Annotated in this window: 90 protein-coding genes, 2 tRNA genes and 1 pseudogene; 44 read left to right on the top strand and 49 right to left on the bottom strand. The window is 57.5% G+C overall.

The window, feature by feature from the left end:
* Positions 1-161: 161 nt before the first annotated feature.
* The 9 genes from rho to NLU14_RS19430 all read left to right on the top strand — a co-directional run bounded on the left by rho (position 162) and on the right by NLU14_RS19430 (position 6164).
* Positions 162-1265 (top strand): transcription termination factor Rho, encoded by a 1104-nt coding sequence (rho, locus tag NLU14_RS19390; RefSeq protein ID WP_275709681.1) that lies wholly within the window; start codon positions 162-164, stop codon positions 1263-1265.
* Between the two features lie 147 nt (positions 1266-1412).
* Entirely contained in the window at positions 1413-1922 is a 510-nt protein-coding gene (locus tag NLU14_RS19395) for an MgtC/SapB family protein (RefSeq protein WP_275709682.1), read from the top strand.
* Positions 1923-2075: 153 nt separating this feature from the next.
* Positions 2076-2765, top strand: a complete 690-nt coding sequence (locus NLU14_RS19400; RefSeq protein WP_275709683.1) for a glutathione S-transferase — start codon at positions 2076-2078, stop codon at positions 2763-2765.
* Positions 2766-3045: 280 nt separating this feature from the next.
* Entirely contained in the window at positions 3046-3387 is a 342-nt protein-coding gene (locus NLU14_RS19405) for a hypothetical protein (RefSeq protein WP_275709684.1), read from the top strand.
* A gap of 265 nt (positions 3388-3652) precedes the next feature.
* Positions 3653-4507, top strand: coding sequence for a sensor domain-containing diguanylate cyclase (locus NLU14_RS19410; RefSeq protein ID WP_275709685.1), 855 nt, complete (start codon positions 3653-3655; stop codon positions 4505-4507).
* A 114-nt stretch (positions 4508-4621) separates the two neighbouring features.
* Positions 4622-5161, top strand: a complete 540-nt coding sequence (locus NLU14_RS19415) for a CPBP family glutamic-type intramembrane protease (protein WP_275709686.1) — start codon at positions 4622-4624, stop codon at positions 5159-5161.
* Between the two features lie 71 nt (positions 5162-5232).
* A complete protein-coding gene (locus tag NLU14_RS19420; RefSeq protein ID WP_275709687.1) occupies positions 5233-5523 on the top strand; it encodes a DUF1330 domain-containing protein in 291 nt (96 codons plus the stop codon).
* Positions 5524-5565: 42 nt separating this feature from the next.
* Positions 5566-6018, top strand: coding sequence for a GNAT family N-acetyltransferase (locus tag NLU14_RS19425; RefSeq protein ID WP_275709688.1), 453 nt, complete (start codon positions 5566-5568; stop codon positions 6016-6018).
* Entirely contained in the window at positions 6015-6164 is a 150-nt protein-coding gene (locus NLU14_RS19430) for a hypothetical protein (RefSeq protein WP_275709689.1), read from the top strand. Before NLU14_RS19425 ends, NLU14_RS19430 begins: the two co-directional genes overlap by 4 nt.
* Here NLU14_RS19430 and NLU14_RS19435 read toward each other — a convergent pair.
* Both NLU14_RS19435 and NLU14_RS19440 read right to left on the bottom strand, forming a co-directional pair.
* Complete coding sequence (locus tag NLU14_RS19435; protein WP_275709690.1) at positions 6161-6847, bottom strand: cupin domain-containing protein; 687 nt, start codon at positions 6845-6847, stop codon at positions 6161-6163. The genes NLU14_RS19430 and NLU14_RS19435 overlap by 4 nt on opposite strands.
* A 40-nt stretch (positions 6848-6887) precedes the next feature.
* Positions 6888-7325, bottom strand: coding sequence for a GFA family protein (locus NLU14_RS19440; RefSeq protein ID WP_275709691.1), 438 nt, complete (start codon positions 7323-7325; stop codon positions 6888-6890).
* 209 nt (positions 7326-7534) lie between these two features.
* Between NLU14_RS19440 and NLU14_RS19445 the strand changes: the two genes are divergently transcribed.
* The 3 genes from NLU14_RS19445 to NLU14_RS19455 all read left to right on the top strand — a co-directional run bounded on the left by NLU14_RS19445 (position 7535) and on the right by NLU14_RS19455 (position 9740).
* Positions 7535-8383: a GNAT family N-acetyltransferase gene (locus NLU14_RS19445; protein WP_275709693.1), complete on the top strand. Its 849-nt coding sequence runs from the start codon at positions 7535-7537 to the stop codon at positions 8381-8383.
* Between the two features lie 228 nt (positions 8384-8611).
* Complete coding sequence (locus tag NLU14_RS19450) at positions 8612-9424, top strand: PEP-CTERM/exosortase system-associated acyltransferase (protein ID WP_275709696.1); 813 nt, start codon at positions 8612-8614, stop codon at positions 9422-9424.
* Between the two features lie 106 nt (positions 9425-9530).
* Positions 9531-9740, top strand: coding sequence for a DUF1330 domain-containing protein (locus NLU14_RS19455; RefSeq protein ID WP_275709698.1), 210 nt, complete (start codon positions 9531-9533; stop codon positions 9738-9740).
* Here the strand turns inward: NLU14_RS19455 and NLU14_RS19460 are convergent.
* On the bottom strand, positions 9725-11584 hold the full coding sequence (locus NLU14_RS19460) for a diguanylate cyclase (protein WP_275709700.1): 1860 nt from the start codon (positions 11582-11584) through the stop codon (positions 9725-9727). The genes NLU14_RS19455 and NLU14_RS19460 overlap by 16 nt on opposite strands.
* Positions 11585-11829: 245 nt before the next feature.
* Between NLU14_RS19460 and NLU14_RS19465 the strand changes: the two genes are divergently transcribed.
* From NLU14_RS19465 to NLU14_RS19475, 3 genes are all read left to right on the top strand, one after another.
* Positions 11830-12576: an SDR family oxidoreductase gene (locus NLU14_RS19465; RefSeq protein WP_275709702.1), complete on the top strand. Its 747-nt coding sequence runs from the start codon at positions 11830-11832 to the stop codon at positions 12574-12576.
* A gap of 56 nt (positions 12577-12632) precedes the next feature.
* Positions 12633-12866, top strand: coding sequence for a DUF2798 domain-containing protein (locus tag NLU14_RS19470; protein WP_275709704.1), 234 nt, complete (start codon positions 12633-12635; stop codon positions 12864-12866).
* A gap of 87 nt (positions 12867-12953) precedes the next feature.
* Positions 12954-13220: a DksA/TraR family C4-type zinc finger protein gene (locus NLU14_RS19475; RefSeq protein WP_275709706.1), complete on the top strand. Its 267-nt coding sequence runs from the start codon at positions 12954-12956 to the stop codon at positions 13218-13220.
* Position 13221: 1 nt separating this feature from the next.
* Here the strand turns inward: NLU14_RS19475 and NLU14_RS19480 are convergent, their stop codons facing one another.
* Entirely contained in the window at positions 13222-13449 is a 228-nt protein-coding gene (locus tag NLU14_RS19480; RefSeq protein ID WP_275709708.1) for a hypothetical protein, read from the bottom strand.
* 117 nt (positions 13450-13566) lie between these two features.
* Here NLU14_RS19480 and NLU14_RS19485 point away from each other — a divergent pair, with 117 nt between their 5' ends.
* The 4 genes from NLU14_RS19485 to NLU14_RS19500 all read left to right on the top strand — a co-directional run bounded on the left by NLU14_RS19485 (position 13567) and on the right by NLU14_RS19500 (position 17386).
* Positions 13567-14526 (top strand): LysR family transcriptional regulator, encoded by a 960-nt coding sequence (locus NLU14_RS19485; protein WP_275709710.1) that lies wholly within the window; start codon positions 13567-13569, stop codon positions 14524-14526.
* 131 nt (positions 14527-14657) lie between these two features.
* On the top strand, positions 14658-15482 hold the full coding sequence (locus tag NLU14_RS19490; protein WP_275709712.1) for an HAD family hydrolase: 825 nt from the start codon (positions 14658-14660) through the stop codon (positions 15480-15482).
* Positions 15483-15538: 56 nt separating this feature from the next.
* Complete coding sequence (locus tag NLU14_RS19495) at positions 15539-16390, top strand: phytanoyl-CoA dioxygenase family protein (RefSeq protein WP_275709714.1); 852 nt, start codon at positions 15539-15541, stop codon at positions 16388-16390.
* Between the two features lie 126 nt (positions 16391-16516).
* Entirely contained in the window at positions 16517-17386 is an 870-nt protein-coding gene (locus NLU14_RS19500; protein ID WP_275709716.1) for an AraC family transcriptional regulator, read from the top strand.
* On the opposite strand, the gene NLU14_RS19505 is transcribed toward NLU14_RS19500, so the two are convergent.
* The 4 genes from NLU14_RS19505 to NLU14_RS19520 all read right to left on the bottom strand — a co-directional run bounded on the left by NLU14_RS19505 (position 17345) and on the right by NLU14_RS19520 (position 21332).
* Entirely contained in the window at positions 17345-17938 is a 594-nt protein-coding gene (locus NLU14_RS19505; RefSeq protein ID WP_275709718.1) for a LysE family translocator, read from the bottom strand. The two genes, NLU14_RS19500 and NLU14_RS19505, sit on opposite strands and share 42 nt — an antisense overlap.
* Positions 17939-18087: 149 nt before the next feature.
* Positions 18088-19161, bottom strand: a complete 1074-nt coding sequence (locus NLU14_RS19510) for a class I SAM-dependent methyltransferase (protein WP_275709720.1) — start codon at positions 19159-19161, stop codon at positions 18088-18090.
* Positions 19162-19272: 111 nt separating this feature from the next.
* A complete protein-coding gene (locus NLU14_RS19515) occupies positions 19273-20304 on the bottom strand; it encodes an AraC family transcriptional regulator (RefSeq protein ID WP_275709721.1) in 1032 nt (343 codons plus the stop codon).
* A 116-nt stretch (positions 20305-20420) separates the two neighbouring features.
* Positions 20421-21332 (bottom strand): pirin family protein, encoded by a 912-nt coding sequence (locus NLU14_RS19520; protein ID WP_275709723.1) that lies wholly within the window; start codon positions 21330-21332, stop codon positions 20421-20423.
* 218 nt (positions 21333-21550) lie between these two features.
* Here NLU14_RS19520 and NLU14_RS19525 point away from each other — a divergent pair, with 218 nt between their 5' ends.
* Positions 21551-21874: a hypothetical protein gene (locus tag NLU14_RS19525; protein ID WP_275709725.1), complete on the top strand. Its 324-nt coding sequence runs from the start codon at positions 21551-21553 to the stop codon at positions 21872-21874.
* Between the two features lie 118 nt (positions 21875-21992).
* Here the strand turns inward: NLU14_RS19525 and NLU14_RS19530 are convergent, their stop codons facing one another.
* Genes NLU14_RS19530 through NLU14_RS19540 form a run of 3 tightly spaced genes read right to left on the bottom strand, consistent with a single transcriptional unit; the run spans position 21993 to position 27737 of the window.
* A complete protein-coding gene (locus tag NLU14_RS19530; protein ID WP_275709727.1) occupies positions 21993-25109 on the bottom strand; it encodes an efflux RND transporter permease subunit in 3117 nt (1038 codons plus the stop codon).
* The gene (locus tag NLU14_RS19535; protein ID WP_275709729.1) at positions 25102-26349 is read right to left on the bottom strand and encodes an efflux RND transporter periplasmic adaptor subunit; all 1248 of its coding nucleotides are present in this window, start codon (positions 26347-26349) and stop codon (positions 25102-25104) included. Before NLU14_RS19535 ends, NLU14_RS19530 begins: the two co-directional genes overlap by 8 nt.
* Positions 26346-27737 (bottom strand): efflux transporter outer membrane subunit, encoded by a 1392-nt coding sequence (locus tag NLU14_RS19540; RefSeq protein ID WP_275709731.1) that lies wholly within the window; start codon positions 27735-27737, stop codon positions 26346-26348. The genes NLU14_RS19535 and NLU14_RS19540 overlap by 4 nt, the downstream gene beginning before the upstream one ends.
* Before the next feature lie 164 nt (positions 27738-27901).
* Here NLU14_RS19540 and NLU14_RS19545 point away from each other — a divergent pair, with 164 nt between their 5' ends.
* Positions 27902-28597 (top strand): aspartate/glutamate racemase family protein, encoded by a 696-nt coding sequence (locus tag NLU14_RS19545; protein ID WP_275709733.1) that lies wholly within the window; start codon positions 27902-27904, stop codon positions 28595-28597.
* Positions 28598-28650: 53 nt separating this feature from the next.
* On the opposite strand, the gene NLU14_RS19550 is transcribed toward NLU14_RS19545, so the two are convergent.
* Positions 28651-29787: an arylamine N-acetyltransferase family protein gene (locus tag NLU14_RS19550; RefSeq protein ID WP_275709735.1), complete on the bottom strand. Its 1137-nt coding sequence runs from the start codon at positions 29785-29787 to the stop codon at positions 28651-28653.
* A gap of 219 nt (positions 29788-30006) precedes the next feature.
* Here NLU14_RS19550 and NLU14_RS19555 point away from each other — a divergent pair, with 219 nt between their 5' ends.
* The 3 genes from NLU14_RS19555 (at position 30007) to NLU14_RS19565 (ending at position 33121) form a co-directional block, all read left to right on the top strand.
* Positions 30007-31080, top strand: a complete 1074-nt coding sequence (locus NLU14_RS19555; protein ID WP_275709737.1) for a class I SAM-dependent methyltransferase — start codon at positions 30007-30009, stop codon at positions 31078-31080.
* 181 nt (positions 31081-31261) lie between these two features.
* Positions 31262-31783 carry a DUF4399 domain-containing protein gene (locus NLU14_RS19560; RefSeq protein ID WP_275709739.1) on the top strand — a complete coding sequence of 174 codons (522 nt, stop codon included), beginning with the start codon at positions 31262-31264 and terminating at the stop codon, positions 31781-31783.
* 45 nt (positions 31784-31828) lie between these two features.
* A complete protein-coding gene (locus NLU14_RS19565; RefSeq protein WP_275709741.1) occupies positions 31829-33121 on the top strand; it encodes a cation:proton antiporter in 1293 nt (430 codons plus the stop codon).
* On the opposite strand, the gene NLU14_RS19570 is transcribed toward NLU14_RS19565, so the two are convergent.
* On the bottom strand, positions 33110-34012 hold the full coding sequence (locus tag NLU14_RS19570; protein ID WP_275709743.1) for an alpha/beta hydrolase family protein: 903 nt from the start codon (positions 34010-34012) through the stop codon (positions 33110-33112). The two genes, NLU14_RS19565 and NLU14_RS19570, sit on opposite strands and share 12 nt — an antisense overlap.
* Positions 34013-34030: 18 nt before the next feature.
* Complete coding sequence (locus NLU14_RS19575) at positions 34031-34444, bottom strand: MarR family winged helix-turn-helix transcriptional regulator (protein WP_275709745.1); 414 nt, start codon at positions 34442-34444, stop codon at positions 34031-34033.
* A gap of 143 nt (positions 34445-34587) precedes the next feature.
* On the opposite strand from NLU14_RS19575, the gene NLU14_RS19580 reads away from it, so the two are divergent.
* The 3 genes from NLU14_RS19580 (at position 34588) to NLU14_RS19590 (ending at position 38290) form a co-directional block, all read left to right on the top strand.
* Positions 34588-35553 carry a zinc-binding metallopeptidase family protein gene (locus NLU14_RS19580; RefSeq protein WP_275709747.1) on the top strand — a complete coding sequence of 322 codons (966 nt, stop codon included), beginning with the start codon at positions 34588-34590 and terminating at the stop codon, positions 35551-35553.
* A gap of 62 nt (positions 35554-35615) precedes the next feature.
* The gene (locus NLU14_RS19585; RefSeq protein ID WP_275709749.1) at positions 35616-37184 is read left to right on the top strand and encodes a glutamate synthase-related protein; all 1569 of its coding nucleotides are present in this window, start codon (positions 35616-35618) and stop codon (positions 37182-37184) included.
* Between the two features lie 89 nt (positions 37185-37273).
* Positions 37274-38290 carry a class I fructose-bisphosphate aldolase gene (locus NLU14_RS19590; protein WP_275709751.1) on the top strand — a complete coding sequence of 339 codons (1017 nt, stop codon included), beginning with the start codon at positions 37274-37276 and terminating at the stop codon, positions 38288-38290.
* Between the two features lie 22 nt (positions 38291-38312).
* Here the strand turns inward: NLU14_RS19590 and NLU14_RS19595 are convergent, their stop codons facing one another.
* The 8 genes from NLU14_RS19595 to NLU14_RS19630 all read right to left on the bottom strand — a co-directional run bounded on the left by NLU14_RS19595 (position 38313) and on the right by NLU14_RS19630 (position 47317).
* Entirely contained in the window at positions 38313-39302 is a 990-nt protein-coding gene (locus NLU14_RS19595; protein ID WP_275709753.1) for an MBL fold metallo-hydrolase, read from the bottom strand.
* 109 nt (positions 39303-39411) lie between these two features.
* Positions 39412-40383 (bottom strand): tRNA dihydrouridine synthase, encoded by a 972-nt coding sequence (locus NLU14_RS19600; RefSeq protein WP_275709755.1) that lies wholly within the window; start codon positions 40381-40383, stop codon positions 39412-39414.
* Between the two features lie 145 nt (positions 40384-40528).
* Positions 40529-42703, bottom strand: a complete 2175-nt coding sequence (gene katG, locus NLU14_RS19605) for a catalase/peroxidase HPI (protein WP_275709757.1) — start codon at positions 42701-42703, stop codon at positions 40529-40531.
* 278 nt (positions 42704-42981) lie between these two features.
* Entirely contained in the window at positions 42982-43200 is a 219-nt protein-coding gene (locus tag NLU14_RS19610; protein ID WP_275709759.1) for a DUF2835 domain-containing protein, read from the bottom strand.
* Between the two features lie 179 nt (positions 43201-43379).
* On the bottom strand, positions 43380-45272 hold the full coding sequence (gene htpG, locus NLU14_RS19615; RefSeq protein ID WP_275709761.1) for a molecular chaperone HtpG: 1893 nt from the start codon (positions 45270-45272) through the stop codon (positions 43380-43382).
* A gap of 375 nt (positions 45273-45647) precedes the next feature.
* The gene (locus NLU14_RS19620) at positions 45648-46082 is read right to left on the bottom strand and encodes a PaaI family thioesterase (RefSeq protein WP_275709763.1); all 435 of its coding nucleotides are present in this window, start codon (positions 46080-46082) and stop codon (positions 45648-45650) included.
* Positions 46079-46549, bottom strand: coding sequence for a PaaI family thioesterase (locus tag NLU14_RS19625; RefSeq protein WP_275709765.1), 471 nt, complete (start codon positions 46547-46549; stop codon positions 46079-46081). The genes NLU14_RS19620 and NLU14_RS19625 overlap by 4 nt, the downstream gene beginning before the upstream one ends.
* A gap of 18 nt (positions 46550-46567) precedes the next feature.
* Positions 46568-47317 (bottom strand): DUF599 domain-containing protein, encoded by a 750-nt coding sequence (locus NLU14_RS19630; RefSeq protein WP_275709767.1) that lies wholly within the window; start codon positions 47315-47317, stop codon positions 46568-46570.
* Between the two features lie 179 nt (positions 47318-47496).
* Here NLU14_RS19630 and NLU14_RS19635 point away from each other — a divergent pair, with 179 nt between their 5' ends.
* The 4 genes from NLU14_RS19635 (at position 47497) to NLU14_RS19650 (ending at position 51595) form a co-directional block, all read left to right on the top strand.
* Positions 47497-48801, top strand: coding sequence for a M48 family metalloprotease (locus tag NLU14_RS19635; RefSeq protein ID WP_275709769.1), 1305 nt, complete (start codon positions 47497-47499; stop codon positions 48799-48801).
* Between the two features lie 75 nt (positions 48802-48876).
* Complete coding sequence (locus tag NLU14_RS19640) at positions 48877-49422, top strand: hypothetical protein (RefSeq protein WP_275709771.1); 546 nt, start codon at positions 48877-48879, stop codon at positions 49420-49422.
* Positions 49422-50609, top strand: a complete 1188-nt coding sequence (locus NLU14_RS19645) for an iron-containing alcohol dehydrogenase (protein ID WP_275709773.1) — start codon at positions 49422-49424, stop codon at positions 50607-50609. The genes NLU14_RS19640 and NLU14_RS19645 overlap by 1 nt, the downstream gene beginning before the upstream one ends.
* A gap of 170 nt (positions 50610-50779) precedes the next feature.
* On the top strand, positions 50780-51595 hold the full coding sequence (locus NLU14_RS19650; protein WP_275709775.1) for a substrate-binding periplasmic protein: 816 nt from the start codon (positions 50780-50782) through the stop codon (positions 51593-51595).
* A gap of 19 nt (positions 51596-51614) precedes the next feature.
* Here NLU14_RS19650 and NLU14_RS19655 read toward each other — a convergent pair whose 3' ends face one another.
* Both NLU14_RS19655 and NLU14_RS19660 read right to left on the bottom strand, forming a co-directional pair.
* Positions 51615-54101 carry an ABC transporter permease gene (locus NLU14_RS19655; RefSeq protein ID WP_275709777.1) on the bottom strand — a complete coding sequence of 829 codons (2487 nt, stop codon included), beginning with the start codon at positions 54099-54101 and terminating at the stop codon, positions 51615-51617.
* Positions 54101-54793, bottom strand: coding sequence for an ABC transporter ATP-binding protein (locus tag NLU14_RS19660; protein ID WP_275709845.1), 693 nt, complete (start codon positions 54791-54793; stop codon positions 54101-54103). Before NLU14_RS19660 ends, NLU14_RS19655 begins: the two co-directional genes overlap by 1 nt.
* A gap of 94 nt (positions 54794-54887) precedes the next feature.
* Here NLU14_RS19660 and NLU14_RS19665 point away from each other — a divergent pair, with 94 nt between their 5' ends.
* Entirely contained in the window at positions 54888-55520 is a 633-nt protein-coding gene (locus NLU14_RS19665; protein ID WP_275709779.1) for an arylesterase, read from the top strand.
* Positions 55521-55528: 8 nt separating this feature from the next.
* Here the strand turns inward: NLU14_RS19665 and NLU14_RS19670 are convergent, their stop codons facing one another.
* Positions 55529-56494: a YheT family hydrolase gene (locus NLU14_RS19670; protein ID WP_275709781.1), complete on the bottom strand. Its 966-nt coding sequence runs from the start codon at positions 56492-56494 to the stop codon at positions 55529-55531.
* A gap of 73 nt (positions 56495-56567) precedes the next feature.
* On the opposite strand from NLU14_RS19670, the gene NLU14_RS19675 reads away from it, so the two are divergent.
* Positions 56568-56643 (top strand) — tRNA-Asn (locus NLU14_RS19675).
* A gap of 1 nt (position 56644) precedes the next feature.
* Here NLU14_RS19675 and NLU14_RS19680 read toward each other — a convergent pair.
* Positions 56645-57937: a M18 family aminopeptidase gene (locus NLU14_RS19680; protein WP_275709847.1), complete on the bottom strand. Its 1293-nt coding sequence runs from the start codon at positions 57935-57937 to the stop codon at positions 56645-56647.
* A 112-nt stretch (positions 57938-58049) separates the two neighbouring features.
* On the opposite strand from NLU14_RS19680, the gene NLU14_RS19685 reads away from it, so the two are divergent.
* Positions 58050-58535, top strand: coding sequence for a hypothetical protein (locus tag NLU14_RS19685; RefSeq protein ID WP_275709783.1), 486 nt, complete (start codon positions 58050-58052; stop codon positions 58533-58535).
* 108 nt (positions 58536-58643) lie between these two features.
* Positions 58644-59270, top strand: a complete 627-nt coding sequence (locus tag NLU14_RS19690) for an outer membrane beta-barrel protein (protein ID WP_275709785.1) — start codon at positions 58644-58646, stop codon at positions 59268-59270.
* Between the two features lie 21 nt (positions 59271-59291).
* Here NLU14_RS19690 and rlmKL read toward each other — a convergent pair whose 3' ends face one another.
* Positions 59292-61475, bottom strand: a complete 2184-nt coding sequence (rlmKL, locus tag NLU14_RS19695; RefSeq protein ID WP_420845081.1) for a bifunctional 23S rRNA (guanine(2069)-N(7))-methyltransferase RlmK/23S rRNA (guanine(2445)-N(2))-methyltransferase RlmL — start codon at positions 61473-61475, stop codon at positions 59292-59294.
* A gap of 322 nt (positions 61476-61797) precedes the next feature.
* On the opposite strand from rlmKL, the gene rmf reads away from it, so the two are divergent.
* Entirely contained in the window at positions 61798-62007 is a 210-nt protein-coding gene (gene rmf / locus NLU14_RS19700; RefSeq protein ID WP_027831734.1) for a ribosome modulation factor, read from the top strand.
* Between the two features lie 189 nt (positions 62008-62196).
* Here the strand turns inward: rmf and NLU14_RS19705 are convergent, their stop codons facing one another.
* A complete protein-coding gene (locus tag NLU14_RS19705) occupies positions 62197-63216 on the bottom strand; it encodes a quinone-dependent dihydroorotate dehydrogenase (protein ID WP_275709789.1) in 1020 nt (339 codons plus the stop codon).
* Between the two features lie 407 nt (positions 63217-63623).
* Here NLU14_RS19705 and NLU14_RS19710 point away from each other — a divergent pair, with 407 nt between their 5' ends.
* Positions 63624-64802 carry a cation diffusion facilitator family transporter gene (locus NLU14_RS19710; RefSeq protein WP_275709791.1) on the top strand — a complete coding sequence of 393 codons (1179 nt, stop codon included), beginning with the start codon at positions 63624-63626 and terminating at the stop codon, positions 64800-64802.
* Here the strand turns inward: NLU14_RS19710 and NLU14_RS19715 are convergent.
* Complete coding sequence (locus NLU14_RS19715) at positions 64799-66298, bottom strand: RimK family protein (protein ID WP_275709793.1); 1500 nt, start codon at positions 66296-66298, stop codon at positions 64799-64801. The genes NLU14_RS19710 and NLU14_RS19715 overlap by 4 nt on opposite strands.
* A gap of 242 nt (positions 66299-66540) precedes the next feature.
* Here NLU14_RS19715 and NLU14_RS19720 point away from each other — a divergent pair, with 242 nt between their 5' ends.
* Complete coding sequence (locus tag NLU14_RS19720; RefSeq protein WP_275709795.1) at positions 66541-67671, top strand: GNAT family N-acetyltransferase/peptidase C39 family protein; 1131 nt, start codon at positions 66541-66543, stop codon at positions 67669-67671.
* Between the two features lie 342 nt (positions 67672-68013).
* On the opposite strand, the gene uvrB is transcribed toward NLU14_RS19720, so the two are convergent.
* Positions 68014-70050, bottom strand: coding sequence for an excinuclease ABC subunit UvrB (gene uvrB, locus NLU14_RS19725; protein WP_275709849.1), 2037 nt, complete (start codon positions 70048-70050; stop codon positions 68014-68016).
* A 185-nt stretch (positions 70051-70235) separates the two neighbouring features.
* Between uvrB and NLU14_RS19730 the strand changes: the two genes are divergently transcribed.
* Both NLU14_RS19730 and NLU14_RS19735 read left to right on the top strand, forming a co-directional pair.
* Complete coding sequence (locus NLU14_RS19730; protein ID WP_275709797.1) at positions 70236-71420, top strand: pyridoxal phosphate-dependent aminotransferase; 1185 nt, start codon at positions 70236-70238, stop codon at positions 71418-71420.
* A gap of 69 nt (positions 71421-71489) precedes the next feature.
* A tRNA-Asn gene (locus tag NLU14_RS19735) sits at positions 71490-71565 on the top strand.
* Between the two features lie 371 nt (positions 71566-71936).
* Here NLU14_RS19735 and pyrF read toward each other — a convergent pair.
* From pyrF to purU, 12 genes are all read right to left on the bottom strand, one after another.
* A complete protein-coding gene (gene pyrF / locus NLU14_RS19740) occupies positions 71937-72662 on the bottom strand; it encodes an orotidine-5'-phosphate decarboxylase (protein ID WP_275709799.1) in 726 nt (241 codons plus the stop codon).
* Between the two features lie 33 nt (positions 72663-72695).
* Positions 72696-73865, bottom strand: coding sequence for a lipopolysaccharide assembly protein LapB (gene lapB / locus NLU14_RS19745; protein WP_275709801.1), 1170 nt, complete (start codon positions 73863-73865; stop codon positions 72696-72698).
* Entirely contained in the window at positions 73865-74167 is a 303-nt protein-coding gene (locus NLU14_RS19750; protein ID WP_275709803.1) for a LapA family protein, read from the bottom strand. The genes lapB and NLU14_RS19750 overlap by 1 nt, the downstream gene beginning before the upstream one ends.
* Positions 74168-74238: 71 nt before the next feature.
* Positions 74239-74535: an integration host factor subunit beta gene (locus tag NLU14_RS19755; protein WP_275709805.1), complete on the bottom strand. Its 297-nt coding sequence runs from the start codon at positions 74533-74535 to the stop codon at positions 74239-74241.
* Positions 74536-74667: 132 nt separating this feature from the next.
* Positions 74668-76362, bottom strand: coding sequence for a 30S ribosomal protein S1 (gene rpsA / locus NLU14_RS19760; protein WP_275709807.1), 1695 nt, complete (start codon positions 76360-76362; stop codon positions 74668-74670).
* Positions 76363-76493: 131 nt separating this feature from the next.
* A complete protein-coding gene (gene cmk, locus NLU14_RS19765; RefSeq protein ID WP_275709809.1) occupies positions 76494-77174 on the bottom strand; it encodes a (d)CMP kinase in 681 nt (226 codons plus the stop codon).
* Positions 77174-79402: a bifunctional prephenate dehydrogenase/3-phosphoshikimate 1-carboxyvinyltransferase gene (locus NLU14_RS19770; RefSeq protein WP_275709811.1), complete on the bottom strand. Its 2229-nt coding sequence runs from the start codon at positions 79400-79402 to the stop codon at positions 77174-77176. Before NLU14_RS19770 ends, cmk begins: the two co-directional genes overlap by 1 nt.
* 1 nt (position 79403) lies before the next feature.
* Positions 79404-80543, bottom strand: a complete 1140-nt coding sequence (gene hisC, locus NLU14_RS19775; protein ID WP_275709814.1) for a histidinol-phosphate transaminase — start codon at positions 80541-80543, stop codon at positions 79404-79406.
* Positions 80544-80575: 32 nt separating this feature from the next.
* Positions 80576-81673, bottom strand: a complete 1098-nt coding sequence (gene pheA, locus NLU14_RS19780; protein WP_275709817.1) for a prephenate dehydratase — start codon at positions 81671-81673, stop codon at positions 80576-80578.
* Between the two features lie 2 nt (positions 81674-81675).
* On the bottom strand, positions 81676-82758 hold the full coding sequence (serC, locus tag NLU14_RS19785) for a 3-phosphoserine/phosphohydroxythreonine transaminase (RefSeq protein ID WP_275709851.1): 1083 nt from the start codon (positions 82756-82758) through the stop codon (positions 81676-81678).
* A complete protein-coding gene (gene gyrA, locus NLU14_RS19790; RefSeq protein WP_275709820.1) occupies positions 82742-85324 on the bottom strand; it encodes a DNA gyrase subunit A in 2583 nt (860 codons plus the stop codon). The genes serC and gyrA overlap by 17 nt, the downstream gene beginning before the upstream one ends.
* Before the next feature lie 127 nt (positions 85325-85451).
* Complete coding sequence (purU, locus tag NLU14_RS19795; protein ID WP_275709822.1) at positions 85452-86306, bottom strand: formyltetrahydrofolate deformylase; 855 nt, start codon at positions 86304-86306, stop codon at positions 85452-85454.
* A gap of 108 nt (positions 86307-86414) precedes the next feature.
* Here purU and ggt point away from each other — a divergent pair, with 108 nt between their 5' ends.
* Positions 86415-88178 (top strand): gamma-glutamyltransferase, encoded by a 1764-nt coding sequence (gene ggt, locus NLU14_RS19800; RefSeq protein WP_275709824.1) that lies wholly within the window; start codon positions 86415-86417, stop codon positions 88176-88178.
* Positions 88179-88192: 14 nt separating this feature from the next.
* Positions 88193-88441 (top strand): thiamine-binding protein, encoded by a 249-nt coding sequence (locus NLU14_RS19805; protein ID WP_275709826.1) that lies wholly within the window; start codon positions 88193-88195, stop codon positions 88439-88441.
* 1 nt (position 88442) lies between these two features.
* Here the strand turns inward: NLU14_RS19805 and NLU14_RS19810 are convergent, their stop codons facing one another.
* The 4 genes from NLU14_RS19810 to NLU14_RS19825 all read right to left on the bottom strand — a co-directional run bounded on the left by NLU14_RS19810 (position 88443) and on the right by NLU14_RS19825 (position 93372).
* A complete protein-coding gene (locus NLU14_RS19810; RefSeq protein WP_275709828.1) occupies positions 88443-90023 on the bottom strand; it encodes a PQQ-dependent sugar dehydrogenase in 1581 nt (526 codons plus the stop codon).
* Positions 90023-90901 carry a glutathione-dependent disulfide-bond oxidoreductase gene (yghU, locus tag NLU14_RS19815; RefSeq protein WP_275709830.1) on the bottom strand — a complete coding sequence of 293 codons (879 nt, stop codon included), beginning with the start codon at positions 90899-90901 and terminating at the stop codon, positions 90023-90025. The genes NLU14_RS19810 and yghU overlap by 1 nt, the downstream gene beginning before the upstream one ends.
* Positions 90902-91007: 106 nt before the next feature.
* The gene (locus NLU14_RS19820) at positions 91008-92969 is read right to left on the bottom strand and encodes an aconitate hydratase (RefSeq protein WP_275709832.1); all 1962 of its coding nucleotides are present in this window, start codon (positions 92967-92969) and stop codon (positions 91008-91010) included.
* A 73-nt stretch (positions 92970-93042) separates the two neighbouring features.
* Entirely contained in the window at positions 93043-93372 is a 330-nt protein-coding gene (locus NLU14_RS19825) for a hypothetical protein (RefSeq protein ID WP_275709835.1), read from the bottom strand.
* Between the two features lie 541 nt (positions 93373-93913).
* Here NLU14_RS19825 and NLU14_RS19830 point away from each other — a divergent pair.
* The gene (locus NLU14_RS19830) at positions 93914-94108 is read left to right on the top strand and encodes a type II toxin-antitoxin system VapB family antitoxin (protein ID WP_275709837.1); all 195 of its coding nucleotides are present in this window, start codon (positions 93914-93916) and stop codon (positions 94106-94108) included.
* Positions 94105-94536 (top strand): type II toxin-antitoxin system VapC family toxin, encoded by a 432-nt coding sequence (gene vapC, locus NLU14_RS19835; RefSeq protein WP_275709839.1) that lies wholly within the window; start codon positions 94105-94107, stop codon positions 94534-94536. Before NLU14_RS19830 ends, vapC begins: the two co-directional genes overlap by 4 nt.
* Before the next feature lie 29 nt (positions 94537-94565).
* Here the strand turns inward: vapC and NLU14_RS19840 are convergent, their stop codons facing one another.
* The 3 genes and pseudogenes from NLU14_RS19840 to ltrA all read right to left on the bottom strand — a co-directional run bounded on the left by NLU14_RS19840 (position 94566) and on the right by ltrA (position 97590).
* Positions 94566-94970, bottom strand: coding sequence for a YybH family protein (locus tag NLU14_RS19840; RefSeq protein WP_275709841.1), 405 nt, complete (start codon positions 94968-94970; stop codon positions 94566-94568).
* A 222-nt stretch (positions 94971-95192) separates the two neighbouring features.
* Positions 95193-96209: pseudogene (locus tag NLU14_RS19845) on the bottom strand (transposase); the annotation flags it as partial.
* A gap of 130 nt (positions 96210-96339) precedes the next feature.
* Positions 96340-97590, bottom strand: coding sequence for a group II intron reverse transcriptase/maturase (gene ltrA / locus NLU14_RS19850; protein ID WP_275709843.1), 1251 nt, complete (start codon positions 97588-97590; stop codon positions 96340-96342).
* Positions 97591-98238: the final 648 nt, after the last annotated feature.

Genomic DNA, 98238 nt, shown 5'->3' on the forward strand with positions numbered 1-98238 from the left:
ATTCAACGACGGCATTTCGCCGGTTGCGGCTGAGGAAAACCTTAAAATACTGTCCGGGATTAGTTGACCACTACAACAGGCTTATTTCACGGCCCCAGCGCCTCGAACTAACCAGCCATCTATACTCCCCATTGCGCTTCTTCTTATAAGCAGATTCATTTTTGCACACTGGTTTTAGCCCTTGTGCTGACTTTCTCGAAAATGGTCTTCAGCAATCTATTAAGGCTTCTTTCTTTTTAAGGTTAGCAGCCCATCCCGAAAAACATTTATCAACCAAGAGCTATCAAACACCCATGACAAGAAAGACATTAGGTTTAACCCGGAAACCAATCAAAGACGCCAAACCAGTGGCTGAGGAAGCCGAAGCTATGGTTGAGGTTGAGGCTGATCCGCAAAAACGTTTTTTGAACGGTGTGGCTATCAATCCAGCGCCGGGGATTCGCCTGGAGTCAGGTTCAGAAAAACTCACGGTGCGCGCGATGGATTTGATCACGCCGATCGGAATGGGGCAGCGAGGTTTGATAGTTGCACCGCCGGGGTCGGGAAAATCGACGATCTTAAAAGATATTTGCCAGGCGGTGGGAAAGGCGTATCCCGAGATTAAACTTTATGCGTTATTGATAGATGAGCGACCCGAAGAGGTCACTGATTTCAAGCGTAGCGTCCCGGCTGAGGTACACGCTTCTTCTTCGGATGAAAGCTATGCTCATCACGTTCGCGTTGCCGATGAGCTTCTTGATATCGCTCGCCAACAAGCTGGCGAGGGTCACAACGTCATGATTGTGATTGACTCTCTCACGAGGCTTTCGCGTGTGCATAATGCGGAGCGAAAGAGCAGCGGTCGTACTATGTCTGGCGGGGTTGATGCTAGAGCGATGGAGATCCCGCGGAGGTTGTTTGGCTCTGCACGAAACCTTGAGAATGGCGGCTCGCTGACCATTCTGGCAACCGTTCTGGTTGATACCGGCAGCCGTATGGACCAGGTTATATTTGAGGAATTCAAGGGCACGGGGAACATGGAGCTGGTTCTGTCCAGAGAGGTTGCGAATCAGCGCATCTTCCCTGCCCTGGACATTTCGAAAAGCAGTACACGCCGTGAAGAGCTGCTGTTGGACCCGAAAGATTTAGACAAAATAAGAGCGTTGCGCCGGGCGCTTGGCGGTCTCAAACCGCTAGAGGGCACAAAAAGGCTGGTTGAGCTGCTTGAGAAGTACCCCACAAATGCCGAGCTTCTCCAAAACATCCCCGGGACGCCCATCGTTTGAATCCGCCCTGCGCGGCTCCAAAATCGCCGAAAAAGCTCCGCGTTAAATGACAGACGACTATAAAGCGGATTAAGTTCGCAATGCCTCACGGCTTGGCCTAGTCTGGGTGGTCGGGTCGATTTTTGTCCCGTGCCGAATGAGAAGCCCATGAAAGACGAGATAGCACTGGCTGGCGACACCATCATGAGCGAGTTTGCCAGCTTTAATGACCTTGCCGAGATAGTTGTTGTCGTGATCAGGCTTTTGCTGGCCGGGCTTCTTGGCGGCCTTCTGGGTTTTGAACGGGAACAACGGGGAAAGGCTGCCGGGCTACGTACTCATATGCTGGTTTGCATGGGCGCAGCCTTGTTCATCCTGATTCCACAGACAGCCGGAATATCCGACTCGGAAATGAGCCGTGTTATCCAGGGTGTTATTACAGGGATCGGTTTTCTGTGCGCAGGCACCATCATTAACGGGAACGACGAGCAACGTGCCAGCGGGCTGACCACGGCAGCAGGCATCTGGTTTACCGCGGCGATAGGCGTTGCGGTGGGCCTGGGTCGCGAAGCGACAGCAATAGTATGTACATTGCTGGCTTGGATCGTACTCTACGTGGTGCCGATGATTTCGGGCTCCAGGCGCTCGGATGCAAGCGAAAAGGATAGTGACAGCTAGTATCCCGAAGCGGGAGGAGGCCGGTGCTCATGGACGTAGGAAGGGTCTGCTACATTGCGGCTTCGCCTCCCTTTCGCAGCCACGCATCCCTCTCCTGTGCGCTACACTCCAGGCAGCAGTTCACCCCTCTAATACCATTACGGGAGGACGACTATGCCGGACTACGAACTCTATTATTGGGACCTTCCCTTTCGCCGCAATTTTATCCAGCTTTTGCTGGAGGAGGTTCGGGCGGATTATCGGAAGCTGGATGCCAGCGAGGTCTACCCTGACAGCAACCTGAGCCTCCATTACCCCGGGATGGCACCACCGTATCTTTACGACTGCAGGGCCCAGCTCTGGTTCGCCCAGATGCCGGCAATTCTCATGCATCTGGCGAAGGCGTACCATTTTCTTCCCGATGAAGCTGAGCAACACACCCTGGCCCTGAAGGTGATTCTGGACTGCAACGATGTTCTCATGGAAATCACCAACCACAATGGCATGGTGATGTGGGAGGAGGACACATGGAAGGAGTTCCGGGCCCATCGTCTGGCCGATTGGATGACCATCTTTGAAAAGACAGGTCAGGCGCATTCCCTCAAGCCGGAGACGGGCTATCTGCTGGGCACCAGGCTCACGGTGGCCGATATTGCGACTGCTGCACTGTTCGGTTCCCTGGTCCACAGCTTTCCGGAACTCGCCAGCGATTTGGAACACCACGCCCCCAGGGTGGCGAACCTCTGCCAACGTATGGAAAGCCGCCCCTCTATAGGTGCTTTTCTGGACAATCAGCGGCGGGAATTGGGTAACGCTTACTGTGGTGGTCAGATTGAGCAGTCTTTGCGGGACGTCATACGGTAGTTCCTGCTTGGAGAGCGCGTTGTCGCCAAGGCGGAGCCCCTTTTGCCGCTTTGGTTGTTCACAATGGCAAAGTTATTGGAAAACCGGGACACCCATTAGCCAGCCTGATCCAGTTAGACGTCATGCTCAGCCCTTGCCAGTACCAGTAGTGCATGTAATGGCGAAATATTGATGGATTTGCCGGCAAACCGGTATATCAGCCTGTCTTTCTGTGAGATGCATCTCGACCACTAGCCTGATAGGTTGTGTTTGAGTGGTTCGGGTTTGCCGGTGCCAGCGGATGGATCTTCAGACCGGCCAGCCTCGAACGCACTGGCAATCCTGTTCCGTGACCGAGGAGAAGCACTTGCGCCTTGTTTTGACACTGGTTTTGGTTCTCGCAACCCTCGCGACGGCGGGGTATGCCCACTGGCAGCTATACCGTCAGGTAAAGCCGCTTCCTCAGCGCTTGCTTGGCCACATACTGTTGGTTTTGGTGGCGGCCAGCTTTGCCTGGGTTATCTCAGGCGTCTACATGCGCGCTGAAGAAGGCGGCGGTCTGGCGGCCTTTTTAACGGCCTTTGGGGTGGCCCACGCGCCACCGGCCATCGTGCTGTTCCTGAAACAACTGGAAAAGCGATAAAATTTACCACGTGCTCGAGGTATGAGAAGAATAAGCGGTTGTGTGCGGCAGAATTTCGGTCAGATAGAGAGGCATATACGGCGGCCAAAGCAGATTTTATACGGGAGGTATTGCGGAGGCTCTGGCTGGTCAGGAACTGAAAAGCGGAACAGATCTAATCTACACTGTTGGAGAGAAGGCTCAGCCACACAGGCAGTTTTTCGACAACCTGTTGGACCGGCTGGGCTATACTTGACCGATATGAATCACCAAATCCCCCTGAACTATGCCCGTTGATCTGAAAGCGCTTTACCCCAAACTGACCAATTTGTTGCTGGACGCTGTCTTCGTAGTCGATCAGGATGACCAGATCGTCTTTGTGAGCGATGCGTGTGAGGCACTGCTCGGGTATCGTGCCGATGAGCTGGTGGGCACGCGGATCACCGACTATGTGCATCCCGATGATCTTGCGGACACACGAGCATCCATTGTTCGAGTTATGGAGGGCCAGCCCCACAACGACTTCTGTAACCGTTATATCCACAGAGATGGCACTATTGTCTACATCCTCTGGTCTGCCCGTTTATCCGAAGATGACGGTGTGCGAATCGGTGTAGCGCGGGATGTGACGGCCCTGAGGCAGGCCGAGGAGAAACTGCGTTTCCTCGCCCATCACGACCCATTGACAGGGCTTACCAACCGATCATTGTTCCATGATCGACTCGAGTCGGCCATGCGCGTAGCCCATCGTCACCAGAGCAGTCTGGCTTTGCTGTTTCTGGATCTCAACGACTTCAAGCACATCAATGATACCCATGGACATGCCATGGGTGATCGGGTGCTCTGCGTGATTGCCGGGCGGCTGGAAGGCTGTGTTCGAGACACGGACACGGTGGCCCGGATGGGTGGCGATGAATTCACTGTGTTGTTGACCGACATCCAGTCGGCGGAAACCGTTTCCAAAAAGGTGGAGCAAATCATCGCAGCCGTCACCGCGCCCTTGGGTGCCGAATTCGGCAATATCAAAACGCCGTCCTGCAGTATCGGCGTGGCCTGTTATCCAGCGGACGGGGAGGACGCCGACACCCTGTTGAACCATGCTGATGACAACATGTACCGGCTGAAACGGCGACGTACGTAATCCTGACTGACGAGCTGCACCGGGGTAAGTCCATAGCCTCTGAAGCTGCAAAGAAAGTGCTCGATTATGGTTTTGAGAAACCGGGACAGCTCTATTTTGTGAATCCGCAACCCTATGAGTTCAGCAAACCCTGGAAAGTACCTCAGAAACAACCTCGGCCAGAGTTTTCTGGCCTCCCCTTTCCAGGCCCCGGTGAAGGCCTGGGCACTGGTGCCAGTGTTTGCAATCATAGCGGTGTCCGTTGGTTTCGGTGCCGGTTTGTTTCGATTCGGGTGGCTGGATTCGCCAATCACTCCCGTGCTCCCCATCCTATTGTTTGTGTTCCCGTCGCTGCTCGAAGAGGCTTTCTTCAGGGGTGTACTGATACCGCGAAACATATCGGCGTCTGGGCACGTAAAGGCTGCCTGGAGTGTGGCCATCAGCACACTGGTATTCGTTGTGTGGCATCCACTCAATGCGCTGGCGTTTAACCCCACGGCTATTCCTCTTTTCCTGGATCCGTGGTTTCTGGTTATCGTATGCGCTATGGGGGTTACCTGTGGCTACGCTTATGTGCTTTCCCGGTCTATCTGGGTACCGGTGATCATTCACTGGGCTGCGGTGACGGTTTGGGTGCTTTTTCTTGGCGGCAGAAATCTTGTGCTGGAGTTGTAGCCTTTTGCCCGAGAAAGCGGAACAAATCTACTCTACACTGCTGATTGCCCTGAGCCCCTGAGAGGACAAAAATGACAGCCTACGTAATCGGCCAGATCACCGTTAAAGACCCAGAAAAATGGGCGGAATACCGCAGCCAAGTTCCCGAAACACTGGCGCCTTGGGGTGCCGAACTGGTACTCCGCGGCACGCGGGCAACAGTGCTGAGCGGGCAACACCCTCACACGGATACCGTGGTTATCAAATTCCCGAACATGGAGGCCGTGGTTGAATGGCACAACTCCGCCTCGTATCAGGCACTGGTCCCTCTGCGTATACAGGCAGCAGAGGTCGATTTGGTCAGCTATGAAGCCGATTCTTAGAGGGCAAGAAGCACTGATTCACTCTGGCAGCAGGTCTCTTGAATGAATACGGATATCTCGATCCAGAAAGGAACACCTGAACACCTATCTGCTATACACGACCTCGTCCTGGAATGGGGTTACTCCGCCAACGAGTCTCAGACTGGAGCCTGGCTTGAGGCGCTGCTGGCATCGCCGAACCATCAGGTATTTGTGGCCGTTTCAAATGCCTCAGTGGTTGGGTGGGCCGTCGCAGAAAGGCGTATTTCTCTCGGCGAGCTGTTTACGTCCGAAATCACTGGGCTGGTTGTGAGCACCCGTGCCCGACGGGCCGGTGTCGGGAGGTTGCTCGTTCAGGCTGTTGAGGACTGGTCCCGCACCAAGGGGCTCTCACGGGTTGTGGTGCGATCCAATGTAAGTCGTTCGGAGTCCCATGGGTTTTATCCGTCTATCGGTTTTGAGCTTACCAAGACGGCCCATGTTTATATAAAAGATCTTGAAGGGTCCACGCTATGAAATGGTTCTTCAGCTACCTGGTATCGCTTTACTTTCTCTGGCGGGCCATTGATCTTGAGGCGATGGTGGCGAAGGAATGGGCAGCCCTGGCGTTCGATGCCGCTCTCCGGGCCAGAAAATCAACTGTTAATGGGGCGTTGGTTTAGAGGTTTCCAACGCGATGCAGCACACTGGGCCTCAGATGACGCCGCTTGACCCAAACAGTCGCGGCTCCTGGTCCCACAACCAGTCTCGCGTAATCGTCGGGGGGGAGTCTCAGCCAGGATTGAGGTTCGTAGTCTTCGCCGTCAACGGTGAGTGTCCCATCAACCACCAGCATTTCGAAGCCCCCGGGGTCCCCTATCCTGACCGACGCCCCGGGCGCTATGGTTTCAAGTTGAACTGTCTCCCGCTCATCTTCGAACAAGGGTGAGACGGCAACATCCGGCCTCTCGGGATCGGTTATGCGGCCGATTCTGTTCGTATCGATCCTGACGAACGTGCGATCGGCAGGATCAAACTGGTGCAGTTTCACGAACATCAGGCAGCCTTGCTCAGCCCCGGGGGTATGGCGGGACGTCGGCGGGTTGCGCACGTAGGTTCCCGCCGGATAATCGCCATGCTCGTCCTGGAAAACCCCATGCAGAATCAGAAACTCTTCACCGCCGTCATGGGTGTGGGGTGAGAATGCACTGCCCTTCGCGTAGCGCACCAGGGAGGTGGCTCGCGCCACCTCGTCTCCAATCCGGTCGAGCATCCGCCGGTCGACACCGGCCATGGGGGACGGAATCCAGTCCTGGCGCGCTCCGTGAACCACTGCGCGTTGGTTGAAGTCCGCATTGATCAGCATCGGATGCCGTTTCCCCAACCGGTCGCGAAATCCAGACTATTCACATGGAAGGCGGCCAGACAAAGTCGGGCCGCAGCCCCGCATAAACGGGACGACCATCATCAGGACGAGGCGCGCCCGTGGACTCGTCAAAAAACGCATGGTAAGTCGGGGGCAGGCTCTCCGGATCGTGCCCCATAAGGTTCGGAACAATTGCGCGGATTCGTCTTTGCTTGTCATCCAGCATGATGGGTGTGCCACAGGTTGCGCAGGTACACAGCTCGAGTGGTCCATCCGGATTCTGATCGTTGAAAGGTTGTCGGTCCAGGCCTTCCAGATTGTCCACTGTCAGGTCACGGTGGTTGAAGAAGACGACATGGGTCGACTCTTGCCCGGTGACACGTTTACAAACAGAACAATGGCAGGTGTGGTTGTCTATCGGATCATTACTTGAATGGGTGTGGATATGCCCACAACCCCCGGCATATTTCTTTGACATGGCTCATTCCCCTCTTGTTGAGGTTATACGCCGTGGATCCCCGGAAAGGGATCCTGAAGCTCAAAGTATGGAACCTTGCAGCGTATGCCACAAGGGCCGTTAAGACCGGGATTCAAAAAAACCGGGTTGATAGCGATGACTTTATTCGTTGAGAAAAGAATTGGTTCTATACTCATTGTTCACAACCTACAGTCAATCGGGAGATCGCGATGGCTGAGCAGAGTTCGAGTGATCTTCTGACGACCGGGGTGCATGCTGACATTGAAGCCATTGAGGAAGCGTTTGTCGCCCAATGGACGAATTACGGACATGCGCCCGGCGGGGTGTTCCACGAGGAGGATGACCTGGTATGGACAGAAGCGCCTGTGCCTCAGCTTCCATACAACGCCGTACTCCGCACTCGCCTGGGGAGCGATGCCGCAGAGCGCATCGAGCAGGTGCTGAGCCACTTTCACCAGCGCGCCGTGGAATTTCTGTGGCTGGTCCACCCCACGGCGCAGCCCGCCAACCTGGCGGAACAACTCACCGCACAGGGGTTGTCGCTCGTGGAGAACGCCACCGGCATGGCGCTGGACCTCACGACATGGAGCGCCCCTTCAGGCACGCCGCCGGGGCCCATTGCTTATCGCGAGGTGAAGGATCAAGAGAGCTTGCGAGACTTCGAAGAGCTAATGGCCGCGTACTGGGAACTCCCCTTAAAGAGTCGCCCGTATGCGTTTGAGATGAACCGGTCCGCGTACACGTTGGGCGGTCGCGGGGTCCGGTGGGTCGCTTACCATGATAACCAGCCGGTCGGCAAAGCCTATTTGTCGTACCTTGGCTGCGAAGACACGGCAGCCATCTTTGGGGTTTACGTGCGGCCAAATGCGCGAGGCTATGGGATTGCAAGCACGCTCACCACGTTGGCCATCTCTCGGGCCGTTGCGCTCGGACGGAAGCGCGTAGTCCTCCACTCCTCGGAGATGGCGGTTAAGATCTACCAGCGGCTGGGGTTCATCGGGTGCTGTACTATGCCTATGTACGCAACCACCGCTCTGCACGGCATTCAGCCTATATAGGCGAGACATACTTCGTGCCAATACTGAACACAACTCAACATTGAGGCAAAGGATCGAATGGTGTGTATCACGATGGCCTGATGACAGAATGGCTTAGCCCACAAACTTCAACTAAGCTTTCTTAACTGGGTACCCAATAGCCCGCCCCTGGCTGTCCCGGCGGACTTTCAATCGACATGGCCTCTGCGGGACAACACTTCCCGCAAGGGAGGATTGGAGGACTTGCTCATGCCTGCATACTCTCCATTTCATAACGATGGACAAAATCCAACAGCCTCCGGGGAAACCGAGAACCTCAGCGATATCTTCAAGTCCTTTTTCGAGATTGAGGTCGCCACCACCGAGGAAATGATCAATAAAGTCTTTGAAGTCCGGTACCAGGTTTACTGTATCGACAGACCCTTTGAAGACCCGAGTCAATTTCCCGACAAAAGGGAACATGATGCTTACGATCCGCGCTCGGCTCATGCCTTGATCCGGCACCGGAGAACCGGAGATAGCGTCGCAGTTGTTCGACTCGTCATGGCGGGCGATAACCCGGAGCAGTCACACTTCCCAATGGAAGGGCCTTGTATCCACAGAATGAGCCAGCAAGCCCAGGACACGATTGCGGCGACTCCCCGGCAGCACATGGCCGAGATTTCCAGAATGGCGGTAAGTCGGGAATTTCGCCGGCGCCTCAACGAACAAGAATCACCCACTGGCGTTACCGACCAAACCTGCTACGCCGATGCCGAGGACGGCAGACGCGCCATGCCCTATATCAGTCTGGGCCTGTTCGCCGCTATTCTGCGGATGTCAGTCAAACACAATGTGACGCACTGGATGGCGGTAATGGAGCCGGCCCAATTGCGTCTGTTAAAGCGTTTTGGTGTGGAGTTTGACCACGTCGGACCGGTAATGGAGTTTCACGGCCTCCGCCGGCCCGCCTTCACCGAAGCGGCATCCCTGATCAATGGCATCCTTCGGCGTCGCTCGGATGTCTGGGAGTTGATCACCGAATCAGGTCGTTATTTGCCCCCCATACCCGTCAATCGGTGAGCTTGTTTCAATTCGGGTGGCTGGAATCTTTTGTAACCTTTTGCCCGAAAAGCGGAACAGATCTACTCTACACTGCTGATTGCCCTGAGACCTTGAGAGGGTAAAAATGACAGCTTACGTAATCGGCCAGATCACCGTTAAAGACCCAGCCAAGTGGGAAAAATACCGCAGCAAGGTACCTACCACTCTCGCTCCCTGGGGCGCCGAACTTGTACTCCGTGGCGGGCGTGGTGGCTTTCCGGCGTGCCAGAACCACGGTAGACCCTCGCACGCCCGAGGCTCAGAGGGAAGTTCACAAACTCATTCAGCAGCATAACAGCAGACCTGGTTGCGCCCCTGCTCCTTGGCCTTATAGAGGGCCTCATCCGCCAACTGGATAACCCGCTCCGCGTTGCGGGCGTCTTTGGCCTTGGTCTCGGCAACACCCACGCTGATGGTTACCGGCACCACTTCTACCTCTATTTGGAACCGGAGGTTCTCCACCGATTCTCTCAGGCGCTCGGCCACAACCCGGGCGCCTTCTGTGTCGGTATTGCTCAGCAGAACAATAAATTCTTCACCGCCATAGCGGGCCAGGGTATCTCCGGCCCGGGAAATGCACAAATTCAGGGCCCTGGCCACCAGCTTGAGACACTCATCGCCAGCAATATGCCCGTAGGTGTCGTTGAAGTGCTTGAAGTGATCAATGTCCAGCATGATCACACTGAGCGGGGTCTGCTGACGCTGGGCGCGCCGGTATTCCTCGTGGTAGCGCTTGACGAAATAGTGTCGGTTGTACAGCCGGGTAAGCTGATCGGTGTTGGAGACATCCTCAAGGAAGCGGTTGACGGTTTCCAGCTCATTTAATGTGGCTTCCAATTCCCGGGTTCGCTCGGCCACCCGGATTTCCAGTTCCTCGTTGACCGACTTCTGGGTTTCCAGCAGCTCCTCCTGGGCTTTCTGAGCTAGCCTTGAAGATTCCAGTGCGTCTTTCTGGGCCTGAAAGCGCGCGGCCCGCTCCTGGGTAATACGGTCGCCCAGGGCGAAGGAGAGCAGCAGTACCTCGATGACGGCGCCTATCTGAGCGGCGTTGGCGGTAACGGCGTTCCAGGGCAATACACCGAACTTGCTCAGGGCCAGGGCTGAAGTGCCCAGCAGTACGACCACCCAGGCCAGCACAAAATAGCGGGCATGGCGGAAGCCCTTGATCCACATGCGGGAACTGATAAACAGCACCATCCCCATGATCAATATGCCGTGCAGTGAAACCAGCCGGATGGCCGTGTCATAGGGCAGAAACAGCGTCAGCACCGCCAACAGGCAACTGATGGCCAGCATGGCACGAAGCAACAGAAAGGCTCTCCGGCCATGCTGCCGCAATTTCAGGAAGGAGTTGGTAAACAGCAGTGTGGCAACACCGGTGGCAGCGACTAAAAAGGCAACCGAGGTTTCGTTCCAGGCCACCGCCCGGGGCCAGAGAAACTGGTAGGCATCTCCATGGAGCGAGGCCATAAACAGGGTGAAAACCCCAACAAAGCCGATGTAATAGAGGTAGCTGCGATCGCGGACCACGAAAAACAGAAACAGGTTGTAGAAGAACATCACCAGCATGCTGCCGTAGTAGAGGCCGGAGACCAGGGATTCCAGGCGGGCGTGTTCGGTGAATGCCTGCGGGTCCCAGTGCATGGGTGCAAACTGCATGGAACCGTCAGTCTGTACACGGGCAAAAAACTCGGTGGGCTCGCTGTCACTCAGGCGTACCGGGACCACAAACTGGCGGTCTTGCAGGGGACGTTCAGCAAAAGGCAGGTCTGCCCCCATTTCAATGTGCTTGACCAGTTCCCCACCGCGCACGACGTAGAGATCGATGCGATTCAGCAGGGATTCGGGAATATGCAGGTAACGCTTGACCTGGTCCGGGGAAGGAACCGCATCCGCGGTAAACCGGTACCAGTAGGGGGTGCTGGTAAAACCGAAGCTGAGGTTTTCAGTATCGGAACGGGTCCAGTCAAGGTTGCCCTCGGCAGCCTGCAGCTGCTCCAGGGTGTCGAACCGATGTTCCTCATCGCTTAGCCACCAGGTTTCCAGCCCCATCGGAACCCGGTCCGGCAAACCGTTTTCAGCCGCCAGTACCTGCAGTGCCAGGCAGGCCCCGGCAACCAGTGTTATCAATATTTTCATGAGTCCAAACTGAGCCAGTTGTTCCTGAATGAATTCAGGGTACTAAAACGAAACCCGTCGCCAACAGTGTAGCCAATACACTCAGCCCGCCACCCGCAGGTGGTTGATCACGGGATGGCGCTTTCGCGGCTTTGCGTTCTTCGAAAAACTGGGGCAGTTTTATTTTCCATTGAAGTGCCAATTTCAATGACAACCAATCATGCTAATCTGGTCGCAAATAACCTGAACCATCCAAGGCATAACCAATGCGCAAGAACATTCTGATTACCGGTGCCAGCACCGGCCTCGGTGAAGGCATGGCCCGCGAATGGGCTGCCAAGGGCTGCAACCTTGCACTCTGTGCGCGACGGGCGGACAAGCTGGAGGCGTTGCAGCAGGAATTGCAGCAGGCCTACCCCGATATTCGGGTGCTGGTCCGGGGCCTGGATGTGTGTGACTACGATCAGGTGTTCGAGGTTTTCAGGGGGTTCCGGGATGAGCTGGGCAGTCTTGACCGCGTGGTTGTGAATGCGGGCATCGGCAGTTCCCAGCCGATTGGGCGTGGGCACTTCGCCGCCAACCGTCAGACGGCGGAAACCAACTTTATCGCCGCCATTGCCCAAAGCGAGGCGGCCATGGAGATTTTCAGGGAACAGAACAGCGGGCATCTGGTGCTGATGTCTTCGGTCAGCGGCATTCGCGGGTTCCGTGGCCCTATCAATGTGTACGCTGCCACCAAGGCCGCCGTGGCTTCATTGGCTGAGGGCCTGCAATTGGATACCAAGGGTAAACCTATTAACGTCAGCAACATTCTGCCCGGCTACATCCTCACGGATATCAACCGCGACACGAAGAATGCGCCCTTCCGGGTGGACCTGGAAACCGGCGTCAAAGCACTGGTGAAAGCCATCGAATCCGAAAAACGCCGCGCCTATGTGCCCTGGTGGCCCTGGACGCCGCTCAGCTATGTGTTGAAGGCCCTGCCCTTTGGGTTGTTTGCAAGGGCCATGTGAGCGGATTCCGCCTTCCTGATGTGCCCGGCTCTACGAATGTCTTGAAGAGATAAAGAATGATTGACCGCAAATATCACAGAATTGTGTTTTCGTTTTTCATGTCACTGTTGATGTCCTGCATCATGTCGCTGGTGATCAGTGTTTATAACGTGGGTTGGGTCAGCGATATCATTTCAATCTGGCTGAATGCCTGGCTTTTTGCCTTTGCAGTCGCTTTTCCCACTATAATTTTGGTGTCGCCAGTGGTTCATATGTTGGTCAGCCTGATTTTGAAGGAAGAAAGTGATTGAGAGTACGAGCAGTTTTCCGGACTGGCGCACTCCAGGGAAAGGGGCAGGCGAAGCTTTACAATACTTTTGCAGAGATTGGAGAACGCTATGGCAGGTGGTTGGTCCCGGGATGGCGCCGTTCAGGATCAGATTGACGCGAGTATTGAGGACGAAGTGCAACGTGCTCGGAGCCAATTGGCCAGCGGTGAGAGTGCCACCCATTGCGAAGAGTGTGACAGCCCTATTCCAGAAGCGCGCCGCAAAGCGATTCCTGGGGTGCGGCTTTGCATTACGTGCCAGGCCGCGCTGGAGAGGCAGGACACGTCTCCAGGCGGCATTAATCGCCGTGGCAGCAAGGATAGCCAGCTCCGGTAACTCAATGTTTTGCCAGGCGCCGTATCATCGCCCGGACAAACTCCTGCCGGGCCCGGCGCTGGTCCCGCTTTACCTGCTCAATATTGATGCCACCCAGCCCATTCCGATATCTGGGCGGTATGCTTCCTTCGAATGAGTCGTCAGCGCTCCGGTCTGATATCTCATCCTTCTCGCGGAGGGTGAACGGATTGACGCCGTGAAAGTATGTCTTCTCTGTTGAAATTAACATGTCTCTCTCCTCCCTGGCGCTGCAGCTGTAGCGGGGCGCCGTGGTTGTCAAATGAGTTCAGGTACATGCTAATATTGTTCTAAACTGCAAACTATTCCCTAAAACCGAGTACAGACTTTGCAAAAACGAACAGGTAAAAATTCCGGAAAACCCTCGGTTGCTGAACAGCGAACCCGGAGCAATCTGGCGTGGAATGATTTTGAGCTGGTACTCGCCATTGCGAATGCGGGCTCCCTGTCTGGCGCATCACGGGCATTGGGCGTGAGCCATGCCACGGTGTTCCGGCGGCTCGGTGATGTTGAACAGCGCCTGGGCGTGATTCTGTTTGAAAGAGGCCGGACGGGTTACCGGCCAACGCTGGCAGGGGAAGAACTCGCGGACACCGCCAGGGTGATGGATGAGGCCGCTTTGGCCGCCGAACGTAAAGTCGCCGGGCGGGACCTGGAGCCCAGTGGCGAGATCTGGACCACCACCACGGATTCGTTGCTGATGGGGCTGCTGGCACCCCTGTTCACGCAATTCAGGCATAAATACCCTGCCATCGTGCTGGATGTCGCTGTCTCCAACCAGTTGTTCAACCTCACCCGCCGGGAGGCGGACGTTGCCATTCGCCCATCGAACCGCCCACCGGAAAACCTGATCGGCCGGCCACTGACCACCATCGGCCAGGCTGTTTACGGGCACAGAGACCTTGGCCTGACCCCGGGTGCGTCCATAGAGACCCTTGCCAGCCAGCCCTGGATTGGTGCCGGGCCGCGGCTGCAGGATTCAGCGGTGGACCAGTGGATGAGCAATAACGCGCTGAAGCAAGCCTGTGTCTACCGCGTGGATACCCTGGTCAGTATCCTCAGTGCTATTCGCTCAGGCATGGGGCTGGCTGTGCTGCCCTGTTATCTGGGGGACGAAGACAGGGACATCATCCAACTGACGGACCCCATCCCCGAGCTGGAATACGGCCTGTGGTTTCTAATGCATCCGGACCTGCGGGGCGTGGTGAGGATTCATGCCCTGATGGACTTTCTGACTGAGACCGTCCGGGCGCAGAAGCATCGCCTGGCCGGGCAGATTTTAAGCTAGAATGTGGCCTTCCAGGCTCTAACCCCATGCCTGCCCTTCTTCTGAGCTTCATCCTGATGCCCCATTGAGTCAGGCTGCAATAACCTACACTATCAGGGAAACGACTGTTCTCCGCAAAGAAGGCAAACACTATGCAGTGCGCCCTGGTTTATGATTTCGACGGTACCCTCGCCCGCGGTAACTGCGCCGAACATGGCCTGATGCCTGCCCTGGGTTTAAACGAGCATTCCGATTTCTGGCCTGAAGTGAACCGAAAGAACTATGCAAGGGATGGGGATGAAATTCTCACCTACCTCGGCGAACTGGCCAAGCGCGCAAGGGACATGGGCAAGCACAATGAGTTGACGCCTGAAAGTCTCCGGATGCACGGCCAATCCATCCCCCTGTTCCCCGGTGTGGAGGACTGGTTTGACGCCATCAATCGCTTTGCCAGCGACCAGGGTATTGCCCTGAGCCATTACATCGTTTCAAGCGGGCTGGAGGAGATGATTCGCGGAACGCCAGTAGCGAAGCATTTCAAGAAGATCTTCGGGTGCCGCTACCACTACGACGAAGGCACCGGGCATGCCAAATGGCCCGCCGTTGCCATCGACTACACCACCAAAACCCAGTACCTCTTCCGCATCAACAAGGGCATTGAGAACAGCTGGGATAACATAAAAATCAACGAATACACCGAACCCCACGAGCGCCCGTTCCCCTTCGACCACATTATCTATTTTGGTGACGGCGATACGGATATTCCGGCCATGAAGATGGTGAAGACTCAGGGAGGCTGCAGCCTTGCGGTGTTCGACAGCGATAAGTGGGGCGAGCAGAACACCCAGGAGAAGATCGAGAAGCTGATTTCCGAGGAAAGAGCGAATTATGTGGTGCCGGGGAATTACACCACCGGCAGCCAGCTGGATGTGACTGTCCGGGGCATCCTCCGGCTGTATAAGCGAAAACACGGCTAACTCACCACATAATCGGCGCCCGGCTCCATAACATTACCCTGGAAAGGTTTGGGCCGATGACTGCTTTATATGAACTGGCAACCCCCCTACCCGAGGCTGAGCGCAATGCCAGACTCTACAGGGGTGAATTGATCATTTTCCGCGGTTTTGATTCGGTGGCTCAGCTTACCGATCAGTTGCGCGCCCATTGCACAAGTCATCTAGGCAATGACCCAACTTGCGCCCATCAATCGATGTCGTCCACCGAAATTGAGCAGGCCGCCGAGGCTTTGCGCGCTGCCGTCAGAAAGGACAGTGATGCGGCCCTGACCTGGCGGCAGGTGCTTTCCGCCATCAATACGGATCTCGACGAAACCTACGGTGACGGCATTGTCACTCGTGTCCAGCCACCCAGTTCCGGTGTGCAAGGCGGGCGAATCGAACCGCTTCGCGCCCACCGGGATACCTGGGGCTCCAATCTACCGGCACAAATTAATTGGTGGGCGCCAATCTACGACACCACACCAGAAAGAACGCTCGCACTTTTTCCCGGTTTATTTACGCGGATTGTCGAGAACGACAGCGCTGAGTGGAATTTCCAGGACATGGTGCAGGCGCACCGGACGAAAAGCACCCGCAGTTACCCGCTTCTTCCAACAGCAACCAACAGACCAAGTTGGGACGACGCCCTTGTGGTAAGCCTGTTGCCCGGTGATCTTCTTTGCTTTTCAGGTGCCCACCTGCACGCGAGTGTTCCCAACACGACGAGTCTGACGCGGCTCTCTTTTGAGGCGAGGACCGTGAATCGCAGCGATATGGCTGCGGGCTTGGGCGCACCCAACGTTGATGGCTCGGCGCCGTTCATAACCTCTCAGATTTTTCGGCATCTCAAGAATGGGCAGAAGTTGGGGGAGATAGCGAGAAGATAGTTTTTACAGACCCCCATTCTCCCGCTATCTTGACCCTATTCGTTCTGAAAGCCCCTTCATCCAGAAACTGCCTGCTCAATTGGTTTTTCTGGGTTGAGCCAACGGATGAGACCCAGGACAGTTCACATGGAAACCACTACCACTGAAAACAACCCCCTGTTCTGGCGGGACGCCCGCATGTCCCATGTGGAGTTGCGCAAGGTCGCGGATGGTCGCAAGGTCTGCTATGCCCCTCACAGCCACACCCAATGGTCGATCGGCGCCATCACCAGGGGCAAGAGCACGTTTCAGTACCGGACGGATCATTACAGGATTCATGCTGGTGATCTTGTGCTGATGAATCCGGAATGGGTTCACGCCTGCAATCCCATCGACAATCAGCCGTGGGCGTACCTGATGCTGTATGTGGATACCGGGTGGCTGACGGATTTGCGGTTCCGGGCGGGCTTGTTGCCACAGCCTGAGTGGCAGGATATCTCTACGGCCACGATATCGGATCCACTCTGGTATGAACGCTATTGCCGCATGGCGGACTGCCTTCTTGATCCCCATCGAGATCTGCTGGACAAGCAAACGGAGGTGGTGGAGTTCCTGTCAGACCTGATGCATGAGCTGGCAAGGCAGCCGGAGGTGCGGGAACCAAAGGCACCACAGGCTCTGGTGGCGCTGGCCCACTATCTGGATGACCACGCGGCTGAAGACCTCTCGCTGGATACTCTTTGCGAAATCTCGGGTTACAGCGCAGGCCACCTGATTCGCGCGTTCAGGCAATATTTTGGCCTTACGCCCCATGCCTATCTTGTAAACCGGCGCATACAACTCGGGCGCTGTGAATTAAAGAACGGCGTGCCCATTGCTGAAGCGGCCCTGAACGCAGGCTTTGCAGATCAGCCACACTTCCAGCGCGCCTTCAAGCGGCTGATGGCGGCAACCCCGAACCAGTACCGGCGCCCCTCATCCGATCACGAGATACAGGCAACTGGCGGCGAGCAGTAAGGCGAGTGTCCGGTTTACGGTAACCAGCACCACTGGCCGCTGAACATACCGGCGCAGGAAGGCACCGGCGTATACCCAGCAGGCCAGCGACAGCCAGCAGATGGGCAGGTACAGGCTGGCGAATAGCAGAATCTGTTGCAGGTCGTTGGCGCTGGTGTACGCACCGATACCGGAAGCCGAGGCCAGCCAGGCCTTGGGGTTGAGCCACTGCATCAGTGCCCCCGTGCCGAAGCCGGGCGCCTTGTCAGTGCCATTCTCTGGCAAGTGGCCACTGTCCATGGCCAGCTTCACGCTCAGGTAAAGCAGGAAGGCAACGCCGCCCCACCGCAGCAACTCCTCGACCACAGGCACCATCGTCAGCAGCGAGTAAAGCCCTAATCCCACGGCAATGAACAATGCGATGAAGCCAAGCGTCGCCCCGGTGACAAAGATCAGTCCCCGGGAAACCGGATAACGGGTACCGCTGCTCAGGCAGACAAGGTTGACCGGCCCCGGGGATATGGAGGCCGCCAAGGCAAAGGCGGACATGGGCAGAATCAGGGAAAGGCTCATGGGTGGTATTCTCCGTTCAGGCTTAGAAGCGGAGTTTGCCCTGAACGTGGGTATGGGTATTGAACAAAATTGAGGTTACCCCGACCTTCCGTGGCCTGTTCAATACCCCCAGCCGGGAGATCATACTCCCGGGGCCTTCATGGCAGCTATCAGGCGCGTGCTTCCAGAACGATATTGAATGGCGTCTCTGCCGCCCTGCGCACCTTCCGGAAACCTCCCTTCTTGATCACTTCCGTCAACTTGCACTCCCCCGCCTGGGCACCAAGCGCGAGGCCGGTCTTTTGCGCCAGCGCCGTAGGAACACAGATACTGGTTGAGGCAGCGTAGAACAACCGCCCGACCGGGTTGAAGTTATCACTGAGCTCATCGGCGGCCATGGGCTCAACCACCATCCAGGTACCACCCGGCTTGAGCTTTTCAAAGACGTGCGCGGCCGTGCCGACCGGATCACCCATATCATGCAGGGCATCAAAGCAAGTCACCAGATCGAAATCGCCCTCCTCGAAATCGCTTGCGGTTGCCTGTTCAAAGCGTACCCGTTGTGGGTCCAGGCCATGCTCGTCACGATGCGCGTTGGCGTCATCAATGGAGCCCCCGTGGAAGTCATAACCGATAAACGTCGAGTTGGGAAACGCAGTTGCCATCAGCAGCGTGGAGTGGCCATGACCGCAGCCAACATCGGCTACCCTGGCTCCGCGTTGAAGCTTTTCTACCACACCATCCAGCGCTGGTAGCCAGCTCTGGACCAGGTTGTGCACGTAACCGGGGCGGAAGAACTTGGCCACCGCACAGAACATGCAATGTGCCTGGTCACCCCACGCGACGCCCTCACCCGTCCTGAAAGCCGCTCTCACCTTGGGTTCGTTCTCAAAGGTGGTGAAGGCGTTCTCGAAGCCCCCGATCATGTAGACCGGACTGTCTTCATCCGCGAACACCATGGCCTGCTCCGGAGGCAAACGGAAACGTTTGGTGGCCTGATCGTAGGCCAGGTAATTCGAGGCCGCATGGTGGGCCAGCCATTCGCGTAAGTAGCGCTCGGAATAGCCGGTTCGCTCGGCAAGCTCTGAGGAGGTTGCGGGTCCTCCACTCTGCAACTCCCGATACAGGCCGAGCCGATCGCCAATCTTGACCAGCGCCGCGCTGTAAGCGCCACCGAGGTCCCCCAGAACCTGCCCCACAAAGGCATTGAGTTTGTTTTCGTCGAATACTTGAGTCGCTTCCATGATCTTTCTCCCGGATCTTTTAGAGGTATGAGCCTGTCGCGGCAGGCAACTCTATAGTGAGGGGGTTGGCGATCTGGCTGAATGACCAACCGCCCGGCGTGTATGACTGATCTACCGAGTCTGTTGTACCGACCGCTCACGGCGCCAGGTTGCGGGGGGCTGGCCAACGGCACGTTTGAAGGATCGGCTGAAGGCTTCTTCCGATTCGTAGCCCACTTCTTGGGCGATGGTGGCCACTTTGGCATTGCTTTCCACCAGCAGGTTGGAGGCAACCTGCATGCGCCAGCATCTCAGGTACTGCATGGGAGGCTGCCCGACCAGTTCGACAAACCGGTCCTGCAGTACCGAGCGTGAAAGACCGGCATGGCTGGAAAGCTTTTCCAGCGTCCATGGCTTTGCCGGCTGGCTGTGCATCAGGCTGAGGACCCGGCCAACATGCCTATCCCGCAGTGCCGAGAGCCATCCGGTCTCACCTATTGGCAGTGTGCTCAGATGAAGCCGAACGAGATCCACGAACATCATCTCGCTCATCCGTTCCAGGACAACTTCGCCACCGGGTCGCCCCTTGAGGGACTCCGTTTCTGCAAGTCTGGCGAGCTGTCCGGCCCAGCTGTCTTCTGATAACTCGCTGGCACAGGCGTGGATGACCTTTGGGAGTGCCGAAAGCAAGGGATTGAAAGGGCCACGATCGCAGCCCAGAAAGCCGCACAGCAATGTGGCGGTAGGTGGAGACGATTCGGTTTCAGTTCGAGGGGCTACCGGCCGAACACGCTTGTCATCTTCCTGGCGAACCATAAATGGTAAGCCGGAGCGCTGCTTCAGATTTGCAATCAGGAATGGAAGATCCGGTTCTGCTCGCAACCCGGGAACGCTGGACATCACGTGGGCATCACCGTGGGGAAAGAGAACAACATCTCCCGCGTTCATCAGGAACGGTGGTTCTCCTGTTATACCCGCCCAACAGTTACCGCCCAGTACAACGTGGTATTCCATCAGATGTTCAGACCCTGGCATGACAGCACTGGCAATCAATGCGGAAGCAGGCGCCTCGGTAACCCAGGCCCCTACACATTCAACATTGAAAAACAGTGCTCCGCGCAGGCGAACACAGCGAAGCAACCCGGAAAGCACATCCTCGCTCATGGTGGTTGCTCCGGTCATTATCCTGATGCGCGAATCCGCGATGGAATGTCTGATCAGATTCTATTCAAGCACAACCGGCGCAGGAAAGCGCTTTATTAGTAAGGAATATACTCCACCTAGTAAGGAATATACTCCACCTCATCCCCCACCACCTTCGCAAAGCGCCCTGCCCGCCAGTCTTCTCTTGCCTGGTCAATACGTTCCTTTCGTGAGGACACGAAATTCCATTCAATAAATCGCCGCCCCAGCGGTTCGCCGCCTATCAAGGCAATGCGGGTGTCTTCCGTGGCGGTGATGGAAACGCCCGGCTCCGGGGCAAATACCGTCATGCTGTGTGTTGGTAATTCAGAGCCATGTGCGCTCAGGGCACCTTTGGCAACATAAACCGCGCGTTCGGGTGCGTCAGGCAACGCCAGGGTCTGGCCGGGTTTGAGGATGGCTTCCAGGTAGAGGGTTTCACTGAACTGGAGTACCGGGGATGTCACACCGTAGGCGCTTCCGATCATTACACGTACCGGAACATCACCAACGTCAATCGCGGGGATGTCATCGCTTGGGTAGTGGTGGAAAGCGGGTTCGGTTTCTTCGTGTTCTTCCGGCAGGGCCAGCCAAAGCTGAAGGCCATGTAACCGTCGCTCTGTGGCGGTGCTCTCCGGGCGTTCACGTTCGGAGTGCGTGATGCCCCGGCCGGCCACCATCAGATTGATGTCGCCGGGCCGGATCGGCTGAAGGCTGCCGACGGAATCCCGGTGCAGTATCTCGCCGTCAAACAGGTAGGTTACCGTGGCGATGCCGATGTGGGGGTGCGGGCGCACGTTGATGCCCCCGCCTGCGGGAAAATCCGCCGGCCCCATTTCATCAAAGAATATCCAGGGGCCAACCATTTTCCGTTTGGCAGTGGGGAGAAGGCGGCGCACGGAGAAACCGCCCAGGTCCGCCACGCGTGGGCTCAGTATGATCTCAATAGCGCTGCAGGGTGCATCGATGGCATCACAGCGTTGCTCCGCAGATTGCAGTACGTTACTCATGGCTTCGCTCCTTTGCAGGTAAACCACACATTAAATAGTGGCAATTGTGCCCCTGGGGCCTTGAAGGTACTCCCAGCAATCCTAAGACATGGCCTTAGGGGAGGCTTATTCGTTAATCGCCCCCCTGTAGTATATTTTTCTATTTTAAAAATATAGAGAAGGAGCACGTTATGAAAGCTCAATTGACGACACTTCTCGCACTATCTTTAGCCAGTTCCATGTCATTGGCGGGAACCAGCTTTACATTCCAGGACGCCAATGATGACGGTAAAATTTCGAAGGACGAGTACTACAGCACGTTGAGCGATGCTGGTGTTTACTCAGACTGGGATCTCGACAACGATGGTTTCATCAACGAGACCGAGTTTGACGAAGTCGGCTTTGACTACGATTTCGCAACTTGGGACGTTGACGACAATAACTATCTGGACGCTGGCGAGATCTACGATAGTTATTATGACACCTATGACGACGATGAAAGTGGTCATTGGAACGTTGGAGAGTGGGACGACGCAGGTGACGAAGGCTACTTTGATGTTTAAGCTCCTGTAGCCCTTTCCCTCACCACCACGGTGAGTTCACTTCCCGGCTTGGCGGGGGCCGGTTTCATCCGGTTCCGAAGCCGGGGAGCTCTATTTCCCGGAAGCCCCACCCAGAGACCTAACCCGTAGCGTCAAAAACCCTCCGAGGCACCAAACACGCCTTCAGATCCTCCAGCACCAGGTAAAGGCATGGCACCAGGAACAGGATCAGCGCCGTGGCGAACACGATGCCGAAACCCAGGGAGACCGCCATGGGGATCAGGTAGGTGGCCTGCAGGGAAGTTTCAGTAATGATCGGCGTCAGTCCACCGAAGGTGGTGAGCGTGGTCAGGACGATGGGCCGGAAACGGCGCAGGCCCGCCTCGTAGATGGCCTGTGCCGGGCCCAGCCGGTCGCGTTGCCGGTTGGCGTAGGACACCATGATCAGCGAGTCGTTCACCACCACGCCAGAGAGCGCGACAATACCCATGATACTGACCAGCGACAGCTCCATCCCGAGGATCATGTGGCCGATGATGGCACCAACAGCGCCGAATGGAATGGCCAGCATGACCACCAGCGGTTGCAGGTAATTGCCAAAAGCAATCGCCAGCAACGCGAAGATAGCCCCCATGGCCAGACCGAATCCCCCCCAAAGAGCAGCAGTGGAATCGCGCAAATCGGCCTGACTGCCCTGGAAGGTCCAGGTAAGCCCCGGGAAATCCGCCCGCAGCTGCGGCAGTATGTCAGTCTGGATTACGTCAAGGACCTGGCTCGTCGCGGATTTGGGCTGCACGTCGGTGCCCACGGTAATCACCCGCCGGCCATCGCGACGGTCAATAGAACGGAGAGATTCGGACACCTTTACCTCGGCAACATCCATCAGAGGTACTTCCTGGCCGTCGCTCATGCGGATCACGAAGTTATCCAGGTAATACAGATCTTCCCGCTGGTAATCCGGTAGCATCACCCGCACTTCGTTTTCGTTGATACCTCGCAACTGACGCAGGGCAATGCTGCCATAGAAGGCGTCCCGCAGTTGCCGGCCCACCTCGGCACCGGTCAGGCCTAGCGCCCTGCCCTCATCAGTCAGGCTGATATCAAACTGGGGTTTGCCAGTGGTGTAATTGTCATTGACGTTTCGGGTCTGGCCGAGCTGTTTCAGTTCGTCGACAAAACGCCGGCTGGCGCGTGCAAGAATGTCGATATTGGTGTGGCTCAGGTCCACGCTGATGTCATCACGCCAGCCGCCGGGACCCTGTTCCGCCTCAAAGGTAATCTGGTCGACGCCCCTGAAATCACCGAGTTCGGTCCGCCAGAGCTCAATGATCTGATTAACCGTCATGTTGCGCTCGTCTGCCGGGAGGAGCACAAGCTCCACGTCGATGGATTGCTGGCCTCGCACATTGGTTTTAATACCTTCCACATCTCGGGAGAGGTTATGTTCCTCAAACAGCCGCTGGGTATCACGGGTAATGGCCATCGCCAACTCTCCAGCCTGGCGTGAGGTAGTGCCCACCGGCAGCCGTACCGCAGCTTCAATTTCATCGGCTGGTGCCTCAGGCATCATGATCATGCCCATGTGGTCACTGATGGCGTATGCCCCTGACACAACCATGATGGTGAGTGCCGCAGAGAGTGTTATGTAGCGGAATCGCAAAGCCAGATCCAGCAGTGGCCGGTAAACCCGGTTCACCACTGCTTCAAACCCGCCGGAAAACACCCGCTGTATACCGTGCATCCAGTGGCCGTAAATGGTGACACTGCCCCGGCCGCTGTGGGCCAGATGGGCCGGTAGTATGAACAAGGCTTCCACAAGCGAAAGGGCCAATACGAGAATGACCACCATACCCAGCGGCCACCAGAACTTGCCGGTGGTACCCGGGATGAACAACAGGGGCAGGAAGGCAACGATATTGGTGAGTATGCTGAAGGTGACTGGGCCGGCAATGTCCTTTGCACCCTTGATGGCCGCCTCCATGAAGCCCATACCCTCCTCCCGGTACTCGTAGATGTTCTCACCCACCACGATGGCGTCGTCCACCACAATTCCCAACACCATCAGGAAGCCGAACATGGAGATCATGTTGATGCTGACGTCCATCGCCGGCAGAAACAGCACGCTACCAACAAAAGAGATCGTCATGCCCATCATGATCCAGAACGCCAGCCGGTATTCCAGGAACAGGCTGAGGATCACCAGTACGATGACCATGGCCATGATGCCGTTCTCGATCAGCATGTCCATCCTGTTTTCGAAGTGTTCAGCCCGGTTGCTGTCTATGCGCACCTGGACGGCATCCGGCAGCGTCACTTTCAGTTCCGCAATCACCTGTTTGACCGAATCGGCAATGTCCAGGGGCGACTGATCGCCAGTGCGGAAGAGCTCAATCTCTACCGAGGGTTGGCCGTTGAAGCGAGAGTGGAAACCGCCCTCCTCAAAGCCATCCCGAACCGTCGCAATATCACCAAGGGTGACTGAGCCGCCCGAGGCGGCATTGAGGATCACAATATCTTCGAAGGCCTCTGCCCACTGTTTCTGGGCCTTTAGTCTCAGCAGTATGTCGCCGTTTGACGTGGCCATAGAGCCAGCCGGAATGTCTTCACTGGACTGCTCCACCAGGTTTGCCACGTCAGACAGGGTCAGGTTGTACTTGCGCAATGTCTCTTGGGAAATTTTAACGCTGGTCACGTAGGCTGGCACGTCCCCGATAACAGCCTGGGTTATGGCGTCTTCCGATAGCAATCGGTTACGAACCTGTTCTCCTAGCTGGCGTAACGTCCAGATGTCCACATCACCGTAGAGGGTGAGCTCCATGACATCCCGGGTTGGCGTCACCAACGAAATTTCAGGCTCCTCGGCCTGTTCCGGGAAGGTTCGGACGCCATCGACCGCCTGTTCTATGTCCTGCAGGGCCTGCATCCGATTGCTTCCGGGAACCAGTTCGAGCTGGATGGTGCCACTGCCCTCCCGCGCCGTGGAGGTCATTTCCTGAATGCTCTGAATGCCCTGGACGGCCTCTTCCACCGGCAGGAGTATGCCTTGCTCCACTTCCTCAGGCGCGGCCCCCGGATAACTGACCGTGATCTGGACAATATCCAACTGGAACTGAGGGAAGACCTCTTTCTGCACCTGCGTGGCCATCCAGAAACCACCGGCCAGCAGCAGGATCATCATCAGGTTGGCGGCGACGGAATTGCGGGCCATCCATTCAATGGGGCCAACCCAGCCCTGGCGTCTGGGCTCGTCACTCATTGCGATCACCCCGCTCAGACTCGCCTTCCTCTTGATCGCCCTCCAGCCTCAACCGGGCACCGCTAACAACGGACGCCAGATCAGTGGTGATCACTTTGTCTCCACTATCCAGGCCGGTGCGGATGAAGGCGTACTCTTCATTCTGAAAGGCGATTTCCACATCGCGAATTGCTAGTTTGCGGTCCTCCATCACCCATACGGTGTTGCTGCGTCGGAGCAGGTTTCGCTCAAGCCTTACGACATCCACCAGGGCCCGGCCTGCTATCTCAGCCCTCACAAAAGTGCCGAGAATCAGTGGTGGCGCGCCTGCGGCCTCTTCCAGGGCGAGCGGATCCTCTACCGTGATCAGAACCCTGGCCATGCGGGCGTTGGTATCCAGTTCACCGACAAGCTGTGTCAGTTGGCCTTCTCGCGTCTGCCCGGCGGGCCAGACGGTATCGTGAAAAAGAGTAACGGGTGCAGCGGGGCTACCCGGGGCCTCCTTGAAGGTCAGCCAGCGGAGTTTTGATAATGGGACCGTCGCTTCCACCCAGTATTGCCCGATTCCGACCAACCGGCCAAGAGACTGGCCGACACTGACTTGCGACCCCAGGGCGACCTCCCGGCTGAGCACCTGAGCCGGGAATGGTGCGCGGATCCGGGTTCGGGCCAGGGCGAGCTCTGCCTGCTGTACCGCAGCAGCTGCTGCGGAAACCCGGGCCCGTGCCTGCTCCAGCTGTGGCTTTCGGAGGATCAGTGCCTGGTTGGCGGTCTTGATGTCTTCACCCAGCAGCTCGAATTCCTGCCGCGCGACCGCTTGTTGTCCCTGCTCAATCTCAAGCTCGGCACGGGCCTGCTGAAGCTCACTGCGTCTTTGCTGCAAGGTTGCCTGATAGTCAGCCGGTTCGATTCGCAGCAATTCCCCGCCTTTCTCAACGTGGCGGCCCGGTGTAAAGGCATCCGCCTGGTAGATGATCTCGCCACTTACCTGGGAACCGAGTGTGATTTCCCGGGCCGGAACCACCTGCCCCATTACTTCCACAGTGGGTGTGAAGCGCCCGCGGGTTACGGACTGAACATCCACCAGCATGGCCGTTTCCCGGGCAGTGTCAGAGCGGGTGGCAGAGGGCTCCGTCTTGAAGATCAGCCAGATCAGGGCAACGCCCACCAGTACAATCATCAGCGACACGAACACGGTTTTCAGTGGGCCGGCCTTGCCTCGTTCGGGACGGACTGCATTCTCATCGATGGGTTGGCTCATGCCTCGTTATTCTCCGTTGGTTTCGCGGATTCGATACTTCCGGCCAGTGCACGGTAAAGCGCTACGCGGGTGTTGAGCAGTTGCTGTCGGGTGGTCAGGATTGAGCGTTGAAGGTCCTGCTTGTCCTGCAGTGCAGTCAGCACTTCAAGGTAGCTGACGGCACCATTCAGGTACTGGTTACGCAGTTGCCGGTAGGTTGTATCAGCCAGTTCGCTCTGGTTATTCAGGCTCTGAAGACGCTGGCGCTGCTGCCGTTCCCGAACCAGCGCATCTTCAACCTCCCGGATAGCCGTCAGAACGGCCTGCCCGTATTCCTGCACGAGTTCTCCCAGCACGGCCTCGGAACGGCGAACCTCAGCGCGGCGTTCGCCACCATCCACCAGGGGGACCATCAGATTACCGGCCAGGGTAGCCAGCCAGTCATCAAACAGGTTCCCGGCGCTGTTTGCCTGTGAGTTCAGGGAAGCCTCGATCGAAAATCTCGGGAAGCGGTTACTGATGGCGGCGGCCAGGTCCTGGTCAGCTGCCTGGACCAATCGCCACGCCTGCTGAAGATCCGGCCTGCGCTGTACGAGGTCTGCAGGCACTCCGGTGTCCGGCAGGGGTGGCAACTGCGGCAGCGAATCATCTTCGGGCAGGTCCCTGCGGCCCGGCGGCTGGCCCAGAAGCACTGCCAATTGATGCTCCAGTACACCAACTTCCCCTTCAATCTCACTCAGGCGCTCCCGGGAAGCACTGACAAGCTGGCGCTGGCGAAGCACATCCGCACTGTTGTTCTGCCCCATCGCAAACCGGGACTCAATGACGGTCAGTACGTTCCTGTTGGTTTCAAGCTGGGTCTCTGCCAGATCGTACTGCGCACGCTGCTCAATCAACTGGAACCAGGTGGTGGCAATCTCCCCGCTCAGGGAAACGGCAGCAGCCTGGTAATCCGCCAGAGTTGCAGAGGCACGCAATGACTCCGCCTCACTCAGAGACTGCACACGGCCCCACAGGTCCACCTCGTAACTGGCGCCCAGGCCGGCACTGAAGGTGGTGGACTCGGCGGTATCGGATTCCTGCCGCTCCGCCCCGGCAGTGGCATCCAGGGAGGGGAAAAGCGCTGCACTCTGCCTGTCCGCCACGGCCCGCGCCTGGCGCAACCGCTGATAGCCGGCTCGCAGGCTGAGGTTATCGTCCAGGGCCTGGGTAACGAGTTTGTCCAGTTGCTCGTCGCCGAAAGACTCCCACCAGGTGTCGGAAACCGCCGACTGGCCCGTACGGGTGAAAGTGGCTGGAAGTTCCATCGGTGCCTGCGGGGATTCCTCCCGGGTAGCACAGGCAGTAAGAAAGAGAACGGCAACCATCGGGAAGAGCCGCAAGTGCGATTTGGTGATTGCTTCAATCATGGAGAGCCGGATACAGTCATGTGCCTGGAATTACGTCAGGTCTCAACATACCATTTGTTGGCGGCTAAGTTTTACCCTATCCCTGTCAGTTGCCGGGATTTACACTATTTTGACATTATTGTGCCTTCGACTTACTTCGAATATCTGAGAACAAGGACTGTCCTATGAAAACCATTGGCCTGCTTGGCGGCATGAGCTGGGAATCCACCCAGACCTATTACCGGCTGATCAACCAGGGCGTGAAGGCCCGTCTTGGTGGGCTACATTCCGCAAAACTGGTGCTCTACAGCGTGGATTTCGCCGAGATCGAGGCGCTGCAGCACAAGGGTGACTGGCCGGCAACCGCCAGGATTCTGTCGGACGCGGCGCTCTCGTTGCAGAACGCCGGCGCCGATTTCCTGGTGATCGGCACCAACACCATGCACAAGGTAGCGCCGGAGATTGAACAGGCCATTCGCATTCCCCTGCTCCATATTGCCGATGCCATTGCAAGGGTGCTCGCGCAGGACGGCATTACCCGCGTAGGCCTGCTGGGCACGCGGTTTACCATGGAGCAAGCTTTCTATCGCGAGCGCCTGGAGAACGCCGGCATTGAGGTGATCACGCCGGATGAGCCCCAGCGGGACGTGATTCACCGGGTTATCTACGAGGAGTTGTGCAGGGGCGAGATTAATCCCGCATCGCGGGACGCCTATCTGGAGATTGTCGCCTCACTGGCCGAACGTGGCGCTCAGGCCGTTATTCTGGGATGCACTGAAATCGGCCTGCTGATTCAGCAAGCCGATACCACCGTTCCGCTTTATGATACGACGGCGATCCATGCCTCGCAGGTGGTTGAGCAAGCTTTGCCTGATCAGTGACTGTATGCCAACGGAAACAAACAACAACGCCTGGCAGCGCTGTTGATAAAGCCTTATGCGGTAAGCGCGGCAGCACGTTCAATCATTGGCCGCCAGTCCGGTTGCACCGGCAACTGGAAGGTGCTGGACAACACCCGTTCTATACCATCTGCTTCCAGGACCTCCCGGTGGGTACGGCCATCGGAATAACGGACCGTATACCGGCCGTTCATCAGTGTGTAACGGGCTGCCGTGGTGGTGCGGGCCACCATCAGGTTTTTCCGGAAGTGTGAGTCCGGGTGCTCGGCGGTGTACCAGTTGGCAACCATGTAGTCACCCTCCAGGCTGGGTTCCCCGGACAACTCGTAAACGGGTTTCCATTGCTCTTCTATCCAGATCTGCAGCAGCAGGCCCGGCCCGAACGGGATCAACCGGAAGGTCTCGTGAGAGGTGGCCTGGGGTTCTGTCGTGTCCATGCGCAATGGCGTGGTGAGTACACAGCCCCCAAAGCCTACGTCCACCAGCCAGGGTACGTCGTCCACCCATACCCGTAACGCCATGTGGGTATGTGGCTGCGGGGCCGTGCCGGGCGCCGCATTCCAGCGTACGCGGGCCGACAGGCCTTCCACGTGGAAGCCGATGGCCTCGAGTACCCTCTTGAACAGGCCGTTGTGCTCAAAGCAGTAGCCGCCGCGCCCACCACGGACCAACTTGTCTTCCACGGTTTCCGGGGCGATATCCACGCCCCGCTCCAGCAGAACATCAATGGCCTCGAACGGGATGGCGTCCGGATGGCGCTCATGCAGTTCTTTGAGGGTCTCCAGTGTCGGTGCCATGGGCCCTTCATAACCGATGCGTGCCCGGTAGGTTTCCAGGTTCACACTCGGTGGGTACCGGCGCTCCAGAACCGTGACAATCTGGTGGGCTGCAAAGGGGGCGTAGGTATCCAGGAAACGTACATCGGTGTTGCGCTCTCGGAACCGCGCCTTCAGGGTCTTGCCGGCTTCGCCGAGAAGGCCTCGCCCAAGGGCGATGAGATCATAGTCCCGGGCGTCGTAACGTTCCGGTGCTTTCTCGGGCTCTGCCGTGCCCCGGGCATTGATGCCCAGAGCCGTGAGTTCACCCAGCACCGATTCCAGGACCGGCTCGGAACGCCCCAGGACCAGGACGCGTGCTCCGTTGAGGGAAATCGGGTCTTTCTTACTGATCATATTGGTTTCCTCGCTGTGCTGTGGATGCGGTTATGGACGATAAAACCTCAAGCTTGGTTGAGGTCAAGACCCTGATACAGTCGTAAAGCAATTGGCCGACATTCCGCAAAACTGGTGATCGAGAGCGCACGTCCAACTTAGCCAATAACTGCTAGGCTGGGGAGAGGGCTCACTTAGCCCGCATCGTAGATCACGCCCGTGTTTGACGAGGAGGTTCCCATGAGCAATCAAGCACTGGATCATGAAAAAGCAGAGGCCTTCGCCGGCCACATGCTGGATGTTCTCAACCATGCCGCGCTCGCCCAGATGGCCAGTATCGGTCACCAGCTCGGCTTATTCGATGTTATGGCAGATTTACCCCCTGGGACCGACAAACGGATCGCGGAAGTGGCCGGGCTGAACCAACGCTATGTCCGGGAATGGCTTGGCGCGATGGTGACCGGGCATGTAGTTGAGTTTGACCCGGAGAACGCGACTTATTCGTTGCCGCCCGAGCACGCGGTTGCTCTTACCCGAAGCGCCAGGCCCGACAACCTGGCCCAACCCGCGCAATTCCTTCCGCTTCTGGCACAAGTCGAGGAACCCATCATTGGGTGCTTCCGCGAAGGCGGAGGCTTGCCCTACTCTGCCTATCCACGATTTCACCAATTGATGGCGGAAGACAGTGCCGCCATTCATGATGTCGCCCTGGTTGATTCGATGCTGCCACTTGTGCCCGGACTGGTTGAGCGATTGAACAACGGTATCGAGGTGGCTGACATCGGATGCGGAGGTGGACACGCAATCAATCTGATGGCACAAGCGTTCCCCGGGAGCCGGTTTGTCGGCTACGACATTTCCGAGGAAGGGCTTAGTCAGGGACGCAGGGAAGCGCAAGAGCTTGGGCTGACCAATGCGCAATTCGAGCTGCGCGACGCAAGCTCGTTGGACGTCAAAAACCGGTTTGACTTCATCACTGCGTTTGACGCGATTCATGACCAGGCACAACCGGCTCGCGTCTTGAAGGGTATTGCTGACGCGCTACGACCCCAGGGTGTGTTTCTGATGGTCGATTTTGGCGCATCCAGCCAGGTCCACGAGAATATGGAGTTCCCGGCAGGGCCTTTCATGTATACGATTTCCTGCATGCATTGTGTGCCGGTATCAATGGGACTCGACGGCCCAGGCCTGGGCGCAATGTGGGGAGAGCAGACTGCGCGAAAAATGCTGACAGAAGCGGGGCTTACACGGATTGAAGTCGAACAGGTCGAGGGGGATATCTTCAATAACTACTTCATCGCCTCGAAAAACTGAATCATGCCACGGTTGATGAAAATAGGCCCTCCCTATTGACCGAAAACCTGCCGTCGGACTGTGCAGTTTTTCATCGTCAGCTTTTTGTTATTTTGGATTGCGTAGCCGAATCGGGGCCAACTGCCGCCATTTTAGCAGTTGGCTCTTCCCGACACATTTGTGGCACAAGGAGGATTTCGCCATGCATACTCCATCAAAGTTCTCGCTGATCGGCGTTTTGTTTACCACCGGCATTCTGTTGCAGGGCTGTTCCGACAACAGTGGGAGTGAGGAAGAAGAACCCACCGCGCAGAGTCAGGAGGACACGGGTGAAAGAGAAGGAGCAACGGAAACCCCTTCTACTGAACGCACGAGCGCCCCGGCAAGCGCAGATGTGACTATACTGACTCCAAAGGATGGGGCCACTGTCTCCAGCCCGGTGACTGTAGAATTCGATCTGGAAGGTATGGACGTTGCCAAGGCGGGCACCGACGAAGCAAATACAGGCCACCACCATCTATTGGTCGATCTGGATAAGCTGCCACCAATGGATGCGCCGCTGCCGTCCACGGATCAGGTGATTCACTTCGGCGGGGGACAGACCAGCACCGAACTGGAACTGGAGCCCGGCGAGCATACCCTGCAGCTTCTACTGGGTGACTACAAACATGTACCACATCAACCGCCGGTTATGTCGGAGAAGATCACCATCACAGTGGAATAATCCACATCCGGGATCGGCGAGCCGAGCTTCACCAATGAGCCACCTATGACCACTGCTACCTGGTTTATATTGCTTGGCTCGCTGCTGCTGGTGGTCGGTTTTACCGCCTCCTACATCAAAACCGTCCCGGCCACGTCCGCTATTGTGTATCTGCTTATCGGGTTTGTGGTCGGGCCCATGGGCTTTGGCCTGTTTCACTTCAATCCGCTGGAAGAGTCCGCGCTGCTGGAATTGCTGACTGAAATCGCGGTGCTGATTTCCTTGTATTGCGCCGGCGTGAAAATGCCGGCACCGGTTACCTTCAAGCGTTGGCGCAATCCCCTGCAACTGGCGGTGGTCTCCATGACTCTGACCGTCGGCCTGGTGGCGCTCTTCGGATATTACTGGCTGGCCCTTCCTCTCGGGGCCGCCGTTCTGCTCGGCGCCGTGGTGGCGCCTACAGATCCCGTGTTGGCTACCGAGGTACAGGTTCGCCATGCCGATGATCCTGATCGCCTACGGTTCGCCTTGACCTGCGAAGCCGGTATGAACGACGGCAGCGCCTTCCCCTTCGTGATGCTGGGGCTGGGTTTGCTGGGCCTGCACGATCTTGGCGATGCCGGCTGGCGCTGGCTGGTGGTGGACGTAGCCTGGGCCAGCGGCGCGGGGATCGGCATTGGTATTCTGGCCGGCTGCGGCGTTGGTTGGCTGGTACAGAAACTTCGCACAACCTTTACCGGCTCTGAGTTCCTGGAGAGCTTTCTGGGGCTGGGGCTGATTGCATTTGCCTACGGCATCAGCTTGTTGGTGGACGCCTGGGGGTTTCTGGCGGTGTTCAGCGCGGCAGTGGCCTTACGGCATACGGAATTGCAGCTGGCCGGTCTTAAACAACGCTACTCCGACCCGACCACCGGTGAAATGCAGCCGGGCGAAGCGCCCCAGGCCATCGCCCATGTGCACCAGGGCTCCCTGTTATTCAATGAACACCTTGAGCGGTTGGCCGAAATTGTTCTGGTGCTGCTGATCGGTGGTTCGCTGTTCTGGGATTCGTGGAGCTGGCGAGCCGTTGGTTTCGCGGCTTTCCTGTTCTTTGTCGCGCGCCCCATCAGCGTCCATCTCGGCTTGCTCGGGAGCAAAGCGCCCATACGCATGCGCAATCTTGCGGGTTGGTTCGGGGTGCGTGGCATCGGCTCGCTGTACTACCTGATGTACGCCATCCAGCACGGCCTTCCGGAAGATATCGCGCTGGAATTGATCCACCTGACCTTTGTGGTGGTCGCCTTGTCGATCCTGGTTCATGGTATCAGCGTGAAGCCCACAATCGCCCGCTTCTGGCGGTCGCGGAAATCACTCAGCTAAGGACTGACCAGAAGACGTCAACAACGGCAGGAGCACTTTTCGCCACACGGACTCGCGGTATTGCTCCCGGAACCATCCGAGGTGACCAATACGGCTTTCACCAACATCCGCCGGATCAATACGCCGCATGGCCACCGAAGCCTCGCTGTAGAAGCCATGCAGCGACTCGACATTGCGCCGGGACATCATCTCGTCGTCAGTGAAGGCCACCGCAGTGATCGGCACTTTCACGGAACCGAACTGTTCCCGCAACGCCGCACCCTCAGCACCCACGGCGTATTCCGGGTCAAGGCACCAGTACCGCCACTGGCGAATAACATTGGGCGGTAGATCGCCCACGATATTCAGGCGTTCCCCGGGGAAATACCCCAATACCTTCACGCTCACCGGCGCCAGGAAATACCACAACAGCCACGCAATGCGTTTGGTCGGTGGTGAGTTCTCCCGCCAGTAGCCGCTGCCACAAGCGATGGTAACGGCATGATCCAGCAGGTTCACATTAGGCGTCATGCCTAGCAACTGGCCACCAACACTGTGGCCGATCCATTGCAGGCGATGCCCCGGGTAGTGCCGCCGCGCGAAGTCGATCACAGCGTGACAATCCTCGTTGCCCCAGTCTGTCACGCTGGCCGGGCAATCCCGCAGATGCCCCTGCAGGGAGGCACCAGTGCCGAAGTAATCAAACGTGATAACGGTAAAGCCCTCACCACTCAGAAAACGTGCGAATCTCTCATAACAGTGCTGGCCAACCCCCATGGCACTGGCCACTATGACGACCGAACGAGACGACTCTGAAGGAAAAACCCGGAGACTGATACGATGGCCGCCGTCCGTAGTCAGTGGAATATCCTGTCGGGTAACAGCGGGTAATGCGGGCTCTCTGGCACTCATAGTTACTTTCCTCCGGCCTCAGAAATCATTCGCAAGATGGTTGAGAAACTTCAGGATGACCGTCACTTCGTCGTCACTGAAGCCTTCCGTCATGCGGGCGTTTAACTCGGTAATCAGCGGTTTGGCACTCTCGATCTTCTGGTGCCCCAGCTCAGTGAGGTAAAGGCGTGAAGCGCGGCCATCCCTGTCACAGGTACGTCTTTCCACCAGGCCCTTGCTCTCCATGCGTCCCGCCAGGCCAGTCAGTGCAGAACTGTTGAGGTTCAGACTGTGGGCCAGATCTTTCAGCAGGCACCCTTCGTTGCCGGCCACCAGCAACAACGCCCCCACCTGGGTCACGGAAATGCCCAGTGCTTGTTCACTACGCTGGTCGGCGTGTTTGTAAACACGGTGGCGTGCCTTGTTGAGCAGATAGAAAAAACGCTTGTCCATAATTCCGCCAGTTACTTCATATGTGAAGCAAATATACTACGCATGTGAAGTAAATGGCAATCGCAGCCAATACCCTACCTCGTTGGACACTATGCGCAGCTAGTTCCTATACTCGAAGTCCATTCCGCTGGAAGACTTTCTTTATGCGCGTTTTCGCAAACCCTGTCGGTTCCGGCTCCCTCTGGTTTGATAATCTTGCCACCGCGGACGGAACCCCCGTCGCTTACGATCCCCAGGCGCGGGCTTTCCTGCCCATGCCACCCTTCTGTGCCAATCGGGATGTGATTGGCTGTAACTGGATTGCGCCAGAGCAAGGTGCTTTTTGCCGCTCCTGTGCCATGACGGCGCTGGCGCCGGACCCGTCCATCCATAACGCTATTCCCAACTGGGCACAAACCGAGGCGGCCAAACGCTGGGTGATTGACAACCTTGGCCGCTGGCACTGGTTCCGCCCGGAAGATCCGGGTGCGCGACCGGTGTTCCACATGCTCGCCGAAGGCCCCACTCCGGTTCCCATGGGTCATGCACAGGGCGTGGTCACCATCAGCGTGGCCGAGGCCGACCCGGTGCTGCGCACCACTCGCCGTGAGGCTCTGGAAGAGCCCTATAGGACCATGATCGGCCACATGCGCCATGAGATTGCCCACATGCTCTGGTGGCGCCTGAGCCTGCGTGAGGACTTCCTGGACGCTTTTCGGGCAATGTTCGGTGATGAACGCATCAGCTACCCCGGAGCACTGCAGCACCATTACGAGAACGGCCCGCCGCAGGACTGGAAGCTGTATTACCTGACCAGCTATGCCTCCGCACATCCCCATGAAGACTGGGCCGAGACCGCTGCCCACCTGCTGCACCTGACGGACCTGACCGACAGCTTCGTGGCGTCCGGACTGACTTCGCCGCAAGTGCCGGGCCCCAACTGGGACCCGTATTCCGAACCGGACGCCCAGCGGCTGATTCATATTGCGGCTTCAATCGCGGTGGGCGTGAACCACGTCAACCGGTCGATGGGGCTGTCGGATCTGTATCCTTTTGTGCTGTCGGACTTTGCCCGCCACAAGCTTGCCTTTGTGCATGACTGGCTGCGCAGAGGGGCCCAAGGGCTCTAACCAAGCTATAATCCGTTAACGGGCCTCGGCGTCATCTTTGGAACTGAACAAGGAGCCAGCTCATGAGCAACCCTGTAATTGCAGACAACAAGCCAAAGAAAGTGTCGCTGAAAAAGGGCAAGGAGTACCTGTTCTGCGTCTGCGGCCGCTCCAATGACCAGCCTTTCTGTGACGGTTCGCATGCCGATACGGATCTCACTCCCAAAAGCTTTACTCCCGAAGAAGACGAGGAGGCTGTGCTGTGCCAGTGCAAACACACTCACGATGCCCCCTACTGCGACGGCACCCATAACCAGTTCAGCAAAGACCAGGTGGGAAAGGAAGGGCCCGACCAGAAGGGCGAAGCAAGCGAAAAAAGCGGGGTTTCGGATAAGCCCCCGGAGGCAAAGGCAACACAGGATGAACCAACCGTTGCGTTCATTCACCAGCTTGCCCGCGAAGGCCTCAGCGAAATGGGCCCGCATGGCCCCACAACGGCCATGGGCGTTCCCCGCCATACACTGCCCCATTGGGATGACTTGCAGCTCATGGTGGCCCAGTTGGCCACCAAACCGTTAATGGAAGACGCTGAAGTGGCCACTGAACTGGTCATCGGCCCGGAAGCGAAAAAGCCCCTGACCCTGAGTATGCCACTGTTCGTATCCGACATGAGCTTTGGGGCACTTTCCGAAGAGGCCAAGATCGCGCTGGCACGCGGTGCCGAGATGGCGGGCACCGGTATTTGCTCCGGCGAGGGCGGCATGCTGCCTGAGGAACAGCAGGAAAATTCCCGGTATTTCTATGAACTGGCCAGCGCAAAGTTCGGCTATGACGAAAAGCTGCTGGAAAAGATTCAGGCGTTCCACTTCAAGGGTGGTCAGGGCGCAAAAACGGGCACGGGCGGTCACCTGCCCGGCAACAAGAACACCGGCAAGATCTCGGAAGTGCGGGGCATCAAGGAGGGAGAGACGGTAACCTCTCCGCCCACCTTCGAGGATTTACGATCGGTGGAGGATTTCCAGCAATTCGCCAAACGGGTACGGGATATTACCGGTGGTATCCCTGTGGGCTTCAAGCTCAGCGCCAATCATATTGAACGGGATGTGCAGTTTGCCCTGGATGCCGGCGCGGATTACATCATCCTGGATGGCAGGGGTGGCGCCACCGGTGCCGCACCGGAAATTTTCAGGGACCACATCAGTGTGCCCACCATACCGGCCCTCGCCCGGGCGCGACGCTACCTGGATGACCACGGTGCCAGTGGCCGGGTTACCCTGATTGTCACCGGCGGCCTTCGGGTGCCGATTGATTTCGTCAAGGCCATGGCCTTGGGTGCTGACGGCGTTGCCATTGCCAACAGCGCTATTCAATCCATTGGATGTGTTGCCGCCCGGATCTGCAATACCAACAACTGCCCCGCCGGGGTGGCCACCCAGAGGAAAGACCTTAGGCAAAGGCTCAATGTGGATACGTCTTCCAAACAGCTGAAGAACTTCCTTGAGGCCTCGGTTTCGCTGATGCAGGTAATGGCCAGGGCCTGCGGCCACGACAGCCTCAGCCAGTTCAACAAGGAGGACCTGGCGACCTGGCACCGGGAGATGGCGCTGCTGAGCGGCGTTCGCTATGCGGGGCTGATGGACCCTTCCGCCTGAGGGGGAGCCTATAGCCTCAGTCCGCGTCTACAATTAGAATCAGCTGAAACGCCGTTACGATTCACCGGGCACATTTAAAGGAGATCACGATGACCATTCAGGACGAACTCAACGCAACAATTCAGAATCTGGTTCAACCGGGCAGGGGCATTCTGGCAGCGGATGAAAGCAACCCCACCATTGCCAAGCGCTTCAAGGCTGTTGGTGTTGAGTCCACGGAAGAGAACCGACGACAGTACCGTAGCTTGATTCTGGGAGCGCCCGGGCTGGGTGAATTTGTCAGTGGCGTGATCCTGTTTGAGGAAACCCTGGAGCAGCATGCGAACGATGGCACCTCCCTACCCTCACTGGCCGCAAACCAGGGCGTCGTTCCCGGTATTAAGGTGGATAAAGGCAAGGGCCCGATGGTGAATACGCCGGGCGATGAAATTACCGAAGGTCTGGATGGACTGGCTGACCGTCTTGAGCATTACAAAAAACTGGGTGCGCGCTTCGCCAAGTGGCGCAACGTCTATCACATTACTAATGTAAACCCGAGCCGCGCCGCCATTGAGGCAAATGCCGAAGTTCTGGCCCGGTATGCCGCCATTTGCCAGTCCTGCGGAGTGGTGCCTATTGTCGAGCCGGAAGTGCTGATCGACGGCGGCCATACCATCGAACGCAGTGCAGACGTCAACGAGGCCGTTATCAACGAAGTTTTCCAGGCCCTACGTCGTCATCGTGTGGAGCTGGAAACCATGATCCTCAAGCCCAGCATGGTCACTCCAGGCAATGCCATCGGTGAAAAGGCGAGCCCGGAAGAAGTTGCAGAGCACACCCTGCGGGTGTTCCGGCGCGTGGTGCCGGCGGCGGTTCCCGGTATCAATTTCCTTTCCGGCGGCCAGACACCCGAGGAAGCAACCCTGAACCTGAACGCCATGAACAGTGGCACTTCGCTGCCATGGATACTGAGCTTTTCTTACGGTCGGGCACTTCAGGAACCTGCCCAGAAAGCCTGGGCAGGCATATCCTCAAACCGCGATGCTGCGCGGGCCGCTCTCGTAAAACGGGCAAAACTGAATAGCCTTGCAACCCTGGGGCGCTATTCAGCGGATATGGAAGGCTGACCGGAAGAGCCAGCCTTCCGGCTTAACAACCCTCTGTGCAGCTCGCGCTGCCATCGAAGCTCATGGTTTTCCCGCTCAGGGGAACATGGACTGGCACTGAAGAGAGGCTGACGAACTGGCCGGTGCGCGTGTTTTCGCGCACCGCCCCCTTTTCCGTGGCGGCCTCATTGGCATGGGACGCGATGACGGCTTTCGGGCGAATGAGGTCATTGATCACGTAGGCTGCTTCTTTCGGTCCGGTGGTGAAGGTGTCGCCGATATTCATAACCACCAGCTCGGCGCCATAGTGTTCGTTGACCACCAGTTTCTGTTCGGCAGTGATACCGGTGTCCCCCGACAGATACACCACCAGCCCGTTGGAAAAGGTCAGCACATAGCCGGTGGGCGGCCCTACGCTGGCGCCCACCCCCGCCGCTTTAAGGTGTTCAGCCAATGGGCCGGTCAGGAATGAGGGGGAAACGCCGTTACTATGAACCGCAGGGACGGTAGCGATTGCCACACCACCAACCTCCCGCTCGCCACCAAAGCGCACAAGCAGGGAGTTTGCAGGATCACCACCGCCATCCTTCAGTTTGGCGGCAAAAAACGCGGGCATTTCACTGCCGGTGACGACCTTCGCCTTGTGTTTCAACGCGATATCCACGGTATTGGATTGCGGTAGTGTCGACACTCCAGTATCCGGAGACGCACAACTCCCCTGATTGGTCTCACGGATTCTTTGATCACCCACGTGGTCTCCGTGCATATGAGAGACCAGGACCACGTCGATATCGCCGAGCCGGGGATCGTCTGGTCCGGCGACGGTTCTGCCCGCATCGTACAGAATCCGGGTGCCATTCGGATCCTCGAACACCAGCGCCCGGTCACGGCTACAGAACTCGCCATCGTGGCTGCCAAGCGGTGTGACTTTGACGGCCTGCTCATTTGCCTGGGCCGGCATGGCCGCTGCCAGCAAAAGACATGCAGACGTCCCGGCGACCGCCAGGGCGTTACGGAAATAGACTTGTGACATGTTGTTCGTCCTCCCCACTCGTTTATTATTGGTACCCTTACAGATGCGCACGACAGCACCATTGATACCAGTGTAGTCAGCAAGGGGAATCAAAGGTAGGGAGAGGTAGTCAGGCTGCGCGGGATTCTGCAACCGTTGTCGGCTTCTCCAGGCAGGCCATCATGGGCACCACCTGGCGAATCTTGCGGGCTTCCGGCCACAGAGCTTCCGCCTCGGCAAATCCCTGGCGCAGGAAATTGAGCCATTGTTTAATGCGGCCGGTCACGTAACGGTCCTCCAGCCAGCCCTGCAGAACGGTGGCGTATTCACGAACCAGCGCCACGGCTTCCGGCCAGGTCATATCCGCTACTTCTACACCCTGCTGACTTGCCTTTATCTGCCGCGCCAGGTCCGGCCGCGCAATCAGGCCACGGCCGATCATCACATCGTCGCACCCGGACACATCACGGCATCGCCAGTAATCCGCTACGCTCCAGATCTCTCCATTTGCAATAATAGGGGTTTTCACCGCTTCCCGGGCCCGGGCAATTTCCTCCCAGTAGGCGGGCGGCTTGTAGCCATCCACTTTGCTACGAGCGTGAATAACAATCTCTTCTGCGCCGGCAGCTTCCAGTGCCTGCGCACAGGCGACACCCATTGACCGGTCGTCGTAGCCCAGGCGCATTTTTGCGGTAACCGGCACGTTCACGGGCACTGCCTGGCGCACCGCAGCCACTATCTCGTGCATCAGTTCCGGCTCGCGCATCAGCACGCAGCCGCCTTTGTGCTTGTTGACGGTTTTGGCCGGGCAGCCAAAGTTGATATCCACCTGGGTTGCGCCCAGTTCAGCGGCTTTCACACCATGGCGGGCCAACTGGTGAGGATCAGAGCCCAGCAATTGAACCGCCACGGGTGTACCCACCTCGGTCAGTGACTGGTTGTACAGCTCCGGGGCGTACTTGTAGAACACTCGCGGCGGCAGCATACCGTGGGTGACGCGAATGAATTCGGTAACACAGCGATCAATCCCACCGACTTTGGTCAGGGTTTCACGGATAGGTGCATCGACCAGCCCTTCCATCGGGGCGAGGATGATTCGCATGAGTGCTCCAGCAGAGATGAGGTCGTTCAGGTTAGAGCTGATCAAAAATCAGGCGAGGCGGATTGTAAGGAATTTGGCGGGAAGTTGGTAGCCGGGCATCCTGAAATCAGGATACCCGGCCGGGTTTTACGACGTTACTGACAGATTATGCCGGTACGTCAAAGCGGTCGCTGTTCATGACCTTGGCCCAGGCTGAGACGAAGTCCCGGACAAACTTCTCATGGTTGTCGTCTTGGGCATAAACCTCAGCATAGGAGCGCAGGATGGAGTGGGAACCGAACACCAGGTCTACCCGGGTAGCGGTCCACTTTTTCTGATCAGTCTTACGGTCGCGAACCTCGTAGAGATTCTCGCCCACCGACTTCCAGCTGTAGGACATGTCGGTCAGGTTGACGAAGAAATCGTTCGTCAGCTGGCCTTCCCGATCAGTGAACACGCCATGCTTGGTGCCACCGTGGTTGGTGCCCAGTACCCGCATACCACCGATCAGTACGGTCATCTGGGTTGCGGTCAGCCCCATCAGCTGAGCGCGATCCAGCAACAGCTCTTCCGGCTTGACCACGTAGTTCTGCTTCTGCCAGTTGCGGAAGCCATCGGCCACCGGTTCCAGAACATCAAACGACTCAGCGTCGGTCATCTCGTCAGTAGCATCACCACGGCCTTTCAGGAAAGGTACGTGTACCTCGTAGCCGGCGGCTTTCGCGGCTTTCTCGACACCGACACTCCCGCCCAGTACGATCACATCCGCGATGCTGGCACCAGTGTCAGCAGAGATCTGCTCATACACTGTCAATATCCTGGCCAGGCGCTCAGGCTCGTTACCCGCCCAGTCTTTCTGGGGAGCAAGGCGGATGCGGGCGCCGTTGGCACCACCGCGCAAATCCGACCCACGGAAGGTACGGGCGCTGTCCCAAGCGGTGCTGACCATGTCGCTGATGGACAGGCCTGCATCGGCAATCTTCTCTTTGACCACCTCTTCGATATAGTCAGTGGGGCCAGCAGGAATCGGATCCTGCCAGATCAGATCTTCATCCGGCACTTCCGGACCAATGTACCGGGATTTCGGCCCCATATCCCTGTGGGTCAGTTTGAACCAGGCACGAGCAAACGCATCCTGGAACCGCTCCGGATCCTTGCGGAAACCCTCCAGGATCTTGCGGTACGTCGGATCCACCTTCATGCCCATGTCGGCATCGGTCATGATCGGGTTGTGACGAATGGACGGATCGCTGGCGTCCACCGGCTTGTCTTCTTCCTTGATGTCCACCGGCTCCCACTGCGAGGCGCCGGCAGGGCTCTTCTTCTGCTCCCACTCGTGGTCCAGCAGCATGTCGAAGTAGCCCATATCGAACTTGGTCGGCTCGGTTGTCCAGGCACCCTCGATGCCCGAGGTAATGGCGTTGGACGCCCTGCCCTGCATGTTGGGGTTGTCCCAGCCAAGGCCCTGGCCGACGACATCTGACCCTTCCGGTTCGGCACCCAGGGCACCGGCATCGCCGTTGCCGTGACACTTGCCAACGGTGTGACCACCCACGGTCAGTGCCGCAGTCTCTTCATCGTCCATGGCCATCCGGGCGAAGGTTTCACGCACCTGGGCGGCGGTCTTCATGGGGTCGGGCTTACCATTGACACCTTCCGGGTTCACGTAGATCAGACCCATCTGTACGGCGGCCAATGGGTTTTCCATGGTTTCCGGCTTACCGACGTCTTCGTAGCGCTCATCAGAGGGCGCCAACCACTCTTTCTCGGCCCCCCAGTAAATGTCTTTTTCAGGGTGCCAGATATCTTCCCGGCCGAACGAGAAACCGAAGGTCTTGAGCCCCATGGATTCATAGGCAACGTTACCCGCCAGGATCATCAGGTCAGCCCAACTGATCTTGTTGCCATACTTTTTCTTGATTGGCCACAGCAAACGACGAGCCTTGTCCAGGCTCGCGTTGTCTGGCCAGGAAGCGATAGGGGCGAAGCGCTGGTTGCCGGAACCGCCGCCACCGCGGCCGTCGGCCATACGGTAGGTACCGGCAGAGTGCCAGGCCATACGGATCATGAAGCCGCCGTAGTGACCCCAGTCGGCCGGCCACCACTCCTGGCTGTCAGTCATAAGAGCATGCAGGTCCTGCTTGATAGCATCGAAGTCCAGCTTGCGGACTTCTTCCCGATAGTCGAAACCCTCGTCCATCGGGTTGGTTTTGCCATCGTGTTGATGGAGGATGTCGAGGTTGATGGATTCAGGCCACCAGCCGGTCACGCTCTGGCTGCTGGTCGTGTTGGCACCGTGCATGACCGGGCACTTTCCGCCTGAACTGTTGTTCTGGGTCATTTCTCTCTCCTGATTCGGTTTGGCAAAACGACACTACTTTTAAGTAAGCATCACTAACTATAGGACAAAAAATGTGCTCTGCTCTGAGTATTTATTATGTCCCGGATAGTGAATGCCTATCGGCTTTCCCGCAGGCCTCAACGGCCTTTTTCGGACCTATTGAGCGCAAGCAAGATTGCTTTAACGACTCAACGTTAACGCGAGGCAGGACGCTTAATACAATTAATTAAAAATAAAAACCTGAAAGCTTTTGCCAATAACAAGGGCAATGCAAACGCTTAAAGTCTTTCAATGGAGGTGAATTTTCCGGCATCGTCGAAAAAAATCCGGAAACTGCCGCGGATACCATCTTTGAGGTAGAAGCGGGAAAGGATACGGGCCGGGAAGCGGACAGAGCGTCCGTCCCGGGCCGTGGTGTGGACATCGGTGGCGGTGCCTTCGTAAAGCTTTATCCACTCATCAGGGCTGATGTCGACGTCCACAATTATCTGCTGCATTACATCCTGGCACTGGTAGGTCGGATTAGGCGCAGCCGTAATCCGACATGTTTGGTTGATATACTCGGCCTGCTTGTCGGATTACGCTGCGCTAATCCGACCTACCTGACTACGGGGAAGGTCTCGGCCTTTGTAGGTCGGATTAGCCAACGGCGTAATCCGACACCCATTTCCAGGTCTCAGTTCGCCAGTTCCAGCAGCAGGCGGTTCAGGCGGCTGACGTACGCGCCCGGGTCCTGAAGCTGCTCACCGCTGGCCAGGGTGGCCTGGTCCAACAGTACCGCTGACAGTTCCTTGAAGCGATCTTCGCCCTGCTCGTTCTCCAGGCGCTGCACCAGCGGGTGGTCCACGTTGATTTCAAAGATCGGCTTGCTGTCGGGAACTTTCTGGCCGGCCGCTTCCATGATTTTCTTCATCTGCGCGCCCATGTCAAAGTCACCCACCACCAGGCAGGCCGGTGAATCGGTCAGGCGGTTGGTCACACGCACTTCCTGTACCCGGTCGTTCAGGGCGGTCTTGATGCGCTCCAGCAGGTTCTTGTGCTCCTCGGCGGCCTCTTCCTTGTGCTTCTTGTCTTCCTCGGTTTCCACTTCACCAAGATCCAGGTCACCCCGGGCCACGTCCTGGAACTGCTTGCCGTCGTACTCGTTCAGGTAGCCCATCATCCACTCGTCGATCCGGTCAGAGAGGATCAGCACCTCAATGCCCTTCTTGCGGAACACCTCCAGGTGCGGACTACTCTTCGCGGCCATGAAGTTGTCGGCGGTGATGTAGTAAATCTTGCTCTGGCCTTCTTTCATGCGGCCGATATAGTCGTCCAGGGACACCGTCTGCGCCTGCTCACCGGTATGGGTGGAGGCAAAACGCAGCAGGCCACCGATTTTCTCGCGGTTGCTGAAATCTTCCGCCGGGCCTTCCTTCAAAACGGTACCGAACTCGTTCCAGAACTTCTGGTACTGCTCCGGCTCTTTCTTCGCCAGCTTGGAGAGCATGTCCAGAACCCGCTTGGTGACGGCGGTGCGGATGCTTTCAACGGTGCTGTCGTTCTGCAGGATCTCACGCGAGACGTTCAGTGACAGGTCGTTGGAGTCAATAACACCCTTGGTAAAGCGCAGGTACAGCGGAAGGAACTGCTCGGCGTCGTCCATAATGAACACACGCTGTACGTACAGCTTCAGACCACGGGGTGCTTCCCGGTTGTACAGGTCAAACGGTGCACGGCCGGGAATATACAGCAGGCTGGTGTAATCCAGCTTGCCTTCCACTCGGTTGTGGGACCAGGTCAGCGGGTCTTCAAAGTCGTGGGCGATGTGCTTGTAGAACTCCTTGTACTCCTCGTCCTTGATCTCGCTACGGGACAGGGTCCACAGGGCGGTGGCGTCGTTAACCGTTTCGTACTTGTCCTTCTCGCCCTCTTCCTCGGATTCGGACTTCATCACTACCGGGAAGGAAATGTGGTCGGAGTATTTCTTCACCAGGTTGCGCAGGCGGAAACCGTCGGCAAACTCCTTGGCGTCATCCTTCAGGTGCAGGACAATTTTCGTACCACGCTCATTCAGATCGGTGTTCTCGATGGTGAACTGACCGTCGCCCTTGGACTCCCAGTGCACACCTTCTTCAACCGGCGCACCGGCGCGGCGGGTAAACACTTCCACGGAATCAGCCACGATGAATGAGGAGTAGAAGCCCACACCAAACTGACCAATCAGCTTGCTGTCTTTCTTCTCGTCACCTGAAAGCTGCTTGAGAAACTCGGCGGTGCCGGACTTGGCGATGGTGCCCAGGTTCTGGATAACGTCGCCCCGGTTCATACCGATGCCGTTGTCGGTCAGGGTGACGGTGTTTTTCTCTGCGTCGTAATCCAGGCGGATTTTAAGTTCCGGGTCACTCTCAAACAGGCTGTCGTCTTTCAGCGCGGCGAAGCGGAGTTTGTCTTCGGCATCCGAGGCATTGGAAATCAGCTCACGAAGGAAGATTTCTTTGTTGGAATACAGGGAATGGATCATCAGGTTAAGCAGTTGCTTAACTTCGGTCTGAAAACCCAGGGTCTCTTTTTGCGATTCAACCGTCATGGCTTGTTTTGTCTCCTGCTGTTTTTTGCTTCGGTGGAGCGGCATGGGCACGAAGCCCTGTCCAAAACACGCTGTGAATACGTCCGTGTACGCTCGGCTCCGCCATCCATGGCTCCGCACGGTTTTGGACAGGGCTTCGCACCCACGCCACCCGACTGTTGAGTAATATCGATTCCTGCACGGAGCATGGGCGAGCAGTTGGGGATGGGTTTACGAAACCGTGCGGAGCCATGGATGGCGGAGCCCGAGCCGCACAGGGACGTCCCGAGGCGTGTTTCGTAAACCCATCCCCAACTGCTCGCCTGCACCAATGCCTGAGTTGTTAGAACCAGAAATGGGGTTAGACCGGGGCATTTCAACCCCGCACAGATGAATTCAGTCTTCCAGCAGGAAGTGCGCCCGCGCCGTGGCGATGGGCTGGGAGCGGGATTTTTGCCAAGCGGTGATCATCACGTTGGCCACGCGGTTGCCCTGGCGGGTGAGCTGGCACTCGGCGAAGGTTTCGCGGTTGAGGCCCGCGCGCAGGTAATCCAGGGAGAAATCCACGATGCGGGGCATGCGCAGGGTTTCCTGGGACATCATCAGGTAGATAACGGCAGACAGTTCCATGAAGCCACCAATCACCCCACCGTGAATGGCCGGAAGGATCGGGTTGCCGAGGTTCTCTTCCTTACTCGGCAAACGGAAAATCAGGTCGTCGCCGAAGCGGTCGCATTCCAGGCCGATAAATCGCGCGTAGGGAATGCTTTCCAGCATCCGTGAGAAATCACCGGTTTCCTGGGTGTAGCGGAGAATTTCCGGGTTGGTCATTCCTCGCCTCCGGTGATCAGATCGCGATAGGTCTTTGGCGTTGCTTCCTTACCGATCCGCATGAACGTACCCACGCAGTTGGCAATGGTCTCGCCTGGCTCCTGGAAAGCCTCACAGCGGGTGAAGATGATGTTGCGCGTGACTTTGTAGGCTTCGGCACGGGCGTATACCGGCTTGTGGGGCTCGGCCGGGCGCATGTAGTCCACCCGCAGGTCCAGGGTCGGGCATAGCTCGAAATCTTCCAGGGCGCACGTGGTCGCGGAGCCCGATGCTGTGTCCATCAACGTGGTGATGGCGCCACCGTGAATCACCCCCGTATCCGGATTGCCGATAATGCGGTCACTGTATGGCAGGCACAGAGTCAACTGCCCACCTTTAACCGTGGTGACGGTCAGGCCCAGTTCACGGCCCTGGTTAAGGGTATCGATAAAACGGCGAACCCGGTCCATCCTTATGGAATCTTTCATAACGTTTGGCTCGTCAGGTCAGCTTTGGGTTTCTTTATCGGCTTCTTTCCCGGCTTCCGCCTTTGGTAAAGGCTCCTCGAACACCTTGCCGGATCGCAGTGCCAGCAACGCATCAGAACGGAATTCACGGCGGTACAGGATGATCACAACCAGGGTGGAGGCACCGATGAACACCACGGGATGGATAAACCACGAGACCACAGCCAATGCATAATAGTAGGAGCGCAACCCAAGGTTGAAGGCATCCCCCGCCAGGTTGCAAACGTTTCCCGCACTTTTTGCGAACGCTTCCCTTGAAGCCGGGCTGGCCTTGGTGTCGGTGGTCAGCGGCGCACTGCCAATCAGCACTGACACGAAATTGTACATCCTCATGGACCAGGTGAACTTGAAGAAGGCGTAGATGAAAATAACCATCAACACGACCATTCTCATTTCCCAGATTTCCCGGCTGGGCAGGGTTCCGAATGGCATGGTGCTGAACACTTCCATCACCTCCTGAGTATAACCGAGAGCGGTGATGATACCGGCCAGGATCAGCAGACAACTGGAGGCAAAGAAAGCACCATTGCGTTCGAGGTTACCCACCACGGAGGCATCGGATATGCGGTTTTCCCGCCGAAGCATCACACGCATCCAATCTTCACGGTACAGATCCAGCGTATTGGAAAGGCAGGGGCGATCATTGGCCTTGCGCCTGGAATACTCGGAATAGCCCAGCCAGCAAATCAAAAACCAGACCAGCGCGATGAGTTCCAGATAATTGGCCATGAAGTCGTTCCGGATGCAGTAAAAAAACGGGAAAATAAGACCTCAATCATACCGCAAACCCCGCAAAACCTCCACACAACAAGCCCTTACGGGTAGTATCACAGCCACTCTCAAGGATATGGTATAAACATTCCAATGCGCCCAGAAAGGCAAACGCGGAGATTCGCCAGGGTTTGCCCATGGAATCAGACAAGGAGTTTATCGTGAATATTCACATTGGCTTTCGAACCCTTACCGCTCTTGTAGTGGCGGTTATCCTCTCCGGGTGTTCTGTTAACCCGGTCACCGGAGAAAAGCAGCTGTCCCTGATTCCTGAGAGCCAGGAGCTTTCCATTGGCAGCGAGCAATATAAGCCCACCCAGCAGACCCAGGGCGGCCAGTTTTACCTGGACCCGGAACTGAACCTTTATGTCAGCGAGGTGGGCCAGAAGCTGGCGAAAGTAAGTGACCGACCGGATCTGCCCTACGAATTCGTGGTGCTCAACAGCAGTGTTCCCAATGCCTGGGCGCTGCCTGGTGGCAAGATAGCCGTTAACCGCGGACTGTTGATGGAGCTGGAAGATGAGGCCCAACTGGCGTCTGTTCTTGGCCATGAAATTGTTCATGCCGCCGCCCGCCACAGCGTCCAGCGTATGCAGCAGGGAATGCTGATCAGCGCCGGCGTGGCCGGCCTGGGCTTCGCCCTGTCGGACAACGAATGGGCCGGGCTGATCATGGGTGGTGCCGCCATGGGCGCCCAGCTTGCCCTGGCACAGTACAGCCAGGGGGATGAGCTGGAGTCTGACCACTATGGCATCCGCTACATGAAGGAGGCCGGTTACGATCCCCAGGCGGCTGTGGAGCTTCAGAAAACCTTTGTCCGCCTGTCTGAGGGCCGTGAAACCAGCTTCGTCGAAGGCATGTTCGCCACCCATCCACCCTCGCAGAAGCGTGTTCGTGAGAATCAGGAACTGGTCAACAAGATTGGCGCCGGAGGTTATCGCGGCCGCGAGACCTATCAGGAGAAACTGTCGTTCCTGCGCAGCCGCCAGCCCGCCTACAATGCCTACGATGAAGCCATGAAGCTGGCCAGCGATGACAAACTGGACGAAGCCCTGGCCAAGGTCAACGAGGCCATCAGGGTGGAACCGGAGGAAGCCGCGTTCTACTCCCTGCGTGGTCGTATCTACAGGGCAAAGGATAATCTCAAGAAAGCCGAAGCGGACTTCGACAAGGCCACGTCACTCTACCCGGAGATGTTCACCTATCAGCTTCACAGCGGTCTGAATGCCCTGGCGTTGAATAACTACGATAAGGCCCGGGAGCGCCTGAACCAGGCCAACCAGGTGGTTCCGACCTCCATCGCCTATCTGCGGCTTGGAGACGTCGCTGTTCAGCAGGGTCGCCGGCAGGACGCCATTCAGTACTACAGCACTGCGGCGGAAGCCGAAGGCGAGGTTGCCCAGGAAGCAAAACAGAAGCTGGCTCAACTGACGCAGGAATAACGTCATCGTCCACATTGACTTTTAGAGCAATAACTCTAAAAATCGATGTACTTAAACAACAACCGGACGATTGCCATGCTTGCGAAACGTATCCAGCCGATGGTGTTTCAGGCCAGGCGGCTTTATGTGGAGCTGATGTTCCAGGTGATGGGGCGTGCGCTTCAGGCTGTCAGCGAGATTGACTCCGCTGTGCAGAATGAGGCGGATGCCCTGCCCGACGGCTTCCTGTTCGAGATGATGGTAATGCCGAACGGCCCCCGACTTATCGTTGAGCACACCGGCAACGGTCGTTTCCATTATCACGGTGACTCCGCACCCCGCCCGGTGGACCTGTCCATTCAGTTCAAGCATATCGCCCACGCCTTCCTGGTGCTTTCGTTCCAGGAGAAAACCTCCGAGGCTTTCGCCAATGACCGCATGCTGGTGGATGGCGATATCAGCTACGCCATCCGCATGACCCGCGTCCTCAACCGGCTTGAGACCTTCATCCTGCCCAAGCTGGTGGCAAAACGGGCGGTGAAGGAATACCCCTCGAACCTGCACCTGCCAGAGAAACTTCTCAGTGCGGCAAGAATTTACCTCAAGGTTGCAACCAATTTTGTCGAGACGGTGAGAGCATAATGACCAACCAATACTATGAGTTTTTCTGCCCGGTAAAAGTTATTGCCGGCAAAGCGGCCCTGGAACATATTCCTTACGAACTGACCGGGCTTGGTGCCAAGCGCCCGATGATTGTCACGGACAAGGGCGTTCGCGCCGCCGGTTTGCTTGACCCAGTAATCGCTGCCTGCGAGGAAAGCGGGTTGGAGATCGTCAGCATTTATGACGACGTGCCGCCGGATTCATCCACCGATGTGGTCAGGGACATTGCCGGCATCTACCGCAGCGAGAAGTGCGATTCCATCATTGCCGTTGGCGGTGGCTCCGCCATTGATACCGCCAAGGCGGTGAACATACTGGTTTCAGAAGGTGGCGACGACATCGCGGCCTATAGCGGCGCCGGTGTTATCAAGCACCCGCTGAAACCTTTCCTGGTGGTACCGACCACCGCCGGTACCGGCTCGGAAGTGACGTCTGTGGCGGTGATTACTGATACTGCCAAATCCGTGAAGCTGCCGTTTACTTCATCCTTCCTGCTACCCAACGCTGCGGTAATAGACCCGAGGATGACCCTGACACTGCCGCCTCACATCACGGCTGCAACCGCCATGGACGCCATGACCCACGCCACGGAAGCCTTCACCTGCATGGCCAAGAATCCACTCAGCGATGCCTACGCAACGGCGGCGATCAAAAAAATCAGCACGTCTTTGCTGCAAGTGATGGATAACCCGAAAGACAGTAATGGCCGGCTTGAACTGGCGCAAGCCTCCACCATGGCAGGCATTGCCTTTTCCAACTCCATGGTAGGCCTGGTTCACGCCCTGGGGCATGCCACCGGCGCCATCTGCCACCTGCCCCACGGCCTGTGTATGAGCCTGTATCTGCCTTATGTGCTGGAGTACAACCTGGAATCGATTCGCGCGCCGCTGGGCGAGCTTCTGCTCTACCTGGAGGGGCCCGAAGTCTATTCCGCCACACCGGCAAGCCGCCGCGCGGAAGCCAGCATTTCAGCCCTTCGCAAGCTTCGTGACGAGCTACACAAGCGTTGCAAACTGCCCCGCACTCTCAAGGAGACTGCCGGTGTTGAGGAACATCAACTCGACACTATCGCCGAACTGGCCATGGATGATGGCGCCATGATGTTCAACCCGAAAGAGGTCACACTGGAAGATGCCAAGGCAGTTCTGAAACGCGCTTGGGCCTGAGCGTCGAAACCTCTGCACCCGGCCCGGGACCGGGTGTGTGAGGCCTGTTTTGGGCTATGCGCTGATACCCAAAGCTACAAAACATTCCAATCAGATCATTGAAATCGGCATCGTAAAACGTGACAATTCTGTTTTCGCTGGCAGGGATGTAGCCGGGTTGGATTTCCTTCTTGAAACAGAGCCTCGCATCTATGCGCAACGCCTCATCCTGCTGGCAAATGTCATTTGCACTTGCGTCACTGGCGCTCCTGTCTTCTTCTCTTTTCGGATCAACCGCATTCGCCACTGAAGATGCTTCCCCTCAGGATGCTGAGCGCATTTTCCGGTTCAACGTCTCCCCGAATGGCTACCCGCCCTACCTGATCACAAAGGGTGAGGAACAGGCAGGCATTATGTGGGACGTGGTCGTCCTGATTGCGGATCGGTTGAACTACCGTGTTGTCCCCGAGAAGATACCCCGCAAACGTGTCGACCAGATGCTTATCGATGGCTACATTGACGGCACCACACGAGCCCGTGAATGGACGGACAACCCCGAGGATTTCGTCTTTACCGACCCAGTGGTTGACATCGAGGAAGTGCTGTTCATTCCAAAAGACTCTGACCTGGCATTCGAGGTGCCCGAGGACCTGTTTTCACGAACGCTGGTTACCCACCTGGGGTACCACTACCCGGCCCTTGAGCCGTATTTCGAGTCCGGTGACATCAAACGATTCGATGTATCCAGGGACAGGGACATGTTCAGATACGTGCTGCATGGAGACGACCTGGACGCAGCGATCGCGGACCGCCTGGTTGGCAAGTGGATTCTATTGAACGAGGGGCTCCAGAATGAATTCCGGGCCACATCCACGGAGCTGAGTGAATACGGTTTCAGGCTAATGCTGAGAAAGGATTGGGCGCCTTTTGCCAAATCTTTCAACCGGGAACTCAGGAAAATCCGGGAGAACGGAAAGCTGGACGAGATTCTCTCCAGCTACCGCTGACTCCCGAAACCCGGGCTCGTTACTCCAGGCGCCTCAGCAACAGCATCGGCGACACACTCAGCACTGGTTTGAGTTGCCAGCGCCCGAAGAGCGCCAGCACCAGGGCGCTGATCAGCGGAATCGGTAGGATAGCCTGCCAGTGCCAGCGGAACTCCCCTTCAAACATCCGGAACTGCAACGCCCAGACGGCCCCCTCTGCAGCGGCCACCCCGAGTACGCCAGCAAAGAACCCCAACAGGGCAAACTCCAGCATGGTACTTCTCACCAACAGTGACTGCCGGCCACCCAGGGTTCTGAGCAGCGCGCCTTCCCGTTGCCGGTCCTGCATGGTAGCGCTGACCACTGCGGCCATGACCACCAAAGCCGCCGCCAGGATCAACGCCAGGATCGCCTCTATGGCTTGGGTTACCTGCTGGACGATTTCCTGAATGCGCTCTATCACATGGTCGATCTCCAGCACGGAAACCGTGGGGAACCTGCGGGAAAAGTCGTTGAGCTGCCCTTTCATATCCGCAGGCAGGTAAAACGCTGTTATCCAGGTTGCCGGCATGTTCTCCAGCCCACCGCCTGGCGGGAACGCCATATAGAAATTGGGCTTCATGCTGTCCCACTGGACGGTTCGAATGCTGGTGACGGTTTCCGTTACCTTCTCCGAACCAATCGTGAAGCCAAGCTCATCACCCACCTCAACGCCGAGTTTTCCGGCCAGCTCCGACTCAATGGAGACACCGTCGGTCTGGCCTTCAGAGAACCACTCTCCGGCCACAATGCCGTTATCATCGGGCAGCTCCTCCATCCAGGTAAGATTCAGTTCCCGGTTGAGGGCGCCTACCCGTTCTTCCTTGGTCACTGCCTCTTTCACCGGCTGCCCGTTGAGCTCAGTAAGCCGGCCTCGAACCATGGGATACAACTGTTCCAGGGGATGACCGCGCTCCGCCCAGAATTCGTCCACTTCGTCGACTGCCTGGGGGGCGATATTGATCAGGAAGTGATTGGGGGTGTCTTCCGGTAACTGTGCCTGCCAGTCGTCCAGTAATGAAGTCCTGACCAGGATCAGTGTGGCCGCCAGCATCAGCGTCATGGCAAAGACTGCAATCTGCGACAAGCTTGCCCGCCGATGCCGGTAGAGGCCGACGAGTGCCAGCCGCCAGGCATTGCCGCCGCCACTGATCCTGCGCAGTGTGGTCACCATTAGCCAGCCCAGCAGGGCCAGCGTACCCAACAGCAGTGCCAGTCCTCCGAGCAGCGATAGCACCAGGGAAACCTCCCGGGCATAAAGCCATACCAGGCCGAATATCGCCACCACCGCAATCACCAGATCCGGAATGGCTTCCCGGCCGGATTCACCGGGCTGGCTCCGCAATACCCGCATGGCCGGAACGTTCCGCAAGCGGCGGATGGGCGGGTAGGCAAACGCAAACAGGGAGACCAGCGCGGTCAACAGCGCTGGCGCCAGTGCATTCGGATCAAACTGGTAATCAATCTGCCGCCCCAGCACGTCCCCCAACACGCTGGACAACAGCCAATACAGAGGCAGGGCCACCACCAACCCACCGATGGCTCCAACGATACCCCACAGGGCCAGGCGCCGAAGGTACAACCTGCCAATGCCCTGGCTGCTGACCCCGAGGGTTTTCAGCAACGCAACGGTATCCCGTTGTGAAAGCGCGTACTGGCGACTGGCAACCGCCACGGCAACCGCTGCCAACATCACTGCAAGGCTGCCACCCAGCAGCAGGAAACGCTCGGCCCGATCAAGGGACCGGGAGAAAGTCTCCCCATCACGCACCCCCTCCCATTCATGGCTGGGCTCCAGTTGTGGCTGCAGCCAACGGTAATAGTCATTCAATGCGGCTTCTTCACCGGCAAACAGGTATACGTATTCCACCCGGCTGCCTTCCTGAATAACGTCGGTGGCGGCCACATCGTCCACGTGCATCATTACCCTGGGTGCCAGGGAAGACATGCGGAAGCCGCCGTCCGGTTCCCGGACCAGCAGGCCAGAGATGGTTAGCTCATGGTTACCGACTTCAAGGCTATCGCCAATCCCGAGCTCCAGTAATCGCAACAGGCGGGGGTTAAGCCATACCTCTCCCGGCGCGGGCCCATGGGCGACTGTTTGCCTTGGCTCGTCTGTACCCTGCTGGTATTCGACTTCTCCACGCAGTGGGTAATGATCGTTAACCGCTTTGACCGAAACCAACTGGAAGTTGCCAGCACCGTAGACCATGGTGGAGAACTCGACCATACGGGCGGTTCCCAGGCCCCGTTGTTCGGCTTCCTGCATCCAGCTTTCCGGGATTGGCCGGCCGTTCTCCGCCTCCAACTGACGATCCGCCGCCAGGAAGGAACTGGCCGAAGACACCAGCGTGCGCTGCAACTGGCTGGCAAACAGGGCAATGGTGGCCACCGTGGCAACGGCAATGATCAGTGCGGAGAGAACAACACGGACATCCCTTTCCCGCCAGTCACGTTTCACCGACATTAATTTTTTTGACGCTGCCATCAGTTCACCGCTTCCGGCTGTGCGGCCGCCGAGGGTTCCGTCAGAATGCCCGCCTCAATATTGAAGTGACGGCCACAGCGGGCCGCAAGGCGCTCATCATGGGTCACCATGACCAGCGTCGTGCCCTGCTCCCGGTTCAGGGCCATCAACAGATCAGACACATCCGCGCCAGTGCGGTTATCCAGATTGCCCGTGGGTTCGTCGGCAAACAGGATGGCGGGCTCCGACGCAAAGGCGCGGGCAATGGCCACCCGCTGCTGCTCCCCGCCCGAGAGCTGCCTGGGCGTGTGATAGAGTCGTTCCCCGAGACCGACCCGTTCCAGAAGTTCCCGCGCCTTGGCTTTCGGTGAGTCAAAACCACCCAGCTCCAGCGGCAGCATAACGTTCTCCAGCGCGGTCAACGCCGGCAATAACTGGAATGACTGGAACACGAAACCAACCCGGCGTGACCGAAGCTTTGCACGTTCATCTTCACTGAGCTGGCTGATCACCGCGCCATCAAGCTCTACCGTGCCATCTGACGGTGTATCCAGCCCCGCCAGCAACCCGAGCAGCGTGGTTTTGCCAGAGCCGGAGCGCCCGACGATCGCCACGGACTCACCACGGTTGATTTCCAGACTAACCCCCTGCAAGATCGTCAACGTATCTGTCTCCAGGCTGACCCTGTGGGTGAGGTTACTCACTTTCAGCATGGGTCGCTGGCTATCTGGTTTGTGATCACTTAGGTCGCTCACGTGCTCTCCACAACGGTTGTTTTGGAAACGGCTCTATTGGAAACGAGTATCTATGCATACGGTATTTTTACGCCTGAGATCAATAGTTTTCCTTGCTTTAATTTGTGTCGGGGTTCAGGCACACGCCAGCCAGAACACCCTGATGATTGTCGGTGACAGCCTAAGCTCTGCTCACGGCGTACAAACCGAGGACGCCTGGGTGACCCTGCTGAAAGACCGGCTGGAAGAGGAAGGCCTGAACCAGTGGCAAGTGGTAAACGCCAGTATCGGCGGCGAAACAACTGACGGTGGCTTGCGCCGGCTACCCAAACTGCTCGACGAAAACGAACCCGAGGTTGTCATTATCGAGCTCGGCGGCAACGACGGTTTGCGGGGTTTTCCGCCCAATGTAATCCGTCAGAACCTGTCCAGTATGATCGAAAAAGTGAACGAGGCCGGCGCCAAAGCGCTGCTTGTGGGCATGCAGATTCCCCCCAATTACGGCCAGCGCTATACCCGTGCCTTTGCGGACATCTACCCGGAACTGGCTGAGAAACATGAAACCGAGCTGGTACCCTTCTTCCTGGACGGTATCTATGACCAGGAAGGCATGATGCAGGACGATGACATCCACCCGACAGCCGAGGCACAAGGCCAGCTATTGGACAACGTCTGGCCCGTGCTGGAACCCATGCTGCGCAAATAGCCCCCAGCCTAAGCCAATAGCGCCCGGGCGTGAGCCACGGCCCGACGCTCCGACCAGTAATAGCCATCCCGGGCATGTTCAACAAAACCGACGTGTCCGCCCCACCGAGGTGATTCCAGCCGAACATGGGCTCCCAGTTGCGCCCTGGATTCCGGAAAACACTGCCGGGACAGGAACGGATCGTCGGCGGCGTTGACGATCAGCGATGGCACACGAATGTCCTTGAGCTTCCAGAGCGCCGAGCAGCTTGCCCAGTAATCCCGCGCATCCCGGAAACCATGCAATGGCGCGGTATAGCGGTCGTCGAATTCATGGAAACTGCGAATATTCTCGAAACCACTGACATCAATCAGTTCCGGGAACCGCTGCGACTTCTCTTCCATCTTCACCTGCAGGTCCCGCAGGAAACGCTGCATGTAGATGCGTCGACTGGGTAGGGCCAGGGTATCGGCGCTGCCGGCCAGGTCGCAGGGCACGGAAAAGGTAGCCGCACCGCAGATGCGGCTGTCGACCTGCTCTGACTGCTGGCCCAGGTAAAGCAGGGTGAGATTGCCGCCCATACTGAAGCCGGACAGGAAGGCCGTCTTGTAACCCCTGGCAAGCCCGTGCTGAACCACACGGTGTAGATCCTCCGTGGCACCGCTGTGATAGAAGCGCGGCTGGTGGTTCATCACGCCACCACAGGAGCGGAAATTCCACGCCAGCACATCCCAACCATCATGCAACAGCGCCCGTGCCAATCCCTGCATGTAGGGACGCCGGCTGTGCCCTTCCAGACCGTGGGACAACACCGCCAGCCGGTCACTGCCCTGGCGGTACCAGTCCAGGTGCAGTTCGTCACCATCATCGGTGGGCAACACTTCCCGCACCGGCTCGGCGATCGCTACTTTGCGAAACAGTGTGGGCCATACCGACTGGACATGGCCATTGCGTAACCAGAGCGGCGGTTTGTAATCCAGAAAGTGGTAGTACAAATTTTAACCTTTCAATTCATGGGGTTGACGCCAACGGGGAAAGCCCCTAATATGCGCGCCATTCCGACTTTGTTCCCCGATAGCTCAGTTGGTAGAGCAACGGACTGTTAATCCGTTTGTCGCTGGTTCGAGCCCAGCTCGGGGAGCCACTTACAGCAATTCCCCCCGCTGCATGAATTCCCGCAGCACCCTGAACAGTGTTACACCATCCCTGGTTCCAGCCATTTCCCGAATCGAATGCATGCCAAACTGCGGCACGCCGATATCCAGCGTTGTCACGCCCAGGTTGCCGGCTGTCAGCGGGCCAATCGTACTACCGCATCCCATGTCACTGCGCACCACAAAGGTCTGGTACGGCAGGTCCAGTTCATCACTGATATGGCGATACAAGGCAGCGGAACGGCTATTGGTGGCGTAACGCTGATTGTGGTTCACTTTGATCACAGGTCCCTGGTTCAGCAGCGGCCCATGATTTTCGTCATGCCTGTCCATGTAGTTGGGATGTATGCCGTGGGCATTGTCTGCCGAGATCATCATGGAACGGGCGAGGGCACGTGCCCTGCCCTTACCGCACCAGCGGTCCAGGACCGCCGACAGGAACGGCCCCTGGGCGCCTTCCGCCGACATACTGCCGACTTCCTCGTGGTCGTTACACACCAGCAATGCCGGCTCATCCCCCGAGGATTCAATCAGGGCCTGCAGCCCGATGTAGCAGCTTAACAGGTTATCCAGCCTTGCCGAGGCGATAAAGTCCCCGCGCAGCCCCACAATTGACGCCGGCTGGGCATCGTAGAAGCCCAGTTCATAGCCCAGGATCTTGCGCACATGGATGCCTGGCTGCTCTTCGGTAATCTGCTCGGTGAGAAGATCGGCAAAACGGGTTTTGTCGTCTTCCGGCACCTGCATCAGCACCGGCGGCAGGTCCGTTTGCGGATTCACGGTGCGGTTACTGTTGGCTTCGCGGTCCAGGTGAATCGCCAGACTGGGGATGTAAGCCACCGCCTTGCGGAAGTCCACCAGCGTGTCTTTCACGCGGCCGGAATCATCCACGTAGGTTACCCGGCCAGCCAGGGACAGGTCGCGGTCGAACCAGGGATTCAGCAACACGCCGCCATACACTTCCACGCCCAACTGGAAAAACCCCTTGCGGCGCAATTCCGGGTTCGGCTTCACCTTCAGGCAGGGGCTGTCGGTGTGTGCGCCCACCATGCGGATGCCTGCTTCGGCAACGTCGCGGCGGCCAGTGCGAAACGCCACAATCGATGAGCCATTGCGGATGGCGTAGTAGCCCTGGCCCGCGTCCAGGTTCCAGTCCTCTTTTTCGTCCAGGGCCTTGAAGCCGGCCTCGTCCAGACGGCGCTTTATGCTGGCGACGGCATGCCAGGGTGTGGTTGAAGCGTTCAGAAATTCGAGCAGATGGTTGTTAAATTCAGCGTGTTCCATGGTGTCCCTGATAAACTGATAATTGCGGCGCCAGTATGGCATGATGGCGCCCGACGTCATATCCGTACAAAACGGCTGCCAGAGTGCAGCCCGGCTACCCGGAGAGTGTACCTTGCCCGCACCACGTTTTCTCGATATCGAATACTGCCAGACCGACGACGTTCTGTTTCCCGTGGCCATGGCCTGGTCACTGGAAGACGGGCAGATGAAAACCGTCGTTATTGCCCCGGCCGACGAATGGATACCGGAAGACGCCGACCTGGGCGACATCGACCTGCTTTACCTGGAAGAACAGGGCGTGCCGCTGATCGAACTGGCCCAGGAACTCCACCAGGACCTGCCCGACCAGACCGTTTACGTCGACGGCATGGACCCGGACGAAATCCTGGTAGACCTTATCTTCACCGCCGTCAGCATGGATGCGCCTTTTGAAATCGCCGGCATTGAGGAGCTCATCACCACCATGCCACGGGAAGACCTGGACGACCGCCGCCGCCAGTTGCTGTCAGACGAAGGCCTGGAACCCCAACTCCCGGAAAACGGCGTTTACGCTTTACTGTTGATTGCCCGGGAAGAAGGCCTCTTCGACCAAACCTGAATACGACAACTCTGCGAGCAGGGCGAACTGTGACTTGTGTCGACGTAACAAACAGTTACAGAAGGCAGAATCTGTCGGAATCCGACAATGCCAGGAAGCCCTATAACAATGAAAACGCTGTTGCGACACCTATCCAAGGCCGCCCTGATTACGGCTGCCCTGCTGACTACCACAACCGCCAGCGCCCAGGATAAACAACCGCGCGAGGGCAAGACCTACGTCGGGCTGCTGGCCACCGGTCTCAACCACCGCTCGGTGGGCCAGAACACCCTTGAAACGGCCTGGTCCACCACCGGCTCCATGGTGCTCGGCACGCATATCTCCGAGTACTTCCACGTCGAAATCCGCGCAGGCGCCGGCACCACAACCGCCGAGATCGACAACGAACTGGAGCTGGACATCGAATACTTCGCCAGTTGGTACATTGGCGGCCACTATCCGATTACAAACTACGCCAATGCCTACGGGCAGTTCGGGTTTTCCCACGTTCACGGAATTGCCACGCTCACCTCGGTCGGTAAGGCCCGTGAAGCCGACCCCGATGACGGCTCCCCTTACGCTTCGCTTGCCAACGAATACCCCGACAGTTCGTTCGGCGTCAGTTGGTTGCTTGGCCTGGATTTCGAAGTCATCAACAACGGATTCATTGTGCTGGAAGGCGGCCGGCTTTTTGAGGACACCGAAACCGGCGCCAATACCTTCCAGTTCTCAACTGGCTTCAAATACGAGTTCTGAAACAAGCCCGGGCACCGGCTGTCAGAGGTTGTGGCGAATGTGCCAGCACCGGTGAATCCGCGCGTTCCGCTGAAAATCCCGGTCCAGGGTATCGCGGGTTACCTCTTCAACCGCGAACTCTTCCTCCAGGCTTTCATCCAGCTTGAAGCGCCTGAAATTATTCGAGAAAACCAGCAGTCCTTCAGACGTCAACCGTTGCATGGCCTGGCGTACCATCTTGCCGTGGTCCTTCTGGATATCCAGCACCCCGGCCATCCGGGCTGAATTCGAGAAGGTGGGCGGGTCCATGAAAATCAGGTCAAACCGCTGGTCGCTGGATGGCCTGGCCGCCAGCCACGCCAGACAATCCGCCTGCTCCACCCGGTGATGGGACGCATCCGCGCCGTTGAGCGCCAGATTTTCCTGGGCCCAGTTCACGTAGGTTTTCGACATATCCAGGCTCAGTGAACGGGTCGCACCACCGACTGCAGCATGAACCGTGGCTGCACCGGTGTAACAGAACAGGTTCAGGAACCGCTTGCCCGCCGCGTTGCGCTGAATCCAGTGCCGTACCGGCCTGTGGTCCAGGAACAAACCGGTATCCAGGTAATCCTTGAGGTTCACCTTCAGCACACAACCGTGTTCGTGCACATTGAAAAACTCACCACTGGCTGCCTGTTTCTCATACTGGCTGGTGCCTGCCTGACGCTGGCGCTGCTTGCAGACCATCGCCTCCCGGTCAACACCAATGGCTTCGGGAATCACCGCCAGCGCCTCCGCCAGCCGCTCCCGCGCGGAACGCTCATCCACCGTCTTGGGGGCGGCGTACTCCTGAACGTGAACCCGGCCCTCGTAAACATCGATGGCCAACGCAAATTCCGGCATATCCGCATCGTAAAGCCGATAGCAACCAATGCCCTGTTTGCGGGCCCACTGCCCGATGGTCTTGAGGTTCTTTTTCAGGCGGTTGCGCAGCATGGACGCGCGCTCTTCGTTGGCAATGCGGGGCGTCACCTCGCCGGGCACATCCGGCTCTCGTGGCGTCATGGCACTGACATCGTCCACGTTGAACAGCAGCAGCTGTGCCGGCAACTTGCCGTTGTAAAGACGATACTGTTTGTAGCTGCGCAGGCCGATGGATTTACCGTACTCCGGCGCACCGGTGAACACGCCCAGTCGCCAGCCTGGCAACTGGGCTTTCACGGCTTCGCCCAGGCTGCGGTAGAGACTACCGAGCTCCTTTCGTTCGCTCAGGCGCTCACCATAGGGGGGGTTGACTAGCACCAGGCCGGTTTCAGCCAAACCGCCTTCCCGGGCGAACGCATCAATCGCCCGCTGCTCAACCGTCACGATGCTCTCGAGCCCCGCGCGCTGCACGTTATTCCTGGCGGTCTGTATCACGCCCCGGTCCTGGTCAAAGCCAAGGAACAAAGGCACACGGCCGTCAATACCCTGCTTGCCCTCGTAGGCGCGTTTCTCGGCCTCCTGGCGCAGAGCCAGCCACAGATCCGGTTGATGCCCCAGCCAGCGCTCGAAACCGAAACGCTCACGCTTACGACCCGGGGCCAGGTCAAGGGCCATCATTGCGGCTTCGATGGCCAGGGTGCCGGAGCCACACATGGGGTCAATGAAATCGCCTCCTGCTTTCGCAATCTCCGGCCAGCCGCACCGTGTCAGCAACGCCGCTGCCAGGTTTTCCTTCAGTGGCGCGGCACCTTTTTCCGTTCGATAACCCCGTTTATGCAGGCTGTCGCCGCTCAGATCAATACCGACCGACAACGCCCCCCTGTTCAGACGGGCAGACACGGTCACATCGGGGTTTTTCGCATCGACAGAGGGCCGCTGGCCACTGGCACTGCGCAGGCGGTCAACAATGCCGTCTTTCACGCGCTGGGCGCCGTATTGGGTGTTGCGGATGGCCTCATTCTGGCCCACGAAATTGACGCGGAAACTGCCATTCATGGGGATATGCTGCTGCCACTCCAGGTCGGTTACACCGCCGAGCATCTGGTCGCCGGAGGTGGCGTCCACATCCGCCAGGTGAAGGATGACGCGGTTCGCCAGCCTCGACCACAGGCAGGCGCGATAGCCACTTTCAAGGGTGCCGTTGGCCCAGACACCTGCCGGCGCATTACGGACCGGATCCATGCCAAAGGTACGCAATTCGTCCTCCAGCAAATATTCCAGGCCCTTCGGGCAGGTTACGAAAAAGTTAAGGTCTGGCACGTTCGACTCCTGAGTCATTTCTACTTTGGCTAACGTCGTGGGATTAGCGCATTTTCCCCGATTTTCACGGGTTTGTTATGTCACACAACTATAAGAGAAGCTTCATATAGATGAAATAAATAGTGTACAAGGGCGCTGGCTTAGTCTTACCTTGTAGGTGACGCGTCGTTCCGGGGAGCCGAAAAAAGGCTCTCTGTTAACAGGATCCTGACTGCTCTGGCCATACCTGACAATAGTGGGTTACCCCGGAAGGGTTGCCCCAAGTCCCGGCCACTGCAGATGTGTACACGCTTGTTCTGTTAATCCATCAGTGAGGAACGGCATGAAAAGACAGAAAAGAGATATGTACGCTCGTGCATTCAAACGGGGTTATCTGGCCGGTGTGTCCGGTAAAGCAAAAGACAGTTGCCCGTTGGAACAGCCGGAAGTTCGCCAGGAATGGCTCAACGGGTGGCGAGAAGGCCGAACAGATCAATGGGAGGGCATGACCGGCGTATCCGGCATCCACAAACTGGCAAACGTGACGGCATGACGCTGTTTGCCCAAACCCCGAATCTTTAATCTGATCTTTCTACAACACACAATTTGACGCAGTACTCAGAGCAACCCAAACGGGTCCTCCCGACCCGTACCATGCGATGAAGCGCCACGGGGTACGTTCCCCGCACGGGCCCGCTAAGCGGGCCCACTTTATTTCTGCTCCCGGCATTCTCAATAACGCTTATCCCAGCCGACGAATAGCCTCTACCGATTCTCTGATCAATGCCGGCCCGCGATAGATAAAGCCTGTGTATACCTGCACCAGCTTTGCTCCTGCCCGGATCTTTTCAGCAGCGCTGTCACCGTCGGCAATGCCGCCCACCCCGATTATGGGCAACGACTCTCCCAGCTCCGCATGCAAAGCCTGAATGACTCGTGTTGAAGGTGCTCTCACCGGCGCGCCGCTCAGGCCACCTGCTTCTTCCGCATACCGATGCCCGGCAACGGCGTCACGGCTGATGGTTGTATTCGTTGCAATCACCCCGTCCAGCCCTGCCTCTTTCAAAGCCGCAGCCACAAACCGGATACCGTCATCGTCCATATCCGGGGCGATCTTTACCGCCAGGGGCACGTAACGACCGTGTTCTTTTTCACACCGGGCTTGTTCGTCCTTGATGGCGTGCATCAGGCCTTTTAACGAGTCGCCAAACTGGAGATCCCGCAACCCCGGTGTGTTGGGGGATGATACGTTCACGGTGATGTAGTCTGCGCGGGAGTACACCGCGGCAATGCCCTTGCGGTAGTCGGACTCGGACTCCTCATTAGGCGTTGCCTTGTTCTTGCCTACGTTGATACCCAGAACCCCGGAATAACGGCGTTTGTCCACACGGCCCAACAAGTGGTCGAGGCCACGGTTGTTAAAGCCCATCCGGTTGATAATGGCCTGATGCTCAGGGAGCCGGAACATGCGTGGCTTTGGGTTGCCCGGCTGGGCCAGTGGCGTAACCGTGCCGACTTCGATAAAACCGAAGCCCAGCGCACCCAGGGCGTCCAAGTGATCGGCGTTCTTGTCCAGGCCGGCGGCCAGACCCACCGGGTTGGGAAAATCCAGGCCCATCACCCGCACCGGAAGCGGGTCCGGCACGGTGACCAGAGCCTGAAGCAATCCGAGCTTTCCGGCCATATCGAGGCCGGACAATGTCAGGTTATGGGCGGTCTCCGGTGGCAGCCGGAACAGCATCTCGCGCACAATGCCATACATACAAAATCTCCCTGATCGAGAATGACGCGGAGTATACCGGAACTTTTCCACAGCATCGCCCTACACCTTAAATATGACGGCTAAATGTCTGTAGCGTTAAGCTCTTGTGACCTTTTCCACGGAATCTGTGGATAACCCTGTTGAAAATCGCGGGGCAACGCGGCCGAACCCTTGATATCCGCGACAGCCTACAAATTGATCATTTTTTGAACAGTTTATTTATCCATAAATATCAATAAGTTAAAGTTCATTTTTTGGCATGGAAGACTCAAGATATACAGGATGTTACTTGCGACGCCACTTCGGCCAATGTGCATAAATAATACAGCGGCACTGTTTTAAATCCCTTCGTAAACTGCGCCGGGAATATCGTTATACTGGCTTTGTGAGCAGCAGGAGAGCACCCAATGACTGACCGGCAGACCCTAGCCCCCAAAAGCCATGACGACCTTCCTGAAGAAAGGGAGGCGGCCTCACGGGTGACAATAATAGGTATGGCCCTGGATGGGGTCCTTGGCATTATCAAAGTGATCGCAGGGGTGCTGTTCCATTCCCAGGCATTGGTGGTGGACGGTATTCACTCGTTCAGCGATGTTGCGTCAGACTTTGTGGTATTGGGCGTCATGCGTTTTTCCCGCCAGGCACCAGACGACGACCACCCTTACGGCCATCAGCGCATAGAGACCATGGGCACCATGGTACTGGGCAGCATCCTCATTGCCGTGGGCGCCGCCCTGGCCTGGGACAACACCCTGCGGCTGCTGGAGGGCGGTGCTGTGAATATCCCCGAGTGGCCCGTCCTGGTAGCAGCGGCCATCTCCGTCGCCAGCAAGGAGTGGATCTACCGGTACACCCGTAGGGTGGGGATAGCCATCCGCTCCGATCTGATTATCGCCAATGCCTGGCACAGCCGCACTGATGCCTTCTCCTCCGTGGTGGTGCTGTTTTCAACCATGGGCGCCATGCTCGGCTATATCTGGCTGGACATCCTCGCGGCGGTGGTGATCTCCGTCATTATTATCCACATTGGCTGGAGGTTTACCTGGGACAGCGTGAAGGAGTTGGTCGATACCGGCCTGTCGCCCGGGGACACTGAAACTCTGAAGGAAATCGCAAGGAACACAGACGGCGTGCGCAACGTGCACGAACTCCGTAGCCGCAGAATGGGCCACGACATACTGCTGGATGTCCATCTTGTCGTATCACCGGAGATCAGCGTCTCCGAGGGGCATCAAATCGGCATGCAGGTGGTAACGGCCATGCGGGAGGCTTTGGACAACATTCTCGACATCAATTTCCACATCGATGCGGAGAATGATGAGGAGCACATCCAGACCTCCGAGCAATTGCCCGCACGGGCGGAAATTCGTGAGGCGCTGCAAAAGCACGTTGGCAACCTGCCACCCAACAGCCGCCTACGGTTGCACTATCTCCGCAACAAGGTCCATATGGAACTGTTCATGGAGATTCCCAGGTCCGAGGCGCTTCCGGATGCCCACCGGATCAGCCAGGAGATGGGCAATTACCCCTGGTTTGGCAGCCTGCGGATATGGCACGCCCACCCGGAGCGTCAGGCGGAGTCCTAACGGCGCCGCTTTTCTTCCATGCGGGAGAGGAATTCCTGCATGATCAGGGTGTACAGCTCGCCTCCCAGAAAACGGTCTTCCACTCCCCCATCGATGCTGGGGTTGTCGTTCACCTCAATTACCGCCACCCGGTTGCCGGACTGCTTGATATCCACCCCGTAGAGGCCATTGCCGATCAGCCGGGTGGCATTCAGCGCCGCCTGGATCACGTTCCTGGGCACCTCGTAGGTGGGCATGGTGTCGAAACCACCGCTGTCCACTTCCGCACCACCGTGCTGATAGATCTGCCAGTGGCCCTGCACCATGAAATACTTACAGGCATAGATGGCACGGCCGCCCAGCACGCCAATCCGCCAGTCGTAATCGGTATAGAGGTATTCCTGCGCCAGCACCAGGGCAGACTGTTTGAACAGTTCCTTCAGACCAGCGCGCAGGGATTTTTCATCCTCCGCCTTGGTAACGCCCCTTGAGAAGGCACCATCCGGAATCTTGATAACCGCGGGAAAGCCCAGTTCACGAATCACCTGTTCCGCACTGTCCTTCTGGTCCTTGGACAGGATCAGCGTTTTGGGCGTGGGGATCTTGTTGTTCTTCAGCAGATCCGCCAGGTAGACCTTGTTGGTGCAACGCAGGATCGACACCGGATCGTCAATCACCACCATGCCCTCTGCCTCGGCCTTGCGGGCAAAACGGTAGGTGTGATGGTCGATGGCCGTGGTCTCACGAATAAACAGGCCGTCGTATTCCGGCAGCCGCATGTAGTCGCGGCGGCCAATCTTCTCCACATTGATGCCCAGTTTCCTGCCAGCCTTCTCGAATTTTTCCAGGGCTTCCTTGTCGCTGGGGGGCATTTCCTCGTCGTCGTTGACCAGCATCGCCAAGTCAAAGCGATAGCGGCGCCGGGTGCGGGGCTTGCGCCACACCATGCTGCTGAAACGGTCAAAGGCCGCCGCAAAGTCGTCCTGCTCTTTGCCCTTCAGGTCAGCCGGGCAGCCCGGCTTCATGGAAGCAATCTGCCAGGTTTTTCCACGGCGAAAAACCACGTCCAGAACCGGACACGGGAAGCGGTCAAACAAGGCACGAGCGACCGGCTTCAGGTCGGCGTGTTCGGCCTGGCCAAAATAGGTGCGAATGCGCACTTCATGGGTGGCGTTCTTTTCGTCATCTGATGGATCAATTTCCGAACCGGACGCCTCCAGCCAGTTGATAACACTGGCATCCAGTTCATCCAGCTGCAGCGAGAACAGTCCCTTGCGGCTGAGATCGTTCAGGGTCATCACTGATGGCACAACATGGTGACCACGGGCCTCCGCCAGCAAAGAGCAATAGTAGCCACGGCTGAGGTAGCGGGCACTCTGGCACAGGTTGATCACCCGCACCCGGCTGGACGCCGGTGCCGTAAACTGCAAATACTGGTCAAAGGTCAGTACATCTTCGCTGGGGTAATAGGGTGCCCAGTCCTTGGCGCGGTCAACAACAATCAACAAACGTGACATCAGTGGCATTCCTCCATGAAGGCAGTGCCGGATAGCAAAAAGAAACAGGACAACCGCGCATCGGCCGAGCCTGTACAATGTCGCAACAATACGCTGGAAACCTTTAGCCTACAATTAGCAGGAAATGCGTGCTTTTACGCATAATTGCGCGCTTCCGGCAATGTCGGCACTCACTCATAATAGCCGCCAGTGCTGAATCCGGCCAAGCCGTCACTTATTGCGTTATCCAGAGTCCTGACACTATGACATCACTACAATTCCGTCACACCACCGGTGATGACCTGGACGCACTGGTAAAGCTGGAGAACCGCTGTTTTACCGAAGACCGAATTTCCCGGCGCAGCTTCCGCCGCTTCCTGGACATGCCACGGGACCGCCTGATTGTCGCTGTGGCCGGAGAGGAACTGGTGGGCTACTGCCTGGTGCTGATGAGCGCTGCCACCCGGCTGGCGCGGATCTATTCCGTTGCCGTGTCGCCTTCGGAACGCGGCCGTAACATCGGCGAGCAATTGGTGCGCGAAGCGGAAGCCGCGGCAGTGGACGCCGGCCGTATCGTGATGCGACTGGAAGTACGAGAGGACAACACCCCGGCCATCCGCCTGTACCAGCGCCTGGGCTACCGGCAGTTCGGCACCTATCGGGACTACTACGAAGACCACGGCACTGCTCTGCGCTTTGAGCGCCGCATTCTGTTCTACGCGCCGTCACAGGAATTTCCGGCGGTGCCCTATTACCCCCAGACCACAGAATTCTCCTGCGGCCCGGCGGCCCTGATCATGGCCATGGCCACGCTGGACGAAAGCCAGCCGATGACCACCCTGGAAGAACTGAAGCTCTGGCGCGAAGCCACCACCATCTTCATGCTGGCCGGCCACGGCGGCTGCGGCCCACATGGCCTTGCGCTAGCGGCCTGGCACCGGGGATTCCATGCCAGTGCCTATATCAGCACCGAGGGTGCCTTGTTCAAGGATACGGTTCGCAACGACGACAAGAAGCGGGTACTGGAACTGGTGCACGAGGGCTTCCTCCACGACATCGGCCAGACCGGCATCGAACTCCACCACGATCCGCTCACCCTGGACGGCATGCAGGCAGCGCTCCACGATGGCCGTGTTCCGGTGATCCTGATCAGCACCTGGCAACTGAACCGCAGCCGTGTTCCCCACTGGGTGACGGTGTGTGCCATGGATGACCAGTTCGTGTACCTGCACGACCCGGAGATTGACACGGACATCGGCGAAACCGTCGCTGACAAGCAATACCTGCCGGTGGACCGGCGGGTGTTTGGTCGCATGTCCCGGTATGGCAAGAACCAGCCGTTGCAGGCAGCGGTTATTGTTGGGCCCAAGCGGGATTCTATGGCTACGAATTAGCCTGCGGCTTTAGTGGCTGCACATCGGGAATATCGCCGGAGTAGAGATGTGTTTCACGTAGGTCGGATTAGCGAAGCGTAATCCGACAAATCATAGGCGCATTCGATTTTCGCATGGGAACCAAATTGTCGGATTACGGCTTTGCCTAATCCGACCTACGTAAATCAAACCAGGGCGATAACGCCAGCGCTAGAACAAGCACGGCCGATGATCCTTTGCAAAACCGTGGAGCGCCAGGGATGGCGCGACCAAGCCCCACATGGACGTGCTTGTGGGCGTGTTTTGCAAAGGGTCATCGGCCGGGCGACAAACTCCCAAAGCAGCAGGCTACGTAGGCACGAACTAACCAGTCCGCAAAGCAGCCTCTTTCAGCTCAGAAATATCATCTCGCAACCGCGCAGCCGTCTCGAAATCCAGGTCGGCGGCGGCCTTGTACATATCGTCTTCCAGACGGGTGATCTCTTTGAGTATCTCCTCCGGAGAGCGATTGCCCATCTTCGCACGGTACCTCTCGGCTTCCTCCGCAGCCTTTTCACCCGGACGCTCTGCCTTGCGGCGACCGCGTCCACTGCCGCCACCGGCGCCTTCCATGATATCCGCGATCTTTTTGTTCAGGCCCTGGGGTGTAATGCCGTGTTCCTCGTTGTGGGCGGCCTGCTTGGTGCGGCGGCGTTCGGTTTCGTCGATCGCCCGCTGCATTGAGCCAGTAATCCGGTCGCCATAGAGAATCGCCTTGCCGTGGAGGTTCCGCGCCGCGCGGCCGATAGTCTGGATCAGGGAACGCTCTGAACGCAGGAAACCTTCCTTGTCGGCATCGAGGATACAAACCAGTGACACTTCCGGCATATCCAGCCCTTCCCGCAGCAGGTTGATGCCCACCAGCACGTCAAACTCGCCCCGGCGCAGGTCGCGGATGATCTCCACCCGCTCCACCGTGTCGATGTCCGAGTGCAAGTAGCGCACGCGAATGTCGTGCTCCATCAGGAAGTCGGTAAGGTCTTCCGCCATGCGTTTGGTGAGTGTGGTCACCAGTACCCGTTCCTTGACGTTGGTGCGCAGACGGATTTCCGAGAGCAGGTCGTCCACCTGGGTGGAGGCCGGGCGCACCTCGATTTCTGGGTCCAGCAGGCCGGTGGGCCGCACCACCTGTTCAACCACCTGCCCTGCGTGTTCGGCTTCGTAGTTGCCGGGGGTGGCGGAGACAAACAGCATCTGCGGTGCAATCCGCTCCCACTCATCGAAACGCATGGGCCGGTTGTCCAGGGCCGAGGGCAGCCGAAAGCCGTATTCCACCAGGGTTTCCTTACGGGAGCGGTCGCCCTTGTACATGGCGCCGATCTGGGGGATGGTGACGTGGGATTCGTCCACCACCAGCAACGCATTCGGTGGCAGGTAGTCGAAGAGTGTAGGCGGTGCCTCGCCCGACTGGCGGCCAGACAGGTAGCGTGAGTAGTTCTCGATGCCGTTGCAGTAACCCAGCTCCAGCATCATTTCGATGTCGTAGCGGGTACGCTCTTCCAGCCGCTGGGCCTCCACCAGGCGGTTGTTGTCACGCAGTTGCTGCAGGCGCCCATCCAGCTCCACCTTTATATGTTCCACCGCGTCCAGCACTGTCTGTCTTGGTGTTACATAGTGGGACTTGGGATAGATGGTAACCCGGGGCACCCGGCGCAGCACCTCGCCGGTCAGCGGATCGAAGTAACTGAGGTTCTCCACTTCATCATCGAACAGCTCGATGCGGATGGCTTCTTTCTCGGATTCGGCCGGGAACACATCAATCACATCCCCGCGCACCCGGTAGTTGGCGCGGTGGAATTCGATGTCGTTGCGGGTGTACTGCAACTCCGCCAGGCGCCGGAGGACATAACGCTGGTCGATCTGGTCGCCCCGGTCCAGGTGCAGCATCATTTTCAGGTAGGACTGGGGGTCACCCAGCCCGTAAATGGACGACACTGTTGCCACAATGATCGCATCCGGCCGCTCCAACAGGGCCTTGGTGGCCGAGAGGCGCATCTGCTCTATGTGCTCGTTGATGGAGGCGTCTTTCTCGATAAAGGTATCGGAAGACGGCACATAGGCCTCTGGCTGGTAGTAGTCGTAATAGGAAACGAAATACTCCACCGCATTATCCGGAAAGAATTCCCGGAACTCCCCGTACAACTGGGCCGCCAGGGTTTTGTTATGGGCCATGACAATGGTTGGCCGCTGCACCTGCTGGATAACGTTGGCAATGGTAAAGGTCTTGCCCGAACCGGTGACACCCAGCAGTGTCTGGTGTGCCAGACCGGAGTGAATACCATCCACCAGGCCTTCGATTGCTTTGGGCTGATCCCCTGCAGGCTGGAACGGGGAATCGACCTTGAACGCGCCGTCTTTCATGAGCGCGCCGGTTTCTGAAGTGGCCATAGTCTGGAGACATCCTCCGTTCAATCAGGTTTGAGAAACTTATCCTCACGCGGGCTTCATGGTACCATCTGTGGCATCCAGGGCGGCCTCAAGATGGTGAAAACCACTACTTGCCAGCCGCTGGAGCCCTATCAGACGCAGCTTTAAGGAGCGCAAGTTTGGACCTTCAACTTTCCAGCCGAGTACAGGCAATCAAGCCTTCTCCCACCCTCGCAGTCACCAACAAGGCGGCGGAATTGCGCGCTGCTGGCCAGGATATTATCGGCCTTGGCGCCGGCGAGCCGGACTTCGACACGCCAGATCACATCAAACAGGCGGCTATCGAAGCCATCAACAACGGCCAGACCAAATACACCGCCGTGGATGGTACGCCCGCCCTCAAGAAGGCGATCATTGCGAAGTTCAAACGGGACAACGGACTGGAATACGAAGCCAACCAGATCCTGGTAAGCAGCGGTGGCAAACAGAGCTTTTTCAACCTCGCCCTGGCCACCCTGAACAAGGGTGACGAAGCCATTATCCCCGCCCCTTACTGGGTCTCCTATCCGGACATGGTTCTGGTGGCCGAAGGCAAACCGGTGATCATCGAAACCGGCGCGGAAACCCGCTTCAAGATTACCCCGGAACAGCTGGAAAGCGCGATCACCGAGCGTACCCGGCTGTTCGTGATCAACAGCCCGTCCAACCCCAGCGGCATGGCCTACAGCCTGGACGAACTTAAGGCGATTGGCGAAGTGCTGAAGAAGCACCCGCACATCATGATCGCCACCGATGACATGTACGAGCCAATCCTGTGGACCGGCCAGCCATTCTGCAACATCCTGAACGCTACGCCGGAGCTGTACGACCGTACCTTCGTGCTGAACGGTGTTTCCAAGGCCTACTCCATGACCGGCTGGCGCATCGGCTACGCTGCGGGCCCGGCAAAGATCATCGGTGCCATGAAGAAAATCCAGTCCCAGAGCACCTCCAACCCGGCGTCGATCTCCCAGGCGGCTGCCACTGCCGCCCTTGAAGGCCCGCAGGAGTGTGTTCAGGAAATGGTTACCGCATTCAAGGAACGCCACGACTACCTGGTGGAAGCCCTGAACGCCCTGCCCGGCGTTGAGTGCCTGCATGGCGATGGTACGTTTTACGTGTTCCCGAGCTTCCAGGCGGCCATTGATGCGGATTCTGGCGTCAGCAACGATGTCGAGTTTGCAGAGAAATTGCTGAAGGAAGCCGGCGTTGCCCTGGTTCCGGGCTCCGCTTTTGGCGCGCCAGGCCATATGCGCCTGAGCTTCGCCACCAGCCTGGATACCCTGAAGCAGGCCATTGAGCGCCTGAAGAAGGCCCTGGGCTAAAAATACTGGCAAGGGGTTGACGAGGCGTTGGGGTAACCTTAATATACGCGCCTCGTCACACGACGACGTTCCCCGATAGCTCAGTTGGTAGAGCAACGGACTGTTAATCCGTTTGTCGCTGGTTCGAGCCCAGCTCGGGGAGCCATTATTCCGAAAAGCCGCTAGTCCTCTGGATTGGCGGCTTTTTTCGTTTAGACCATACGGCACCCGTAGGTCGGATTAGCAAAGCGTAACCCGACAATACCGCTAGCCTGGTTCCCCAGCCTTCCCATGTAGCGCGACGGCGAGGTAGGACTTCCTTCCCGAAAAACGCTACAAGCACGTTCTTTGTGAGTGGTCCGCCATTTGTCGGATTACGCTTCGCTAATCCGACCTACGTTCCTTTTACGGCGATATCTGAGATGTCAAAACCGGTGCGGTAAGGCCTCCCTCACAAAATGTGCGGAGCCCAAGCGCACATGGATGTGCTTGTAGCGTTTTTTGTGAGGGAGGCCTTACCGCACCGAGGCAACAAACTTACCGGCTAGGGCCGGAGACCGCGATTAACTCCGAGTGAATAGCCTCCAACGCCGCCAGAGGATCAGCAGCCTGGGTAATCGGGCGACCGATGACCAGGTAGTCGGAACCGGCTTTAAGGGCATCGGTGGGAGTCATGATGCGCTGTTGGTCGCCTTTGTCGGCAGACAGCGGGCGGATACCCGGAGTGACCAGTTTGAAGTCGGCGCCCTGCTCCGCTTTCAGCGCCGGCGCCTCCTGCGCGGAGCAGACAACGCCATCCAGGCCGCAGTTGCGGGTCAGGGTTGCCAGACGGGAAACCTGGGCTTCCGGGGAATCGGTGATGCCAATGCCGGCGAGATCTTCGGAGCCCATGCTGGTCAACACCGTCACCGCAATCAGCAACGGGCGGTCCTTGCCGTAACTCTCCAGGCGGTCACGGCAGGCGGTCATCATCTTTTCACCGCCGGAAGCGTGCACATTGACCATCCAGACCCCAAGATCAGCAGCAGCCGCTACCGCAGCCGAGGTGGTGTTGGGAATGTCATGAAATTTCAGGTCCAGGAACACCTCGAACCCGCGGCCGTGAAGGTCGCGGACCAGGCCGGGGCCGGAGCGGGTAAACAGCTCTTTACCTACCTTCAGACGGCACTTGGCCGGGTCCAGTTGGTCAACCAGCGCCAACGCAGGCTGGTCGGACGGAAAATCCAGGGCAACAATGATTCGGGGATTATCAGGGGTTTGCACAGTCAGTTTCCTGCAGAATGTCGTGTCATCGGGTTATTCGGCTTCCACACCCTGTATCGGGCGGACAGTTTCCCATTGTTTGCAACTGGGGCATAACCAGTGCAGCTGCTGGCCGGAAAAACCGCAGTTAACGCACCGGTAAATGGGGCGGTTGGCCAGAATCAGGTGGCCAATGCGGCTGACCAGGCGGCCTTCGTCAGTGGTCATGCCTTTTTCGTAGCCCGCCAGCTCCACCAGGCGCAGCAAGCCCCGGACACTGGGGCGCACCTCGAGTTCCCTGCGCAGCAATTCGATGGCGGCCATGCGACCGGAAGTACGTTCAACGGCCTCCACCAGTGCCAGCAGCAGGCTGGTGCTTGGCCAGGTTTCGTAGAATTTTCCGAGTTTCTTGACCAGGCGCCCGACATCGCCGTGTTCCCGCTCAAGTTTCATTAACCGGTCAACAGCCTCGGAGCCGAATTCCGGGTTCTGGTCGAAGATCTTCAGGCTCTGATTGGCCGCGTCACGATAACTGCCCTGCCGAATGAGCAGTCTCATCATGATAAAGGTGGCCCGCACACAGGAGCGGTCATACTCCAGGGCTTCCTTGGCCAGTTTCTGGGCCATCCAGCGATCATCATGCTTGAGGGCATCTTCTGCCTGCTCACAGGTGATGTAGGCCAGCATCTTGTACATGCGGGCATCGTGCTCACCGGTGGTCAGCGTTCGAGCCACCTGCCCGGCCTTGCCCCACTCCTTTTCCTGCTGATACAGCTCAATCAGCTGCAGCGACGACTTGCGACCGTATTCCCTGTCTCCCATCAATTGATGGAGCAACGCTTCCGCCCGGTCCAGCAGGCCCGCGTTCAGGTAGTCAATGGCCAGTTCATAAGTGACCTGTTGGGAAAAACGGGTGGGCAGTTCAGGGCGTGCCAGCAGGTTCTGGTGAATCAGGATGGCACGGTCCGTCTCACCCTTGTGACGGAAATGGGCGCCAATGGACAGGTGCAACCCCACCGTGTCCTTGTTGACAGCCAAGGATTGAACGAAGTTCTCCACCGCCTGATCGGAATAGTTGGTGAACAGGAATTGCAGGCGGTCTTTGACGGATTCCTCATCCGAGATGGGCGTTTTGGACCGCTCCCTGGTGCTGCCCATACGCCCGACAAACCAACCAGCAGCCACCGCGACAGTCAACAGCAGCCATTGAAGCACTATATCCATTAAAGCGTCCGGTCGTTCTGGGCCCTGGATTTCTCCAATGCCTGCTCGGTACGAGCAAGTCGTTTTTCAAGGTTGCGACGGGAAACCGATGTGCGAACGGTTGCAAGCATGGTAATCAGAACTCCAATCAAAGCGCCGATCACAAAAGACAGGATAATCCAGACAGCAACACCGTGGGGCTGGGTCTCGAAGAGCAGAAAGTTGAGGGATACCGCCATCTGATTGTTGAGGGAAAAAACAAGGGCTACCAGAACCAGAAACAACACCAGCAGAATGAGAAGGACCTTCTGTAAACCGGCCATAGTCGCAATGCTCCACGCGGACCTGATTATTTACATCAGGACCTGGTTAACGTCTTTCCCCACGAGGGTAATCAGAAACCCTTTTTAAGGCTCTCGTTCACCTGTTCCCGCAACTCCTTGCCTGGCTTGAAGTGCGGAACAAATTTAGCCGGTAACTGCACAGCTTCGCCCGTTTTTGGATTACGCCCGGTTCTGGCGGCGCGGTGGTGCAGTGAAAAACTGCCAAAGCCCCGTATCTCAATTCGCTGGCCATCCGCCAGTGACTGGGACATATGTTCAATAATGGTTTTCACAGCCAGTTCCACATCCTTCACTGAAAGCTGCGTCTGTTTGGACGCAATCAGCTCTACCAGTTCAGATTTTGTCATTGGGCTCATCCCTCTTCACATTATTATCGGATAGCCGGTTACCAGCTCCTTGCCTCTAGTTTAGCCAAACCAGAAAAAAACACAAAAAAAACGGGCTCTTAGAGCCCGTTTTTTTCATACCAACCGGAAAACCTATTCCTTGTTGGCGTTTTGCTGCTGCATCTGCTCCTTGATGAGATCACCGATGGTGGTCGCACCAGAGGAAGATTCAGCCGCTTTCGAACGAACACCTTCCAGTGCCTGCTTGTCGTCTTCAACATCTTTCGACTTCACAGACAGGTTGATAACGCGGTTCTTGCGGTCGATGCTGATGATCTTCGCTTCAACTTCGTCGCCTTCGTTCAGCGCGTTGCGTGCGTCTTCAACACGATCACGGCTGATTTCAGAGGCTTTCAGAACAGCTTCAACTTCGTCGTTCAGGGTGATAGTGGCAGCTTTGGCGTCAACCGCGGATACCGTGCCCTTAACGATGGAGCCCTTGTCGTTCAGCTGTACAAACTCGGCGAACGGATCGCTTTCCAGCTGCTTGATACCCAGGGAGATACGCTCACGCTCGGGATCAACAGACAGGATAACGGTTTCGACTTCGTCGCCCTTCTTGTATTCACGGACGGCTTCTTCGCCAGTCTCGTTCCAGCTGATGTCTGACAGGTGAACCAGACCGTCGATGCCACCGTCCAGGCCGATGAAGATACCGAAGTCAGTAATTGACTTGATCTTGCCGGAGATACGGTCGCCCTTGTTGAACCTGCTGGAGAAGTCTTCCCAGGGATTGGCAACACACTGCTTGATGCCCAGGGAGATACGACGACGCTCTTCGTCGATATCCAGGATCATCACGCCCACTTCGTCGCCTACCTGAACGACCTTGGACGGATGAATGTTCTTGTTGGTCCAGTCCATTTCGGAAACGTGGACCAGGCCTTCAACGCCTTCTTCCAGCTCGGCAAAGCAGCCGTAGTCGGTCAGGTTGGTTACACGTGCGGTAACCTTGGTACCTTCCGGATAACGGCCCTTGATATCAACCCAGGGATCTTCACCCAGCTGCTTCAGACCCAGTGATACGCGGTTGCGCTCACGGTCAAACTTCAGAACCTTGACGTTGATCTCGTCGCCGACATTGACGATTTCGCTCGGATGCTTGATGCGCTTCCAGGCCATATCGGTGATGTGCAGCAGGCCGTCAACGCCACCCAGATCCACGAACGCGCCGTAGTCAGTCAGGTTCTTGACGATACCCTTGATTTCCAGACCTTCGGTCAGGGTTTCGAGCAGAGCTTCACGCTCGGCACTGTTTTCAGCTTCCAGAACGGCGCGGCGGGAAACAACCACGTTGTTACGCTTCTGGTCGAGCTTGATAACCTTGAATTCGAGTTCCTTGTTCTCCAGGTGCGCGGTGTCGCGAACCGGACGAACGTCTACCAGAGAGCCCGGCAGGAAGGCGCGGATGCCGGCCAGATCGACGGTGAAACCACCCTTGACCTTGCCATTGATAACACCCTTAACCACTTCTTCAGCTTCGAAGGACTTCTCGAGTACCTTCCAGGCTTCTGCGCGCTTGGCTTTCTCACGGGACAGACGGGTTTCACCGAAGCCGTCTTCCACAGCGTCGAGAGCTACGTCAACAACGTCGCCAATAGCAACTTCCAACTCGCCTTTTTCGTTGAGGAACTGGGAGGCGGGGATAACGCCTTCGGACTTCAGCCCGGCGTTAACGGTGACCCAGTCGCTATCAACATCAACTACGGTTCCCTGGACGATGGAACCCGGTTGCATGTCAATTTCTTTTAGGCTTTCTTCAAAAAGATCCGCAAAGCTCTCGCTCATTATGTGTCCTATGTGATCAACGCAAGTTTACTCCGTGATACCAGCAACACGGTCTGTTAGTTTAAATCCGGATTCAGCCAGTGGCTGGCCGATAACGCTGAATCCGGAATTTCAACGACAAAAAGGTGTAGTCAGGCCTGGCCTGCTGCGGCCATAACCCTGACTAGCACCTCTTCTATACTCAACCCAGTCGAATCAATGACTTGCGCATCATCCGCAGGCTTGAGCGGGGCGGCGGCGCGGTTCATGTCCCGCTCATCGCGCACCCGTATCTCCTCTAAAAGGGCGTCAATATTAACATCGACCCCTGCGTCCTTCAACTGGCCGTAACGTCTTTGCGCACGCTCTTCGGCGCTGGCGGTCAGAAAGATCTTCACGGGTGCGTCCGGAAACACCACCGTGCCCATGTCACGGCCGTCCGCCACCAGCCCCGGGGGCTTGCGGAAGTCGCGCTGGCGCTGCAACAGGGCATCACGTACCGGCTGCATCACGGCTACCCTCGAGGCATTATCGCCACAGGTTTCCGTACGTATATCTGCGGTCACATCCGTGCCGCCCATCAATACTTTTGCCGGCTCGCCCGGTGGTGTTGGCTCGAACGCCACATCCAGATTGGCGGCAACGCTCACCAGCGCCGGTTCGTCATCCAGTGACACCCCCTGCCGCTCTGCTGCAAGCGCAGTAAGACGATACAGTGCGCCGCTATCCAGTAGGTGCCAGCCAAGTTTCCGGGCCAGCATCTGGGTGATGGTACCCTTGCCTGAGCCACCCGGGCCATCCACGGTGATAACGGGCGCCTTGCCTTCAGCCATTATTCAGCCCCCTCGGCTGAGATATTGATGCCGGTTCGCTTCGCCAACTCCACAAAACCCGGGAAAGACGTGGACACATTGGCGCAATCGGTCACCTCAATGCCGCCATCGGCCCGCAAAGAGGCTACTGAGAAGGCCATGGCAATGCGGTGATCGCCGTGACTGTTTACGGTACCGCTGCCCATGGTCTGGCCGCCATCGATAATAATGCCGTCCGGTGTGACCGTGGTCTCCACACCCAGCGCTGTCAGGCCATCGGCCATCACCTGGATGCGGTCACTCTCCTTGACACGAAGCTCTTCCGCGCCACGCAACACCGTTCTGCCCTCGGCACATACGGCGGCAATAAACAGCACAGGGAATTCGTCGATGGCCAGGGGCACCTGGTCTTCGGGAATGTCGATGCCCTTGAGTTCGGCGGAACGGACACGCAGGTCTGCCACCGGCTCGCCGCCGATCACCCGCTCCTCCAGCACCTCGATATTGGCGCCCATCATGCGCAGGATATTGATCACCCCTACCCGCGTCGGGTTCATGCCCACATGGCGGATGGTCAGGTCAGAACCGGGAGCGATACTGGCCGCCACCAGGAAGAACGCTGCCGAGGAAATATCCGCAGGCACATCGATGGCACTGGCCGTCAAGCGCCCGCCCCCAGTGACGCTTGCCGTGGCGGTGTCACGGTGAACGTGGTACCCGAAGCCTTCCAGCATGCGCTCGGTATGATCCCGGGTTGGTGCCGGTTCAGTCACCGAGGTAACACCTTCAGCGTAGAGCCCGGCCAACAACAGGCAGGATTTCACCTGGGCGCTGGCAACCGGCATCTCGTAATGGATGCCGGTCAGGGCGTGGCCGCCCCGGATCTTCAGCGGTGGCCGCCCGCCCTCGGCGGTGTCGATCACCGCACCCATGGCCCGCAAAGGATCCGCCACACGGCCCATGGGCCGCTTGGACAGGCTCTCGTCGCCGGTCAGCTCAGAGTCAAACGGTTGTGCCGCCAGCAACCCTGAAAACAGGCGCATGGCAGTGCCGGAATTACCCAGGTAAAGCGGCCCGCGCGGCGCCTGCAAGCCATTGATACCAACACCGTGAATGCGGACAAAACCCGCATCCGGCCCTTCGATAGTGACACCCATATCGCGGAAGGCCTGAAGGGTAGCGAGGCTGTCCTCCCCTTCCAGGAAGCCTTTCACTTCGGTGATGCCGTCGGCAAGGGCACCCAGCATGATGGAGCGATGGGAGATGGATTTGTCGCCTGGCACACGGATCTCACCGGAAATCCGGCCACCGGGTTGAAGACGGAACGTTACCTGTTTCTGACTGTTGTTTGTCACGTAAGCCTGTCCTGAAAGCATCTTTGAAAAATGTTCTCGCGCCGCCTTGGCGCGACTGAAAACCCGCAGCAGGGTTGCACTGTCCTGATCGGCAATGGCGGTGCGCAACTGGTCCAGATCGTGGGTGAAATGGTCAATCACCCGCAGCACCGCATCGCGGTTGGAGAGAAATATATCGTGCCACATCACCGGGTCGCTGGCCGCAATCCGGGTAAAGTCGCGAAACCCACCCGCCGCATAGCGAAAAATATCAAGATTCTCATCCTCACCGGCCAGCGTATCCACCAGAGAGAAGGCAATCAGGTGTGGCAGGTGGCTGGTGGCAGCCAACACTTCGTCGTGATAAGCCACGGACATGGTGAGCACCGTGGCGCCGCAGCCTTCCCAGAGCGCCTTGAGCTTCTCAAGGTCTGGCTGGCTGACGTTATCCGCCGGGGTCAGAATCACCTTATGATTGGCAAACAGCTCCGGATTGGCCGCCCGGATGCCACTCTTCTCGGAACCGGCAATGGGGTGGCCTGGTATCACTTTCGCCGGCAACTTGCCAAACACCTCGACTACATCCTTCACGAAACTGGTCTTGGTGCTGCCCACATCCGTCAACACGGCGTTGGCGCCCAGATGTGGCTGGATTTCCGCCAGCACGGCTTTCGTTGCCCTCACAGGCACGGCCAGAACCACCAGATCACTACCCGCCACCGCTTCAGCAACCGACCCGGCCGCTTCATCGATAATGCCCAGTTCCTTGCCAAGCGCCAGCTCATCCCCACGCTTGTCAGCACCAACGACGGTTACGGCAAGCCCGTTTTCGCGGATGGCCCTGGCCAGTGAACCACCAATCAGGCCGAGGCCGATGACCGCAACACGCTGGAACAGTGGCTGCCCTCCGGACACGTTACACTCCCCGCCCGGATTCAGTCTCAGGCAATGTTCCGAGTGCGTGGGAGAGGGCTTCAACAAAGCGTGCGTTTTCCTCAGGCAGGCCAATGGACACCCGCAGGTGCCGGGGCATGCCGTAACCGGCAATCGGCCGCACAATCACGCCCTGCTCCAGTAGCGACTGGTTGATTTCCGGCGCCCGCTCACCCACATCCACCGCAATGAAGTTGCCGGCAGACGGGATGTACTCCAGCCCCATTTCGCCGAAAGAAGACTCAAGCTGTTTCATGCCCTGGGCATTCACTTCACAGGAGCGCTGCAGGTATTCCTCATCGCCCAGCACGGCAGTGGCTGCTGCCAGAGCCAGAGTATCCACATTAAAAGGTTGGCGTACACGATTGAGAATATTGGCAATTTCAGGAGAACTTACACTATAACCGGCCCGTAGTGATGCCAGCCCCCAGGCCTTGGAAAACGTTCTCGTGACAATCAGATTCGGGTAGCGCTCAAGCAGGGATAAACCATCCACATACCCTTCACCCTGCAGGTATTCGCAGTAGGCTTCGTCCAGAACCACCAGTACCCGTGCTGGAATCCGGTCAAGAAATGACTCGATGGCCTCCGCACCGTGAACGGTACCCGTGGGGTTGTTCGGGTTAGCGACAAACACCAGTTTTGTGCGATCGGTGATGGCTTCCACCATGGCGTCCAGATCGTGGCCGTAGTCTTTGGCGGGAACCGACACGCCTTTGGCACCAATGGCCTGGGTAACCAGCGGATACACGGCGAACGCGTACTGGGAAAACACCACTTCCGACGACGAGTCGGCAAAACACCGGGTAATCACTTCCAGGACATCGTTGGAACCGTTGCCCAGGGTAATCTGCGAGGGTTTAACGGCAAATCGTGCGGAGAGCGCCTGTTTTAGCTCGAACCCGTTGCCATCGGGATAGCGGCAAAGCTCATCCAACGCTTCCCTGACCGCTGCCAGCGCCTTCGGGCTGGGCCCCAACGGATTTTCGTTGCTTGCCAGCTTGATGATGCCGTCTGGGTTGAGGCCCAGCTCCCGGGCCAACTCGTCAATGGGCTTACCCGGCTGGTAGGGGGATAACGCCTGCACACCCTTGACCGCTAGGCTTTGGTAATCAATCGACATTTCACCCTTCCTCAGCAAATTCGTGTTTCTTTTTACAGCACCCCAATGGGATAGGACCCCAGGCGCTTCAGCTCCACGGCCTCTTCATCAATCTCCGAGAGTACCTTGCTGACCTGCTTGTCCTCTACGTGGCCTTCAAAATCGATATAGAACACGTAGGCCCAGGTACCGCTGGGAGACGGCCGGGTTTCGATGCGGGTCAGGCTCAGGCCGTGCTTGTGGAACGGTTCCAGCAACTGGTATAGCGCACCGGGTTTATTGCGCATGGACACTAGGATGGATGACTTGTCGTTACCACTGGCTGGTACTTCCTCACGCCCGATGATCAGGAACCGGGTGGTGTTGTCCGGACGGTCCTCAATACTGGTGGCCAGCATCTCCAGGCCATAGAGTTCCGCTGCCATATCACCGGCAATGGCTGCCGTACCGGGCTCTTCCGCTGCCCGCCTTGCGGCCTCGGCATTGCTGCTGACGGTGACCCGCTCAACGCCATAGCGGTGGGTATCCAGCCATTGCCGGCACTGGGCAAACGACTGCTGATGGGAATAGATACGAACGATTTCCTGGTCCTTGTTCTGCGGAGATACCATCAGGTGGTGATGGATCCGCAGCTGGACTTCACCGCAGATCTTGAGCGGCGAGGACATGAACATGTCCAGGGTGTGATTGATCATACCCTCGGTGGAATTCTCCACCGGCACCACGCCGTAGTGAGCCGCGCCGGACTCCACCTCGCGGAAAACCGCATCAATGGCGGGCAATGGCACGCTGACCACGGAATGACCAAAGTGCTTGAGCGCGGCCGCCTGGGTAAAGGTACCAATCGGCCCCAAGAAAGCGATGTGCATCGGCTTTTCCAGCGCCAGGCAGGCGGACATGATTTCCCGGAACAGCCGCGCCATTTCCTCGCCGGACAACGGGCCGGGATTGCTGTCCTTGATGCGCCGCAACACCTGGGCTTCCCGCTCCGGGCGGTAGAAGAACACATCTTCCCCCGGATGGGCTTCCATCTTGACCCGGGCCACTTCCTGGGCACACTCGGCCCGCTTGCTGATCAGCTCCATGATCTCCCGGTCCACCCGGTCGATCTCGTCCCTTAACTGCCCGAGACGGGCCTGCTCATCATTCATGATCAGCCCCGCTCCTTCGCAAACACGGTCATGTAATCAATCAGCGCATCAATACCGGCTTCCGGCATGGCGTTGTATATGCTGGCTCGCATGCCACCCACGGAGCGATGTCCCTTGAGGTTCAGCAGGCCACGCTCATTCGCGCCTTTCAGGAAATCGTTGTTGAGCGCGTCGTCCGCCAGGGTGAAAGGTATGTTCATCCAGGAACGGAAACGTGGAGAGATGGGGTTGGCGTAGAAATCATTCTCGTCAATAAAACCATACAGTTTGCTGGCCTTGCGACGGTTGATCTCACCCATGGCCGTAACCCCGCCCTGCTCTTTCAGCCACTTGAACACCAGGCCAGCCAGGTACCAGGAATAGGTGGCCGGGGTGTTGTACATGGAATCGTTATCTGCGATCACCTGATAGTTCATCATCGTTGGCGTTATCTTCAGCGCCTTGCCCAGCAGGTCCTTGCGGATAATGACCACCACCAGGCCGGATGGGCCGATGTTCTTCTGGGCACCGGCATAGATCAGGCCGAATTTCGACACATCCAGCGGGCGCGATAGCATGGCGGACGACATGTCCGCCACCAGCGGCACGGAACCGCTTTCCGGCACGAAGTCGAACTCCAGCCCGCCGATGGTTTCGTTGGGCGTATAGTGCAGGTAGGCCGCATCCGCACGGGTATTCCAGCTGTCCTGGCCGGGAATGCTGGTGAAGCCATCCGCCTCACTGCTGGCCGCCACGTTGACATGGCCGTAACGGCTGGCCTCGGCGATGGCCTTCTTCGACCAGATGCCGGTGTTCACGTAGTCCGCAGAGGTCTTGTCACCCAACAGGTTCAACGGAATGGTCGAGAACTGGCTTGAAGCACCACCCTGCATGAAGAGTACGGCGTAATCGTCTGAAATACCGGCCAAGTCCCTGAGATCTTTTTCAGCCGTTTCCGCGATCTCGACGAACTCGTCACTGCGATGGCTCATTTCCATCACCGACATGCCAGTGCCGCGCCAGTCCAGCATTTCGTCCCGCGCCTGTTTCAGCACGGGCTCCGGCAAGGTTGCCGGGCCTGCACAAAAATTATACGCCCTGCTCATCATCCTCACCATCCGCAACGGTTTCGTCTTCCGCATCGGTTTCAGCAATACGCTCAACGCCCACCAGACGCTCGTCTTCCTGGCTCAGCTTGATCAGGCGAACACCCTGGGTGTTACGGCTCAGAACCGACACTTCGTCGGTACGGGTACGCACCAGCGTGCCCTTGTCCGAGATCAGCATCATTTCATCGCCTTCAAACAGCTGCAACGCAGTGACCAGGTTACCGTTACGCTCGGAACACTGCATGGCAATAACGCCCTGGCTGCCCCGGCTGTAAGTCGGGAACTCATCAAACGTGGTGCGTTTGCCGTAGCCATTCTCACTGGCGGTCAGCAGCACGCCGTTGTCCTGCGGGATGATCAGCGATACCACATGATGCCCTTGCGGCATCTTGATACCACGCACACCACGGGCCGTACGGCTCATCGGGCGTACCGCTTCCTCGTTGAAACGAACAGCCTTGCCAGCCGTGGAGAACAGCATGACTTCCGCATCGCCCTTGGTGATGGCCGCGCCAATCAGGGTGTCGCCCTCATCCAGCGACAGGGCAATCAGGCCATTGCTACGCGGACGGGAGAAGTTCGGCAGCGGGGTTTTCTTGACCACACCGGCGGATGTCGCCATAAGCACGTACTGGTCTTCCGGGTAGTCACGCACCGGCAGGAAGGTGGTAATACGCTCACCCTCATCCAGCGGCAGGATGTTGACCATCGGACGACCCCGTGACGCACGACTGGCACGGGGAATCTCAAACACCCGCAACCAGTACACCTTGCCCCGGTTGGAGAAGCACAGAATGGTGTCGTGGGAGTTGGCAACCAGCAATTTCTCGACAAAATCCTCGTCTTTCATGGAGGTCGCGGCCTTGCCACGGCCACCACGGCGCTGGGCCTGGTAGTCCTCTACCGCCTGGGTCTTGGCGTAACCACCATGGGAGATGGTCACCACCAGGTCTTCCTCATCGATCAGGTCGGCAATGGTCAGGTCACGCTTGGAACTGGTGATTTCGGTAAGACGCTTGTCGCCAAATTCGGTGACAATGGCTTCCAGCTCTTCGCGGATAACCTGCATCAGGCGATCAGGATCTCCCAGGATTTCCAGCAGATCGGCGATCTTCTCGAGGATGTCCTTGTACTCGTTCTGCAGCTTTTCGGTCTCAAGACCGGTCAGGCGGTGCAGGCGCAGATCCAGGATCGCCTGGGCCTGTTCCGGCGACAGGTGATACAGGCCCTTGCGCAGGCCAAAGATTTCCGGCAGATCGTCGGGGCGGCAGGCGTCTTCGCCGGCGCGTTCCAGCATGGCCAGGACGTCACCCGGCGCCCAACCCTGGGCCATCAGTTTCTCTTTTGCCTCGGCCGCACCCGGGGAAGCCTTGATCAGGGCGATAATCTCATCGATGTTCGCCAGCGCAACTGTCAGGCCTTCGAGGATGTGGCCGCGTTCCCGGGCCTTGCGCAGTTCGTAGATGGTCCGACGGGTAACCACTTCCCGGCGGTGGCGAACAAATGCGTCCAGCATCTCCTTGAGATTGAGGATCTTCGGCTCGCCGTTGATCAGCGCAACCATGTTGATGCCGAACACCGTCTGCAACTGGGTATGGGCAAACAGGTTATTGACGATGACGTCCGGGTTTTCACCGCGACGCAACTCAATCACCACCCGGATGCCTTCCTTGTTGGACTCGTCCCGCAACTCGGAGATACCTTCCAGGCGCTTCTCTTTAACCAGTTCCGCAATCTTTTCGATTAACCGCGCCTTGTTCAGCTGGTACGGCAGTTCTGTGATGATGATGGCGTCACGATTGGTTTTCTTGTCGTGTTCGATTTCATGGCGGGCACGAATATAGATACGCCCGCGGCCAGTGCGGTAAGCCTCAACAATGCCGGCGCGACCATTGATAATGCCCTGGGTGGGGAAATCCGGGCCAGGGATATGCTCCATCAGGTCATCGACGGTCATGTCCGGGTTGTCGATCAGCGCCAGACAACCGTTCACGATTTCGGTGAGGTTATGGGGCGGAATATTGGTCGCCATACCCACGGCAATACCGGATGAGCCGTTGACCAGCAGGTTCGGAACCCGTGTGGGCAACACCTCGGGGATCTGCTCGGTGCCGTCGTAGTTGGGAACGAAGTCCACCGTTTCCTTTTCCAGATCCGCCAGCAGGGAGTGGGCAATCTTCTCCATGCGGATTTCGGTGTAACGCATGGCAGCTGCGTTGTCGCCATCGATGGAACCGAAGTTACCCTGACCATCCACCAGCGGATACCGCAGGGAAAACGGCTGGGCCATACGGACAATGGTGTCGTAAACGGCGGAATCGCCATGGGGGTGGTACTTACCGATAACGTCACCCACCACGCGGGCGGATTTCTTGTAAGACTTGTTCCAGTCGTTGTTCAGCTCGGACATGGCGAACAATACGCGGCGATGCACCGGCTTAAGGCCGTCCCGCACGTCTGGAAGCGCCCGCCCCACGATAACGCTCATGGCGTAATCGAGGTAGGACTGTTTCAGCTCGTCTTCAATATTTACCGGCAGGATCTCTTTGGCTAACTCACCCATCGAGAAAGGTTCCTTTGCATTTGCTGGAAGTCGTTTCAGGGCCGTTCAGAGCGCCCCATAGTTATTCTTTAACAAGCGGCCAATACTACCACATTCAACCCCTTAGCGGGGCATATGGCAGTGGCCGTCAGTCAAAAACCACGGTCTTGTTTTCGTAGGTAATCACCCGGTCTTCAATGTGCGCCCGCAGGCCCCGGGACAGGGCATTTTTTTCGACATCCTTACCCAGGCGCACCATGTCTTCGATGGAGTCGCTATGGCTGATGCGGATGACGTCCTGCTCGATAATAGGGCCTTCATCCAGGTCCTGCGTTACGTAATGACAAGTAGCGCCAATCAGCTTCACACCCCGGCTGTATGCCTGATGGTATGGCCGAGCGCCAGCGAAGGACGGCAGGAAGCTGTGGTGGATGTTGATGACCTGGCCCGCATACTTTTCACACAGGCTTGCAGGTAATACCTGCATGTACCGGGCCAGGACCACCACATCGGCCTCGTACCCTTCAATCAGACCATCCACTTCGCCAAAGGCTTCGTCGCGGTTGTTCTGGTTCACCGGAATATAGTGGTAGGGTATCTCGTGCCATTCCACCATGCGCCGAAGGTCTTCATGGTTGGAAATAACAGCCACGATTTCAGCATTGATTTCCCGGCTGTGCCAGCGATGGAGCAGGTCCGCCACACAGTGGGACTCCTTGCTGCACATCAGGATCACTTTCTTGGGCCGGGCCGAGTCGGCAATATGCCAGTTCATGTTGAACTCGCGGGCAATGGGCTCGAAGGCGGCACGGAACTGGTCCAGCCCGAACGGGATTGAACTGGCCTTGATTTCGTGCCGCATGAAAAACCAGCCGGTCTGGGTATCCGAATGGTGGCTCGCCTCAGTAATCCAGCCATTATAGGTCGACAGAAAGTTACTGACCTTGGCAACGATCCCCACCCGGTCCGGGCAGGAAATCACAAGACGATAGGTATGCTCCATGGAAGCCTTTCCTTAATCTGATCCGGGAAAGCGGGTGCACAGGTTCACACCCTTAAAAATGACCGGCTATGATAGCTTATCTGAGCACCAGAAACGAGGCACAGAAACATGGATAGACTCCCCCTACAGGCAGGTACGCGAAAAGCCGCTCCAGGCCGCTCACTGGCCACGAAGCTGATTGTTACCTTTGCACTGCTCTTCCCTCTGCACCCGGTGGCGGCCGACGCCATTCTTGAAGGTGAGCGCCACCACCCGGTCAAGGCCACGAACGGGATGGTAGCCACCAGCCACACGCTTGCAACGGAAGTGGCGCTTGAGGTTCTTGAGAACGGCGGCAACGCCATGGACGCAGCGGTCACGGCCGGTTTCGCCCTGGCTGTGACCCAACCCCGCTCCGGCAACATCGGTGGGGGCGGTTTTATGCTCTACGCCCCGGGCAACGGGGGCAACGTTGAAGCCATCGATTACCGGGAGAAGGCGCCGGCCGCCGCCACGGAAACCATGTTCCAGGATGAAGATGGCAATGTGGTTCAGAACCGCAGCCGTTTCACTCACAAGGCATCCGGCGTACCCGGCACCGTGGCCGGCCTGGCCCTGGCGCTGGAGCGACATGGAACGCTATCCCTGGAACAGGCCCTGGCGCCGGCAATCAAACTGGCACGGGAAGGCTTCATTGTGCCCGACCGCTTCACCGAGGGCCTGGAGCAGGCACGGGAGCGACTGCAGCGCTGGCCCGCCACCCTGGCAACCTTCTATAAGGAGGATGGCTCCGCGTGGCAGCCTGGCGAACGCTTCCGGCAACCGGAACTGGCCGACACCCTCCAGCGCATTGCCGATCGGGGCATCGAGGGCTTCTATGAAGGCAGAACCGCGCAACTCATCGTGGAGGAAATGCAACGCCACGACGGCCTGATCACCCTGGATGACCTGAAAAGCTACCGGCCGCGGATTCGCCAACCGGTTCACGGCACCTACCGGGGCCACGACATCTACTCCATGTCGCCGCCCTCCTCCGGTGGCACGCATATCGTACAGATTCTCAACATTCTCGAGGGCTACCCGCTCGCCGACTACGGCCACAATTCCGCCGCCAGCATTCACCGCATGGCGGAGGCCATGAAACTGGCTTACGCCGATCGTGCCGAGTTCCTGGGGGATACCGATTATGTGGACGTGCCCCTGGAGGGCCTGACCAGCAAGGCGTATGCAGACACGTTGCGTAAAACCATTGCTCCGGACAAGGCCCGTCCCTCATCGGAGATCCGGGCCGGGACCCCGGGCGCCTATGAAAGCCCGGAAACCACTCACTTCTCCATTGTCGACCGCTGGGGCAATGCCGTCTCCAACACCTACACCATCAACTTCAGCTACGGTTCCGGCATTACCGTTACCGGGGCCGGATTCCTGCTGAACAACGAGATGGACGATTTCAGCGCCAAGCCTGGAGAGCCTAACGCCTATGGACTGATCGGCGGTGAAGCCAATAAGGTGGAACCGGGCAAGCGGATGCTGAGTTCTATGTCGCCAACGATTGTCCGGCGCGATGGCCGCAATTACCTGGTTACCGGCAGCCCCGGTGGCTCGCGGATTATCACCACCACCTTGCAGGTGCTGCTCAATGTGATTGACCATAATATGAACATACAGTCTGCAGTCAGTGCCCCGAGGATTCACCACCAGTGGCTGCCGGATGAAATCCGCATTGAACAGGGCATCAGCCCGGATACCGTCCGGCTACTGGAGGAAAAAGGCCACAAAGTGGTGACTGGCAGCGCCATGGGCGCCATTCAGAGCATACTGATTGACAGTGAAGGCACCTTGCACGGCGGTGCGGACCCGCGCCGCAGCACATCGTCAGCCATGGGTTACTGAACCCCGGAGGTTTTATGTATCTTTCAGTGCAATTGAGTTGCTACCCACTCACCGATGACTACAAACCGCCCATCCGCGCCGTTATTGAACGGCTGGAGAAAACGGGCCTGGAAATCCATCCCGGTCGCATGAGCACCGAAATGTTCGGTGAGTATGACGAGGTGATGCGCGTGCTTTCAGACACCATGAAATGGTCGTTCGAGGAGTACGGTAAGGCGGTGTTTGTGGCCAAGATCATGGAAGGTGACCGCCGGCCACGGTAGCTCAGCGGTCGGTGACTTTCAGAACACGCCCATCAGCGCTGTCGGTGAGCAGGTAAATGGCCCCGTCCGGGCCGGTTCGCACATCCCGGATGCGTTCGCCCAGCTCACCAAACAGAACACCGACCTCTTCGGCCTGACCGCCGGCCAGACGGACGCGATGCACCTGCCGGGTAACCAGTGCACCAACCAGCAAGTCACCTTGCCACTGGGGAAACAGGTCGCCGGTATAGAGCGTCATGCCGGAGGGCGCGATGGAGGGTGTCCAGTGCAGCAGCGGTGGCTCAATACCTTCACGTTCCTCGAACGGTGTCACCCGGGCGCCGGTGTAGTCCAGCCCGTGGGTGGTAATGGGCCAACCGTAATTGGCGCCCGCACGGATGATATTGACCTCGTCGCCACCACGGGGCCCGTGCTCATGGGCAATGAGCCGATTCTGCTCAGTGTCGTAGACCAGTCCCTGCACGTTACGGTGACCATAGCTGTATATTTCACCTTCATACCGCTCGCTGCCTGCATACGGATTGTCTTCCGGAACAGTACCATCGGGGTTAAGGCGCACAATGCTACCAATGTGGTTTTCGCGCCGTTGGGCCTGTTCCCGGTAATCAAAACCATCACCCAGCGTTAGTATCAGTGTGTTATCCGGCAACCACGCCAGGCGACCGCCGTAATGGGCAGCACCCTGCTTGGCGGGCTGCGCCCGGAAAATCTCGGTTACGTTGCCCAGGCCCTGTTCATCAAGCTCGCCCCTGGCGAGGCAGGTGTGGTTGGTCTGCAGGGTGCCACAGGCGTAACTCAGGTAGACCTCTCCGCTCTGCTCGAAGTCCCTGGCGGGGAGTACCTCAAACAGGCCGGCCTGGCCAGATACAAACACCTCCGGAACACCGTCCAGCGGTTCGGGCAACAGCTCACCGTCGGCGGTCAGCATTCGCAACCGGCCCGGCCGCTCGGTCACCAGCATCCGCCCGTCGGGCAGAAAGGCCAGTGACCAGGGATGCTCCAGGCCCTCCGCAACCGTTTCGACCTGATAGCCTGGTTCATCGGCAAAAGCCCCGGAATCGGGCAACGCCAGGCCACCGGCCAGCATCAGAATCATGACCGGCGCAGAGGAAAAACCATTACCCTTGCGCCCCGCAGGGGTAACCAGCACGGCAAACAACCCACCTGCAACGGCAGCAGTCACCAACATGGCGACTAGACCGCCAGCTTCGCGGGTGGCTGCAATCAACGTCGGCATTGGTGCCAGCGTATCCACAATCCACAGCGTCACCCAAAGCCCCACGGCTGCGGCAAGCGGGTACAACCATAAACGGCCTGAGTTACCCGCCAACCTGGCCACCCATGCAGCAGCCCCTTGGGAAAACACGAAGCTGACCCCGAACAGAATGGCATACAGCGGTGCAAAGTTGATCAGGTCCTGAATACTGGTTTCCAGCCGGGTTCCCAGGCTGATCTCAACTCCCAGGCCTTCCAGCGCCTGGAGGTTGAACTGGGTCTGCACAAGGCTGCCTAGCACTGAACCCACCACAAGCGCAATGACAAACGCCAAGACCACTTTCCACCAGATGACCGATGCCGCCATTACGCGTCTCCGGCAGGCTCCAGCTTGTCCTGGGTTCGCAGCTCAAAATCGCTGGCGTCGTGCCGCTCATGCAACTGCCTGCGCTCTTCGCCCCAAGTGCGGTTGACCATCAGCCCACGTTTCACCGCCGGGCGCTCTCCTATCTCATCGGCCCAACGCACAACATTCTTGTAGGTGTGCGCCTCAAGGAATTCCGCCGCTTCGTACACCTTGTTCTTCACCAACGCTCCGTACCAGGGCCAGATGGCCATATCCGCGATGGTGTACTCATCGCCCGCGATGTAGCGGTTATCCGCCAACTGGCGGTCCAGCACATCAAGCTGGCGCTTCACTTCCATGGTGTAGCGGTTGATCGGGTACTCGTATTTTTCCGGCGCATAGGCATAGAAGTGACCAAACCCACCACCCAGGAACGGGGCACTGCCCATCTGCCAGAATAGCCAGTTCAGGGTTTCCGTGCGCGCAACGATCTCCCTGGGCAGGAACTCACCAAACCGCTCCGCCAGGTAAAGCAGGATAGACCCGGACTCAAACACACGAACCGCCGGCTTCTGGCTGTGGTCCATCATTGCCGGAATCTTGGAATTCGGATTTGCCTTCACAAACCCGCTACCAAACTGGTCACCCTCGGTAATGCGGATCAGCCAGGCGTCGTATTCCGCTTCCTTGATGCCCCTGGCCAGCAATTCCTCAAACATGATGGTGGCCTTCACGCCATTGGGGGTCGCCAATGAATAAACCTGGAACGGATGCTTGCCCACCGGCAACGCTTTCTCATGGGTGGGCCCGGCAATCGGCCGGTTGATTTTCGAGAAAGCGCCACCGTTCTCGGCGTCCCACTTCCAGACTTTCGGAGGCGTGTAGGTATCGTCGGACATTTATTCATCCTCACTTTTAGGGGGTTCAGGGATCACTAAGCAATCAGCCAGTATGCATCCTACTCTGCTGAGTTATTTCAGGAAATGAATTCGGGAACGTTAGCTTTCAGGCGGCCAGAGCCTGGCGCATCATGTTCAGCAGCCCGCCCTTGATGATCATGCTGACCTGCCGCCCACTCAGCTCATGGGTCAACTCATAACGTTCGCCGCTGCGGGCGTTTTTAGCAACAATTTTGTCACCGGATTCCAGTGCCTTCACCAGCCCATCAAACACCAGTTCGTCTCCCTGCTGGATCCTGTCGAAGGTTTCCGGGGTGACAAAGTTCAGCGGCAGGACACCGAAGCTGCACAGATTCTGCCAGTGTATACGTGAATAACTCTTGGCTATCACCACCCGCAAGCCCAGGTAGCGAGGAGCCAGAGCCGCGTGTTCCCTGCTTGAGCCCTGGCCGTAGTTTTCGCCGCCCACAATCACGGAACCGCTCTCCTGATATTGCCTGGCACGTTCCGGATAGGTAGGGTCGAGCCGGATATAGGTGAACTCGCTGATGGCCGGAATATTGCTGCGAAAAGGCAAGATGCTGGAACCGGCCGGAAGAATATCATCCGTGGAAATATCGTCACCGACCTTGAGAAGGACCGGCGCTTCCAGCGAATCAGGAAGCCCGTCAAACTCTGGCAAGGTACTGATGTTCGGCCCCTTTTCAACCACGCTCAGTTCCGGATGCTTCGCCGGTGGCCGAATATTTCGATCTTCTACATAGAAGGTACTACGGTCATCGAACACAGGATAGGTCATGTCCAGATCACGGGGGTCCGTAATCACGCCCATGAGCGCCGATGCAGTGGCTGTTTCGGGGCTACAGAGGCAGACCTTGTCTTCCCGGGTGCCCGAGCGGCCAGCAAAATTCCGCGGCACCGTGCGTAAGCTGATCTGGTCCGTTGCCGGTGCCTGCCCCATGCCAATACAGCCATTACAGCCAGTCTGATGCAAGCGCGCGCCTGCGCTGAGCAGATTTGTAAGGTGGCCCAGTTCAACCAGGTTTTCCAGCACCTGACGCGAAGTAGGGTTGATGTCAAAAGACACCCGTTCATGAACCTGACGCCCCTTGACCATCATCGCGGGAACCGCAAAATCCCGCAGGCCGGGATTGGCGGAAGAACCGATGTAAGCCTGGTATATGGACTCGCCCGCCACCTCACGCACCGGAAACACCTTCCCCGGGCTGCTGGGGAGCGCAATCAACGGCTCCAGCTTGCTCAGGTCGATCTCTTCATGGATATCGTAGGTGGCACCGTTGTCGGCCTCCAGCCTCTGGAAGTCGTTCTCACGCTGTTGTTGCCTGAGAAAGTCACGTACCGCATCATCCGCCGGAAATACCGTGGCTGTATGGCCCATTTCCTGGCCCATATTGGCGATTACATGGCGATCCATGGCGGAAAGCCCCTTCAGGCCCGGCCCATAGTACTCAAGGATCTTCCCGGCGGCGCCCTTGACGCCATGGCGACGAAGCATCTCCAGAATAACATCCTTGGCGCTCACCCAGTCCGGCAGTTTTCCTGTCAGCTTCACACCCATAACCTTGGGCATATTGAGGTAGAACGGCTCACCACACATTGCCATGGCTACAGCCAGGCCACCCGCCCCCATTGCCAGCATTCCCAGAGACCCGGCAGCGCAGGTGTGGCTGTCTGAACCCAGAAGCGTCTTGCCAGGCTTGCCAAAACGCTCCATGTGCACGGGATGGCTCACGCCGGAACCAGCCGGGCTGAACCAGAGACCAAACCGCTCGCAGGCACTGCGCAAAAACACATGGTCGTCCGGGTTGCGGCTATCCGTCTGCAACAAATTATGGTCAACGTACTGGGCAGACAACTCCGTTTTTACCTGATCCAGCCCCATGGCTTCCAGTTCGAGCATTACAAGTGTGCCGGTGGCGTCCTGGGTTAACGTCTGGTCGATCTTCAGCCCGATCTCTTCACCAGCTTTCATCTTTCCCGACACAAGATGCGACTCAATCAGCTTGCTGGCTACGTTGTGTGGTTGATTCTTTGTCTGTTTCGTCATTGGATGACCTCCATGCGAGCCAGATTTCAGATATTCATACCCTTAACTATAGCCCCCAACCCCGATTCTGTTGTCAGGATTGGGGAAAACACACCTCCTTACTCCGGGAGGACAACCTGCTCCATTTCTGTTTGTTGTTTTTGCGGACCTTTTTCAGATACCCGGTCACATCGGTAAAGTGCTTCTCAGTCGCGCCCATTTTCTTTGCCTCATCACCATGAACGCCTGACATAAACATCAAAGCCTTGTACTGATCACCCCCTTCGGTGAGTGAGTCACTCATGACCGCCAGATGACTTGCGCAAAAAATATGCATATTGCGTTTGTCGTAATCGATCTCCTGAGACCAGCTATTAACGCTGAATACAGCCAGAAGAACCGAAACGAATACGGTTGGCTTCATGAAGTTTTACTCCCCGGGGACAACAGTGAATATCAATGCGATGGACACTGGTCCGCAATTAAGGCGGCCCTCGTACCCACAATCAGCATACAGCCGCTCCCTCGTCCACGTCGATCAACGCTTCGCTCAACTGGGACACCGCTGCCCTCAAGTAGGGCGTGCACAGACTACTTGTCCGTTACCTCTTTGCGCTCACGCTCATATTCATCATAGGATTTATTAGCGCTTTCCATACATTCATCATATTGAGACGGGGGGCGCTTGGAACACTCAAATCTGTTGCTGGTTTGAATTCCTGTATAGGCTCCTCGATTCGAACAACCAACGATCACAGCCAGAAAGATCAGAATTAAGAATGTCACTTTCATTATTTCTTCCCTGATTCGGGTGATTTTCGCTCTCGAAAAGCTAAGCGGTGCAAGATCAGCCGGTTTAAAGCCGCTAAGCGGCGGAAAACCGGTTGCTGTGCAGCCGATTGTTATGTTTTCCCTGAAGTGCTAGATTGTGTATGAAAACCGGAAACCATACACATAGGTGCACCATGAGAACGAACATTGTCATTGACGACCAGTTGATGGCCGAAGCCCTCAAAGTCTCCGGCTACGAAACCAAAAAAGAAGCCGTTGAGCAAGGCCTGAAACTTCTGGTCCAGCTTAGCAAGCAGCAGGAGATTCGAAAGCTGCGCGGCAAAATCAAGTGGGAAGGCGATCTGGATGAAATGCGGAGCGCCCGATGATACTGGTGGATACCAGCGTCTGGATCGACTATTTCAACGGGGTCAATAACCCACACACTGATCTGTTGGATGCCTCGATAGTCCAAGGGTCTGTCGCTATCGGCGACCTCATATTTCTGGAAATTCTGCAAGGCATCCGCAACGACAAGCAATACCATCAGACCAAACAAAGCCTGCTCACGCTGGAACAGTATGAGATGTTTAGCAAAGATATGGCAGCCAAGTGCGCAGACAATTATCGAGCGCTTCGTAAAAGGGGCATCACAATCAGAAAGACTGCCGACGTGATCATCGCGACATTCTGCATAGAGAAGGAGCTACCCCTGCTGTTTCTGGATCGCGACTTTATCCCTTTTGTTGATCACCTTGGACTTGAGCCTGCCCTTAGAGGAAATAACGCCTTGCTCACCGGAAAATTAGGAGCGTAGCGAGTAATTTTTCCGGATGCAGCAACTTGTTAAGTGGCATTGCTGGATTGCTGCTCTGGGACCAGTAGATTTGCGTCCCGGTACAAAAGCCAGCGACCATCCCTCTTCGTAAGGACGGTGAGAGTATTGCCTGCCCGAACCACTTCAGGGGATCCTTCGACTTTTACTTTAACGGTCAAGTGACTCAGCATAAAGGCCCATTCACCTGTAACTGTAATCTCAAGCACTTCACTCTCACCATCTATTTCCATAGATGCTGCGTCCTGAGAATTTGCAGCCGACGCGAACGCTTCTTTTCCAAAAGGAGGCTGACCAGGAACAATAAAAGTAGCATCGTCTGCCATTAGGTCGAGCACTGTTTCGAAATCACCTTCTTTTGTTGCTTTCATCCACTTCGCAACAAGTTCTCGTATTTCGTCTTCATCGCTTCTCATACGAAAATTTCTCCTTTGCCACTTAACGAGGGTGTAGAAAAACCCAAAAATGAGCCACCATTTCACGACCCTCGATCTCATTTTGTCAGCCGGCCAATTCTGCCGGCATTGTCCAGTTTTCGGGTTGGTTGCCCTTTAATAACCGCCAATCCCGGTATTTCCGTGTTCAGACACCGATGGCCCGCGGCCTAAAGGGTATTCCGGGGCACTTCCTCCCCAGGATCACGCCGCTATCTGTCCGTAATTCGCCAGCTTCTCAATGTTATGCACCAGGCAATATAGCTGCCACTGGCCCTGCACCTTCTTCCGGCCTCGCAAACTGAAGCGATTCAGCCGTTTGTTGGTGCCAATGTTGCCAAACACCGGTTCCACAACCGACATGCGGTGACTGTAGATCTCCTTGCCCTGAGGGCTGTCCACTCGATGTTTCATCCAGTCGGTGTAGTTGGGCCCACGATTCCGCTCTAATGCAAAAGTTACCTGCCTACCGCTGCCTTTACGGTGATCAGCCGAGGCCGGGTTTTGCATGCATTGATGTTTCTTGGGGCAGTGTCGACACTGAAGCAGGCGGCCCTTGAACTGCGCTCTGGATACACCATTCCCATCCGTACGAGTCGCCTCATAATGAAGCTCTTTACCTGCTGGACAGATACAAGTGAGATTGACCGGATCAAACTGGAACTCACTGGCCGGAATGATGTCTTTCCAGCCCGTGTCCGGTTGCAGGGTGTGGTGTTCCTGGCCTTCACCGAAGGCCTGGGCATCGATGATGATCTGGTGTTTCTTGTCCACCGTGGCCACGCCGTTATAGCCCTGGATCGTGCCCTTACTGGTGGTCATCTTGGCGCTTTCGTTATCGGTGATGTTGCTCTTCACTTCCTTGCTCCGTTTCCCCCGGCCCATCCTTGGGCAGTTCGTCTTTAGGAAGCGGTCCACTTTCTTCAGGGATTCGTTCAGAGAGAGAACGGTCTTGGCTCGGCGAATGTCCCGGTCCAGTTCGGTCTCGGTGGCAGCCTCGTCCCGCTCGTGGTGTTCCTTCAGGTGATGGCGAATCAGTCGTCGCAGCTTCTTCCGTTTCTCTTCCAGTTCCTTGAAGGTGCCGGACCACTCTTTGGCGGCATTGGAGGGCATCTTGCAGCCGTCGATGGCGAAGAGTTCGTTACCCAGCAGGCCCTGTTCATGGCACACCAGTAGGACTTGTTCGAACAGCTCTTCGATTTCCTCGGCATGGCTGCTGACGACTCCTTGTCCGTTTGTCTGATCCTACCAAACCACTGCGAGATTTTTGAGTTGGTGAGTAGACCAAGGGAATTGCACCCTCAGCCTCTCGCAGAACGGTGCGTGAACCTCTCGACTCACACCGCTCCCATCAAGCAAAGTCACCCACCATACCTCGCTGCCAATGTACAAACAGGGAAGGTCGGGTCTTAGCCAGTGTTTTCAAAAACTGACTCGTCCGCATCTTCCTGCCTTTCAGGCGTTTGAACTTCTTCATCGCCCAAGCCACCAACGTCCGGTTGAAATGTCGCAGCACTGGGTACATGGCGGAGGGATAGAACCTTCCATAGTACGCCAGCCACCCCCGAAGTATCGGGTTATGTAGTCGCGATATATCTGCCAGACTCAGATTGGAGCGATTGCGATAGTTCAATCTCCGGGTTGTTTGCCGCATGGACTTCATAGCCGCTTGGCTGACCGCTGGCGTGAAATTCACAAACATACTGTTTCGTTTGCGGTTCTTCACCAGCCGTGGCCTGAAGGTATACCCAAGAAAATCGAACTGCGTGTTCGGGTACTGCCTTCTGCGTTTTCCATCCTTGCAGTAAACAATCTTGGTCTTCACCGGATGCATTTCCAGACCGCATTCTCGGAACCGCTTTTCCAACGCGTCCCTGAGAGCCAGGGCCTCGTGCTCGGTTCGACAATGCACCAGTCCATCATCCGCATACCGGCACCAAGGTGCCCCCGGAAACGTTCTTCCCATCCAGAGATCAAAGGCATAGTGCATGAATAGATTAGCCAACAGCGGGCTGACCACACCCCCTTGGGGAGTTCCTCGAGAACGAATCTCCTGAGTCCCATCCGCCAATTGCATGGGAGCCGTTAGCCACCGCTCTATGTAAAGGCTCGCCCATTCACAGTGCACATGCTTCCGAAGTGCTTTGCGCAGCAATTCCTGGTCTATGTTGTCAAACAGGCCTTTGATATCGAACTCAAGAACCCAGTCGTATCGCCAACATCGCTCACGCGTGATTCCTACAGCATCCAGCGCCGATTTCCCGGGCCGGTAACCGTAAGAGTCTGGGGCGAAGCTGGCTTCGATGGCAGGTTCAATCTCCCGCTTGACCACCATTTGGGCCACGCGATCAGCTACGGTGGGAATACCCAAGATGCGCTCCCCACCGCTCTTTTTAGGGATGGCCACGGCTTTCACAGCCGGTGGGAAATAGCTGCCTGACGACATCCGATTCCAGATCTTATACAGATTACTGCTCAGATCCGCCTCGAAATCCGCAAGCGACTGCCGATCCACGCCCGCTGCGCCCGCATTGGCCTTCACTGCCTTATAGGCGTTGTACACTGACCACTTATCAATGGCGTATGACTTCGTTGCACTCATTCGTCTCCTCCTGAGTCCAGTTGGACGCCGAATGCAACCACTTGATCCGAGCCCTTCGCTCCAGCCGCATTACCAGCCTTCATCACTACTACAACTCGGTCCGTCCCAGTGCTCCGCATCGGTACTCTCGCCTCGTGGTTTTAGCCACTTGTGCTTCTCCCTTAACATCGGAACGACTGGTTCCCGCAGTTCCGCACGAAAGCCTGAATCAGATTCACGCCCCCTATACGCCGGCTGCCGCTTGTCCAGTAATCAGGTGTCCGACAAGCTTGTCCCAGAAGGTAGAAACGCCCCTGGTTTTGACAGCGGGTCTCTGAATAACGACGCGTCATCGAGGGTTCACTTGCGTTCGTCTCTCTAATCCACACCTGCCCGAGATATTCTCTCGCGGCTTTGACCCCAACGCTCACTACCCTGGCTCTTTACCAACGCAGCTTGGGGTGGTTTGAAGCCTACTCCTGAAAGTCGACTTCGAAGGGCCCACCTTCATCTTTCATGCAGCTTCTACACGGAAGAACTTACCAAAATAGACAGTTCTTCCGTGTGCCTGCGGCACACTTTCTACAGCCTCAACGCTCCGCTAATGTGCGCCGCCTGCGGCGTCACCATTGAGCGGCTTGTTAGCAGATTCTGCCTGAAGACGCTCCA

It is taken from the genome of Marinobacter iranensis (assembly GCF_029207565.1).
GTDB lineage: Bacteria > Pseudomonadota > Gammaproteobacteria > Pseudomonadales > Oleiphilaceae > Marinobacter > Marinobacter iranensis.

Coding starts and splice junctions, on each gene's coding strand:
- NLU14_RS19420 (WP_275709687.1), top strand. CDS start 5,233: ATGACAGCCTACGTAATCGGCCAGATCACCGTTAAAGACCCAGAAAAA.
- NLU14_RS19595 (WP_275709753.1), bottom strand. CDS start 39,302: ATGTCACAAGTCTATTTCCGTAACGCCCTGGCGGTCGCCGGGACGTCT.
- NLU14_RS19755 (WP_275709805.1), bottom strand. CDS start 74,535: ATGACAAAATCTGAACTGGTAGAGCTGATTGCGTCCAAACAGACGCAG.
- NLU14_RS19555 (WP_275709737.1), top strand. CDS start 30,007: ATGAGCAATCAAGCACTGGATCATGAAAAAGCAGAGGCCTTCGCCGGC.
- NLU14_RS19590 (WP_275709751.1), top strand. CDS start 37,274: ATGACCATTCAGGACGAACTCAACGCAACAATTCAGAATCTGGTTCAA.
- NLU14_RS19545 (WP_275709733.1), top strand. CDS start 27,902: ATGAAAACCATTGGCCTGCTTGGCGGCATGAGCTGGGAATCCACCCAG.
- NLU14_RS19525 (WP_275709725.1), top strand. CDS start 21,551: ATGTCATTGGCGGGAACCAGCTTTACATTCCAGGACGCCAATGATGAC.
- NLU14_RS19720 (WP_275709795.1), top strand. CDS start 66,541: ATGACATCACTACAATTCCGTCACACCACCGGTGATGACCTGGACGCA.
- NLU14_RS19710 (WP_275709791.1), top strand. CDS start 63,624: ATGACTGACCGGCAGACCCTAGCCCCCAAAAGCCATGACGACCTTCCT.
- NLU14_RS19395 (WP_275709682.1), top strand. CDS start 1,413: ATGAAAGACGAGATAGCACTGGCTGGCGACACCATCATGAGCGAGTTT.
- NLU14_RS19570 (WP_275709743.1), bottom strand. CDS start 34,012: ATGAGTGCCAGAGAGCCCGCATTACCCGCTGTTACCCGACAGGATATT.
- NLU14_RS19805 (WP_275709826.1), top strand. CDS start 88,193: ATGTATCTTTCAGTGCAATTGAGTTGCTACCCACTCACCGATGACTAC.
- pheA (WP_275709817.1), bottom strand. CDS start 81,673: ATGAATGATGAGCAGGCCCGTCTCGGGCAGTTAAGGGACGAGATCGAC.
- katG (WP_275709757.1), bottom strand. CDS start 42,703: ATGACCCAGAACAACAGTTCAGGCGGAAAGTGCCCGGTCATGCACGGT.
- NLU14_RS19505 (WP_275709718.1), bottom strand. CDS start 17,938: ATGAGCCTTTCCCTGATTCTGCCCATGTCCGCCTTTGCCTTGGCGGCC.
- serC (WP_275709851.1), bottom strand. CDS start 82,758: ATGAGCAGGGCGTATAATTTTTGTGCAGGCCCGGCAACCTTGCCGGAG.
- rpsA (WP_275709807.1), bottom strand. CDS start 76,362: ATGAGCGAGAGCTTTGCGGATCTTTTTGAAGAAAGCCTAAAAGAAATT.
- NLU14_RS19460 (WP_275709700.1), bottom strand. CDS start 11,584: ATGAAAATATTGATAACACTGGTTGCCGGGGCCTGCCTGGCACTGCAG.
- NLU14_RS19425 (WP_275709688.1), top strand. CDS start 5,566: ATGAATACGGATATCTCGATCCAGAAAGGAACACCTGAACACCTATCT.
- NLU14_RS19610 (WP_275709759.1), bottom strand. CDS start 43,200: ATGCAGCAGATAATTGTGGACGTCGACATCAGCCCTGATGAGTGGATA.
- NLU14_RS19450 (WP_275709696.1), top strand. CDS start 8,612: ATGCCTGCATACTCTCCATTTCATAACGATGGACAAAATCCAACAGCC.
- NLU14_RS19715 (WP_275709793.1), bottom strand. CDS start 66,298: ATGTCACGTTTGTTGATTGTTGTTGACCGCGCCAAGGACTGGGCACCC.
- NLU14_RS19640 (WP_275709771.1), top strand. CDS start 48,877: ATGCTTGCGAAACGTATCCAGCCGATGGTGTTTCAGGCCAGGCGGCTT.
- NLU14_RS19550 (WP_275709735.1), bottom strand. CDS start 29,787: ATGATCAGTAAGAAAGACCCGATTTCCCTCAACGGAGCACGCGTCCTG.
- NLU14_RS19600 (WP_275709755.1), bottom strand. CDS start 40,383: ATGCGAATCATCCTCGCCCCGATGGAAGGGCTGGTCGATGCACCTATC.
- yghU (WP_275709830.1), bottom strand. CDS start 90,901: ATGTCCGACGATACCTACACGCCTCCGAAAGTCTGGAAGTGGGACGCC.
- NLU14_RS19475 (WP_275709706.1), top strand. CDS start 12,954: ATGGCAGGTGGTTGGTCCCGGGATGGCGCCGTTCAGGATCAGATTGAC.
- NLU14_RS19665 (WP_275709779.1), top strand. CDS start 54,888: ATGCATACGGTATTTTTACGCCTGAGATCAATAGTTTTCCTTGCTTTA.
- NLU14_RS19560 (WP_275709739.1), top strand. CDS start 31,262: ATGCATACTCCATCAAAGTTCTCGCTGATCGGCGTTTTGTTTACCACC.
- cmk (WP_275709809.1), bottom strand. CDS start 77,174: ATGGCTGAAGGCAAGGCGCCCGTTATCACCGTGGATGGCCCGGGTGGC.
- NLU14_RS19455 (WP_275709698.1), top strand. CDS start 9,531: ATGACAGCTTACGTAATCGGCCAGATCACCGTTAAAGACCCAGCCAAG.
- rmf (WP_027831734.1), top strand. CDS start 61,798: ATGAAAAGACAGAAAAGAGATATGTACGCTCGTGCATTCAAACGGGGT.
- NLU14_RS19580 (WP_275709747.1), top strand. CDS start 34,588: ATGCGCGTTTTCGCAAACCCTGTCGGTTCCGGCTCCCTCTGGTTTGAT.
- NLU14_RS19645 (WP_275709773.1), top strand. CDS start 49,422: ATGACCAACCAATACTATGAGTTTTTCTGCCCGGTAAAAGTTATTGCC.
- purU (WP_275709822.1), bottom strand. CDS start 86,306: ATGGAGCATACCTATCGTCTTGTGATTTCCTGCCCGGACCGGGTGGGG.
- NLU14_RS19490 (WP_275709712.1), top strand. CDS start 14,658: ATGCAGTGCGCCCTGGTTTATGATTTCGACGGTACCCTCGCCCGCGGT.
- NLU14_RS19500 (WP_275709716.1), top strand. CDS start 16,517: ATGGAAACCACTACCACTGAAAACAACCCCCTGTTCTGGCGGGACGCC.
- NLU14_RS19565 (WP_275709741.1), top strand. CDS start 31,829: ATGACCACTGCTACCTGGTTTATATTGCTTGGCTCGCTGCTGCTGGTG.
- uvrB (WP_275709849.1), bottom strand. CDS start 70,050: ATGAAAGACGGCGCGTTCAAGGTCGATTCCCCGTTCCAGCCTGCAGGG.
- NLU14_RS19415 (WP_275709686.1), top strand. CDS start 4,622: ATGAGTTCAGCAAACCCTGGAAAGTACCTCAGAAACAACCTCGGCCAG.
- NLU14_RS19430 (WP_275709689.1), top strand. CDS start 6,015: ATGAAATGGTTCTTCAGCTACCTGGTATCGCTTTACTTTCTCTGGCGG.
- NLU14_RS19840 (WP_275709841.1), bottom strand. CDS start 94,970: ATGAGAAGCGATGAAGACGAAATACGAGAACTTGTTGCGAAGTGGATG.
- NLU14_RS19825 (WP_275709835.1), bottom strand. CDS start 93,372: ATGAAGCCAACCGTATTCGTTTCGGTTCTTCTGGCTGTATTCAGCGTT.
- NLU14_RS19810 (WP_275709828.1), bottom strand. CDS start 90,023: ATGGCGGCATCGGTCATCTGGTGGAAAGTGGTCTTGGCGTTTGTCATT.
- NLU14_RS19575 (WP_275709745.1), bottom strand. CDS start 34,444: ATGGACAAGCGTTTTTTCTATCTGCTCAACAAGGCACGCCACCGTGTT.
- NLU14_RS19435 (WP_275709690.1), bottom strand. CDS start 6,847: ATGCTGATCAATGCGGACTTCAACCAACGCGCAGTGGTTCACGGAGCG.
- NLU14_RS19495 (WP_275709714.1), top strand. CDS start 15,539: ATGACTGCTTTATATGAACTGGCAACCCCCCTACCCGAGGCTGAGCGC.
- NLU14_RS19655 (WP_275709777.1), bottom strand. CDS start 54,101: ATGGCAGCGTCAAAAAAATTAATGTCGGTGAAACGTGACTGGCGGGAA.
- NLU14_RS19635 (WP_275709769.1), top strand. CDS start 47,497: ATGGAATCAGACAAGGAGTTTATCGTGAATATTCACATTGGCTTTCGA.
- NLU14_RS19510 (WP_275709720.1), bottom strand. CDS start 19,161: ATGGAAGCGACTCAAGTATTCGACGAAAACAAACTCAATGCCTTTGTG.
- NLU14_RS19410 (WP_275709685.1), top strand. CDS start 3,653: ATGCCCGTTGATCTGAAAGCGCTTTACCCCAAACTGACCAATTTGTTG.
- NLU14_RS19480 (WP_275709708.1), bottom strand. CDS start 13,449: ATGTTAATTTCAACAGAGAAGACATACTTTCACGGCGTCAATCCGTTC.
- NLU14_RS19465 (WP_275709702.1), top strand. CDS start 11,830: ATGCGCAAGAACATTCTGATTACCGGTGCCAGCACCGGCCTCGGTGAA.
- gyrA (WP_275709820.1), bottom strand. CDS start 85,324: ATGGGTGAGTTAGCCAAAGAGATCCTGCCGGTAAATATTGAAGACGAG.
- NLU14_RS19680 (WP_275709847.1), bottom strand. CDS start 57,937: ATGGAACACGCTGAATTTAACAACCATCTGCTCGAATTTCTGAACGCT.
- vapC (WP_275709839.1), top strand. CDS start 94,105: ATGATACTGGTGGATACCAGCGTCTGGATCGACTATTTCAACGGGGTC.
- NLU14_RS19520 (WP_275709723.1), bottom strand. CDS start 21,332: ATGAGTAACGTACTGCAATCTGCGGAGCAACGCTGTGATGCCATCGAT.
- NLU14_RS19690 (WP_275709785.1), top strand. CDS start 58,644: ATGAAAACGCTGTTGCGACACCTATCCAAGGCCGCCCTGATTACGGCT.
- NLU14_RS19750 (WP_275709803.1), bottom strand. CDS start 74,167: ATGGCCGGTTTACAGAAGGTCCTTCTCATTCTGCTGGTGTTGTTTCTG.
- hisC (WP_275709814.1), bottom strand. CDS start 80,543: ATGTCGATTGATTACCAAAGCCTAGCGGTCAAGGGTGTGCAGGCGTTA.
- NLU14_RS19540 (WP_275709731.1), bottom strand. CDS start 27,737: ATGATTGAAGCAATCACCAAATCGCACTTGCGGCTCTTCCCGATGGTT.
- NLU14_RS19620 (WP_275709763.1), bottom strand. CDS start 46,082: ATGACCAACCCGGAAATTCTCCGCTACACCCAGGAAACCGGTGATTTC.
- NLU14_RS19405 (WP_275709684.1), top strand. CDS start 3,046: ATGGATCTTCAGACCGGCCAGCCTCGAACGCACTGGCAATCCTGTTCC.
- NLU14_RS19440 (WP_275709691.1), bottom strand. CDS start 7,325: ATGTCAAAGAAATATGCCGGGGGTTGTGGGCATATCCACACCCATTCA.
- NLU14_RS19515 (WP_275709721.1), bottom strand. CDS start 20,304: ATGAGCGAGGATGTGCTTTCCGGGTTGCTTCGCTGTGTTCGCCTGCGC.
- NLU14_RS19585 (WP_275709749.1), top strand. CDS start 35,616: ATGAGCAACCCTGTAATTGCAGACAACAAGCCAAAGAAAGTGTCGCTG.
- NLU14_RS19820 (WP_275709832.1), bottom strand. CDS start 92,969: ATGACGAAACAGACAAAGAATCAACCACACAACGTAGCCAGCAAGCTG.
- NLU14_RS19530 (WP_275709727.1), bottom strand. CDS start 25,109: ATGAGTGACGAGCCCAGACGCCAGGGCTGGGTTGGCCCCATTGAATGG.
- lapB (WP_275709801.1), bottom strand. CDS start 73,865: ATGGATATAGTGCTTCAATGGCTGCTGTTGACTGTCGCGGTGGCTGCT.
- NLU14_RS19630 (WP_275709767.1), bottom strand. CDS start 47,317: ATGGCCAATTATCTGGAACTCATCGCGCTGGTCTGGTTTTTGATTTGC.
- NLU14_RS19625 (WP_275709765.1), bottom strand. CDS start 46,549: ATGAAAGATTCCATAAGGATGGACCGGGTTCGCCGTTTTATCGATACC.
- NLU14_RS19470 (WP_275709704.1), top strand. CDS start 12,633: ATGATTGACCGCAAATATCACAGAATTGTGTTTTCGTTTTTCATGTCA.
- NLU14_RS19830 (WP_275709837.1), top strand. CDS start 93,914: ATGAGAACGAACATTGTCATTGACGACCAGTTGATGGCCGAAGCCCTC.
- NLU14_RS19705 (WP_275709789.1), bottom strand. CDS start 63,216: ATGTATGGCATTGTGCGCGAGATGCTGTTCCGGCTGCCACCGGAGACC.
- ggt (WP_275709824.1), top strand. CDS start 86,415: ATGGATAGACTCCCCCTACAGGCAGGTACGCGAAAAGCCGCTCCAGGC.
- NLU14_RS19660 (WP_275709845.1), bottom strand. CDS start 54,793: ATGCTGAAAGTGAGTAACCTCACCCACAGGGTCAGCCTGGAGACAGAT.
- NLU14_RS19445 (WP_275709693.1), top strand. CDS start 7,535: ATGGCTGAGCAGAGTTCGAGTGATCTTCTGACGACCGGGGTGCATGCT.
- NLU14_RS19400 (WP_275709683.1), top strand. CDS start 2,076: ATGCCGGACTACGAACTCTATTATTGGGACCTTCCCTTTCGCCGCAAT.
- ltrA (WP_275709843.1), bottom strand. CDS start 97,590: ATGAGTGCAACGAAGTCATACGCCATTGATAAGTGGTCAGTGTACAAC.
- htpG (WP_275709761.1), bottom strand. CDS start 45,272: ATGACGGTTGAATCGCAAAAAGAGACCCTGGGTTTTCAGACCGAAGTT.
- NLU14_RS19535 (WP_275709729.1), bottom strand. CDS start 26,349: ATGAGCCAACCCATCGATGAGAATGCAGTCCGTCCCGAACGAGGCAAG.